The sequence below is a fragment of the Lentzea flava genome (assembly GCF_014648475.1).
Taxonomy (GTDB): Bacteria; Actinomycetota; Actinomycetes; order Mycobacteriales; family Pseudonocardiaceae; genus Lentzea; species Lentzea flava.
In genome coordinates this window covers 1-95,612 of sequence record NZ_BMRE01000034.1, presented here as the reverse complement: position 1 = coordinate 95,612, position 95,612 = coordinate 1, and the positions used below count along the sequence as shown (strand labels likewise).

The 95,612-nt window shown below is 68.8% G+C and carries 97 protein-coding genes and 3 pseudogenes; 53 read left to right on the top strand and 47 right to left on the bottom strand.

Annotation, left to right across the window (positions count from 1 at the left end):
- Positions 1-52: 52 nt before the first annotated feature.
- Entirely contained in the window at positions 53-271 is a 219-nt protein-coding gene (locus IEZ09_RS30740; protein ID WP_189257287.1) for a hypothetical protein, read from the bottom strand.
- A 246-nt stretch (positions 272-517) separates the two neighbouring features.
- Here IEZ09_RS30740 and IEZ09_RS30735 point away from each other — a divergent pair, with 246 nt between their 5' ends.
- Positions 518-688, top strand: coding sequence for a hypothetical protein (locus IEZ09_RS30735; RefSeq protein ID WP_189257286.1), 171 nt, complete (start codon positions 518-520; stop codon positions 686-688).
- 807 nt (positions 689-1,495) lie between these two features.
- Here the strand turns inward: IEZ09_RS30735 and IEZ09_RS30730 are convergent.
- The 5 genes from IEZ09_RS30730 to IEZ09_RS30710 form a co-directional block, all read right to left on the bottom strand.
- Positions 1,496-1,810, bottom strand: a complete 315-nt coding sequence (locus IEZ09_RS30730; protein ID WP_189257297.1) for an AAA family ATPase — start codon at positions 1,808-1,810, stop codon at positions 1,496-1,498.
- Positions 1,804-2,313, bottom strand: a complete 510-nt coding sequence (locus IEZ09_RS30725; protein WP_189257285.1) for a hypothetical protein — start codon at positions 2,311-2,313, stop codon at positions 1,804-1,806. Before IEZ09_RS30725 ends, IEZ09_RS30730 begins: the two co-directional genes overlap by 7 nt.
- Before the next feature lie 690 nt (positions 2,314-3,003).
- Positions 3,004-3,381, bottom strand: coding sequence for an Imm32 family immunity protein (locus IEZ09_RS30720; protein ID WP_189257284.1), 378 nt, complete (start codon positions 3,379-3,381; stop codon positions 3,004-3,006).
- A gap of 22 nt (positions 3,382-3,403) precedes the next feature.
- Positions 3,404-3,697 carry a hypothetical protein gene (locus tag IEZ09_RS30715; protein ID WP_189257283.1) on the bottom strand — a complete coding sequence of 98 codons (294 nt, stop codon included), beginning with the start codon at positions 3,695-3,697 and terminating at the stop codon, positions 3,404-3,406.
- A gap of 102 nt (positions 3,698-3,799) precedes the next feature.
- On the bottom strand, positions 3,800-5,194 hold the full coding sequence (locus tag IEZ09_RS30710) for a class II fumarate hydratase (RefSeq protein ID WP_189257282.1): 1,395 nt from the start codon (positions 5,192-5,194) through the stop codon (positions 3,800-3,802).
- A 63-nt stretch (positions 5,195-5,257) separates the two neighbouring features.
- Here IEZ09_RS30710 and IEZ09_RS30705 point away from each other — a divergent pair, with 63 nt between their 5' ends.
- Positions 5,258-6,226: an NAD(P)/FAD-dependent oxidoreductase gene (locus tag IEZ09_RS30705; RefSeq protein WP_189257281.1), complete on the top strand. Its 969-nt coding sequence runs from the start codon at positions 5,258-5,260 to the stop codon at positions 6,224-6,226.
- Positions 6,227-6,249: 23 nt separating this feature from the next.
- On the opposite strand, the gene IEZ09_RS30700 is transcribed toward IEZ09_RS30705, so the two are convergent.
- Positions 6,250-6,711: an Lrp/AsnC family transcriptional regulator gene (locus tag IEZ09_RS30700; RefSeq protein ID WP_189257280.1), complete on the bottom strand. Its 462-nt coding sequence runs from the start codon at positions 6,709-6,711 to the stop codon at positions 6,250-6,252.
- A 152-nt stretch (positions 6,712-6,863) separates the two neighbouring features.
- On the opposite strand from IEZ09_RS30700, the pseudogene IEZ09_RS47525 reads away from it, so the two are divergent.
- The 4 genes and pseudogenes from IEZ09_RS47525 to IEZ09_RS30685 all read left to right on the top strand — a co-directional run.
- Positions 6,864-7,172, top strand: a pseudogene (locus IEZ09_RS47525) (Glu/Leu/Phe/Val dehydrogenase dimerization domain-containing protein); the annotation flags it as partial.
- Positions 7,170-7,769, top strand: coding sequence for a Rossmann-fold NAD(P)-binding domain-containing protein (locus tag IEZ09_RS30695; protein ID WP_268247657.1), 600 nt, complete (start codon positions 7,170-7,172; stop codon positions 7,767-7,769). The pseudogene IEZ09_RS47525 and the gene IEZ09_RS30695, both read left to right, overlap by 3 nt.
- A gap of 24 nt (positions 7,770-7,793) precedes the next feature.
- Positions 7,794-8,243 carry a hypothetical protein gene (locus tag IEZ09_RS30690; RefSeq protein WP_189257278.1) on the top strand — a complete coding sequence of 150 codons (450 nt, stop codon included), beginning with the start codon at positions 7,794-7,796 and terminating at the stop codon, positions 8,241-8,243.
- Positions 8,244-8,316: 73 nt separating this feature from the next.
- Positions 8,317-9,069, top strand: coding sequence for a hypothetical protein (locus IEZ09_RS30685; protein WP_189257277.1), 753 nt, complete (start codon positions 8,317-8,319; stop codon positions 9,067-9,069).
- Here the strand turns inward: IEZ09_RS30685 and IEZ09_RS30680 are convergent.
- The 3 genes from IEZ09_RS30680 to IEZ09_RS30670 all read right to left on the bottom strand — a co-directional run bounded on the left by IEZ09_RS30680 (position 9,066) and on the right by IEZ09_RS30670 (position 10,306).
- Positions 9,066-9,476, bottom strand: a complete 411-nt coding sequence (locus IEZ09_RS30680; RefSeq protein ID WP_189257276.1) for a L,D-transpeptidase — start codon at positions 9,474-9,476, stop codon at positions 9,066-9,068. The genes IEZ09_RS30685 and IEZ09_RS30680 overlap by 4 nt on opposite strands.
- 56 nt (positions 9,477-9,532) lie before the next feature.
- Positions 9,533-9,850, bottom strand: coding sequence for a L,D-transpeptidase (locus IEZ09_RS30675; RefSeq protein ID WP_229813100.1), 318 nt, complete (start codon positions 9,848-9,850; stop codon positions 9,533-9,535).
- A 99-nt stretch (positions 9,851-9,949) separates the two neighbouring features.
- Positions 9,950-10,306, bottom strand: coding sequence for a L,D-transpeptidase (locus tag IEZ09_RS30670; protein ID WP_229813099.1), 357 nt, complete (start codon positions 10,304-10,306; stop codon positions 9,950-9,952).
- 376 nt (positions 10,307-10,682) lie between these two features.
- Between IEZ09_RS30670 and IEZ09_RS30665 the strand changes: the two are divergent.
- A pseudogene (locus tag IEZ09_RS30665) lies at positions 10,683-11,748 on the top strand (IS30 family transposase).
- A gap of 123 nt (positions 11,749-11,871) precedes the next feature.
- Here the strand turns inward: IEZ09_RS30665 and IEZ09_RS30660 are convergent.
- From IEZ09_RS30660 to IEZ09_RS30635, 6 genes are all read right to left on the bottom strand, one after another.
- Positions 11,872-12,642, bottom strand: a complete 771-nt coding sequence (locus IEZ09_RS30660) for a S1 family peptidase (protein WP_189257274.1) — start codon at positions 12,640-12,642, stop codon at positions 11,872-11,874.
- A gap of 121 nt (positions 12,643-12,763) precedes the next feature.
- The gene (gene glpX / locus IEZ09_RS30655; RefSeq protein ID WP_189257273.1) at positions 12,764-13,804 is read right to left on the bottom strand and encodes a class II fructose-bisphosphatase; all 1,041 of its coding nucleotides are present in this window, start codon (positions 13,802-13,804) and stop codon (positions 12,764-12,766) included.
- A gap of 67 nt (positions 13,805-13,871) precedes the next feature.
- Complete coding sequence (locus IEZ09_RS30650) at positions 13,872-14,087, bottom strand: exodeoxyribonuclease VII small subunit (protein ID WP_229813098.1); 216 nt, start codon at positions 14,085-14,087, stop codon at positions 13,872-13,874.
- A complete protein-coding gene (locus IEZ09_RS30645) occupies positions 14,084-14,428 on the bottom strand; it encodes a sugar ABC transporter substrate-binding protein (RefSeq protein ID WP_229813097.1) in 345 nt (114 codons plus the stop codon). The genes IEZ09_RS30650 and IEZ09_RS30645 overlap by 4 nt, the downstream gene beginning before the upstream one ends.
- Positions 14,418-15,656 (bottom strand): exodeoxyribonuclease VII large subunit, encoded by a 1,239-nt coding sequence (xseA, locus tag IEZ09_RS30640; protein WP_189257272.1) that lies wholly within the window; start codon positions 15,654-15,656, stop codon positions 14,418-14,420. Before xseA ends, IEZ09_RS30645 begins: the two co-directional genes overlap by 11 nt.
- The gene (locus tag IEZ09_RS30635; protein ID WP_189257271.1) at positions 15,653-16,138 is read right to left on the bottom strand and encodes a lipid droplet-associated protein; all 486 of its coding nucleotides are present in this window, start codon (positions 16,136-16,138) and stop codon (positions 15,653-15,655) included. The genes xseA and IEZ09_RS30635 overlap by 4 nt, the downstream gene beginning before the upstream one ends.
- A 63-nt stretch (positions 16,139-16,201) precedes the next feature.
- Here IEZ09_RS30635 and IEZ09_RS30630 point away from each other — a divergent pair, with 63 nt between their 5' ends.
- Entirely contained in the window at positions 16,202-17,146 is a 945-nt protein-coding gene (locus IEZ09_RS30630) for a 4-hydroxy-3-methylbut-2-enyl diphosphate reductase (protein WP_189257270.1), read from the top strand.
- On the opposite strand, the gene IEZ09_RS30625 is transcribed toward IEZ09_RS30630, so the two are convergent.
- The 5 genes and pseudogenes from IEZ09_RS30625 to IEZ09_RS30605 all read right to left on the bottom strand — a co-directional run bounded on the left by IEZ09_RS30625 (position 17,143) and on the right by IEZ09_RS30605 (position 22,752).
- The gene (locus IEZ09_RS30625) at positions 17,143-20,562 is read right to left on the bottom strand and encodes an nSTAND1 domain-containing NTPase (RefSeq protein WP_189257269.1); all 3,420 of its coding nucleotides are present in this window, start codon (positions 20,560-20,562) and stop codon (positions 17,143-17,145) included. The two genes, IEZ09_RS30630 and IEZ09_RS30625, sit on opposite strands and share 4 nt — an antisense overlap.
- 83 nt (positions 20,563-20,645) lie before the next feature.
- A complete protein-coding gene (locus IEZ09_RS30620) occupies positions 20,646-20,804 on the bottom strand; it encodes a WD40 repeat domain-containing protein (RefSeq protein WP_189257268.1) in 159 nt (52 codons plus the stop codon).
- A pseudogene (locus IEZ09_RS47985) lies at positions 20,805-20,852 on the bottom strand (hypothetical protein); the annotation flags it as partial.
- Positions 20,853-21,037: 185 nt separating this feature from the next.
- Positions 21,038-21,751 (bottom strand): DUF6542 domain-containing protein, encoded by a 714-nt coding sequence (locus IEZ09_RS30610; protein WP_229813096.1) that lies wholly within the window; start codon positions 21,749-21,751, stop codon positions 21,038-21,040.
- Between the two features lie 89 nt (positions 21,752-21,840).
- Positions 21,841-22,752 carry a DNA recombination protein RmuC gene (locus tag IEZ09_RS30605; protein ID WP_189257267.1) on the bottom strand — a complete coding sequence of 304 codons (912 nt, stop codon included), beginning with the start codon at positions 22,750-22,752 and terminating at the stop codon, positions 21,841-21,843.
- Between the two features lie 99 nt (positions 22,753-22,851).
- Here IEZ09_RS30605 and IEZ09_RS30600 point away from each other — a divergent pair, with 99 nt between their 5' ends.
- The 3 genes from IEZ09_RS30600 to IEZ09_RS30590 are packed head-to-tail and all read left to right on the top strand — an operon-like array spanning position 22,852 to position 27,460.
- Positions 22,852-23,991 carry an exonuclease SbcCD subunit D gene (locus IEZ09_RS30600; RefSeq protein WP_189257266.1) on the top strand — a complete coding sequence of 380 codons (1,140 nt, stop codon included), beginning with the start codon at positions 22,852-22,854 and terminating at the stop codon, positions 23,989-23,991.
- Complete coding sequence (locus tag IEZ09_RS30595; protein ID WP_189257265.1) at positions 23,988-26,864, top strand: AAA family ATPase; 2,877 nt, start codon at positions 23,988-23,990, stop codon at positions 26,862-26,864. The genes IEZ09_RS30600 and IEZ09_RS30595 overlap by 4 nt, the downstream gene beginning before the upstream one ends.
- 59 nt (positions 26,865-26,923) lie before the next feature.
- Positions 26,924-27,460, top strand: coding sequence for a hypothetical protein (locus tag IEZ09_RS30590; RefSeq protein ID WP_189257264.1), 537 nt, complete (start codon positions 26,924-26,926; stop codon positions 27,458-27,460).
- On the opposite strand, the gene IEZ09_RS30585 is transcribed toward IEZ09_RS30590, so the two are convergent.
- Both IEZ09_RS30585 and IEZ09_RS30580 read right to left on the bottom strand, forming a co-directional pair.
- Entirely contained in the window at positions 27,457-27,957 is a 501-nt protein-coding gene (locus IEZ09_RS30585) for a methylated-DNA--[protein]-cysteine S-methyltransferase (protein WP_189257263.1), read from the bottom strand. The two genes, IEZ09_RS30590 and IEZ09_RS30585, sit on opposite strands and share 4 nt — an antisense overlap.
- Positions 27,954-29,240, bottom strand: a complete 1,287-nt coding sequence (locus IEZ09_RS30580) for a DNA-3-methyladenine glycosylase 2 family protein (RefSeq protein WP_189257262.1) — start codon at positions 29,238-29,240, stop codon at positions 27,954-27,956. The genes IEZ09_RS30585 and IEZ09_RS30580 overlap by 4 nt, the downstream gene beginning before the upstream one ends.
- 80 nt (positions 29,241-29,320) lie before the next feature.
- On the opposite strand from IEZ09_RS30580, the gene ychF reads away from it, so the two are divergent.
- From ychF to IEZ09_RS30565, 3 genes are all read left to right on the top strand, one after another.
- Positions 29,321-30,400, top strand: a complete 1,080-nt coding sequence (gene ychF / locus IEZ09_RS30575; protein WP_189257261.1) for a redox-regulated ATPase YchF — start codon at positions 29,321-29,323, stop codon at positions 30,398-30,400.
- Positions 30,401-30,655: 255 nt separating this feature from the next.
- A complete protein-coding gene (locus tag IEZ09_RS30570) occupies positions 30,656-30,811 on the top strand; it encodes a DUF6131 family protein (protein ID WP_086662791.1) in 156 nt (51 codons plus the stop codon).
- 265 nt (positions 30,812-31,076) lie between these two features.
- On the top strand, positions 31,077-32,291 hold the full coding sequence (locus IEZ09_RS30565; RefSeq protein ID WP_189257260.1) for a mannosyltransferase: 1,215 nt from the start codon (positions 31,077-31,079) through the stop codon (positions 32,289-32,291).
- Here the strand turns inward: IEZ09_RS30565 and IEZ09_RS30560 are convergent.
- The gene (locus tag IEZ09_RS30560) at positions 32,208-33,191 is read right to left on the bottom strand and encodes a glycoside hydrolase family 88 protein (protein WP_189257259.1); all 984 of its coding nucleotides are present in this window, start codon (positions 33,189-33,191) and stop codon (positions 32,208-32,210) included. The genes IEZ09_RS30565 and IEZ09_RS30560 overlap by 84 nt on opposite strands.
- 59 nt (positions 33,192-33,250) lie before the next feature.
- On the bottom strand, positions 33,251-33,544 hold the full coding sequence (locus tag IEZ09_RS30555) for a 4a-hydroxytetrahydrobiopterin dehydratase (RefSeq protein ID WP_189257258.1): 294 nt from the start codon (positions 33,542-33,544) through the stop codon (positions 33,251-33,253).
- A gap of 137 nt (positions 33,545-33,681) precedes the next feature.
- Here IEZ09_RS30555 and IEZ09_RS30550 point away from each other — a divergent pair, with 137 nt between their 5' ends.
- From IEZ09_RS30550 to IEZ09_RS30535, 4 genes are read left to right on the top strand one after another with little or no spacing between them, the layout of a single operon-like run.
- Positions 33,682-34,680 (top strand): thiamine ABC transporter substrate-binding protein, encoded by a 999-nt coding sequence (locus tag IEZ09_RS30550; protein ID WP_189257257.1) that lies wholly within the window; start codon positions 33,682-33,684, stop codon positions 34,678-34,680.
- A complete protein-coding gene (locus tag IEZ09_RS30545; protein ID WP_370467759.1) occupies positions 34,656-36,281 on the top strand; it encodes an ABC transporter permease in 1,626 nt (541 codons plus the stop codon). The genes IEZ09_RS30550 and IEZ09_RS30545 overlap by 25 nt, the downstream gene beginning before the upstream one ends.
- A complete protein-coding gene (locus IEZ09_RS30540) occupies positions 36,281-37,234 on the top strand; it encodes an ABC transporter ATP-binding protein (protein WP_189257256.1) in 954 nt (317 codons plus the stop codon). Before IEZ09_RS30545 ends, IEZ09_RS30540 begins: the two co-directional genes overlap by 1 nt.
- Positions 37,235-37,245: 11 nt before the next feature.
- Complete coding sequence (locus IEZ09_RS30535; protein WP_189257255.1) at positions 37,246-38,004, top strand: SDR family oxidoreductase; 759 nt, start codon at positions 37,246-37,248, stop codon at positions 38,002-38,004.
- Positions 38,005-38,065: 61 nt separating this feature from the next.
- On the opposite strand, the gene IEZ09_RS30530 is transcribed toward IEZ09_RS30535, so the two are convergent.
- From IEZ09_RS30530 to IEZ09_RS30520, 3 genes are read right to left on the bottom strand one after another with little or no spacing between them, the layout of a single operon-like run.
- Complete coding sequence (locus IEZ09_RS30530; protein ID WP_189257254.1) at positions 38,066-38,866, bottom strand: ABC transporter permease; 801 nt, start codon at positions 38,864-38,866, stop codon at positions 38,066-38,068.
- Entirely contained in the window at positions 38,863-39,867 is a 1,005-nt protein-coding gene (locus IEZ09_RS30525) for an ABC transporter ATP-binding protein (RefSeq protein ID WP_189257253.1), read from the bottom strand. The genes IEZ09_RS30530 and IEZ09_RS30525 overlap by 4 nt, the downstream gene beginning before the upstream one ends.
- Entirely contained in the window at positions 39,864-40,931 is a 1,068-nt protein-coding gene (locus tag IEZ09_RS30520; protein WP_189257252.1) for a LolA family protein, read from the bottom strand. The genes IEZ09_RS30525 and IEZ09_RS30520 overlap by 4 nt, the downstream gene beginning before the upstream one ends.
- Before the next feature lie 154 nt (positions 40,932-41,085).
- Here IEZ09_RS30520 and IEZ09_RS30515 point away from each other — a divergent pair, with 154 nt between their 5' ends.
- Genes IEZ09_RS30515 through IEZ09_RS46820 form a run of 3 tightly spaced genes read left to right on the top strand, consistent with a single transcriptional unit; the run spans position 41,086 to position 43,838 of the window.
- Positions 41,086-41,799 carry a response regulator transcription factor gene (locus IEZ09_RS30515; RefSeq protein ID WP_189257251.1) on the top strand — a complete coding sequence of 238 codons (714 nt, stop codon included), beginning with the start codon at positions 41,086-41,088 and terminating at the stop codon, positions 41,797-41,799.
- Positions 41,796-43,055: a sensor histidine kinase gene (locus IEZ09_RS30510; RefSeq protein ID WP_189257250.1), complete on the top strand. Its 1,260-nt coding sequence runs from the start codon at positions 41,796-41,798 to the stop codon at positions 43,053-43,055. The genes IEZ09_RS30515 and IEZ09_RS30510 overlap by 4 nt, the downstream gene beginning before the upstream one ends.
- A gap of 9 nt (positions 43,056-43,064) precedes the next feature.
- Positions 43,065-43,838, top strand: a complete 774-nt coding sequence (locus IEZ09_RS46820; RefSeq protein ID WP_229813095.1) for a (deoxy)nucleoside triphosphate pyrophosphohydrolase — start codon at positions 43,065-43,067, stop codon at positions 43,836-43,838.
- Here the strand turns inward: IEZ09_RS46820 and trpS are convergent.
- Positions 43,831-44,754, bottom strand: coding sequence for a tryptophan--tRNA ligase (gene trpS, locus IEZ09_RS30500; protein WP_189257249.1), 924 nt, complete (start codon positions 44,752-44,754; stop codon positions 43,831-43,833). The genes IEZ09_RS46820 and trpS overlap by 8 nt on opposite strands.
- Before the next feature lie 181 nt (positions 44,755-44,935).
- Here trpS and IEZ09_RS30495 point away from each other — a divergent pair, with 181 nt between their 5' ends.
- Positions 44,936-45,238: a YciI family protein gene (locus IEZ09_RS30495; RefSeq protein WP_189257248.1), complete on the top strand. Its 303-nt coding sequence runs from the start codon at positions 44,936-44,938 to the stop codon at positions 45,236-45,238.
- A 74-nt stretch (positions 45,239-45,312) separates the two neighbouring features.
- Positions 45,313-47,715, top strand: a complete 2,403-nt coding sequence (locus tag IEZ09_RS30490) for an ATP-binding protein (RefSeq protein ID WP_189257247.1) — start codon at positions 45,313-45,315, stop codon at positions 47,713-47,715.
- A gap of 69 nt (positions 47,716-47,784) precedes the next feature.
- Here IEZ09_RS30490 and IEZ09_RS30485 read toward each other — a convergent pair whose 3' ends face one another.
- Complete coding sequence (locus IEZ09_RS30485) at positions 47,785-47,940, bottom strand: hypothetical protein (protein ID WP_189257298.1); 156 nt, start codon at positions 47,938-47,940, stop codon at positions 47,785-47,787.
- Between the two features lie 166 nt (positions 47,941-48,106).
- Here IEZ09_RS30485 and typA point away from each other — a divergent pair, with 166 nt between their 5' ends.
- The 9 genes from typA (at position 48,107) to IEZ09_RS30440 (ending at position 59,473) form a co-directional block, all read left to right on the top strand.
- Positions 48,107-50,002 (top strand): translational GTPase TypA, encoded by a 1,896-nt coding sequence (typA, locus tag IEZ09_RS30480; RefSeq protein ID WP_189257246.1) that lies wholly within the window; start codon positions 48,107-48,109, stop codon positions 50,000-50,002.
- A gap of 232 nt (positions 50,003-50,234) precedes the next feature.
- Positions 50,235-51,902, top strand: coding sequence for an ABC transporter family substrate-binding protein (locus IEZ09_RS30475; protein WP_189257245.1), 1,668 nt, complete (start codon positions 50,235-50,237; stop codon positions 51,900-51,902).
- Positions 51,903-52,203: 301 nt separating this feature from the next.
- Entirely contained in the window at positions 52,204-53,982 is a 1,779-nt protein-coding gene (locus IEZ09_RS30470) for an ABC transporter family substrate-binding protein (RefSeq protein ID WP_189257244.1), read from the top strand.
- Positions 53,983-54,075: 93 nt separating this feature from the next.
- Positions 54,076-55,074: an ABC transporter permease gene (locus tag IEZ09_RS30465; RefSeq protein ID WP_189257243.1), complete on the top strand. Its 999-nt coding sequence runs from the start codon at positions 54,076-54,078 to the stop codon at positions 55,072-55,074.
- 25 nt (positions 55,075-55,099) lie between these two features.
- Entirely contained in the window at positions 55,100-55,999 is a 900-nt protein-coding gene (locus IEZ09_RS30460) for an ABC transporter permease (protein ID WP_229813103.1), read from the top strand.
- Entirely contained in the window at positions 55,999-57,162 is a 1,164-nt protein-coding gene (locus tag IEZ09_RS30455) for an ABC transporter ATP-binding protein (protein WP_189257242.1), read from the top strand. Before IEZ09_RS30460 ends, IEZ09_RS30455 begins: the two co-directional genes overlap by 1 nt.
- On the top strand, positions 57,159-58,151 hold the full coding sequence (locus IEZ09_RS30450) for an ABC transporter ATP-binding protein (protein WP_189257241.1): 993 nt from the start codon (positions 57,159-57,161) through the stop codon (positions 58,149-58,151). The genes IEZ09_RS30455 and IEZ09_RS30450 overlap by 4 nt, the downstream gene beginning before the upstream one ends.
- Positions 58,152-58,212: 61 nt before the next feature.
- A complete protein-coding gene (gene mshB, locus IEZ09_RS30445; RefSeq protein ID WP_189257240.1) occupies positions 58,213-59,049 on the top strand; it encodes an N-acetyl-1-D-myo-inositol-2-amino-2-deoxy-alpha-D-glucopyranoside deacetylase in 837 nt (278 codons plus the stop codon).
- A complete protein-coding gene (locus IEZ09_RS30440; protein WP_189257239.1) occupies positions 59,039-59,473 on the top strand; it encodes a hypothetical protein in 435 nt (144 codons plus the stop codon). The genes mshB and IEZ09_RS30440 overlap by 11 nt, the downstream gene beginning before the upstream one ends.
- Here the strand turns inward: IEZ09_RS30440 and IEZ09_RS30435 are convergent.
- Positions 59,449-60,162 carry a GNAT family N-acetyltransferase gene (locus IEZ09_RS30435; RefSeq protein ID WP_440590337.1) on the bottom strand — a complete coding sequence of 238 codons (714 nt, stop codon included), beginning with the start codon at positions 60,160-60,162 and terminating at the stop codon, positions 59,449-59,451. The genes IEZ09_RS30440 and IEZ09_RS30435 overlap by 25 nt on opposite strands.
- Before the next feature lie 154 nt (positions 60,163-60,316).
- On the opposite strand from IEZ09_RS30435, the gene fdxA reads away from it, so the two are divergent.
- Positions 60,317-60,643 carry a ferredoxin gene (fdxA, locus tag IEZ09_RS30430; RefSeq protein WP_229813094.1) on the top strand — a complete coding sequence of 109 codons (327 nt, stop codon included), beginning with the start codon at positions 60,317-60,319 and terminating at the stop codon, positions 60,641-60,643.
- Positions 60,640-61,737: a succinyldiaminopimelate transaminase gene (gene dapC / locus IEZ09_RS30425; protein WP_301325917.1), complete on the top strand. Its 1,098-nt coding sequence runs from the start codon at positions 60,640-60,642 to the stop codon at positions 61,735-61,737. Before fdxA ends, dapC begins: the two co-directional genes overlap by 4 nt.
- A gap of 17 nt (positions 61,738-61,754) precedes the next feature.
- Here the strand turns inward: dapC and IEZ09_RS30420 are convergent, their stop codons facing one another.
- The 3 genes from IEZ09_RS30420 to IEZ09_RS30410 all read right to left on the bottom strand — a co-directional run bounded on the left by IEZ09_RS30420 (position 61,755) and on the right by IEZ09_RS30410 (position 64,169).
- A complete protein-coding gene (locus IEZ09_RS30420; protein WP_189257236.1) occupies positions 61,755-62,660 on the bottom strand; it encodes a hypothetical protein in 906 nt (301 codons plus the stop codon).
- Positions 62,661-62,766: 106 nt separating this feature from the next.
- A complete protein-coding gene (gene dapD, locus IEZ09_RS30415; RefSeq protein WP_189257235.1) occupies positions 62,767-63,723 on the bottom strand; it encodes a 2,3,4,5-tetrahydropyridine-2,6-dicarboxylate N-succinyltransferase in 957 nt (318 codons plus the stop codon).
- A 32-nt stretch (positions 63,724-63,755) separates the two neighbouring features.
- A complete protein-coding gene (locus tag IEZ09_RS30410; RefSeq protein ID WP_189257234.1) occupies positions 63,756-64,169 on the bottom strand; it encodes a hypothetical protein in 414 nt (137 codons plus the stop codon).
- Between the two features lie 60 nt (positions 64,170-64,229).
- On the opposite strand from IEZ09_RS30410, the gene dapE reads away from it, so the two are divergent.
- From dapE to IEZ09_RS30395, 3 genes are read left to right on the top strand one after another with little or no spacing between them, the layout of a single operon-like run.
- Positions 64,230-65,297: a succinyl-diaminopimelate desuccinylase gene (dapE, locus tag IEZ09_RS30405; RefSeq protein ID WP_189257233.1), complete on the top strand. Its 1,068-nt coding sequence runs from the start codon at positions 64,230-64,232 to the stop codon at positions 65,295-65,297.
- Between the two features lie 17 nt (positions 65,298-65,314).
- Complete coding sequence (locus IEZ09_RS30400; protein ID WP_189257232.1) at positions 65,315-66,091, top strand: LOG family protein; 777 nt, start codon at positions 65,315-65,317, stop codon at positions 66,089-66,091.
- Complete coding sequence (locus IEZ09_RS30395) at positions 66,091-66,624, top strand: LOG family protein (RefSeq protein ID WP_189257290.1); 534 nt, start codon at positions 66,091-66,093, stop codon at positions 66,622-66,624. Before IEZ09_RS30400 ends, IEZ09_RS30395 begins: the two co-directional genes overlap by 1 nt.
- On the opposite strand, the gene IEZ09_RS30390 is transcribed toward IEZ09_RS30395, so the two are convergent.
- Entirely contained in the window at positions 66,595-67,647 is a 1,053-nt protein-coding gene (locus tag IEZ09_RS30390) for a winged helix DNA-binding domain-containing protein (protein WP_189257231.1), read from the bottom strand. The two genes, IEZ09_RS30395 and IEZ09_RS30390, sit on opposite strands and share 30 nt — an antisense overlap.
- 10 nt (positions 67,648-67,657) lie before the next feature.
- The gene (locus tag IEZ09_RS30385; RefSeq protein ID WP_189257230.1) at positions 67,658-69,151 is read right to left on the bottom strand and encodes a CocE/NonD family hydrolase; all 1,494 of its coding nucleotides are present in this window, start codon (positions 69,149-69,151) and stop codon (positions 67,658-67,660) included.
- Between the two features lie 117 nt (positions 69,152-69,268).
- On the opposite strand from IEZ09_RS30385, the gene IEZ09_RS30380 reads away from it, so the two are divergent.
- Together IEZ09_RS30380 and IEZ09_RS30375 are read left to right on the top strand one after the other, a co-directional pair.
- On the top strand, positions 69,269-69,607 hold the full coding sequence (locus tag IEZ09_RS30380; RefSeq protein ID WP_189257229.1) for a hypothetical protein: 339 nt from the start codon (positions 69,269-69,271) through the stop codon (positions 69,605-69,607).
- A complete protein-coding gene (locus IEZ09_RS30375) occupies positions 69,607-70,518 on the top strand; it encodes a glucosyl-3-phosphoglycerate synthase (RefSeq protein WP_189257228.1) in 912 nt (303 codons plus the stop codon). The genes IEZ09_RS30380 and IEZ09_RS30375 overlap by 1 nt, the downstream gene beginning before the upstream one ends.
- Here the strand turns inward: IEZ09_RS30375 and IEZ09_RS30370 are convergent.
- Genes IEZ09_RS30370 through IEZ09_RS30355 form a run of 4 tightly spaced genes read right to left on the bottom strand, consistent with a single transcriptional unit; the run spans position 70,450 to position 74,841 of the window.
- The gene (locus tag IEZ09_RS30370) at positions 70,450-71,742 is read right to left on the bottom strand and encodes an amino acid ABC transporter ATP-binding/permease protein (RefSeq protein WP_189257227.1); all 1,293 of its coding nucleotides are present in this window, start codon (positions 71,740-71,742) and stop codon (positions 70,450-70,452) included. The genes IEZ09_RS30375 and IEZ09_RS30370 overlap by 69 nt on opposite strands.
- Positions 71,739-73,088: an ABC transporter ATP-binding protein/permease gene (locus IEZ09_RS30365; protein ID WP_189257226.1), complete on the bottom strand. Its 1,350-nt coding sequence runs from the start codon at positions 73,086-73,088 to the stop codon at positions 71,739-71,741. Before IEZ09_RS30365 ends, IEZ09_RS30370 begins: the two co-directional genes overlap by 4 nt.
- Positions 73,058-73,681 (bottom strand): cytochrome d ubiquinol oxidase subunit II, encoded by a 624-nt coding sequence (locus tag IEZ09_RS30360; RefSeq protein WP_189257225.1) that lies wholly within the window; start codon positions 73,679-73,681, stop codon positions 73,058-73,060. Before IEZ09_RS30360 ends, IEZ09_RS30365 begins: the two co-directional genes overlap by 31 nt.
- The gene (locus tag IEZ09_RS30355) at positions 73,681-74,841 is read right to left on the bottom strand and encodes a cytochrome ubiquinol oxidase subunit I (RefSeq protein WP_189257224.1); all 1,161 of its coding nucleotides are present in this window, start codon (positions 74,839-74,841) and stop codon (positions 73,681-73,683) included. Before IEZ09_RS30355 ends, IEZ09_RS30360 begins: the two co-directional genes overlap by 1 nt.
- A 211-nt stretch (positions 74,842-75,052) precedes the next feature.
- Between IEZ09_RS30355 and IEZ09_RS30350 the strand changes: the two genes are divergently transcribed.
- From IEZ09_RS30350 to IEZ09_RS30330, 5 genes are read left to right on the top strand one after another with little or no spacing between them, the layout of a single operon-like run.
- The gene (locus IEZ09_RS30350; RefSeq protein ID WP_189257223.1) at positions 75,053-75,391 is read left to right on the top strand and encodes a PadR family transcriptional regulator; all 339 of its coding nucleotides are present in this window, start codon (positions 75,053-75,055) and stop codon (positions 75,389-75,391) included.
- Positions 75,376-76,053: a permease prefix domain 1-containing protein gene (locus IEZ09_RS30345; protein ID WP_189257222.1), complete on the top strand. Its 678-nt coding sequence runs from the start codon at positions 75,376-75,378 to the stop codon at positions 76,051-76,053. The genes IEZ09_RS30350 and IEZ09_RS30345 overlap by 16 nt, the downstream gene beginning before the upstream one ends.
- Positions 76,050-76,346 (top strand): DivIVA domain-containing protein, encoded by a 297-nt coding sequence (locus IEZ09_RS30340; RefSeq protein WP_189257221.1) that lies wholly within the window; start codon positions 76,050-76,052, stop codon positions 76,344-76,346. The genes IEZ09_RS30345 and IEZ09_RS30340 overlap by 4 nt, the downstream gene beginning before the upstream one ends.
- Positions 76,333-76,731 (top strand): SRPBCC family protein, encoded by a 399-nt coding sequence (locus IEZ09_RS30335; protein WP_189257220.1) that lies wholly within the window; start codon positions 76,333-76,335, stop codon positions 76,729-76,731. Before IEZ09_RS30340 ends, IEZ09_RS30335 begins: the two co-directional genes overlap by 14 nt.
- A complete protein-coding gene (locus IEZ09_RS30330) occupies positions 76,731-77,270 on the top strand; it encodes a DNA-3-methyladenine glycosylase I (RefSeq protein ID WP_189257289.1) in 540 nt (179 codons plus the stop codon). The genes IEZ09_RS30335 and IEZ09_RS30330 overlap by 1 nt, the downstream gene beginning before the upstream one ends.
- Here the strand turns inward: IEZ09_RS30330 and IEZ09_RS30325 are convergent.
- From IEZ09_RS30325 to IEZ09_RS30315, 3 genes are read right to left on the bottom strand one after another with little or no spacing between them, the layout of a single operon-like run.
- Entirely contained in the window at positions 77,260-78,015 is a 756-nt protein-coding gene (locus IEZ09_RS30325) for a phosphotransferase (protein ID WP_189257219.1), read from the bottom strand. The two genes, IEZ09_RS30330 and IEZ09_RS30325, sit on opposite strands and share 11 nt — an antisense overlap.
- Positions 78,015-78,800, bottom strand: coding sequence for an enoyl-CoA hydratase-related protein (locus tag IEZ09_RS30320; RefSeq protein ID WP_189257218.1), 786 nt, complete (start codon positions 78,798-78,800; stop codon positions 78,015-78,017). The genes IEZ09_RS30325 and IEZ09_RS30320 overlap by 1 nt, the downstream gene beginning before the upstream one ends.
- A gap of 10 nt (positions 78,801-78,810) precedes the next feature.
- Positions 78,811-79,608, bottom strand: coding sequence for a PaaX family transcriptional regulator (locus IEZ09_RS30315; RefSeq protein ID WP_189257217.1), 798 nt, complete (start codon positions 79,606-79,608; stop codon positions 78,811-78,813).
- A gap of 209 nt (positions 79,609-79,817) precedes the next feature.
- Between IEZ09_RS30315 and IEZ09_RS30310 the strand changes: the two genes are divergently transcribed.
- The 3 genes from IEZ09_RS30310 to IEZ09_RS30300 all read left to right on the top strand — a co-directional run bounded on the left by IEZ09_RS30310 (position 79,818) and on the right by IEZ09_RS30300 (position 83,273).
- The gene (locus tag IEZ09_RS30310; protein ID WP_065914675.1) at positions 79,818-79,985 is read left to right on the top strand and encodes a DUF3117 domain-containing protein; all 168 of its coding nucleotides are present in this window, start codon (positions 79,818-79,820) and stop codon (positions 79,983-79,985) included.
- Between the two features lie 200 nt (positions 79,986-80,185).
- Positions 80,186-81,595: a leucyl aminopeptidase family protein gene (locus tag IEZ09_RS30305; protein WP_229813093.1), complete on the top strand. Its 1,410-nt coding sequence runs from the start codon at positions 80,186-80,188 to the stop codon at positions 81,593-81,595.
- A 79-nt stretch (positions 81,596-81,674) separates the two neighbouring features.
- Positions 81,675-83,273, top strand: coding sequence for an amidohydrolase family protein (locus IEZ09_RS30300; protein ID WP_189257215.1), 1,599 nt, complete (start codon positions 81,675-81,677; stop codon positions 83,271-83,273).
- Here the strand turns inward: IEZ09_RS30300 and IEZ09_RS30295 are convergent.
- Positions 83,255-84,148, bottom strand: a complete 894-nt coding sequence (locus IEZ09_RS30295; RefSeq protein WP_229813092.1) for a LysR family transcriptional regulator — start codon at positions 84,146-84,148, stop codon at positions 83,255-83,257. The genes IEZ09_RS30300 and IEZ09_RS30295 overlap by 19 nt on opposite strands.
- Before the next feature lie 52 nt (positions 84,149-84,200).
- Between IEZ09_RS30295 and IEZ09_RS30290 the strand changes: the two genes are divergently transcribed.
- A complete protein-coding gene (locus tag IEZ09_RS30290) occupies positions 84,201-85,445 on the top strand; it encodes an MFS transporter (protein ID WP_229813091.1) in 1,245 nt (414 codons plus the stop codon).
- 1,328 nt (positions 85,446-86,773) lie between these two features.
- Here the strand turns inward: IEZ09_RS30290 and glgA are convergent.
- Positions 86,774-87,925 (bottom strand): glycogen synthase, encoded by a 1,152-nt coding sequence (glgA, locus tag IEZ09_RS30285; protein ID WP_189257213.1) that lies wholly within the window; start codon positions 87,923-87,925, stop codon positions 86,774-86,776.
- A gap of 88 nt (positions 87,926-88,013) precedes the next feature.
- Between glgA and glgC the strand changes: the two genes are divergently transcribed.
- Entirely contained in the window at positions 88,014-89,228 is a 1,215-nt protein-coding gene (glgC, locus tag IEZ09_RS30280) for a glucose-1-phosphate adenylyltransferase (protein WP_189257212.1), read from the top strand.
- Here glgC and IEZ09_RS30275 read toward each other — a convergent pair.
- Complete coding sequence (locus IEZ09_RS30275) at positions 89,225-91,474, bottom strand: SdrD B-like domain-containing protein (RefSeq protein WP_189257211.1); 2,250 nt, start codon at positions 91,472-91,474, stop codon at positions 89,225-89,227. The two genes, glgC and IEZ09_RS30275, sit on opposite strands and share 4 nt — an antisense overlap.
- 116 nt (positions 91,475-91,590) lie before the next feature.
- Positions 91,591-92,223: an O-methyltransferase gene (locus tag IEZ09_RS30270; RefSeq protein ID WP_189257210.1), complete on the bottom strand. Its 633-nt coding sequence runs from the start codon at positions 92,221-92,223 to the stop codon at positions 91,591-91,593.
- A 198-nt stretch (positions 92,224-92,421) separates the two neighbouring features.
- Between IEZ09_RS30270 and sigE the strand changes: the two genes are divergently transcribed.
- The 4 genes from sigE to tatB all read left to right on the top strand — a co-directional run bounded on the left by sigE (position 92,422) and on the right by tatB (position 95,529).
- Positions 92,422-93,024: an RNA polymerase sigma factor SigE gene (sigE, locus tag IEZ09_RS30265; protein WP_189257209.1), complete on the top strand. Its 603-nt coding sequence runs from the start codon at positions 92,422-92,424 to the stop codon at positions 93,022-93,024.
- A complete protein-coding gene (locus IEZ09_RS30260; protein WP_229813089.1) occupies positions 93,021-93,551 on the top strand; it encodes a zf-HC2 domain-containing protein in 531 nt (176 codons plus the stop codon). Before sigE ends, IEZ09_RS30260 begins: the two co-directional genes overlap by 4 nt.
- A gap of 65 nt (positions 93,552-93,616) precedes the next feature.
- Positions 93,617-95,137 (top strand): S1C family serine protease, encoded by a 1,521-nt coding sequence (locus tag IEZ09_RS30255; protein ID WP_189257208.1) that lies wholly within the window; start codon positions 93,617-93,619, stop codon positions 95,135-95,137.
- Between the two features lie 17 nt (positions 95,138-95,154).
- A complete protein-coding gene (tatB, locus tag IEZ09_RS30250; protein ID WP_189257207.1) occupies positions 95,155-95,529 on the top strand; it encodes a Sec-independent protein translocase protein TatB in 375 nt (124 codons plus the stop codon).
- The last annotated feature ends 83 nt before the right edge of the window (positions 95,530-95,612 follow it).

Genomic DNA, 95,612 nt, shown 5'->3' with positions numbered 1-95,612 from the left:
ACCCACAGGTCAGCGAACCGGGCCGCCCCACGGGCCGAAATCGTAGCCCAAGTCAGGTCCGCGCCTTGCAGGCGTTGGTGTGCAGCTTCCTTTCCTCCACCGCCGCGTTGAGGATCGAGGTCAGCCGGTCGAACAGTAGTTGCTGGTACGTGAGCGAGAGCCCTTCTTCGTCCATCTCACCGAGCCAGGAGCGAACCATCGGAATGTCGATGGCCTTGAGACTGCTCTTGCCGAAGAACGGCACGAGACGCTTGTTCACCTGGTAGCGCAAGTCTCCTGTGTCGCGGCGTCCTGGGACTGCCCGAACCAGCTTTCGACATAGGCCTCGAACTAGAGCTCACCGGATTTTTGGGTCGACGTACTTGCCTTCCAGCAAGCGATTGCATTGTATCCGAGCCCGGATGGGCATATTCGGGCTATTCATTACGCTGTTCGAAGCGGTATTGCGGATCTGTGGGGAATTGACCGACTTTCCGAACGGCATGCAAGCTTCACGCCCCATCTTGGTATTGCGTACGTGGACGCCGACATGTCGGTTGCGGGCGTGCTTGGCGCTCTGGTGGAAGTGGAAGTAAATCCTTTTGTTCTTTTGCTAGACAGCATCAAGCTGATCGAGCTTGAGCGTCGAGATCGCTTGTTTAGGTGGGAGGCGGTCGAGGTTTTTGCAGCTACGCGCATCATGACGTAATCGAAACCGTTAGGCGCTTCTTCAGTTCGAGCGGGGGGCTGAACTTCGCCAGAAGAGAAAGTGGCACCGCCAATGCTTCAGTAAGATCGGCCAAGCTTCTAAATGGGCCGATTCTATGGATTGACGACATTAGTGCCTTCCCGTGCGTCAGCGAGTGCCATTGGGCTTCCCATCGGGCGTTGACATCGCTTGTTACTTCGGCGACGACATGGGTCGAACTTCTCTGTACGTTCTTGCAGTGTTGCAGATTTGACAGTCAGGAAAGAGCGCTGCTTTTCGAGTTTCGTGCTCCTTTCTGGCTCTCCGAATGGAATGCGTGTGTTAAATTCGCGCGAAACGATCTCGGCAATCACGTCACCCTTTAGTTACCCTTTAGTGAGTTTGCCGTTTCGCGCATCGTTTCAACGACCAGATCCCGCTCCACTACTTTGCCGGCGCGCTTAAAGGTCTCAACGATCAGGTCGGGGTCAAGTAGCTCGTTTTCGAGCATGCGCCCGTTCCATATGTGAAGATTTGGATGGGCGGCAATTAGATCGTTTCGGTCTGCCTCTGTGAGGAGGTCTCGATCTCGCAAGCAGATCCACGGTAGTGCGTGTTCAATCACCTCAAGTGACATGCAAGCGCTCATCGCTTGGTTCACGTCGCCCGCGACAACGACTTTGCATCGGCTCATCTCAATGGGGAAGAGTGCACGCAGAACGCTCTCGTCACTTTTTCCCTCAACAATTACGACAGCGTCGCTTTGCAGTAGTGTCGCTGGCGAAACGCCAAGGTCTTCAAGTAGTGCTGTCCTGGTGCCGCTCTGATCTAGTCGTACAAGTTGATTTGTTGCTTCAGCGTCTGGGGGAAGTATCTCCAGAAGTGATCGAGGGGCATCGAAACAATCAGGTTACGTGAGTGGCTTACGGCGATTACCTGTGCGCGTTCAGCCATTTCAGTCATGGTGTCGAATAGCGCCACCTGCAAGCTAGGGTGAAGATGCTGTTCAGGCTCGTCTATGAGAAGAACCCCGCCGCGTGCACTAAGCCTTCGGATGAAGTAGATGAGGTTCAACATCTCCTGCTCCCCGGCGGAAAGCGCGGATACTTCGTGCTTGGCGCCGTGAGGAGTCTCTACTAGGATCTGTCTATCTCTGGCCTCGTCAGATTCTTTCCGGTTGCTGCCGAGAACTTCCCGTTTATGGTGTCATATTCGTTCGATTGGGGGTCGCCACGTCGAACGGCTGTTAGATCCAAGTGGTCGGCTGCCGTCAAGTAGGCGATTGCATCACCTGAGTTGTAGGTGTGACGATACTTGAGGATTCCTTCGGCTGAACTCTTTCGTTCCTGCTCGCGACGTTCGTCGCTAAATATTCCGAGATCGAGATGGCTTGTCATCGAGGCCGACGCGTTTCTGCTCGCTGGCATCAAGTCTGCGAGGCCAAACTTGTATTCCTTCTCGAACCTGGGGTTGCGAAGACAGTTGATTGGAAAGTTTTCGTTGTTGCCGCTGTAGGAGCCTGACCGTTTGTTCCATGACTTCCTTATGGAGGCGGTGGCGGGAATCTCTCTAGGAGACTCTCCTGTTGCCCTCCTCCAGTGGGTAATCGCTTCACGCTCTTCCTCGGTGAGAGATCTCCACCTCAACGCTTGTAGAGTCTCCCCATGGTCCGACGACGGTTTCGTTGCCGGAAACGTAACGCGACCAAGTGAAGGGTCTTGCCGGTGCCGTTCTTCCCGCTGATGACTACCACGGGCTCATGGTCCAGACCATCCATAGCGACATGCTTGATGCCTTGTAGTTCACGATCTCCAGTCGCTTGATCCTCACCATGGCTCCCTGTAATGCCCAGCGAAAGACGTACATGTTAGATCAAGGCCGCGCTTCTTGGTGTTACTCCGGGCTGGCAACTCGCCGAGGACGGCTGCCTGTCGGCTGCCTTGCTGCCGAATTTGGCTTTATGGGATCAAAGCGCCGCCGTCGGCGTCGCGCGCGGGGTCAGTCGCCTACCAGCGTGGCCCGCATCTATCCGGGCACGCCGGGCTTCCAGCTTCGCTGCGCTCGTCGGCACCGGCGCGCGGCCCCGAGGTGGCGCGGCGGCGCGCCGCCGACAGCGGAACCACTCCCACTACTGCCTGATCAGATGTCTCTGCGGAATAGGCCACGAAAGCGCAGCTCAGACGATCTCCGGTCCCGCCGAGGCCCTGGGATCGTTTAACGCCGAGCCTCCGATATCAAGGGCGCCTACGGCGTTGGTACGCGATGGGCCATGGCCCACCCATCGCCATCTGGCTCGCGATGTACTCCTGAGCTGCGCGGGTCGTCGCGCTCGAGTTCTAGGCGAGCGCGACGACTAACGGCTCCGAGGACTCGTCCAGGTAGTCATGGCCGGGGAAGTGGTCGATGTGCAGATGACTCGTCGCGTCCCCGTCGTTCGCGAATCCCCGGACGTTTGCAGCGAGCAGCGTGAGCTGGGCAGAACCTCCTCGGATGGTCAGCTCGTCAGAACCCGCAGCGCAAACGACTGCAATCGGGCCTGAAGCCTGAACGACGTTGAGCCGCGACAGGCACCGACCGTAGGGCGCAGGATCGTCAACACGACCGAGATCCACAGACCCGTGGCCGGAGACCAGCAGGCGGGCCAGGTCGGTCAGTTCCGCGGCGGTACCCCGCAACTCCAGCTCCCGGGTCGTATCGTGTCGCAGAACCTGCATCCCAATCTCCTCCGGCCCGCGGTCAGTCGCCCTGGAACTGCATTGTCAGCGAACGGTCCTCGCCGCACAGCTCCGCCAGGGCGCGGAGGTCGTCGAAAAGAGGGCCCTCCGCACCCACCGCGTCCAGTGCCGCGATGAAGTCGGGCATGTCGATCGAGCCCAGTTCGCGAAAGCCGTACGGGTTGATCCGGTTCAGCAGCGGATGGTCCACCCTCTGGATCAGTTGGGTGAACTGTTCGTACAGGTCCGGGACCACGTAGACCTCCGTCACGCGGTGCCGCGACTCCTTGCGGACGACGTGGACGTCAACGCCCATCGCGGGCCTCGTGCCGCTGCTGCTCTTCAACCTGTTTCGAGGGCATGTTCCGCACTGTAACCAGCGGTCGCCGAGGCGTGATCCCCGGCGACCGGACACGGCTCAACGGCCGCCGCGGGCCATTCGCAGCACGTCCAGGGCCTCGTCCAGCTGCTCCTCGGTCAGCTTCGACGGCACGTGGCCGCGTTCCAGCACGACGGCGCGGATGGTCTTGCGCTCCTTCAGCGACTGCTTGGCGATCGACGCTGCCTCCTCGTAGCCGAGGTAGCGGTTCAGCGGCGTGACGATCGAGGGGGACGACTCGGCGTACTCGCGCATCCGGTCGGCCTGGGGCTCGGCGCCCGCCAGGACCTTGTCCGCCAGGAGCCGGGCCACGGCGGCCAGCAGACGGGACGACTCCAGGACGTTGCGGGCGATGACCGGGAGCATCACGTTCAGCTGGAAGTTGCCCTGGGAGCCGGCGAAGGCGACGGCGGCGTCGTTGCCGATGACCTGGGCCACGACCATCATCGTGGCTTCGGAGATCACCGGGTTGACCTTGCCCGGCATGATCGAGCTGCCGGGCTGGAGGTCGGGCAGGGCCAGTTCGCCCAGGCCCGTGCGGGGGCCAGAGCCGAGCCAGCGCAGGTCGTTGGCGATTTTGAACAACGCCACGGCGCACGCGCGGAGCTGGCCAGAGATCTCGACCACGCCGTCCTGGGTGGCCTGGGCCTCGAAGTGGTCGCGGGCCTCCACCAGGGGGAGGCCGGTCGCGGCGGCCAGTTCCGCGGCCACCGCCGCGCCGAAGCCTTCCGGGGCGTTCAGGCCCGAGCCGACGGCGGTGCCGCCGATCGGCAGTTCGGCCAGGCGCGGCACGGAGGACTGCAGGCGTTCCGCCGAGTAGCGGACCTGGGACGCCCAGGCGCCCGCCTCCTGGCCCAGCGTGACGGGCACGGCGTCCATCAGGTGGGTGCGGCCGGACTTGACCAGGTCGGACCACTCGGCGGCCCTGGAGGACAGCACCTGCTCCAGGTGTTCCAGGGCCGGGATGACGTCCGTGACGACGGCCTCGGTGGCGGCCACGCGCAGCGTCGTGGGGAAGGTGTCGTTGGACGACTGCGAGGCGTTGACGTGGTCGTTCGGGTGGACGTCGCGGCCCAGTGCCCGAGTGGCCAGGGTTGCGATGACCTCGTTGGCGTTCATGTTCGACGACGTGCCCGAACCCGTCTGGAAGACGTCGACCGGGAAGTGGGCGTCCCACTCGCCGGCGGCCACCTCGTCGGCGGCGGAGGCGATGGCCGCGGCGAGGTCGGCGTCGAGGACGCCCAGCCGGGCGTTCACCCGCGCCGCGGCGGCCTTGAGCAGGCCGAGGGCCCTGATCTGGGCGCGTTCCAGGCCTCGACCGGAAATCGGGAAGTTCTCGACCGCGCGTTGGGTTTGGGCGCGCCACAATGCGTCGATCGGCACGCGGACCTCACCCATCGTGTCGTGCTCGACGCGGTACTCCTGTTCAGACATGCTTCCGAGTCTCTATGGTCGATCACAGCACTGCCACCCACCACTGGCAGAAGGGCACCACTCATGGAGCTTGACGTCGACCTCCTCGTCGTGGGCGCCGGCCCCACGGGGTTGTTCGCCGCGTACTACGCAGGCTTCCGGGAACTCAAGGTCGCACTGGTCGACGCACTGCCCGAACCGGGCGGCCAGGTGACGGCGATGTACCCGGAGAAGATGATTTTCGACGTGGCCGGGTTCCCCGCGATCCGCGGGCGTGACCTCGTCAACGGTCTGGTGGAGCAGGCAGGGCAGTACAAGCCGACCTACCTGCTCGGGCGCCAGGCGCGCACGCTGGAGTCCACTGAGGACGGTCTGGTGGTCGGTCTCGCGGACGGCAGCACGATCAGGGCCGGTGCGGTGCTGATCACGGCGGGCATGGGTGAGTTCAACCCGCGGCCGCTGCCCGCGGGCGACGGGTGGCTGGGGCGCGGCATGGTGCACTTCGTGCCGGTGCTCGCCGAGCACGCGGGGCAGCACGTCGTGATCGTGGGCGGCGGCGACTCGGCGTTCGACTGGGCGCTCGCACTGCACCCCATCGCGGCCAGCGTCACGCTGGTGCACCGCAGGGCCAACTTCCGCGCGCACGCCGCGACCGTGCGGCAGGTGCGGGAGCTCGGGGTCGAGATCATCACCGACGCCGAGGTGCTGGAGCTGCGGGGCGAACCTCTGTCCGAAGTGGACGTCAAGGTCAAGGGTGAGGACGTGAAGACGTTGCCCGCGCAGACGGTCGTCGCGGCGCTCGGGTTCACGGCCGACCTCGGACCGATCGAGTCGTGGGGCCTCGAGCTCGACCACCGCGCGGTGGTCGTCGACACCACGATGAAGACCAGGCTCGACCGGGTCTACGCGGCGGGCGACGTCGCGCAGTACCCCGGCAAGGTCAAGCTCATCGCGACCGGGTTCGGGGAGGCGGCGACGGCGGTCAACAACATCGCGGTCGCGCTCAACCCGTCCGCCCACCTCTTTCCCGGGCATTCCAGCAACGCGGGATAGCGGTGCTCGCCGCCAGAACTGGGTCAGGGCGGCGGGAGCGGTGCCGGGTCGTGCTTCGTGATGTTCTGGAAGATGATCGACGTCCGGAAGCCCACGATCTCCTTGCGCGGGGCCAGCCGGTCGACCAGGAACGCGTGCAGGTGCTCGTTGTCCTGAGCGCTCACGTGGATCACGAAGTCGTCGCTGCCTGCCATCACGAACACGGACAGCACCTCGGGTAGCTGAGCCACCGAGTTCTTGAAGGTGTCGATGACGGTCCGGCTCAACGGGCGGACTTGCACCGACACCAGCGCCTGCACGCCGCGGTTCAGCGCGGACGGGGCGATGTCCGCGTGGTAGCCGCGGATCACGCCCCGTTCGCGCAGCAGGCGGGTGCGCTCGAGGCACGTCGACGGCGCCACGCCGACCTTGCGGGCGATGTCGCGGTTCGACTGCCGGGCATCGCGCTGCAGTTCTCGCACGATCGCCGAATCAAGTTCGTCCATCTCGACACCTGGACCTCCCTGCCGAACAACGTTCGGCGCTGCGCCACCGCGACTGTCGATCACCCTAACTTCGAGCCGTCGGGATGGTGGAAGTTCGGGGAGGAACGCTGATGTGGGAACACTAACGGCTCGTCGTCCGCACCGGGAAGAGGTCGGGGATGACCACGATGGTCGCCTTGCACTCGACCGAGGCGGGCGCGGCGGTCGGCGGCTGCCGGATGAAGGCGTACGAGCAGATCACGGACGCGGTCACCGACGTGCTGAGACTGTCGAAGGCCATGACGCTCAAGTGCGCGGCGGCGGGAATACCGCACGGTGGAGGCAAAAGCGTGATCGTCGTCGACCGCCCGCTCACTCCGGAGCTGCGGCGGCAGGTGCTGCTCGACCACGCCGACCTCATCAACGAGTTCGACGGCGCCTACCGCGCGGGGCCGGACGTCGGCACCGGGCCCGACGACATGCTGGTGCTCAGGGAGCTCACCCCGCACGCCTACTGCCTGCCAGAGGAACACGGCGGCACGGGCTCGTCGAGCGGGCCCACGGCACGGGGAGTGCTGGCAGCGCTGAAAGCGGCCTCACGGCACGTCTTCGGGACGGATGACCTGACCAGCAGGAAGGTGGTGATCAGCGGATTCGGCTCAGTGGGAGAGCTGATCGCCAGGTCGCTGCGAGCCGACGTCGTGGTGTCCGATGTGGACGAAAGCAGGCGGACGGACGAGTTCGGCTGGGTGCCTCCCGACCTGGCGTACCGGACCAAGGCCGACGTGCTCATCCCGGCGGCCGTGGGAGGTGTGCTGAGCCAGGAGACCGTCGAACACCTCGACGTCAGGCTGATCGTGGGTCCGGCCAACAACCAGCTCACCGACGACAGCGTCGCCGGTCTGCTCGAGGAAAGAGGCATCGTGTGGGTGCCCGACCACGTCGCGAGCGCCGGCGGAGTGATCTACACCCTCGCGAGGGAGGACGACGGGGCCGACCACGAGACCGCGCTGAAGAGGGTGGACGGCATCGAGGCAACGGTCGGGAAACTCCTCGCTCGTTCCAGCGCCGCGGGCTGATCAGGGCTGGCAGGATCCGCGAGCATGGGGAGACTCGTGGCCGTGCTCGCGGCCTGCCTGCTGCTGGCCGGGTGTTCACCGGCAACGACGAGAGCGGTCCGGCTCGGCGACTCCGGGCTGCCGGAGATCATCGACACCTCCTGCGAGTCGCGCATGCTCACGCTGGTCGAGATCCGGGCGATGAACGCCGACGACGTGCTCGACGAGCGGGACACGGTGATCTGGCGGATCGAGTTCGCGCAACCCAGGCAGCACTACAAGATCACCGTTGGCCAGGTGCCGGAGGGTGCGGAGGAGAAGGTCGCGTGGCAGCCACCCGCCGGTGACCAGCTTCTCGACGTGGGCCTGCAGAACGGAGATCTGCACGAGCCGGGCGACAGCTTCACGCTCGATCAGCTGAAGGACGGAAAGGTCAAGTACCGGTACGAGCTCCTCACCGCCGAGGAGTTCGCCAAGAAAGACCGCAGCTGCTAGCCGGAGCCCGTAGAATGGGCTCAAACGGGTTGTGCGTGTCAGGGGGACGCGCAGCGATACAACCCTTGGGGGCTTGATGATTCACGTTCACTGGGCCGACGTCGTGCCCGGCACGCCGTGGTGGGCGGGGCCGGTCACGCGGGAGAGGCCGCGCATCGTTTACTGGCAGCCGTTGTCCGACCTGGTCGAGCGGCGGGTCAACGCGGAGGTCGACACGTCGGCGTGGGGCCGCGACGTGCTGGTCGAGCTGACCGTGCCGAGCCGGCTGGTTCCGGACATCGCGGTGATGCCGGGGTTTGCCGTGGTGCAGCTGGCGCTGGCCGACGCGCTCAACAGCAGCCGGGACGTCGAGCTGGTCGTGGCCGCGCTGGAGGACGCGGTGCACGCCGCGGTCGAACGAGTCGCGCGGCGGTTGGACGTCACCTACCAGCGGGTCAAGGCGGAGCCGAAGAGTCTTGAGCACCCGCTGCGGCTGAGCACGCTGGCCGGGCGGTTCGGCGGCACGATCGCGCTGGTGTCGCCACGCGCCTCGTCTGACGAGTTCATGGCTTCGCTGCCCGCGGAGGAAGTCCGGTGGGAGGGGCACGAGGGCTGGCGGATCGTCCGGGTCACGAAGGAGTCACCCGGCCGACCTGTGTCCGATGTGGACTTCAGTGCGGTGGACATTCCCGTGGTGCTGGACAACCTGTCCGCCGACGTGGGCAACGCGCTCATCGTCGTCGGCAAGGAGCTCGAACGGCTCACCGGGTGGCTGCCCACCGGCCTCGCCGGGCGCGTGTCCGTGATGGGACGCGACGACGGGTGCTGGTGGGCAGCTGTCGGTTAGGGCAGCACCTGGACCTTCTCGCCGATAGCCAGGTTGTCGTAGAACACCAGTGAGGCGTCGGCGCTCAGCCGGATGCAGCCGTGCGACTGGACGTTGGTGTCACCCTGGTGGAACGCGATACCGGTCGTGGTGAAGTACACCGCGTTCGGCATCGGGCCGTTGTAGGGGACGCTCCAGTCGTTCTTCACCTTGCGCAGTACCGAGAACATGCCCACCGGGGTCTCGTAGCCCGGCTTGCCGTGGCTGATCGGCACCGGGCCGTAGCTCGTCTTGCCGTTGTACACCAGCCATGCGGTGTTGGAGTGCTTCTCCAGGCACGCTCCGTTGTAGACGGTGCACCCCGCCTGCGCCTGCGCGGGGACCGCGAAACCGAGGATCAGGAGCACCGTCGCGATGAGAACTCGCATCTCACATCACCCCTCAGTAGTGGAGTAGCCACTACTGGGTGATCTGAATCATCCAATTATGGAAGAACCTGAACTTGTTCGCCTACGAACAGGTTGTCGTAGAACACCTGTGAGGCTTCCCAGGTCAGCCGCACGCAGCCGTGGGACTGGGCGTTCAGGTCGCCCTGGTGGAACGCCACGCCGTCGTAGGTGAAGTACACGGCGTTGGGCATCGGGCCGTTGTACGGGATGCTCCAGTCGTTCTTCACCTTGCGCAGCACGGAGAACATGCCCACCGGCGTGGCATGCCCCGGCTTGCCGTGGCTGATCGGGACCGGGCCGTAGCTCGTGACACCGTTGGTGACGAGCCAGGCCCGGTTCGAGTGCTTCTCCACGCATGCTCCGTTGTGCACAGTACAGCCGGAGGCCTGCGCGGGAGCCGCAAAGCTGAGCAGTAGAAGAGCCGTGGCGGCCAGGGTTCTCATGGTTGGTCATCATGAGACCACCTGGACCGTCTCGCCAATCGAGAGGTTCTGGAAGTAGAACTTCGCTGCCTGCGGGTCCAGGTGGATGCAGCCGTGCGACGGCACGGTCAGCGAGCCCTCGTGGAAGGCGATGCCGCTCTCGGTGAAGTACGTCGACCACGGCATGGCCGCGTTGTACGGGCGGCTCCACTCGTCCTTCACCTTGCGCAGCACCGGGAACTTGCCGACCGCGGTCTCGTAGCCCTTGCGGCCGCTGGTGATCGGCACGGGGCCGTAGACGATCTTGTCGCCGCGCACGATCCACGACTGGTTGGTGGAGAGCTTGATGCACGCGCCGTCGCTGATGTCGCACGGCGTCGGCTTCACGACCGGCGCGGGAGGCGGTGGCGGCGGAGGGGGAGGCGTCTCCGAGGAGGGTGCAGAAGAGGAAGACGAGGGCGCGGCGGAGGGCGAAGGTCCAGACGATGACGACGACGAAGGTGGTGGCGCTGTTGGAGTATCCGCGTGTACGGCCCCTTGTGCACACCCCGCAACCGACATCAACGCGACCGCCGCGAGCAGCATCCGCATCGCGCACCCCCTCAGTGATTCATCCTTTGCCGAAATAGACGACCGGAGGATCACTCAGGTTGCAAAGCGAGGGCCCGCCAGCGCGCTCTTGGGTTCTAGGAGTCGTCGCAACACCCCAGTTCAGGGGAAGCGATGGACTTCAGATCCGGGCAGAGCGCAGGCCTCAAGGGCCATGCAAGCTCGTTGCCGAACGGGCCGAATACTTGCGGCTCGTGCAGCAGGGTGTGAGTGACGAGAAGGCGTGCCGGCTCGTCGGGATCAACCCGAAGACCGGCAGGCGCCTTCGGCGTCCTCGCGGTATCTCTGTGAGGACGACCGCATCCACATCGCCGACCGGCTGCGGGAGAAGGCCACGATCCGGCAGATCGCGACCGAGCTGGGCCGCAGCCCGTCCACGATCAGCCGGGAGATCCGCCGCAACCGCCATCCTGGCAACGGCCAGTACCGGCCCCACGCCGCGCAGGCTCGTGCCGATGCCCGCCGGCCACGGCCCAAGACCCGCAAGCTCGCGGCCGATGCCGAGCTGCATCGCGTCGTGCAGGATCATCTGAGCCGTAAACGCAGTCCCGAGCAGATCGCGGCGATGCTGCGACGGGAGCATCCCGACCGGCCGGAGTGGCACGTGGTCCACGAGACGATCTACCAGGCCCTCTATGTCCAAGGACGTGGCGAGCTGCGCCGTGAACTGGCCCGCGCGTTGCGCACCGGCCGCACCGTGCGCAAACCCCGCCGCCACCCGGACAGGCGCCAAGCGCGGTTCCTCAGCCCGATGGTGATGATCAGCGAACGGCCCGCCGCGGCCGAGGACCGGGCGATCCCCGGCCACTGGGAAGGCGATCTGATCATCGGCAAGGACGGTGCGTCCGCGATCGGCACCCTGGTCGAACGCGCCACCCGCTACGTGATGCTCGTGCACCTGCCGCACGGTCGCACCGCCGAGCAGGTCCGCGACGCCCTGATCGACACCGTGAAGACACTGCCCTCGCACCTCGTCCAGTCCCTGACCTGGGACCAGGGTGCCGAGATGGCCCGGACATGCCGCGTTCAGCCTGGCCACCGACATCCCGGTCTACTTCTGCGACCCGGCCAGTCCCTGGCAACGAGGCTCCAACGAGAACACCAACGGCCTGCTACGCCAGTACTTCCCCCAAGGCACCGACCTCTTCGCCCACAGCGCCGAACACCTCGCGTTCGTCGCCGCCGAACTCAACGACCGCCCACGCAAAACGCTCGGCTGAGACACCCCAGCCGAGCGCTTGGCTACACTCCTGACCCAAACCAGTTGATCAGTTGTGTTGCAACGACCCCTGGAATTCGCCCATAACGGTTGGGAGACGGGCCCTCGGAATGCGCTTACCGGTTTACACCGAGCCCGCGTACTGGCTGATCCACGAACGGAAGTACGGAACGTCCACGTAGATCGACGGAGCGGTCGCGCAGGTCGTGCCACCACCGGACCGGCTCGTCGCGCCGATCAGCTCCCATCGGCCGTTCACCGACTTCACCTGCGGGCCACCCGAGTCGCCGTAGCAGGCGCCCTTGTTGCCGTCGGTGTTGTTGGTGCAGATCTCGGAAGCCGCGTTGATGCCGGAGCACCGGCTGTCCGAGACGATCGACGTGTCGAGTTCCTGCAGGGTGATCGGGGCGCCGCAGCCGCCGCGGATCGGGCAGGTCTGGCCCCAGCCGATGATCCGGGTGGCGGTGCCGACCTGGCCGGACGTGGCCGCAACGGCGGCGGGCGTCTGGCTGACCGAGGTCGCCAGCTGCACGAGCGCCAGGTCGGCCGACGGGTGGACGACGATCCGCGACGCGCGGGCCACCGTGCCGCCGCTGGTGCGGTTGGTGGTGCCGATCCGCGCCTGCGTCGACGACGGCGAGCGGCCCTGGACGCAGTGCTTCGCCGTCACGACCCAGTTGGCCTTGATCAGCGTGGCGCCGCAGAAGTGGCTGCCCGAGGTGCTCTGCAGCGAGACCATCCACGAGTAGACCTGGGTCGCGTTGCGCCCGCCGACGATCATCGGCGTGACGTCGCCGTCAGCGGTGGGAGTCGGGGCCGCGGTGGCCGCGGCGGCCGAGGCGAGCAGGGCGCCGGCGGCCACGGCGATTGCGGAGAACAACGAACGTGCCCTCATTGTTGAGTTTCCTTCCTGAACCCGGCGCAGGGTTGCCGGGATCAGGACAGGACATTATGAACGAACGTCACGAAGTGACTAGGGTCACTCGTCTGGTCACCGAGTGTTCACAGTTCACCTTTTACGGCAGCGGCTGCTGCACGTCCTCGGGCAGGTCGAAGTCGACCGAGGCGTATTCGCGCAGCTTGTGCAGGCTGTGGAAGCCGTCGATCATGCGGACGGTGCCGGACTTCGATCGCATGACGATGGACTGCGTGGTGCAGCCACCTGCCCGATAGTGCACACCGCGCAGAAGGTCGCCGTCGGTCACGCCCGTCGCGCAGAAGAAGACGTTGTCACCCGAGACGAGGTCGTTCGTCGTGAGCACGCGGGACAGGTCGTGGCCCGCACCGATCGCCTTCTCGCGCTCCTCGTCGTCCTTGGGCCACAACCGGCCCTGGATGGCGCCACCGACGCACTTCAGCGCCGCCGCCGCGATGATGCCCTCCGGCGTGCCGCCGATGCCCACGAGCATGTCCACGCCCGACGTGGGACGTGCCGCCGCGATCGCGCCCGCCACGTCGCCGTCGGAGATGAAGTGGATGCGGGCGCCGGCCTTGCGCACCTCCTGCACGATCGACTCGTGCCGCGGCCGGTCCAGGATGCACACGTTCACGTCGGAGACGTCGCTGTGCTTGGCCTTCGCGACGCGGCGGATGTTCTCCGCGATCGGCGCGGTGATGTCGATGACGTCGGCCGCCTCCGGGCCCACCGCGAGCTTCTCCATGTAGAACACGGCGGACGGGTCGAACATCGCCCCGCGCTCGGCCACGGCCAGCACCGCCAGCGCGTTCGGCATGCCCTTCGACATCAGCGTGGTGCCGTCGATCGGGTCGACGGCGACGTCGCACTCGGGGCCCTCGCCGTTGCCGACCTCCTCGCCGTTGTACAGCATGGGCGCCTCGTCCTTCTCGCCCTCGCCGATCACGACGACACCGCGCATCGAGACGGTGTGGATGAGCTTGCGCATCGCGTCGACCGCGGCGCCGTCACCGCCGTTCTTGTCGCCTCGCCCCACCCACCGGCCGGCGGCCATGGCGGCGGCCTCGGTGACGCGCACGAGCTCCAATGCCAGGTTCCGGTCGGGGGCTTCGCGACGTCGTTCCGCGGGGGTGTTCACCATTGCGCGCCTCCATGCGACTACTCAGCGTGCCGGATTTTGTGATCGGCAACTGAATCCTTGCACGGGATCACGCCTCGGAAACGTCCTCCTCGACCACAGCGAGAGCTGCATCGATTCGCTCGCGCGCACCGGCGAGATGCTGCTCACACGTCTTGGCGAGCGCCTCACCGCGTTCCCACAGCGCGAGTGAGTCCTCGAGCGACAGGCCACCGGCCTCCAGCTTGCGGACCACCTCGACCAGCTCGTCGCGGGCGGCTTCGTAACCGAGTGTTTCCGAACTCACGCGGATTGGCTCCTCAGACGGCTCAGCACGGTCGCGACGGCCAGGTCGTAGCCGACCAGCGCCTCCGCGAACTCCTCGCCGTCACCCTCTCGCACCGCCTCGTCGATGAGCGCCTCGGCCTCCGCGACGCGCCGGTACTGCACCGTCCCCGCGGTGGCCTCGCTCAGGTCGTGCAATGTGAGGATCAGCGTGCGGCGGCTCGGGGTGTCGCAGTCGCCCACCAGCGCCGTCCAGCACTCCGCGGCGGCCCTGTTCGCCGCCTCCGCCTTGGTCCGCAGCCCGGACGCGCACTCGCCGGCCGCCTCCATGGTCAGGGGCAGGAACACGGCATCACGCATCATCGGTACCTCCCCCTTCCGCACTGGTGACCACTGCTCCCACTGCTCCGTCAACGACGCGTACCCGCAGCTGTGTTCCGCTGGGCGCGTCCGTCACAGAACGCAACACGCCGTCGGGCCCGTCGGGTGTGACGAGTTGCACAACGGCGTATCCGCGGGCCAGCGTGGCGGCTGGTCCGAGGGTCGTCAAGCGGGCTTTCGTCCCTGACAGGTGGACGTCTTCCCGATCGAGACGTTGCGTGACGGCCCTACGGCATTGATCGCGAAGACGATTCACTTCTTCGGCACGACGGTCCAGTGGGCCGTACGGGTCCGAAAGTACTGGTCGGGAGCGCAGGGCGTCGAGCAGTTTGCGTTCCCGGTCGACCCAGCCGTGCAGTGCCCGGCGCCCGCGATCGCGCATCTGGCGGACGCGTTCACTCTCTTCGGCGACATCGGGAACCACCCGTTTGCCCGCGTCGGTCGGCGTCGAACAGCGGACGTCCGCGACGTGGTCGACCAGCGGGGTGTCCGGCTCGTGCCCGATCGCGGACAGCACCGGCGTGCGGCACGCCGACACCGCCCGGCACAGCGCCTCGTCGGAGAACGGCAGCAGGTCCTCCACGCTGCCGCCGCCGCGGGCGATGATGATGACGTCGCACTCGGGGTCCCTGTCCAGAGTGGACAGTGCGGTGATCACCTGGGTGACCGCCATCGGGCCCTGCACGGCGACGTTGATGACGCGGAAGTGCGCTGCGGGCCAACGGTTCCGCGCGTTCGTCAGCACGTCCCGCTCCGCCGCCGACGCACGGCCGGTGATCAGACCGATCTTGTTCGGCAGGAACGGCGGACGGCGCTTGCGGCGCGGGTCGAACAGGCCCTCGGCGTGCAGCAGCTTGCGCAGGCGCTCGATGCGGGCGAGCAGCTCACCGATGCCGACCGCGCGGATCTCGTCCGCGCGCAACGACAGCGTGCCCCGGTTCGGGTAGAAGCTGATCTTCCCGTGCACGATCACCCTGCTGCCCTCGTTGAGCTGCAGCTCGCGGATCATCCCGGCGTTGCAGGTGATCGACATCGACATGTCGACGCTCGGGTCGCGCAGCGTCAGGAACGCCGTCGAGCTGCGCGCGTTGAGCTGCGTGACCTGGCCCTCGACCCAGACGTCTCCGAGCCGGTTGATCCAGTCGAGCAGCTTGCGGGCGACCGTCCGCACCGGCCACGGGTTCTCCGGCGTGGACTTTCCTTCGCTCACTGAGCTTTGACCGTGGCAATCCGGCGGTTCAGCATGCCCACGAACTCAGGTCGTGACTCGTGCGCCTTCTCGTAGCTCAGCAGCTCCTCCAGCTGCTCCACGCTCAGGTTGCGCAGGCGGGCTCGCAGCTGTGCGATCGACAGCTCGTCGTAGGTCGGGAGGAACTCCGGCACCTCCGCGATGGCGCGCTCTTCCTCTTCCCACGGGTCGTCGACCGGCACCTCGGTGGTGACCGGCGTCTCGTCCTCGTCGAACGTCGCCCACTCCGGCTCTTCCTCCACGGGCCTCAGTCCGGAGAGGACGTCGTCACCTTTGATGGCGAGTTCGGTCACATGCTGCTGCACGCGCATCGACAACTGCATCGCCTCGCTGACCACCGTGAGCGGGAGTCCGGCGAGCTGCTGCGGCAGCTTGCGCGCCTGTTCGAGGGCGGTCACCGCGAGTCCGGCGGCAACGCGGACACCCAGAGGCAGTGGCTTCATGTGTGTAAGCCTGCCGCAACAGCGCCTGAGATGCGAAGAACTCGCCCTGGGTACCCTGATGGCATGCCCAAGCGAGTCCTGTTGGCGAAGCCGCGTGGTTACTGCGCGGGCGTTGATCGTGCCGTCGAGACGGTCGAGCGCGCCCTGGAGCAGTACGGCGCCCCCGTCTACGTGCGCAAGGAGATCGTCCACAACAAGTACGTCGTGGAGACCCTGTCCGACCGCGGTGCGATCTTCGTCAACGAGACCGACGAGGTTCCTGAGGGCGCACTCGTGGTGTTCTCAGCTCACGGCGTGTCGCCCGCGGTGCACGAGGAGGCGGCGCAGCGGTCGTTGCGCACCATCGACGCCACCTGCCCGCTGGTGACCAAGGTCCACAAGGAAGCCGTGCGCTTCGCCAAGGAGGACTACGACATCCTCCTGATCGGTCACGAGGGCCACGAGGAGGTCGAGGGCACCGCCGGTGAGGCCCCCGACCACGTGCAGCTCGTCGACACCGCGGAGGACGCGGCCAAGGTCGAGGTGCGCGACCCGTCGAAGGTGATCTGGCTGTCGCAGACGACGCTCTCGGTCGACGAGACCATGGTGCGGGTCCGGCAGCTCAAGGAACGCTTCCCGGAGATGCAGGACCCGCCGTCCGACGACATCTGCTACGCCACCTCGAACCGCCAGACCGCGGTGAAGACGATGGCGCCGTCGTGCGACCTGGTGCTCGTCGTGGGCTCGAAGAACTCCTCCAACTCGGTCCGGCTGGTCGAGGTCGCGCTGCAGAACGGCGCCAAGGCCGCCTACCTGATCGACTACGCCAAGGAGGTCGACCTGGCGTGGCTCGAGGGCGTCGAGACCGTCGGCGTCACGTCGGGCGCGTCGGTGCCGGACATCCTGGTGATGGAGCTGCTGAAGTTCCTCGAGTCGCACGGCTTCGGCGAGGTCGAGGAGATCACCACGGCCAACGAGAAGATCGCCTTCGCGTTGCCGCGTGAGCTCCGCAAGGACCTCGTCCGCTAACCGATGGCGTGCAGGGCCTGGTCCACGTCCAGGCCCCACACCGCGACCCGGTCGGCACCCGCGGACACCAGCGAGGTGCCGTCCGGCCGCCACGCCAGGTGCGTGACCGGCTGGCTGTGCCCGCGCAGCGCCGCCCAGAGCGTGCGCGAACCCACGTCCCACACGACGACGTCCCGATCCCGGCCGCCGCTCGCGAGCCGGGACGAGTCAGGGCTGAACTCCAGCGCCCCCACCGCCTGGGTGTGACCTCGCAGTTCGCCGATCTGCTGCCACGTCGAGGTGTCCCACAGCGCGATCACCCCGCTGTCGTCACCGGTGGCGAGCAGCTTGAGGTCCGGTGAGACCGCCAGCGTGCGCACGGGGCTCTTGTGCGGGCTCTGCAACGCCTTCTCGTTCCACGTCCTGATGTCGCGCACGCTGACGCCGCCGTCCTCGCGGCCGATCACGATCTCCTGGTCGGACCGGCCGAAGACGGCCGACGTGCGCTGTCCCCAGGCCAGCCCGCCGATCAGCGTGGGCTGGGCCGCGTCGGCGGTCGGCCACACGCCGTCGGGCACCTCCCCGCCGATCGCGAGCAGCGAGCGGCCGTTGAACTCCAGCGCCACCGGCGGGCGCCGCTCTCCGCTGAACCCGAGCGTGGACAGGTTCGCGACCGGCTTGCCCGTGGCCACGTCCAGCACCGAGAGCGGGACGCTCGTCGCGAGGAGCTTGCGATCCGGGCTGAAGCGGCTCATCCGGCTCTGGGCGACGCCGGTCTCCTGCCGGTGCACGGTGCGCAGGGTGCTGTCCCGGCGTTCGATCACACCGGTGTCGTCGACCGTGAGCACGGACCCGTCGGTATCGACCGCGAGCGCGCGCACCACCTGCCCGGACGTCTTGGGCATGCTCGCGGGCGGCCAGAACCTCAGCGTGCGGTCGGTGAGGATGACGAGTGAACCGTCCTCGGCGTAGCTCGTGCTGCTCACGGACTCGCCGACGGTGAGCGTCGCGAGCCTGGTGCCGCGCGCCACGTCCCACATGTTCAGCTTGCCGTCCACGCCTGCCGAGACGAGGACGGTCCCGTCGGGGCTCATCGTGAGGGACGTGACCGCGCCGGTGTGGCTGGGAGGCGTCGCGACGACGGCGCCGGACGCGATGTCGCGGATCTGGACGAGCCCCTCGTCCGTGCCGACCGCGGCCTGGGTGCCGCCGGGCAGCAGCGTGATCCGGTAGACGGTGCCGGAGCCCAGCGTGAAGCCGCCGACCTGCTGCCGGGTGACCAGGTCCCACACCGCGACCGAGTGGTCCGAGGCGAGCGCGAGGGTCCTCTCCTCCTTGATCGTGAACGGGCCGGTGATCGGACCGACGGGCAGCTCGTAGAGCTTCTGCCGGGTGGCGATGTCGTAGACCGTTCCGCCGACGAGCAACGTGCGGCCGTCCGCGCCGAAGTGGACGCCGACCGGCTGCCTGGTCGTGGTGAAGAGCTCGGGCTCGGCGTCCGGCCTGGCCCGCAGGGTGATCCGGCCGTTGCCGTCGGACAGGGCCATCCTGCCGTCGTCGGTGATGTCCCAGCCGAAGACGTAGCTCTTCCCGTCCCCGACCGGCACCGACTTGAGGTGGCGGAAGGTCGCGGCGTCGTAGATGTCGATGCCGAGGGTGCCCATCGTCAGGATCGTGTCGCCGACCATGGCCGTGCTCCACGCGCCTTTGTGTTGCATCGTGCGTCCCATGCCGGCGCCGTCCAGGCTGATCTCCCGGCCGTAGGACGCCGCGGCGGCCGCGCTCAGCACCCGCCCGCGTGCTTCGGCGGTCGGGTACGTCCGGTACGCCTCGTACGCCTTCTCCGCGGCGCGCCTCGGGTCGGTGCCCGCGAGTGCCTCGGAGGCCTCGACGAGCTGCTGCGACTGCCGCACGAGGCTCAGCCGTTCCACCTCCTGGCGTTGCTGCAGCGCCACCACCGCGGTCGCCGTGGTCGCGACCAGCAGGGCCGTCAGCCCCGCGGCGGCCCAGCGCTGACGGCGGGAACGGCGGCGTTCCCGCGCCTTGGAGGCGCCGAGGAACTCGCGTTCGGTGCCGGTCAGCTCGGGCTGGGCGCGCGTGACCCACTCGGTGGTCTCCGCGAGCCTGGTGGCCCGGTAGAGCGAGTCGTCGTCGCGGCCCAGCTCCTGCCACGTGCGGGCGGCGTCGGTGAGCCTGCGGTGCGTCCTGAGCCCCTCGCGGTCCTCGTCCAGCCACGCCCGCAGCCGCGGCCAGGCCCGGAACAGCGCCTCGTGCGTGACCTCGACGGTGTTCTCGTCGACGGTGATCAGCCGGGTGTCGGCGAGGACGTCGAGCACCTCCTCGCCCACCACGTCCTGGCGCGGGACGGGGCGCTTGGTGCCGTCGGCGCCGAGCCGGAGCAGGAGCTGCTTGGCCAGGCGTTGCTGCTCGTCGTCGAGCGTGGCGAACGCGGCCTCGGCGCTCTGGGCCAGCGCGCCCTGGATGCCGCCCGCGGCCTGGTAGCCGGCGAGGGTCAGCGTGTTGCCGCGACGGCGGTGCCACGTTTCGAGCAGCGCGTGCGACACGAGGGGGAGCACGCCGCTGCGTCCCGCTGCCTCTGCCACGAGGGTGGTCAACAGCGCCGTTTCGACCGTGCAGCCCACGGTGGCGGCGGGCTGCGTGATGGCACGACGCAGCTCGTCAGGGGTCATCGTGCCGAGAAGCACCTGTACGTCGGTGAGTGCGTCGGCGAGCTTCGGGTACTGCGCGCAGTGCGGGTAGAAGTCGGATCGCACGGCGATCACCCGGCGGCAGTCGGCGGCGAGCAGGACGTCGAGGAACGCCGAGCGCTGCACCTCGTCCTCGCACAGCGTGAAGAGCTCCTCGAACTGGTCGACGACCAGCAGGTCGGGGTTGCGCGCCAGCGCGTCGGCGATCGCGGCGTCCGGGTCGTGGCCGGGCGTGCAGATCGCCGCGTTGCCGAACTTCGCCGCGATACCCGCCCTGAGCAGCGACGACTTGCCCTCGCCCGACGCGCCGAACACCGCGAGGAACCGCTGGCGCTCGAGCCGGTCCAGCAGTGTGTGGGTCAACGCCTCCCTGCCGAAGAACCGGTCGGCGTCCTCGGTCGTGAACGGGTTCAGGCCCACGTACGGGGACGGCCCGTCCGTGGACCTGCTCCGCGCCATCGCGACGGCCAGGTCGTGCCAGCGCCGCTCCCAGGCCGTCTCGTCGCCGTGACACGCGCGGACGTACGCGAGCGTCACGTCCAGCCCCGGCAGCTTCCTGCCGCCCGCCGCGTCGGACAGCGTGCTCGCCGAGAAGTGCGCGCGCCTGGCCAGCTCCCGATAGCTCGGTTGCCCCGCGTTCGTGCGTAGTTGTCGTAAGTCTGCGGCGAACAGCAGCAGCGGACTGTCGCCTTCGTCCAGTGGACGTTCTCCCGTAGGCATCGCGCTCATGCTTGCAGAGTGCGTGCTGGTCAGGGGTGTTGTTGTACGTGATCCGTTGTACGAGGTTCCGGGGTCCGATCACGGACAACGGATCAGTTGAGTGCTCGCAGGGCGGTTTCCAGGTCGAGCGGCCACACGAGCAATGCGTCTGCTCCGGCAGACGCCACGGCACGGCCGTCGGGCATCCACGCGACGTGGGTGACGGCCTCGGCATGGCCGCGCAGAGTCGCCCACGTCTGTTGGGTGTTCACGTCCCACACAACGACGGTCTTGTCGTTGCCGCCACTCGCGAGCCACAGGACTGAGCGCCAAGGCCTTCACCACGCTCGTGTGCCCGCGCAGGTCGCCGATCCTGCGCCACGTCGAGGTGTCCCAGTTCTCCCCTGGGCATCGAGGTCATGCTGGCAGAGTGCTGCCGTTTTGCCTGCTCGTTGTTCTGTCGTCGTTGTTCGCGCTTCGGGGAGTGGGCGCGGACAACCTCTGGCTAGCGGTCGTCGCGCGGCGGCCTCGGCCTGCGTTGGCCCGCCGGGCGCTCACCGCGAGCGGCACCCTCCGGGCGCGGGCGGCGAGCCGGTGCTCCCTCCGGGCGCGGACGACGTGCGGGCGAGCCCTCCGGACGCGGGCGGCGCGGACGGTCCTCCGCGGACTCCTCACGCGCGGGCTTGCGGGCGGCGGGCTTGCTGCGGGCCTTCAGCTCGGCCTTGGCCTCGCGGACCTCGTCCTTGGACGGCCGGTTCGGGTCCTTCTGGATGAAGATCCGCACGATGCCGAGCACGACCGTGACGGCGGTGGTGACGGCCATGACCGGGAAGCTGTCGATCAGCGGCTTGCCCAGGCCGAGCGCCATGGCGGACAGGCCGCCCTTCTGGACACCGCCGGTGAGCAGCACGAGCGTCGGCACCGTCGCGGCGAGGACGAGCGGCGGCTGCACCATCGGCGCGAACAGGCTGCGGCGCTGGACCAGCAGGATCCCGGCGAGCGCACCGACGAAGAACACGCCGTTGAACGTCCAGCCGACGGTCTTGCTGGAGTTGATGTCGATGAACGCGCCGATGAACGCCGGGATCAGGGCGCACAGGATCGCGGCCCACCACGGGATGCCCTTGAACGACCCGAAGATGGCCTTGTAGTTCCACGGAACGGCGTCATAGTCCTCGACGTCGTCGAAGGCAGCCGAACGGTCGCGCACGTCACTCACGCCGCACACGGTAGCCGTTCGGCCATTCGGTGTTCGTCAGTCCGCTGCTTTCTCACCCAGAAGCAACCTGTTGGCACGCTCCGTGCGTTTTATGCGGACTGTTCGTCCGCCCTTCGGACGAGAGGCAGGGGCGTCGGGGTGGCGGAGGCTTCGGTCAGTGGTTCGACGCTCGCCCGGAAACCCTCCAGGGCGTCCAGTTCGCGGCGCCTCGCGCTCAGGAAGCGCTGCAGGTGGGTCGTGGAGAGGTTGACGGCCTCGATGGCGGTGTCCGCGGCCCGGTTGGCGCGGCCGGCCTGCAGCCTGACCTGCTCGACGTCGTCGGCGAGGGCCCGTTCGGTGACCGCGAACATGGCGCTCGAAGCGATCACGGCGAACCCGGTCGGGCCGCACAGGAAGATCCGGCGGTCCAGCAGCCAGCGCAGCAGTTCGGGATCGGTGTCCAGGGCGGCGACGACGGCGCCGTCGTTGGGGACGAACATGATCGTGCCGTAGATCGCGTCGGCCCAGCGCTGGTAGCCCTTGCCCGCCAGCTCGGCCGCGCGGGAGCGGATGTTGCGGACGTGGACCCGCAGCGCGTCCTGGCGTTCCTGCGGATCGTCCGTTTCGACCGCTTCCGCCCAGCAGGCCATGGACATCTTCGAGTCGACCGGGACCATGCGGCCGCCGCCGACGTTCAGCACCATGTCCGGCCGTACGGAGCCACCGCCCGCAACGTCGGTCTGCAGCGTGTAGTGGAGGTTTTCCCTCAGGCCGAGGGCGCGCGCCGTTTCGACGAGGACCTGCTCGCCGAGCTCGCCGCGGCCGCTGACGCTGGAGAACGCCACCTCGTACCGCTGCAGGGCTTGCTGCTGGGCGTCGTAGCGCGCGCGTTCGGCGCTGATGGCGTTGAGCGCCTCGTCGGTGCGGCGAACGCTGTCCTGGTACAGGCGCCAGACGAACACCAGCGCCCCGGCGCTGACGAGGGCCAGGACGAGCGAGGCGGTGATGATCACTGCGGTCACGGCACCGATGATGCTCCCTCAGAGATGTTGAACTCGATCGGGTGACACGCCGGGAACCCTCCCGGAGTTTTGTCGGACCCCGTCTCTACGGTTGGTCCCATGCGGATCCTGCACACCTCCGACTGGCACGTGGGGCGCACCTTCCACGGCCGCGACCTGCTCGTCGAGCAGGAGTCGGTGCTGAGCGGCCTCGCTGACCTGGTGTCTTCCGAGAAGGTCGACGTCGTGGTCATCTCCGGCGACCTCTACGACCGCGCGGTGCCGTCCGCCGACGCGGTGGCGTTGTGCGCGCGGGTGCTGATGCGGATCCGTGCCGCAGGGGCGCGGATCGTGATCACACCGGGCAACCACGACTCGGCGGCGCGGATCGGCGTGTTCGGGGAGTTCGCCGCGGCGGGCGGGCTCTTCCTCCGCACGCAGATCTCGTTGCTGGACAAGCCGGTCGAGCTGGAGGACGAGCACGGGCCCGTCGCGGTGTACGGGATTCCGTTCCTGGAGCCGGAACCGGCGCGGCACGTCCTCGGGATCGCGGACAAGGGCCACGCGCCCGTTCTCGGTGAGGCGATGCGGCGGATCCGCGCCGATCTCGCCGGGCGCGGGGCGCGGTCGGTGGTGCTGGCGCACGCGTTCGTCACGGGCGGGGCGCCGTCGGAGTCCGAGCGCACCATCGCCGTCGGTGGGGTGCAGGACGTGTCGATGCAGGTGTTCTCGGGCGTCGACTACGTGGCTCTCGGGCATCTGCACGGTCCGCAGACCCTGGCGGAGAACCTGCGCTACTCGGGCAGTCCGCTCGCGTACTCGTTCTCCGAGGCGCGGCACCGCAAGTCGGTGTGGCTGGTGGAGCTCGATGCGGGCGGTCTCGTCGGGGTGGAACGGCGCGAGCTGCCGGTGCCGCGCAAGCTGGCGACGGTGACGGGCACTCTCGCCGAGGTGCTGGAGGATCCGGCCCACACACCGCTGGAAGACCACTTCCTCTCGGTCGTGCTGACCGACCAGGTGCGGCCGATGGACGCGTTGCGGCAGCTGCAGAAGCGGTTCGAGCACGCGGTGCACGTGGAGTGGCGGCCGGAGCAGGGCCCGCAGCACACCATGACGTACGCGGACCGGGTGCGCGGCCGCACCGACGAGGAAGTGGCCTGCTGCTTCGTGTCCGACGCCCGCGGGTCCGAGCCGACCGCCGCGGAGATGGCGTTGCTGCGCGAGGCTTTCGCTTCGGTGGCGAGGGAGCAGGAGCAATGAGACTGCACCGCCTGGAGCTGACGGCGTTCGGCCCCTACCCGAAGCCGGAGACCGTCGACTTCGACGAACTGGGCGCCGACGGCCTGTTCCTGCTGCACGGCGACACGGGCGCGGGCAAGACGACGTTGCTCGACGCGGTGGCGTTCGCCCTGTTCGGCCGTGTGCCCGGCGCGCGCGGCGACGTGAAGAAGCTGCGCTGCGAGTACGCCGATCCCGAAGTGCCGACGTCGGTGTCGCTCGAGCTCACGGTGCAGGGCCGCCGGTTCCGCATCGTGCGCTCGCCGGAGTTCGACCGCCCGAAGAAACGCGGCGGCGGCTACACCACCCAGCCAGCGAAGTGCTCGCTGACGTGGCTCGAGGGCTGGGACGGCGAGGGGATCACCCGCATCGACGACGTGGCCCGCGCCGTCGAGGACATGCTGGGCATGTCGTACGAGCAGTTCTTCCAGGTGGTCCTGCTGCCGCAGGGCGAGTTCGCCCGCTTCCTGCGCTCCGACACCGCGGAACGGGAGGTGCTGCTCGAAAAGCTCTTCGGCACCGAGCGCTTCCTCGACGTGGAGAAGTGGTTCCGCGACAAGCGGGTGGTGGCCGGCCGCCTGTTGGAGGAACGCCGCCAGGGCGCCTCCGAGCTGATGCACCGCGTGGCCGAGGCCGCCTCCGAGGAGCCGTCGGACGAGCCGGAGTGGCTGGATTCGGTGCTGGAAAGGCTTTCCCAGGCCGTCCGGGAGGCCGAGGAGCAGTCGGTGGAGACGGCGGGCGTGGCCGACGGCGCGGACGCGTTGCTGGCCCAGGCCCGCGTGCAGGCCGACCAGATCCGCCGCGTCCGCGAGGCCCGCGACATGCTGGCCCGTGTCGAGGCGGCCGACTCGGCGTCGTGGTTCGCCGAGCGCGACGCCGCCCGGCGCGCCATGCCCGTCGTGCCGGCGTTCAACGAGATCGCGAAGCTCCAGCAGTCGTACGAGTTCGCGGTCCGCGACGAGACGCGCGCCGCGGAAGCCCTGGCCCGCCTGGGATATTCCGGCTCGTCCCTGCGGGAGGACGCCGAGCGCTGCCGTGAGGAGGCGGGTGGCCTCGCCGAGCTCGCGGCCGAGGCGGAACGCCAGAAGGCCGACGAGCGCAGGCTCTCCGAGCTCAAGCACGCCTCGTACCAGGTGGAGCGGCGCCTGCTGGCCCTGAACGCCGAACTGGAGGTGCTGCCGGAACGCCTCGCCCAGTGCCGTGCCCAGCTGGACGCCGCCGCCGAGGCGTCCGCGCGCCTGGAGTCCCTGAAGACCCGCGCGGATGCCGCGGAGGCGTTGCCCGGCGCCGGGGAAGCGCTGGAGCGCACCAAGACCGAACTGCGCCAGGCGATCGACGTCCACCAGAAGGCCAAGGACGTCCTGCAGCAGGTCCGCCACCAGCGCCTGGAGAACATGGCCATCGAGCTGGCCGCGGCCCTGCAACGCGGCAAGCCCTGCGCCGTCTGCGGCTCGCCGAGCCACCCCGCGCCCGCGCAGCCGATGCTGGGCGGCGTCGACGCGGCCGACGAGGAGGAAGCCGCCCGCGACGAACAGGCCGCGCTGGACCGCCGCAACTCCGCCGAACGGGCCGCCCACGCCGCCGAGCTGCGCATCCAGGCCTGTTGGGAGGCCCTGGGGTCGGAGGAGCCGGCCGTCGCGCTGTCCGAGTACCGCGCGGCGGTGGAGCTGGCGCGCACGCGGTCGCAGCGGCAGAACGAGTTCGTGGGCCTGGAGGCCAAGACCCGCGACCTGGGGGCGGAGAAGGAGAAGGTCGAACAGGACCTGGTCAGGCTGCGCACCGAGCACACGTCACTGGTCGCCGTCGTCGAGGAACGCGGCGCCCGGCTGGAGAAGGCCCGGGGCGAGCACGAGGACGTGCTGACGCGCCGCGACCACCTGCTGCGCCTGGCGAAGGCCTTGGTGGAGCTGGCTGATCGCCGTGCGGCCAAGGACAGCGCGCTCGCCAGGGTCGAGGAGCAGCAGGCCTCGGTGGCGGCCCTGGCGGCGGAGGCGGGCTTCCCTGATGTCGAGGCGGCGCTCGCGGCCGCCCGGCGCCCGGCCGCGTTGCAGGCGTTGGACGACCGGATCGCCGCCTGGGAACGCGCCCGTGCCACGGCCATGGCGACGCTGGAGGAACTGGCCGAGGTCGATCCGGCTTCCGAGGTGGACCTGAACGAGGTCACCGCCGCGGCCTCTGCCGCTCGGGCGGCCGCGTCGGAGGCGACCACTCGGCTGGCGCGTGCTCGTGCGGCGCTGGAGCGGGTCAGCGAGCTGGCCACCCGGCTGCGGGCCGAGTGGAAGTCGTTGGAGCCGCTGGAGGCCTCGTACGCGGAACTGGACGCGCTCACCGACGTGATCAACGGGCGGGGACAGAACTCCAAGAAGATGACGCTGCGGTCGTACGTGCTCGCGGCGCGGCTCGAGGAGGTCGCCGTCGCGGCTTCTGCCCGGCTGCACCGGATGAGTCAGGGGCGGTACAGCTTCGTGCACTCCGACTCGGCCGGGGCGCGGGGCACTCGGGGCGGGCTGAGTCTCGACGTCCTGGACGACTACTCGGGGCGGGCTCGGCCGGCCAAGACGTTGTCCGGCGGGGAGTCGTTCCTGGCTTCGCTGTCGCTGGCTCTCGGGCTGGCTGACGTGGTGGCCAACGAGACCGGTGGGGCGTTGCTGGACACGCTGTTCGTGGACGAGGGGTTCGGCACGCTCGACTCGGACACGCTGGACATCGTGATGAACACGTTGGACGAGCTGCGGGCCGGCGGGCGGGTTGTGGGGCTGGTGTCGCATGTGGAGGAGCTGCGGCAGCGGATTCCCACCCGGTTGAAGGTTCGGAAGGCGCGGACCGGATCCACGCTCGAGGTGTCGCTGGGTTGACGTCGGCCGGCTGTTTGTCGCATGTGGACGAACCAGATGGTCCGCCCTAACCTCGTTCCGTGCTGTCCCACGTGGAAATCACCGCGCGCGTCGCTGTCACCTCGGGTGCACACTTCGTGTGGTCGAACCGGCTCGAGTACTCCCATGACTGCTTCGTGTGCCGACGGGTGGGGCGGACCGTTGCGTTGCATCACGGTGCGACGCACGGGGTCTGTCACTCGTCTCGGCGGCAGCTGGAGTGGCAGGACGATCTGGACGACTTCGGCGTGCATCCCACGCCGATCAGGATCACCGGGTTCGACACCGGGTCTGATGGTGAGGTTGAGGTGCTCCGGTGCCGGCTGTCGTTCTGGTGGTCGCCGTTCGCCGACGTCAAGCGGCCCGGTGAGCACGGGAGTGAGCTCGCGGTGCGGCCTTGGGTTCGCGTGCACTACCGGGTGGGGTGTCACACGTGTCGTGACTCCGGGCGGGACGACTGGTTCGGTGAGCAGAAGTCCTTCCAGAGCAACACGGTGTGGCCCGTCACCGGCTCGTGCCCGCACTGCCGGGCCGAGCTGGTGACGATGTCAGGGCCGCCCGAGATCAACCTCGTTTAGGCCTCTTCGTGGGACAGCAGCCAGCGCTTCACGGGCAGGCCCCAGCGGAAGCCGCCCAGGTCTCCGCCGATTCGGATCACACGGTGGCACGGCACGAAGAGTGCCGCCGCGTTGCGGGCGCAGGCCGAGGCCGCGGCGCGGACCGCCGCGGGACGGCCGGAGAGTTCGGCGTACTCGGTGTAGGTGACGGGGGCGCCGGCGCGGACGGTGCGCAGGACGTCCCAGGCGTGCTGGAGGAACGGGCCCGACTTCTGGCGCACCTCCACCGAGTCGATCACGTCGAGGTCGCCCTCGTGGTAGGCGATGACGGCCTTGGTGACGTCGCCCAGGTCGCGCTTCGGCGTGATCTCGGACGGTGCCAGGGTGGCGTGGATCTGGGGGGTCAGCAGGGCGATGTCGGCCGTCCAGCCGCTGGCGAGCACTGCTCCGTCCGGCGCGACGATCGCGGTGAACGGCCCCGCTGGGGTGTCCACAGTGGACGTGTGTGCGACGCTCATGATGTTGCTGCCTTCCTCGTCAGGTGTGCTCCGGCGTAGGAGCGCCACGGGCGCCAGTCGGGGCCGTGGGGAGCCAGGTGTTGCAGGGAGTGCGGGAGCACCAGCACGTCTGGGGCGCCCAGTACTCGCATGGCCACCTCGTCGGCCACCTGGTGGCCGACGAGAGGGGTCAGTTCTTCGGTCAGGTCTTCGATCGAGCGGCCCACGTCCACCACGAGTGTGCCGGTGGCCAGTGCCTCGGCGATCGGGTGGTCGGCCGCCGAGTAGAGGTGGGTGAGGGTCCCGTCCGGGACCTGCAGCGGTGTGCCGGCGAAGGGGGCCACCAGGCGCAGAAGGGTCTCGGCGCCGTCGACGCTGCCTGGGACGCGGATGCCCGGGGTTGCGCGGACGAGCGGGCCGATGATCGGGTCCTTGCCCAGGAACTCGTCGACGGACGTCGGGTCGGCGTCCAGGTCCAGCAGGCGGCGGACCCTGGAGACCGCCGCGCCCAGGTCGCGCATGTCGGCCAGGCGCAGGGAGCAGAGGACGTGGTCGGCCGGGAAGGTCAAGCGGACCGTTGCTTCGCCGTGGGGGAGTGACAGCGTTCGGGCGTAGGAGTCGGTGGTCACCTCTTCCACGCCCGGTAGCGCGTGCCGGCGGAAGTGGGCGAGCAGGCCCGTGGCGTCGAACGGTGGGCGGTACGGCAGGCGCAGGACGATGCGACCTGGGGTGCCGATCGGGGCCTTGCCGCGGCCGCGCATGTCGGACGGTGTCGAGGCGAACACCATGCGGATGGTGTCGTTGAACTGGCGGACCGACGCGAAGCCCGCGGCGAAGGCGATGTCGGCGAACGGGAGCTCGGTCGTCTCGATCAGCAGGCGTGCGGCGTGGGCGCGGTGGGCACGGGCCAGCGCGAGCGGGCCCGCGCCCAGTTCGGCGGTCAGCACGCGGGTCAGGTGGCGTTCCGAGTAGCCCAGGCGGGAGGCGAGGCCCGTCACGCCGTCGCGTTCGACCACGCCGTCGCTGATCAGGCGCATCGCGCGGGCGGCCAGGTCGGCGCGGAGGTTCCACTCGGGCGAGCCGGGCACGGCGTCCGGGAGGCAGCGGCGGCAGGCGCGGAAGCCAGCGGACTGGGCGGCGGCCGCCGTCAGGAAGAACTGGCTGTTGCGGCGCTTCGGGGTCACCGCGGGGCACGACGGACGGCAGTAGATGCCGGTCGTGCGGACCGCGTGGATGAAGCACCCGTCGAAACGGGCGTCACGTGCGGCGCACACCCGATACGCGTGCTCTTCGTCAATGACCATGCCAACGATCCTGCCAGCGGGAACGGGCAAAGGCTCGCGGGAATCGGACATGACCGTGGCCTGCCGTAGACTCGTCACCCGTGAGTTTGACCCTCGGTATCGTCGGCCTGCCCAACGTCGGCAAGTCCACCCTGTTCAACGCGCTCACGCGCAACGACGTGCTCGCCGCGAACTACCCGTTCGCGACCATCGAGCCGAACGTCGGCGTCGTGCCGTTGCCGGACGCGCGCCTCACCAAGCTCGCCGAGATCTTCGGCTCCGAGCGCGAGGTGCCTGCCGTCGTGTCGTTCGTCGACATCGCGGGCATCGTCAAGGGCGCGTCGGAGGGTGAGGGCCTCGGCAACAAGTTCCTCGCCAACATCCGCGAGGCCAACGCGATCTGCCAGGTCATCCGTGTCTTCGACGACCCGGACGTCGTGCACGTCGACGGCCGGGTGGACCCGGCCTCCGACATGGAGACGATCAACACCGAGCTGATCCTGGCCGACCTCCAGACCCTGGAGAAGGCCATTCCGCGCCTGGAGAAGGAGGCGCGGATGCAGAAGGACCGCCGCCCCGCCCTCGAAGCGGCGCAGAAGGCCAAGGAGATCCTCGACTCGGGCCGCACGCTGTTCTCCGCTCAGTCCGAAGTGGACTACGCGCTGATCCGCGAGCTCTCCCTGCTCACGACGAAGCCGTTCCTCTACGTCTTCAACGCCGACGAGGGCGTGCTGGCCGACGAGGCCCGCATGAAGGAGCTGCGCGAGCTGGTCGCTCCCGCCGACGCGGTGTTCCTCGACGCCAAGGTCGAGTCCGAGCTGCTGGAGCTGGACGAGGAGTCGGCCCGCGAGCTGCTGGAGTCGATCGGCCAGCACGAGCCGGGTCTGCACTCCCTGGCCCGCGCGGGCTTCCACACCCTGGGCCTGCAGACCTACCTGACCGCGGGGCCGAAGGAAGCACGGGCCTGGACCATCCCGCAGGGCGCCACCGCCCCGCAGGCCGCCGGTGTCATCCACACGGACTTCGAGAAGGGCTTCATCAAGGCCGAGGTCGTGTCGTTCGACGACCTGGTCGCGGCGGGCTCGAAGGCCGAGGCGAAGGCGGCGGGCAAGGTCCGCATGGAGGGCAAGGACTACGTCATGGCCGACGGCGACGTGGTGGAGTTCCGCTTCAACGTCTGAGCAGGTCGTCGCGCGGCGGTCCGCTCAGCCCGCCTGGCCGTGCGGCAGGGTAGGCCTGACTTCGCCGGCGCTGTCACTCAGCGAGACGCGGCGGGCACTGAACGAACTCGTCGCGGAGTTGCGCCTCTGAATGGTGCAACTGCAAGGGGGTCGTCCGGGGCATGTGCCTGTGCTGTTGAAGAACGTGGATGCCGATCAGGTTTGTACCGACCTCTGTGGGGTAGTCCAGAGAAGGATTCCCCACCTGGAGGTGTCATGATCGTTCTCGGTCTGATCCTGCTCGTCGTCGGATGGCTGGCCGGTATCAGCATTCTGACGACCATCGGAGTGGTGCTTCTGGTGATCGGCGCGATCCTCGCCGTCCTCGGCGCAGTGGGCAAGCCGGTCGGCGGTCGTGCGCACTACTTCTGACGTCCTCGTGCGTCGCTAGATGGACGAAAGAGGGAGTCTCCACAGTGGAGACTCCCTCTTTCGCTTGTGTCGCAACGGTTACACGTTGTTCTTGGTGCGAGCCGCGGCGGCGAACACTCCGAACGCGACCCCCAGCATGCCCAGAGCGGCGACAGCGGCAACGACAAGATCAACAGACATGATCAGAAAAACTCCCTCTAGCGATCTCTCCCGTCTTGATGACGCTCGGATACCCCCCGACGTTGCCTCGGGTAACGTTTTCGGGGTGAAACTCCGTGCTGTGGAAGCGCGTGTGCTCTCCGTAGCGCCGTGGCTGCTCGCCTTGTCGGTCGTCGGACACCTGTTGATGGTCGCCTTCCAGGCGAAGATGACCATGATCGACCTGCTGGTGTACCGCAACGGATCGCCGCACCTGTTCTCCGGTGACCTGTACGAGTGGCGGCTCGACCAGTACGCGGACGTGTTCCCGCTGCCGTTCACCTACCCGCCGTTCGCGGCCGCGATCTTCACGCCGATGAGCTGGATCCCGTGGGAGGCGTCGCGGTGGGTCTGGCAGCTGATCTGCCTCGGCTGCCTGTACTTCATCGTGCGCACCAGCCTCAAGCTGCTGAAGCTGAACGACCCGCGTCGCGCGATGCTGTGGACCGCGCTGGTGCTGTGGATCGAGCCGGTGCGCACCACGCTCAACTACGGCCAGATCAACCTGGTGCTGTGCGCGATCCTGATCGGCACGCTCGCGAGTGCGCGGAACTGGGTCGGCGGTGCCGGTGTGGGTTTCACGGCGGGCATCAAGCTCACGCCCGCTATTTCCGGTTTGTACTTCCTCATCCAGCGCCGGTGGATGGCTGCCGTCTGGTCGTTCGTGGCGTTCGTCGTCGTGTACGGCATCGGCTGGGCCATCTCGCCGTCGCAGTCGAACAAGTTCTGGTTCGAGCTGCTCGGTGACGCCAGCCGGGTCGGGCCGGTCGGCAGCGCGATCAACCAGTCGCTGCGCGGGGCGCTCAGCCGCACGGTCGGGTACGACGTGAAGACCGGGCCGATCTATCTCCTCGGCGTGCTCGTCGCCGCCGTGCTGACGTGGTTCGCCGTCAGCAAGACCAAGGACGCGCTGGCGCTGATCGTCAGCGTTCAGATGCTCGGCCTGCTGGTCTCGCCGATCTCGTGGAGCCACCACTGGGTGTGGATGGTGCCCGCCCTCCTGTGGCTGATCTACGAGGGCGGACACCTCCTGTGCAAGATCACCGCGGGCCTGTGGGTGCTGCTGACCGGCGGCTACCTGATCTCGTTCCTGCTGCTCGCCCAGCCGAACATCTGGGACTTCCCGCGCCCGTGGATCTTCATGCTGCTCGGCTGGGGTTATCCGGCCGCGGGCATGCTCACGCTGGTCGCGATCGGCCTAGCAGCCCGGCGTCAGCGGGACGAGCTGTTGCCCGGCGAGCAGGAAGCTGCCGACGGCGAACCCAGCCGAGTCGCCGGCTGAGGCGGGCCTCCAGGAGTTGCGGGCCGCCGTCCAGCCGAGGAGGCCGTCGGCGTCCAGCGCGGTCTGCAGCGCCTGCCAGCCCTTCCGCACGTGCGGCAGGTAGGTGTCCCGGTCGAGCACGCCCGCGTTGATGCCCGCCGCGAACGCGTAGGTGATCATCGCGGTGGCCGCGGAGTCCTTGCCGGTCGCGCCCCAGAAGCCGTCATGGCGCTGGAGGTACCGCAACGTCTGCGCGCTCTTGCGCAGCGTCTTGGCGTAGTCGGCGCGGTACGGGTTGTCCTTCGGCAGCGCGAGCATCGCCTTGGCGAGGCCCTGCACGGCCCAGCCGTTGGTTTGCACGTTCGGCCCCCACAGGCCCGTGAGCTCGTTGAACGTCCGCCGCTTGAGGCTGCGGTAGGACCGGTAGGAGTAGGCGAGCAGGTCCTGGTCGAGGTCGCGCACGGCGACCTCGGTGAACGACGGCAGCGACATGTTCAGCGCGTCCGGCGACTTCCAGTAGTCGAACCTGCCGGTCTTCGCCTGGGCCCGCAGGTTGTCCCGCAGCGGCTGGAGCACCTCGGGTTCCGGGTGGAAGAACGAGACCGCCAGGTAGGCCTCACCGCTCGACTGCGGGTCCGGGGCGTACGGGTTCGCCGGGTCGACGGGCAGCAGGAACTTGTTCGCCTTCACCCACGGCCACGTCTTGTGGTTGCTGATCCCGGTGGTGCGGACCTGCGCGATGTTGCCGGTGTGGAAGTTCGCGTTGGACCAGTTGTTCGCCGCGAGGTCGGTGCCCTTGGTGACCCACGCCGTGCTGGCCTTGATCATCACGTCCGTCACGGCACACGGCACGGCTTGAGCAGCCGCGGGTGCGATCAGAAGACTGCCTGCCAGCGCGACGACGAGCAAAGGTGTGCGCAACCGCATGAGGGTGTTCCCTCTCCTGTCCGCGGGCGGCGGCAGCGCACATCTTGACCGAATCAGGCCAGCGCGTCCAGAACTCCGTCGATTTCCTCGGCGAGATAGACGTCGAGCGCGGTGATTCCTCCCTTGTAGTGGGTGCTCAGGCGGAAGGTCAGGGTCTTGTAGCGGATGTCGATGTCGGGGTGGTGGTTGTCGTTCTCCGCGATCTCGGCGACCCGGTTCACGACCATGATCGCCTGCGCGAAGCTCTCCAGCTCGACGGTCCTGACCAGCGCCGCGTCCTGGGCGGCCCAGTCGGACAGCTTGGGCAGCACGTCGTTCAGCTGATCGTCACTCAACAGCTCGGCCATGTCCTGATCGTCCCACCACGTCACGTAAGCTGCGCGTTTGCCACGGGAGTCCGGTGAAGCGCCGGGCTGAGAGGAGGGCTCGCAAGCCCTCGACCGTCCACCTGATCCGGGTCATACCGGCGTAGGGAGAGATTTTCATGAGAAGGATTTGGGCTGTTCTCGCCGCGCTGGCGTTGACCGGTTGTTCGACCGGCACGTCGACCGCGCCGCAAACGCACGAGGTCACTTTGGTGACGCACGACTCGTTCGCGGTGAAGGAAGGCCTCTTCGACGAGTTCCAGAAGGCCACCGGCATCACCGTGAAGCAGATCGCGAACGGTGACGCGGGCGAGCTCACGAACAAGCTGGTGCTCACCAAGTCGAACCCGATCGGCGACCTCGCGTTCGGCGTCGACTCGACGTTCGCGTCACGGGCGCTGTCCGAGGGCGTGTTCGCCGAGTACGCCTCGCCGGAGGCCGCGAAGGGCGCTCAGCGGTACAAGGTCGACGACACCGGCCGGCTGCACGCCGTCGACGTCGGTGACGTGTGCGTAAACATCGACCCGGCCAAGCTCGGCGGCGTCGAGCCCACCTCGTACGAGGACCTGGCCGACCCGAAGTTCAAGGACAAGCTGGTCGTGGAGAACCCGGCCACGTCCTCGCCGGGGCTCGCGTTCCTGCTCGGCACGATCGCCAAGTTCGGCGAGAACGGCTGGCAGGAGTACTGGACCAAGCTCAAGGCCAACGGCGTCAAGGTCGTGAGCGGGTGGGAAGAGGCCTACAACCAGGAGTTCTCCGCCACCAAGGGTGATCGGCCGATCGTCGTCTCGTACGCGTCGTCGCCGTCGGCCGAGGGCGGGAAGACCAAGGCCGTGCTGGGCACCTGCTACCGGCAGGTCGAGTACGCGGGTGTGCTGGCCGGTGCCAAGAACGCCGCGGACGCGCAGAAGGTGCTGGACTTCCTGCTGGGCGAGAAGTTCCAGGCACAGGTGGCCGAGCAGATGTACGTCTACCCGTCGCGTGAGGGTGTCGCGCTGCCCGAGTCGTGGACCAAGGACGCGCCGTTGCCGGCGAACCCGCAGACGCTGCCCGCGGACAAGGTCAAGGACAACCGCGAAGCGTGGGTCGAGCAGTGGCGCAAGCTCGTGCAGGGCTGAGCACGACCCGTTTCGCCGGGGCCCGCGCCGGGTGGTCGGCGGCGGCGCTGCTGCCGCTGGCCTTCCTCGGGTTGTTCTTCGCGTGGCCCGTGCTGGCGATCGTGTCGCTGGGCCTGCGCGAGGGCGGGGTGATCTCCGCACTGTTCGCCGGCGAGACCTGGGAACTCGTCGGGTTCACGCTCGGGCAGGCCGCCGCGTCGACGCTCGTGGCCGTCGTCGCCGGGCTGCCCGTGGCGTTCGTGCTGGCGCGGTGCCGTCTTCGCGGGCTCGGGGTGATCCGGGCCGCCGTGATGGTGCCGTTCGTGCTGCCGACCGTGGTGGTGGGCCTCGCGTTCCGCACGTTCTGGCCGGACGGCGGGGTGCTGCCGATCGTGCTGGCGAACGCGTTCTTCAACGTCGCCGTGGTCGCGCGGACCGTTGGCGGGCTGTGGGCGCACACGGATCGGCGGGCCGAGGACGCTGCCCGTGCGCTCGGGGCTTCGCGGCCGCGGGCGTTCCTGTCGGTCGTGCTGCCGGCGTTGGCGCCCGCGATCGGGTCGGCCGCCGCGGTCGTGTTCCTGTTCTGCGCCACCAGTTTCGGTGTGGTGCTGGTGCTGGGCGGATCGCGGTACCGGACGCTGGAGACCGAGATCTACCTGCGCACCGTCGAGCTGTTCGACCTGTCCGGGGCGGCCGCGCTGTCGTTGCTGCAGTTCGCCGCCGTGCTGGCCGTGCTGGTGCTGGGCGGGGTGGCGCGGCGCCGGCGCGAGACCGCGCTGTCGTTGCGGGGCAGGGAAGAGCTGGCGCGACGGCCGTCCGGTGGTGAGTGGTACGTCGTGTTCGCGGCCTTCGCTGTGGTGGCGGCGTTGCTGACGCCGGTGATCGGGCTGATCACCCGGTCACTGTCCACTCGGGACGGATGGAGTTTCGCAGGGTACGCGGCGCTGGCGACGCGAGGTGATCGCGGGACGCTGGCGGTGACCGGTCTCGACGCGGCGGTGAACTCGGTGCGGACGGCGTTCGACGCGACGGTGGTGGCGCTGGTGGTCGGGGTGTTCTCGGCCGTTGTGCTGGTCGGGTTGCGGCGGGCCGGCGGCCGGATCGCCGAGGTGCTCGACACCGCGTTGATGCTGCCGCTCGGGGTGTCCGCGGTGACGGTCGGTTTCGGGTACCTCGTGACGATGGACGCGCTGCCGGGAGACTTTCGCACTTCGCCGTTGCTGGTGCCGCTGGCGCAGGCGCTGGTGGTGACGCCGTTGATCGTGCGGATGGTGCTGCCGGTGTTGCGCGCGGTCGACGAACGGCTGCGGCAGGCGGCGGCGACGCTGGGGGCGTCGCCTTTCCGGGTGTGGCGCGAGGTGGATCTGCCGCTGGCCGGGCGGTCGCTGGCGGCGGCCGCCGGGTTCGGGTACGTGGTGGCGCTGGGGGAGTTCGGGGCGACGAGCTTCCTGGCGCGGCCGGACGCGCCGACGTTGCCGGTGGTGATCGCGCGGCTGATGTCGCGGCCGGGGGAGTTGAACAGCCAGATGGCTTACGCGGCCTGTGCGCTGCTGATGGTCGTCACGATCGGGTGCGTGCTGCTGATCGAGCGGTTGCGCGTGCCGAGCAGCGGGGAGTTCTGATGGCGCTGGAGCTGGACTCGATCACCGTCCGTTATGGACAGACGGCGGCCGTGTCGGACGTGTCGCTCTCGGTGGCGGACGGCGAGGTCGTGGCGTTGCTCGGGCCGTCGGGGTGCGGGAAGTCGACGCTGCTGCGCGCTGTCGCGGGACTGGAGAAGCCGTCTTCCGGTGCGGTGCGGTGGGATTCGGCCGACCTGGCCGGCGTTCCGGTGCACCGGCGCGAGTTCGGGCTGGTCTTCCAGGACGGGCAGCTGTTCCCGCACCGGTCGGTGGCGGGCAACGTGGCGTTCGGGCTGCGGATGCGTGGAGTGGACCGCGAGGAGCGGGACAAGCGGGTGCTCTCGCTGCTGGAGCTCGTCGGGCTCGAAGGTTATGCGGATCGACGCGTGACGCAGCTGTCCGGTGGTGAACAGCAACGGGTCGCGTTGGCGCGGGCGTTGGCGCCTTCGCCTCGGTTGTTGCTGCTGGACGAGCCGTTGTCGGCGCTGGACAGGGCGTTGCGCGAGCAGCTGGCGGTCGACCTGGCGCGGCTGCTGCGCGAGGCCGCCACGACGGCGCTGGTGGTGACGCACGACCACGACGAGGCGTTCACGCTGGCCGACCGGGTGGCGATCATGTCGCGCGGCCGGATCGTGCAGGTCGGCCCGCCGGCCGAGGTGTGGTCGTCGCCGGTCGACGTGGAGACGGCGAAGTTCCTGGGGTGCAACAAGTTCGTGCCGGGCTCGTTCGTCGGTCTGGATGTCGAACGGGTCGGGTTGCGGGCCACCGCGTTGCGGGTGGACGACTCCGGACCGTTGGAAGGCAGCGTGCTGGAGCGGGTGCATCGCCGTGATCACGTGCGGTTGCTGGTGGAGATCGACGGCGAGGAGTACGAGGCGGTCGGGCCGATGACCGAGGTCGGGGACCGGGTGCGGCTCGAAATTGACTTGGACGGCGTCGCGCGGATCGGTTAGCTGGGAGTCCTATGGGACTTCTTGACGGACGAGTCGCGCTCGTCACCGGGGTGAGCAGGCGGCAGGGCATCGGGTACGCGATTGCGTCGCGGCTGGCGGGGCTGGGTGCGGAGCTGTTCGTGCAGCACCACGTGCCGCACGACGAGTCGCAGCCGTGGGGTGCGGACTCGATCGAGGCCGTGGTCGCGGGCATCGGCGGCCGGGTGGAGCACCTCGGCGTCGATCTGACCGAGCCGGAAGCGCCGGACCGGTTGATGGCGGCCGCGGTGGAGGCGTACGGGCGCGTCGACATCCTGGTGTGCAACCACGCCCTCAGCGGGTCGGACGGGCCGTTGGGTGAGCTGGACGCGGCCATGCTCGACAAGCACTACGCCGTGAACACACGGTCGTCGATCCTGCTGATGCAAGCGTTTGCGCGTCAGCACGACGGCGCGAAGGGCGGGCGGGTCGTGTTCATGACGTCCGGCCAGAACCTCGGACCGATGCCGAGCGAGGTCGCGTACGCGGCGTCGAAGGGTGCGCTGATCGGGATCATGTCGACGTTGTCGCACCACCTGATCAGGCAGGGGATCACGATCAACGCCGTGAACCCCGGCCCGACGGACACCGGCTACGCGTCGCCGGAGACGCACGAGTGGGTGCGCGAGCGGATGCCGCTCGGCCGCTGGGGCCAGCCGGACGACGCCGCCCGGCTGGTCTCCTGGCTCTGCACCGACGACGCCGAGTGGATCACCGGCCAAGTGATCAACAGCGAGGGCGGCTTCCGCTGAGCGAAATGATGATCGGCTCATTTGTTCACGTGAGGTGAACAAATGAGCCGTTCATCGAGAACTAGCTGTCCTTCGTGATCAGGCGCATCGCGGCGAGGCCCGTGCCGATCAGCAGGTAGCAGCCCGCGAGCAGCGTGCTGTCCCAGATCTGGCCGAGCGGGATCGGGTCTCGCATCACGTCGATCAGGCCGGGGAAGCCCGTCGTGATCAGGAACGGGTGCAGCCAGTCGAGCGACTGGAACTGCCCCAGCACCTGGAACACGATGATCGTCGTCATCGTCGCCGCCTGCACCACCAGCGGGTGCTCGGTGGTCGACGAGACGGCGAGGGCGACCGCGCCGATCGACACCATCTGGAACGTCACCAGCACGACGAACAGGGCGATGCGCAGCAGGCCTTGTCCGGTCGAGAGCGTGGTGCCGGACAGCGTCATCATGCCGTTGGTGCCCAGGAAGGCGGTGCCGGCGATGATGCCCACGACCGCCATCAGCGTGACGGCGAAGAGCGACATCGCGGTGAGGCCGAAGAGCTTCACGAACAGCAGCCGTACTCGGGAGACGGGCGCGACGAGCAGCCCGCGCAGCGTGCCGTGCTGCGCCTCGCCCGCGAGTCCGTCCGCCGCCCAGATCGACGCCACCAGCGGCAGCAGCAGGTTGAGCGACAGGAACAGGGTGAAGATCGGCACGACCATGCCGTTGCCCTGCAGGATCGCGGCGAGTCCGGGGCCGCCGCCACCGTCGCCCGCGGTCCAGATGCCGAAGCTGATGATGATCGGCACGAGGACGAGCCCGAACAGGCCGATGATGGTCCGCGGCCTGCGCAGCATCCAGCGCACCTCGGAACCGAACTGACGCGTGATCATCGCGGGCCCCCGTCCAGCGTGTCCACAGCGGACATTCCGCGCTCGGCCTCCTCGGCCTCGGTGAGCCGCGCGAACAGCTCCTCCAGGCCCGTCTTCCACCGCGTCGCCTCGTGGACCCCGACGCCGGCCTTCACCAGCGTCTCGATCACCTGTGGCGCCGACGTGCCCGCGAGTTCGACCCGGAGGCCCTCGCCGAGCGGCCGGGCGGAGATCTTGGCCTGGCGCAGTGCGCCCAGCGCGGTCTCGACGTCCGGGGTGACGACCTGGAGCGCCGAGCCGCCCGCCTGCAGCAGCTCGGTCAGTTCACCCTGCGCCACAACGGTTCCGCGGTGCAGCACCGCGACGTGTGTGCAGGTGGCCTCGACCTCGCTCAGCAGGTGGCTGGAGACGAGCACCGTGGTGCCCCGGTCGTGCAGGTCCGCGATGATCCTGCGGATCTCCCTGGTGCCAGCCGGGTCGAGGCCGTTGGTCGGCTCGTCGAGCACGACCAGCTTGCGCGGCACGAGCAACGCCGCGGCCAGGCCGAGACGTTGCTTCATGCCGAGCGAGTACCCCCGGTACCTGCGGTGCGCGGCCTGCGCGAGCCCGACGCGTTCGAGCGCGTCCTCGACGGCCTGCTTGATCTTGCGCTTCTCGAGGAGCGGCTCGAACGCGGCGCACCTGATGAGGTTCTCCCGTCCCGACAGGAACGGGTGGAACCCCGGACCCTCGACCAGCGCGCCGACGTGCGGCAGCGCCTGCTCGGCACCGTCCGGCAACGGCCGGCCCAGCAGCTCGATCTCCCCCTGCGTGGGCCGCACCAACCCGAGCAGCATCCGGATCGTCGTCGTCTTGCCCGACCCGTTGGGGCCGAGCATGCCGAGCACGGCCCCCTCCGGCAGCTCCAGGTCGACGCGGTCGACGGCGACCGTGCTCCCGTACTCCTTGCGCAGACCCCTGGTCCGCGCGGCGACAGCCTGTTTCGCTGGGGCTGTCACCGGCGCGCTGGTCGAGGTGGTCACTTCACCTGTCCGATCGTGTCGAACAGCACCTGCTCGGGAACGGCACCCGCGACCACGCGGCCGTCGTCCGCGATCAGGATCGTGGCGACCTTCGTGGTGAACAGCTTGCCGCTACCCCAGCTGCCGCTGACCTTCTTCGTGAACCGGTCGACCAGGCCCTGCGCCTCGGCCGGCACCTGGGTCATGGCGTCCGCCGGAATCCTCGCGCCGATCACCGAGTCCCAGCCGGTGCCGAAGATCTGCGGGTCCTCGCCCTGCAGGGCTGCTTCCAGGCCTGCTTCCGGCAGCTTCTCGCGGGCTTGCGCTTCCTTGGCCTCCGGCGTGGTGACCTTGGCGTTCGCCGGCGGGGTGAACTCGAACAGCTTCGCGTCCTGCGGGCCCACGTTGATCTGGGTGAAGCCCACGGTGCCCGCCGGTTCCGCCGCGCCGTTGGTGAGGACCGCGACCCTCAGCGGCATCTTCAACTCGGCGTCGACCGCGATCCTGACCTCGCGGATCAGGGTCTTCTCGGTGGGCTTCGGGCTCAGGACCAGTTCGTAGGCGGCACGGTTCGCGACCCGTGCGGTGCCGTCCACGGTGATGTCGCTGAACTCCTTGGTCTTGGTGACGATCTCCTTGGCCGCGGTGGCCGGGTCGATCGCCTTCTCGCCGTTGGACTCCTTCGGGGAGTCCTTGTGCTCGGACTTCGTGACCTCGTTGTCCTGCGAGTTCCACGACCAGGTGGTCTTGCCGTCGTCCACGATGGTCTGCTCGGACTGGCCGTTCGGCAGGGCGAGCCGCAGCTTGCCGTTGCCGTCGGTCCAGATCCGCGCGCTGTGCTTGCCGTCGGCCAGTTGCGGGATCTCGGCGATCGACGGGAGGCCGAGCTTGTTGTCGACCTCCACGGTGCCGCCGAACGCACCCGGCTTGGCGGTCATGACCTGTTCGACGAGTGACTCCGCCGAGACGTCCGGCAGGGATGGTGGCTGGCCTGCGCCTGCTGGCATGGCTAGCAGGCTCAGGCCTGCCGCACCGGTGAGCACACCGGCCGTTGCCACGGCCAGGGTCACCTTTCGCTTGTTCATTCCTGTCCCCTCCTCCAAGGGCTTGTACGTCTAGCTTGGGGTGGGGTTGCTGAGATGGTGCTGAGACTACTTCCACCTGCGGTTTCGTGCCTCGTTCAGGACGCTTGCTGAGAGCAGGCTGAGATCTTGCGGGCGGCTGAGAGCCCTGCGCGGCATGCTGTGCGGTGTGAAGCCTCGAGTGCTGGTCGTGGACGACGAAGTCGGCGTGCGTCGGGCGTTGGAGCGCGGGCTGGCGGCCGAGGGGATGGAGGTCGTCACGGCCGCCGACGGGCCCACCGCGTTGAGGGTGGCGTTGACCGGGGCGTTCGACGTGGTGTTGCTCGACATCATGTTGCCAGGGCTGTCGGGCTACCGGGTGTTGCAGCGGATGCGGGCCGACGGGGTGCGGACGCCCGTGTTGATGGTGTCGGCGAAGGACGGGGAGATCGACCAGGCGGACGGCCTGGACCTCGGGGCCGACGGATACCTGGTCAAGCCGTTCAGCTTTGTCGTGCTGGTGGCGCAGGTCCGGGCGCTGCTGCGGCGCGGGGGTGGGGCGCGGCGGAGGCTGACGCTGGGGAACCTGGTCATCGATCGCGGGTTGCGTGAGGTCAGCTGGGGTGGGGCCGACGTGTCGCTGAGCCCGCGGGAGTACGCGGTGCTGGACGTGCTGGCGTCGCGAGCCGGGTCGGTGGTGACCAAGGACGAGTTGCTGCGGACGGTGTGGGGCGACGAGCAGGCTGCGACGCGAAACGCGGTTGAGGTTTACGTGGGGTACCTCAGGCGCAAGCTGGAGGCCGTCGGGGCCGGGGAAGTGGTGCGGACCGTGCGGGGGCACGGGTACATCGCGTCCACTCCGGATCTGGACAGCGCGTTGGGGAACAGGTGAATCCTCGCCGCTGGTGGTTGCGGCGCACCCTGCGCTTCCGGATCACCGTGGTGGCCACCGGGGTGGCGTTGTTGTGCCTGCTGGCGTTCACCGGCCTGGCACCCGCGTTGATCGGGCTCATCCAGATCACCGCGGTGGACCAGGAACTGGAGAAGGCCGAGCCGCGGTTGCTGGATGTTTCCGGGGCGCCGGTGGACGGCGGGGAGCCGCTTCCGCTGACGGCGCAGGACATCCGGACGCTGCGGAGCGGCGAGCCGGTGCTGCGGCTGGAGGGAGCGTCGGCGCACCGGTGGCGGGGGCGGGTGGTGTTCGCCGCGGACGGCACGCCTCGGTTGGAGGTCTACGGGAGCACCCTGCTCGGGTACCAGAACGCCAACACCCTGGGGTCGCGGTGGCTGGCCGTCGCGGCCGTGCTGGTCGCCGGGCTGGTGGGGATCGCGACGTGGCTGGCCGTGCGGTCGTCGTTGCGTCCCGTGGAACGGATGCGGGTGGCGGCGGGGGAGTTGCCGCACGGGCAGCGGTTGCCGGTGCCGCCTTCGCGGGACGAGCTGCAGGCGTTGGCCGAGGCGCTCAACGCGTTGCTGGCCCGGCGGGACGAGGCCTCCGATCGGTTGCGGCGGTTCACGGGGGACGCGGCGCACGAGCTGAGGTCGCCGGTGGCCTCGGTGCGGGCGCAGGCCGAAGTGGCTGTGGCACATCCGGATCCGGACTTCTCGATCGAGGTGCTGGAGTCGGTGGTCGAGGAGTCGATCCGGCTCAGCGCGCTGGTGGACTCGCTGTTGATCCTCGCTCGGGCGGACACCGGGGCGCCGCCCAGGGCCGAGGCTGTGGACCTGGTGCTGGAGGCGGAGGCGGCGATCGGGCGGCTCGAAACCGAGTTGCTGGTGCGCTTGACCGCGCCGCCGTCGGCCTGCCTGGTCAAGGCCACGCGGTCCGAGGTCGAGCTGGTGCTGGACAACCTGCTGCGGAACGCGGCCCGGTACGCTTACTCGACGATCACTCTGACGTTGGCGCCGGTCGGGCGGGACGTGCGGCTGCTCGTGGACGACGACGGGCACGGCATTCCCGCCGAGCACCGGACGAAGGTGTTCGACCGGTTCTACCGGGTGGAAGAGGATCGCGGGCGGCGGTCGGGCGGGTTCGGGCTCGGGCTCGCGCTGGTGGCGCATCTCGTGCAACGGCGGGGTGGGACGGTCCGGGCCGCCGAGTCACCTGCCGGTGGTGCGCGTTTGGAGATTCGCTGGCCGTCCTGGTAGGCAGCGCAGGTGCCTGAGTTGCGAGCGTCGGCGCTGGTCGACGCGCCTGTTGCCGCTGTTGCCGGTGCCCTGCTGGACACCTCGCTGATCACCGGGTTCGGGGTGAAGGTGCCCGGTGCCCTGCTGTGCCTCGGTGACGTGCTCACCGGGCCGTTCGGGGTCACGCTGACGGTGACGCGGGCTGATTTGTCCGGGGTGTCGGCGGCGGGGGACTTCCTGGAACTGCACACGGATCTCGTGGTCACCGGGGCCGGGACGATGGTGATCGACCGGGTCGCCTGGACGACCGTGGGCGGGGTGGTCGGGCGGTTCGCCGACATCACCGTGGGGCGCGGCATGGCGTTGCGGGTGCTGGAGAAGCGGTCCGCGTTGCTGGCGCGGCGGTGCGAGGAGCTCAGCGCGGCCAGGATCGTGGTCGGGGCCGCGATCGTCCGGAATGGACGGTTGCTGGCCCAGCAGCGGGCCTATCCCGAAAGTCATGCGGGGCAGTGGGAACTTCCCGGTGGACGGGTCGAGGACGGCGAGAAGCCAGAAGAGGCGCTGGCGCGCGAGTGCGCGGAGGAGCTCGGCGTGTCCGTCGTGGTCGGTGAGCAGGTCGGGCCGGACGTGCCGTTGAAGCAGGACATGATCTTGCGGATCCACGCGGCGGAGCTCGTCGGCGGTGAGCCGGAAGCGTTGGAGCACAACGCTGTCCGGTGGCTCACCGCCGACGAGGTGCCGGGGGTGGACTGGCTGCCGGCCGACCGGGTGCTGGTGCCTGCCCTTCAGGCGCTCCTCACGTGAGTCCGGAGAGGCGCAGCGCCGCGTTCAGGCGGTGCTGCGCGCGCTCACGGGCCCGCTCCGCGCCTGCGGACCGGATGCGGTCCAGTTCCGCGGGATCGGCGAGGAGTTCCAGCGTGCGGTCGCGGACCGGGCGGAGTTCCTCGATCACCGCTTCGGCCACGACGTTCTTCAGGTCGGCGAACCTGCTCGTGTAGTCCTCCGGCTCCTTGCCCGTGCAGGAGGTGAGGATCTCGGTCAGGTTCGCGATGCCCTCTGTGGACGAGACGGCGCGGCGGACCTTGCGCCGCACCAGGTCCGGCTCGTCGAGGACGAACACGACGCCCGTGGAGTTCTGTGCGGACTTGTCCATCTTGCGGGACGGGTCCGCCAGGTCCTTGATGCGCGCGCCCACCTTCGGCACCACGGCCGTCGGGACGATGAACGCCTCGCCGTAGGCGTGGTTGAAGCGGCGGGCGAGGGCACGGGCCAGTTCGACGTGCTGGAGCTGGTCCTCGCCCACCGGGACCTCGGCGGTGCCCTGCAACAGGATGTCCGCCGCCATCAGCACCGGGTAGGTGAGCAGGCTGAGGCGCACCGACTCGCGGCCGAGCGACTTCTCCTTGAACTGGATCATGCGCGCGGCCTCGCCGTAGGTGCAGGTGCACTCCAGGACCCAGTTGAGGGCTCCCAGCTCGCGGATCAGGTCGCTCTGCACGCACACGCTCGCCGGGTCGATGCCGGACGCCACGAGAACGGCGAGCTGTTCTCGCGTCATGGATCGCAGGCGTTGCGGGTTGTGCGACGACGTCATCGCGTGCAGGTCGCTGATGAAGTACACGTCTTCCGGGGTGCCCTCGCGCGCCCACGTGCGCAGCGCCCCGAGGTAGTTGCCGAGGTGAACCTGGCCGGACGGGGTGATGGCCGACAAGCGGATCATGGTCGTTGGTCCTTTCGTGAAGGACCGCCCGGACGAACGCACGAAAAAGCCGCCCGTCCCGGGCGGCCAGTGGTCGTGTCAGTGGAGATCTCTGCGCACAGCTACTCCGGCCGCCTGAAAGCGGCCCACCAGAAGGCGTTCAGAATGCGCACGATCAGCAGTATAGGACTACCGTTGAAGGATGTTCATCGTGCTGCTGAAGTACGCCGCGCCACTGGAACAGATCGACTACGCCCTCCCCGACCACCGAGCGTGGGTCGAGAAGCAGTACGAGCGGGGCTTGTTCCTCGCGTCAGGGCGTCAGGTGCCGAGGACCGGCGGCGTGATCATCACGCGGCCCATGCCCCGCGGCAAGCTCGAAGCGCTGCTCGCCACGGACCCGTGGGCCGAGCAGAAGCTGGTCACGTACGACATCTGCGAGTTCGAGGCGACGCGGACGGCGCCCGAGCTCATGAAGCTGAACGAGGCCGTGCTGCAGCACTGAGGCCTTCGCGCGAGCCGAGCGGTCGCGGTGCCGAGCACGCGATCGTGGGTGCTGTTCGTGCTTAGTATCGGGCCGTGGCCGACGAGACGACAGGCAAGCTCCGCGTGTTGCATCGCGCCCTGGCCGCGCGTCCGAACGAGCCCGTGCTGTTCGCGGACCTGATCCGCGAGGTCTGGGGCGACGACGCGCCCGCCCAGCGACTGCCCGCGTTGCGCACGCTGGTGAAGCGGCTGCGCAGGGCCATCCCGGACGAGATCGTCACCGACGTGTCCGGTTACCGGCTGAAGGTGCGCACGCCGGGACCGTGTCAGCTGCCGGCCGACCTGCCGGACTTCGTCGGCCGCGAACACGAGATCGAGCGGCTGGAACGGGCGGAGGGCGGCGTCGTCACGATCACCGGCGCGCCCGGTGTCGGCAAAACCACGCTGGCCGTGCGGCTCGCCCACCGCCTGCGCGAGCGGTACTTCGACGGCCAGCTCTACGTGAACCTGCGCGCGTTCGCCTCCGGTCCGCCGGTGACGGTGGAGCAGGCGCTGAGCGGCTTCCTGCGGGCGCTCGGCGTGCCGCAGGGGGCGATCCCGGCCACGCTGGACGCCCAGGTCGACCTCTACCGGGCCCAGCTCGGCGGCAAGCGGATCATGGTCGTGCTCGACAACGCGACCGAGGACCTCGTCGAACCGCTGCTGCCGGCGACACCGGGCTGCCTCGCGATCGTCACCAGCCGCCACGACCTGCCCGGCCAGCTGCGGCTCGACGTGCTCTCCGACGACGCCGCGCACGACCTGCTGACCGGCATGCACGTCGGCGGCACGCCCGAGGAGCGCGCCGAGCTGGTGCGGCTGTGCGCGCACCTGCCGCTCGCGCTGCGCATCGCCGGCGCCAACGTCGCGCACGGACACATCGAGGCCTACCTCGACGAACTGCGCGGCGACCGGCTCGACGTGCTGGAGATCGACGGCGACACGGCGGTGCGGGCCGCGTTCGAGCTGTCCTACCGGGCGTTGACCGGCGCGGCCAGGCGGATGTTCCGGCTGCTCGGCCTGCCACCCGGTGCCGACCTCGGCCTCGACGCCGCGACCGCGCTCGCGGGCGGCGATCCGGAAGAGCAGCTGGACGAACTGGTGCGCGCCGGACTCGTCGACCACATCGGCGAGCGGTACGTGCTGCACGACCTGATCAGGCTGTACGCCGCGGCCACCGCGGACGGGGACGACCAGGCCAGGCTCCTGGAGCTGTACGGCTGGTACCTGCGGACGGCGTTCCGGGCCATCAGCCTGGTCGTGCCGGAGACCAAGCTGCTGACCGAACCCGACCTCGACGGGCCGAGCCTCGAGTTCACCGGCCGTGACGACGCGGCCGCGTGGCTGGAGGAGGAGCACTCGAACCTCGTCGCCGCGGCGATCGCGGCGCCGTCGCCCTACTCCCAGCAGCTCGCCGACGTCCTGCGGATCCACCTCTACGTCGGCCGGTTCGAGATCGACAACGCGCTGGTGTTCGCCGCCGCGCTCCGCACCGCGCGTGCCGCGGGCGACCGGTCCGGGCAGGCGGCGGCGCTGTTCGGGCTCGGCATGTCCAGCTGGAACCGCAGCGAGTACCGCGAGGCCATGCTCCGGTTCGCCGAGGCGATGGAGTTCGCGGAGACGAAGACGGCGGTGGCCTCGATCCACAACGCCGCCGGGATCGTGCTCCTGGAGATGGGCGACACCAACGAGGCCATCGACCGCTTCACCAGGACGCTCGCGTTGCGGCGGGAGCTGGGCGACGAGCGCGGGTCCGTGTCCGTGCTGGGCAACATCGCCGTCTGTTACGGCACACGGGGTGAGCTGCGCAAAGCCGCCGAGTACATGCGCGAGTGCGTCGAGGTCGGCACGCGGCTCGGACTCGACAACCACCGCGCGCTGATGATGGACAACCTGGCCGTCTGCTACTTCGAACTGGGCGAGCTGGACCTCGCGCTGGAGAACTCGGTCGAGGCGGTGCGGCTGCTCGAAGGCCAGAGCCAGCAGCGCGCGCTGGCCAACGCGCTGGCGAGCCTCGCGCGCATCCGCGCCGAACGCGGTGAGGTGGCGGAAGGGCTGGCGGCGGCGCGGTGGTGCTTCGAGGTCGCGGAGCTGTCCGAGCACGTCAAGGCGAAGATCGACGGCCTGGTGGCGATGGCCGTGCTGGAGCCGGACCAGGCGGCCGAGCACGCCGGTGCGGCCGTCGAACTCGGCCGCAAGATCGGCTACGGACCTGGCGTGACCACCGCGTCGATCCTGCTCGCGCGGGCGACCGGCTCGATGGAGCTGATCGACGAGGTGCTGGCGGACATCCAGGAGTCGGACAACTTCATGGACCACGCCCGTGCGCTGCTGGCCCGCGCGCATCTCACCCGTTCTGCCGGCGACGCGCGCGAGGCGTTGGCCGCGGCGGAACAGCGCGAACAGGCGAAGGTCGCCGCCGACGCGCGGGAGCTGCTCGACGCGCTGCAGCGCTGACGTGAGCTTGCGCACGTGATGCGTGCTGATTGAGGAGGTCGAGCGCTCTGTCGGCGTACGCGCTGACCGTCACGCGGCGTTCTTCAGCGCCTTCTTGGCCGCCTTGGCCGCCTTCTTCGCGGCCTTCTTGCGGGCCTTGTCACGCTCCTTGAGCAGGAAGGGAACCGGGCACCGCTTGCACTGCGGCTTCGACCGGCAACACTTCTTCTTGAGCTTCTTACCCACTGGCTGCACTCCACTCCGACACGTGTCGCTAGAGTAGGTGAGGCTCACTTCACTAGGCACTCTTGTGTGGTAATGCCGACGCGGCCGGTACTCTGGTGTACGGCTGTGCGCATCGACGTGTCCGGCGCGAGCCCCTCCAACGCCTTCGAAGCTCTAGGAGTTCTGCGTGCCCACGGCCACCGCGTCCGCCCTTCAGACGCGCACTGACCTGCGTAACGTCGCGATCGTCGCGCACGTCGACCACGGCAAGACCACTCTGGTCGACGCCATGCTGCGCCAGTCCGGCGCCTTCTCCGCGCGTGCCGAGCTCGTCGACCGGGTCATGGACTCGGGCGAGCTCGAGCGGGAGAAGGGCATCACGATCCTCGCCAAGAACACGGCTGTGCGCCGCCACACGCCGGACGGCGACGTGATCATCAACGTCGTCGACACCCCCGGCCACGCCGACTTCGGTGGTGAGGTCGAGCGCGCGCTGTCGATGGTGGACGGCGTCGTCCTGCTCGTCGACGCCTCCGAGGGCCCGCTGCCCCAGACCCGCTTCGTGCTGCGCAAGACGCTGGCCGCGGGCCTGCCGGTGATCCTGCTGGTCAACAAGGTCGACCGCCCCGACGCCCGCATCTCCGAGGTCGTCGACGAGGCCCACGACCTGCTGCTCGACCTCGCGACCGAGGTCGGCGCCGACGAGTCCGTGCTGGACCTGCCGGTCGTCTACGCCTCGGCCCGCGCCGGCCGCGCCTCGCTGAACCAGCCGGAGGACGGCGGCCTGCCGGACGAGGAGAACCTCGACACCCTGTTCAAGGTCCTGCTCGAGCACATCCCGGCCCCGACGGTCGACGTCGACGGCCCGCTGCAGGCCCTGGTCACGAACCTCGACGCCTCCACCTTCCTCGGCCGCATCGCGCTGTGCCGCATCCACCGCGGCACCCTGCGCAAGGGCGAGACCGTGGCCTGGTGCCGCGCCGACGGCGAGCCGCAGAAGGTCCGCATCACCGAGCTGCTGATCACCGAGGCCCTCGAGCGCATGCCCGCCGAGGTGGCCCGCGCAGGCGACCTGGTCGCCATCGCCGGCATCCCGGACATCACGATCGGCGACACCCTGGCCGACGCCGAGGCCCCCGAGGCCCTGCCGCGCATCACGGTCGACGAGCCCGCCATCTCGATGACGGTCGGTGTGAACACCTCGCCCCTGGCCGGTCGCAACGGCGGCACCAAGCTGACGGCAAGGCTCCTGAAGTCCCGCCTGGACTCCGAGCTGGTCGGCAACGTCTCCGTCCGCGTCCTGCCGACCGAGCGCCCGGACACCTGGGAGGTCCAGGGCCGCGGCGAGCTGGCCCTGGCCATCCTCGTCGAGCAGATGCGCCGCGAGGGCTTCGAGCTGACCGTGGGCAAGCCCCAGGTCGTCACCCGCACGGTCGACGGCAAGATCCACGAGCCGTTCGAGCGCCTCTCCGTCGACTGCCCCGAGGAGCACCTCGGCGCCGTCACGCAGCTGCTGGCGAACCGCAAGGGCCGCATGGAGAACATGTCGGGCCACGGCACGGGCCGCATCAAGCTCGACTACGTGGTCCCGTCGCGAGGCCTGATCGGCTTCCGCACCGAGTTCCTCACCGAAACCCGCGGCACGGGCATCGCCAACGCCGTCTCCGAGGGCTACGGCCCGTGGGCAGGCGAAATCCGCACCCGCCACAACGGCTCCCTGGTCGCCGACCGCGCCGGCTCCGTCACCGCCTACGCCATGATCCAGCTGGCCGACCGCGGCACGTTCTTCGTGGAGCCGGGCGCCGACACCTACGAGGGCATGGTCGTGGGCGAGAACCCGCGCGCCGAGGACCTCGACGTGAACGTCTGCCGCGAGAAGAAGCTCACCAACATGCGCTCCTCCACGGCCGACGTGATGGAAACCCTGGCCCGCCCCCGCAAGCTCTCCCTCGAAGAGGCCCTGGAGTTCTGCGCCTTCGACGAGTGCGTGGAGGTCGCGCCGGAGGTCGTCCGCGTCCGCAAGGTGATCCTGGACGCGAACATGCGCGGCCGCGAGCGCTCGCGGCTGAAGCAGCGCGGCTGAGGGGTTCGCTCGTCGTGTTGACCAGGGCGGCTGGGCCAACGGCCCGGCCGCCCTGTGACGTTTCACCGGGCCGAAACCAGCCGACCTCGCCCTCGAACCACCCGTCCAGGTGAGCCGTACTACCCACCGTGCGAGCAACCCACCCCCACCCGGAGACGTCCCCCAAGTGGCGAGGGTGACAAAACGTGGGTTGCCCGAACGCCACCATCACCCTTCTGGCAGTGTGAGGACCATGAGGCGACTCGGGGGAGTGCTGGCTGCTGCCGTCCTGTGCGGCACAGCCGCGGCGTGCACGAACGCGCCCCCGCCACCCCTGGTCCCCAAGTCCGAAGCCCCGGTCATCACCACGACGGGCCCGAAGGTCACCGAGATCGTGGTGGGCGTGGACGACGTGGCGGGCGGCTACAACCCGCACGCGCTGGCGGCCCAGAGTCCCATCACGACGGCACTGAGTTCTCTCCTGCTCCCGAGCGTGTTCCGCCCCGGTCCGGACGGCGCCCCCGAACTGGACCGCAACCTGATGGTGAGCGCCAAGGTCACCAAGGCCGAACCGTTCACCGTCACCTACACGATCCGCAAAGACGCGAGCTGGTCGGACAGCGCTCCGATCGCCGCCGAGGACTTCTCCTACCTCTGGCAGCGTATGCGGGTCGAACCCGGTGTTGTGGATCCGGCAGGTTACCGGCTCATCAACAACATCGGCGCCAGGGAAGGCGGCAAGGTCGTCGAGGTGACGTTCGGCAAGCCGTTCCCCGGCTGGCGGTCGCTCTTCGCGAACCTGCTTCCCGCGCACCTCCTCAAGGACGCGCCCGGCACCTGGGCGAACGTGCTGAGCACGGGTTTCCCCGCCACCGCAGGGCCGTTCCAGGTCCGCAGCCTGGACGAACCGCGGGGCGAGGTGGTGCTGGAGCGCAGCGACCGGTACTGGGAGGCGCCGACGACGCTGGACCGGGTGGTGCTGCGCAGGGCCACGCACAGCGCGATGGCCGAGTCACTGTCCAAAGGCGACAATCAGGCGGCTCTGCTGAGGGCCGACGCCGCGGACGTCAACCTGCTCAAGGCGATCGGGAACCTCACGACGAAACCCGTGCCGCGCAACGAGGTGGTGCAGGTTCTCCTCAGGCCCGCCAGTGAGCAGCTCAAGGACGTCACGACGCGCAGGGCGATCGTCGCGGCGCTCGACCGCGAGGCGCTCATCGCGTCCGGCACCCAGAGCGGGCCGAGTGCGCAGTACCGGGCCGACTCCTACGTCGTGCCGCCCAGCCGCACCGGTTACCAGGCGACGATCCAGGGCAACACGCTCAACCCGGCGGCGACCGACCAGCTGCTGACCCAGGCCGGGTACGCCAGGAACGCGCAGAACCAGTGGGAGAAGGCGGGCAAACCGCTCAAGCTGAAGATCGCCGCGCCGGAGAAGATCGAGCCGTACGCCGGGCTCGCGAACCGGATCAAGGCGCAGCTGACCGAGCGCGGGATCGCTTCCGAGGTCGTCACGCCCAACGCCGAGGAGCTCTTCAACAAGCAGCTGGTCGAGAAGGACGTCGACATCGCTGTCGTGCCGCGGGTCGACGCCGGCGACTCGGCGGCAGGACTCGCGAGTGCGTACGGGTGTGCCGGTGACGCGCCGGACGGGGCGACGCCCAGTCCTGCCAACCCCGCCGGGTTCTGCGATCAGGCGATCCAGGCCGACATCGATGCCGCGCTGAACGGCAGGGTTCTGCTCGCCGACGCGCTCGCGCGGATCGAGCCGCAGCTGCAGGCTCAGGCCGTCGCGTTGCCGTTGTTCCAGGTAGTCGATCTTCTTGGTGTGTTGCCCACGGCGGTGTCCGGTGTCGACACCGGGGCGCCGCTGGCCGGCGTGCTCAGCGGAGCTCCGGAATGGCGGAGGCTCGACAAGTAGCGGCCGGGTGGAAAACCCGTTGCGGCGGCCGTTGACTCGTTGCTACGTTCGGACGCCCTCGTTGACAGAATTAAACGCGCCCGGTCAACGAACGCATTCGCCCGGTAATCGGGCCATTGCGGCGCGCTACAAGGTGTCTCCATTGGGTCACGATCGCCCTCTCAGGTAGTGACCACTGCCTCGCCAGGTTCTTACCGTGCTGCCCACGATGTGCCGGTTCGGGGCGCGTATGGCACATCTCGGTTATGGGCGTGCATGCCGACCTGGCCACGGCCGCCCAGTGCTAGGAGGGCACGTGTCAATGAGGAGAACCAAAGCACTTCCGGCGATCGCGCTGGTCGCCAGCGCGTCTCTCGTGCTGGGTGCCTGCGGTGGTGGCGGCGGGAGCAACGACGCGGACGGTGGCGACGCCACCATCGCGGACATGGCTGTCGCCCGTGGTGAGTCCGCGGACGGCTACACCGCGCCGGAGACGAAGCAGAGCGGCCAGATCGTCGTCACGACCGACAAGCCGTTCACCTCGTACAACAACGCGACCGAGGACGCGAACCAGTCCTACAACACGTTCGCGCTGGTCCTCGTGCAGCCGGGTGCGCACATCCTGAACGGCAACAACAAGTTCAGCCTGAACAAGGACGTCATGGAGAGCATCGAGCTCACCTCGAAGTCTCCCCAGGTCGTCACCTGGAAGCTGAAGAAGGGCGTCAGCTGGTCCGACGGCGAGGCCTGGGACTGCGACGACTTCTACATGGCGTGGTTCACGCAGAGCAACGCGGCCAAGAAGGCCGACAAGAGCAAGTACTTCAAGCCGGCCGGCACCACCGGTTACGACCTGATGACCGGCGAGTGCAAGGACGACCAGACGTTCGTCGGCACGTTCGCCGATCCCTACCCGGACTACGTCGGTCTGTTCAACAACGACGTGCTTCCCGCGCACATCGTCGAGAAGCAGACCGGCTTCGCCGACATCACCAAGCTGACGAAGGACAGCCCGCCGGCCGACCTGCAGAAGGTCGCCGACTTCTGGAACGAGAAGTGGAACGGCTTCACCAAGGAACTCATGCCTGGTGCGGGCCCCTACGTCCTGACCGGCTTCGAGCCGAACCAGTCGGTGACGCTGGAGCGCAACCCCAAGTGGGTCGGCAAGCCCGGTGGGCCGGAGAAGATCGTCCTGAAGGCGGTCTCGGACCCGGTCGCGCAGGCGCAGGCGCTGGAGAACGGTGAGGTCGCCGTCAACTCCATGGCCCAGCCCGACGCGAACGCGGCCACGAAGCTGAAGAGCCTGAAGCCCCAGGGCATCACGTTCGGCGCGGGCCCCGGTCTCTCGTTCGAGCACCTGGACCTGCAGTTCAAGAACCCGGTGCTGGCCAAGGAAGAGGTCCGCAAGGCCTTCTTCATGTGCGTCAAGCGCCAGGACATCATCGACAAGCTCATCACCGAGGTGCAGTCCGACGCCAAGCCGCTGGGCAGCCTGATCTTCTTCCCGAAGGACGAGGGCTACAAGGACGTCTACGCCGACAAGGCCAAGGGCGACCCGGCCGCCGCGAAGAAGATCCTCGGCGACGCGGGCTGGACGCAGGGTGCCGACGGCGTGTTCGCGAAGGACGGCCTCCGTGCCTCCTTCCGGATCAGCCACACCGACATCCCGCGCCGCAAGCAGACCGTCGAGCTGATTCAGGGTCAGTGCAAGGAAGCCGGCATCGAGGTCAAGGACGACACCGACCCGAACTTCCTCGACGAGCGCGTCTCCGCCGGTGACTACGACGTCGCGCTGTTCGCGTGGTCCGGCAGCCCGGTCAAGAGCGAGAAGAAGTCGATCTACGAGACCGGTGGTGGCCAGAACTGGCAGAACCTGAGCGTTCCTGCGGCGGACGAGGCCCTCAAGTCGGGCGTGTCCCAGACCTCGATCGCGGACTCGCTCAAGTACTTCCAGAAGGCCGACGAGGAGATCGCGAACGCGTACGGTTCGCTGCCGCTGTTCCAGATGCCGAACATGTGGGCCTTCAAGGGTCTCGACCGCGTGTACTTCCAGAGCTACTACGGCGCGCTGTGGAACGCCAACGAGTGGCAGACCAAGTAATCGCCATAGCTGAAGTGCGCAACGCCTGACCGGGCGGGGCCGGACCACGAGTCCGGCCCCGCCCGAGCCGGGTTGCCCCCTAGGAGCCCGCCCGTGATCCGCTACATCATCCGGCGCCTGCTGATCTCCATACCCATCCTGCTGATCGGCAGCTTCGCCTGTTACGTCCTCGTCGCCACCGCCGGAAACCCCTTGGCGGAAATGCGATTCCGGCCCGGCGTCACCGAAGCCGACATCAAGGCCGCCGAGATCTCCCTCGGCCTGGACAAGCCTGTTTTCGTCCGCTACTGGAACTGGCTCACCGACTTCCTGTCCGGTGACTGGGGCCAGAGCATCGCGCTCGGCCAGGCCAAGACCGCCGTCTTCCCCGCCGTCACGGACGCGCTGTGGACCACCGGACGGCTCGTCATCGGTGCCGAACTCCTCGCTCTCACCCTGGGTGTCTCGGTCGGCGTGCTCGCCGCCGTGCGCCAGTACTCGATCTTCGACTACCTCGCCACCAGCACCGCGTTCCTGATGTTCTCGATGCCGATCTTCTGCGTCGCGGTCATCGTGAAGAACTACGGCATCCAGTTCAACAACGTCCTGGAGTCGATGGGGCTGGACCGCTGGCTCACCACCGCGGGTCCGCGGCCGGGTGGCTTCAGCGGCAGCTTCGGCGAGGTGATCTTCAAGTACACCGGCACGTTCCTGCTGCCGACCATCGCGCTGATGCTGATCAGCTTCGCCGCGTACAGCCGGTTCGAGCGCGCCTCCATGCTGGAGATCCTGCACTCGGACTTCGTGCGCACCGCGCGGGCGAAGGGCATCTCGCAGAGCCGGGTGATCTTCCGGCACGCGTTCCGCAACGCGCTCATCCCCGTGGCCACGCTGTTCTCGCTGAACTTCGGTGCCGTGCTGTCCGGCGCGATCATCACCGAGACCGTGTTCGGCTGGGCCGGCATGGGCACGCTGCTGGTGAACTCCGTGCGGCAGTTCGACCCGCCGATGCTGATGGGCTGGCTCGCGGTCACCGCGACGCTGATCGTGCTGTTCAACCTGGTTGCCGACGTCGTGTACGGCATCCTCGACCCGAGGATTCGCCTTGGCTAACATCAACTTGGCGTCCGAGGGCGGCGTGGTGAACAGCGCTCCCCAGTCCGACGCGCACGAGTTCGACGCCACCAAGACCCGCACGCAGGGGCAGCTCGTCCTGCGGCGCTTCCTGCGCCACCGGCTCGCGATGGTGAGCTTCGGCGTCTTCGTCTTCCTGGTCCTGTTCGCGTTCGTCGGTCCGCTGATCTGGACCTACGACTTCGAGGACGTGTCGAGCAAGGCGTACCAGCCGATGAGCGGCACGCACCCGCTCGGCACCACCCAGGTCGGCAAGGACATGCTGGCGCTGCTGATGCGCGGCACCGGCTACTCGCTGCAGATCGCGTTGATCGTGGCCGCGCTGGCGACCGCCATCGGCGTGATCTTCGGTGCGCTGGCCGGATATCTGCGCGGTTTCGTGGACACCGCGCTGATGCGGCTGGTCGACCTGCTGCTGATCATCCCGCAGATCGCGGTCGCCGCGATCGTGGTGAAGGGCTTCTCCGGCAGCTGGTACGTCGTCGCGCTGGTGCTCGCCGCGTTCGCGTGGATGCAGATCGCCCGCATCACGCGGGGTGAGACGCTTTCCTTGTCCCAGCGGGAGTTCATCGAGGCGGCGCGGGCGTGTGGCGCCACCACGCCGCGGATCATCTTCAAGCACCTGGTGCCGAACATGATCGGCAGCATCACCGTCAACGCCACGCTGGCGATCGCGACCGCGGTGCTCACCGAGGCCGCGCTGTCGTTCCTGGGCCTGGGAGTTCAGCCTCCGGACACCTCGCTCGGCGTGATCGTGCTGGAGAACTACGGGCAGTTCCTGAACCGGCCGTGGCTCTTCTGGGGTCCGTTCATCGTGCTCGTGTCGCTCTCCCTCGCCGTCAACTTCATCGGTGACGGCCTGCGCGACGCGTTCGACCCGAGGCAGACGAAGGTGCGTGCCTGATGACGAGTGTTTCCGAACTGTCGGAGGACTTCCTGCCCTCCAGCACCACCTCGCCGCTGCTCTCGGTCAAGGACCTCTCGGTCACGTTCCCGACCGACGACGGAGACGTCCGCGCCGTGCGCAACGTCTCGTTCGACCTCAACCCCGGCGACGTGCTGGGGATCGTCGGCGAGTCGGGTTCCGGCAAGTCGGTGTCCTCCATGGCGATCATGGGCCTGCTGCCCAAGAACGCGATCATCGAGGGTTCGATCCGCTACCGCGGTGAGGAGCTGAACGGCCGCAGCTACAAGCAGATGCAGCCGTTCCGCAGCAAGCACATCTCGATGATCTTCCAGGACCCGATGACGTCGCTGAACCCCGTCTACACCGTGGGGTGGCAGCTCGCCGAGACCTACCGCGCGCACCACAACGTCTCCAAGAAGGCGGCGTGGGCCAAGGCGGTCGAGGCACTGGAACTCGTCGGCATCCCGCAGCCGGACAAGCGCGCGGCTCAGTACCCGCACGAGTTCTCCGGCGGCATGCGGCAGCGCGTGGTCATCGCGATGGCGATCATCAACGACCCCAGCGTGATCATCGCCGACGAGCCGACCACCGCGCTCGACGTGACGGTGCAGGCGCAGATCCTCGACACCATGCTGCGCATCCAGTCCGAGACCGACGCGGCGATCATCATGATCACGCACGACCTCGGCGTGGTCGCGGGCATGGTCAACCGCGTGCAGGTGATGTACGGCGGCACCGTGGTCGAGTCCGGCCCGGTCGACGACGTCTTCGAACGACCCCGGATGCCTTACACCGTGGGACTTCTGGGCTCCGTCCCGAATCCGTCCACTTTGGGCAAGCGGCTCACGCCGATCAAGGGCGCCCCGCCCTCGCTCGTGAACCTGCCGACCGGGTGCTCGTTCTCGCCGCGCTGCCCGCTCGTCGCCGACGTGTGCCACGAGTGGGAGCCGCTGCTGGAGGAGGCCGGCGCGCCGAACCACACGACGCGCTGCCACCGCTGGGAGCACCTGGCGACCATCGAGCAGCCGCAGCGGCTGTTCCTGCACGACGAGATCGGCACGGTGGAGAACCCGGCGGTGTTCGCCGCCGCGAACCCCGACGAGTCGCTCGAAGTGACCGCAGTGCACGGAACTCTGGTGTCTGATGAGGAGGCGAAGTGACCGCTCCGCTGTTGGAGGTCACCGACCTCGTCAAGGAGTTCCCCGTGCGGGGCCAGGGAATCATCCCGCGCACCATCGGCACGGTGCAGGCCGTGTCCGGGGTGTCGTTCTCGCTGCACCCCGGTGAGACGCTCGGCCTCGTCGGCGAGTCCGGCTGCGGCAAGTCCACGACCGGGCGCGCGATCCTGCAGCTGCACAAGCCGACCTCGGGCTCGGTGAAGTTCGAGGGCCGCGAGCTCACGTCCATGAGCGCCAAGCAGTTGCGGCCGTTGCGCAAGGACATCCAGATCGTCTTCCAGGACCCGTACGCGTCGCTGAACCCCAAGTGGCAGGTCAACGACATCATCGCGGAACCGTTGCGGATCCACGGTGTCGAAGGCGGCGTGCAGCGGCGGGTCAACGAGCTGATGGAGCTCGTGGGCCTGAACCCCGAGCACCGCAACCGTTACCCGCACGAGTTCTCCGGCGGCCAGCGCCAGCGCATCGGCATCGCACGGGCGCTCGCGCTGAACCCGCGGTTCCTGGTGCTGGACGAACCGGTGTCCGCTTTGGACGTCTCGGTGCAGGCCGGTGTCGTGAACCTGTTGGAGGAACTGCAGGAACGGCTCGGGCTCGCGTACCTGTTCGTCGCGCACGACCTCTCGGTGGTGCGGCACATCTCCGACCGCGTGGCGGTGATGTACCTCGGCAAGATCATCGAGATGGGCGAGCGCGAGGCCATCTACAACCGGCCGATGCACCCGTACACCCAGGCGTTGCTGTCCGCGGTGCCGATGCCGGATCCCAAGCAGGAGCGCAAGCGTCAGCGGATCGTGCTGACCGGTGACGTGCCGTCGCCGGTCAACCCGCCGTCGGGCTGCCGGTTCCGCACCCGCTGCTGGAAGGCCCAGGACATCTGCGCCACCGAGGAACCGAAGCTGGAACTGCGTGGCGGGCCGGACGGAACGCTGTCCGCGTGCCACTTCGCGGAGGAACGCTCGGTGGTCTGATCCAGATCCTTAGCAAAGGCCGCCTTTATCATCCGATGAAGGCGGCCTTTACTCTTTTCCGGTGACGCTGACTGCCCCACCACGGTTGCTCTTCGTGCACGCCCACCCGGACGACGAGAGTCTCTGGACGGGCGGCACCATCGCGCGCTACGCCTCGGCGGGCGCGCACGTCACTGTCGTCACCTGCACGCTGGGCGAAGAGGGCGAGATCATCCCGCCCGCGCTGGCGCACCTCGCCGCCGACGCCGCCGACCAGCTGGGCGGGTACCGCGTGGGTGAGTTGAGATCAGCCTGCGCCGCGCTCGGCGTGACCGACCACAGATTCCTCGGCGGCATCGGCCGGTGGCGCGACTCCGGCATGGTCGACGTGCCGTCCAACGCCCACCCGCGCGCGTTCATCCAGGGCTCGCTGGACGAGCAGACCGCCCAGCTGGTCGAGATCCTGCGCGAGGTCAAGCCTCAGGTCGTCGTGAGCTACGACGCGTTCGGCGGCTACGGCCACCCGGACCACATCCGCGCGCACGAGATCACGGTTGCCGCGTGCGCCCAGGTTTCCGACGTCGAGCGGGTCTTCTACGCCGTGACGTCCCGCGACGCCACGGACGCCGGGGTGAAGGCGCTGGAGAACGTGCCAGAGCCGTTCCGGCTGCCCGAGCCCGGTGAGCTGCCGGTGACCCCGGACGAGGAGATCACCACCGTGATCGACGTGTCCGAGCACCTGACGGCGAAGCGCCGTGCGTTGCGTGCACACTCGACGCAGGTCAGTGTGTGGGACAGCGGGTACGCGCTGTCGAACAACATCGCTCAGCCGCTGGTCGGTGCCGAGTACTACGTGCTGGCGAAGGGGTCGGCCGAAGGCGCGGCCACGGATCTGTTCGGAGGACTGAGTGACCGGTAGCTGGCGAGTCGTCTTCCTGCTGCTTCTGAACGTCGAGGCAGCGGTGCTCGCCGTGCTGGAAACGATGTTCCTGCCCCTGCGCTTCGACGGCACGCTGCTGCCGAAGCTCGGGGATCTGCCCTTCCCCGTCACGATCGCGGTGGCCGTTTTCACCACACCTCTGCTGGTGTCGTGGGCGGCCGCGCTGTCCGAACGGGTGCTGACCGCCGCGTCGCCGTTGCTGGTGTGGTTCTTCACGCTGATGTGGTTCGGCTACTTCGAGCCCGGCCACGCCGCGGGCAGTCCCGTCCTGCTTCTGCAGGACTGGCGCGGGCTGCTGCTGCTCGCGGGCGGCGCGCTGACGGGGGCGGTGGCCGTGGGCGCTGTGATGGCGCGCAACGCGGCCCACCGGCCCGGCCTCTACGAGACCGCGGGCACCCAGTAGCGGTAGCGGTGGTGCTCGGTGCAGCCGAGCTCCGAGTACAGCCGGATCGCCGGCTCGTTGTGCTCGGCGACCTGCAGCACGCACGTCGTGGCGCCTTGAGCCATGCCCCAGCCCGCCAGTTCGCCCATCAGCTGCCTCGCCAGGCCCTTGCGGCGGTGTGACGGTCGTACGGCCAGCCGGGCCACGTGCAGCACGTCCTCGACGACGGCGCCCCGCACGGCCGCGACCACCTCGTCGTCCTCCGTGAGGCTCGCGAAGCACACCTTCTCGCCCGAGCCCAGCACGTGCCGGTGGGCGTCGGAGACCTCGGATCCGGCCGTGAGTTCCCACCATCCGGGAAGATCACGGCTGTCGGCTTCGCCCTCGGCGAACTTCTCCAGCTGGCCGGTCATCACCAGCGACTCGGCCCCGCCGGGGTGGTCGAGGTCGACGATCCAGCCCGCCTCGCGGATGGCTTGCTCGTGGGTCGAACCGATGACGACGTGCGCGGTGGGTTTGATGCCGTGCTCGCGCGCGAACCCTTCGGTGACGGCCAGCGCGTCCGGCACGGGCATTCCGGGATCTCCGCAGGTCAGCGTGCTGTTGGCGCGGCCGGTGAACCCGGCTGCGGCACGCATCGACCAATCCCCGAGCGAGACTTCCGCCAGGGCGGGCCACGCTCGCGCGCAGAGTGATTCCAGGTGATCCACGGTGTGCACGCCGTCATCCTGTCCCAAGCTCGTCCCAGCAGGTGGAGTGACGTGGAACACCGTGCAGATAAGGCAAGCCTGACCGGGTGATACTCGAACGTGCCGCGTACTCTCCGGCTTGCGCGGTGTGGACCAGAGGAAGTTGGAGAGCGCAGTGACCTATGTGATCGCCCAGCCGTGCGTGGACGTGCTCGACAAGGCGTGCATCGAAGAGTGCCCCGTCGACTGCATCTACGAAGGCGACCGGATGCTCTACATCCACCCGGACGAGTGCGTGGACTGTGGCGCGTGCGAGCCCGTGTGCCCGGTGGAGGCCATCTACTACGAGGACGACGTCCCCGACGAGTGGAAGGACTACACCAAGGCGAACGCGGACTTCTTCGAAGAGCTCGGCTCGCCCGGTGGCGCCTCGAAGGTCGGCAAGGTGAGCAACGACCCGCAGTTCATCAAGGCCCTCGAACCGCAGGCCGAGGGGCATTGATCCGCACGCGCAGGGGGCCGGCTCTGCCGGACTTCCCGTGGGATTCGCTGGCCGACCACGCCGCCAAGGCGCGCAAGCACCCCGGTGGCGTGGTCGACCTGTCCGTCGGCACGCCCGTCGACCCGGTTCCCGCGGTGATCCAGTCCGCGTTGTCGTCGGTCGCCGACATCCCCGGTTACCCGACCACCCACGGCACTCCGGAGCTGCGTGCCGCCTTCGTGGCCGCCGCTGAGCGCCGCTACGGCATCACCGGGCTGTCGGAACAGGCCGTGCTGCCCACGATCGGCTCCAAGGAGCTCGTGGCGTGGCTGCCGACGCTGCTCGGTGTCGGTCCCGGCGACGTCGTGGCCGTGCCCGCTGTGGCGTACCCGACCTACGAGGTGGGCGCGCTGCTGGCGGGTGCCGAGGTCGTGCGCCTGGCCGACGGCGAACTGCCGCCCGCGGGCACGAAGCTCGTGTGGCTGAACTCGCCGTCGAACCCGACCGGGCGCGTGCTGTCGGCCGGGCAGCTGCGCGACGCCGTCGCCGCGGCCCGTGAGCTCGGCGCGGTGGTGGCCTCCGACGAGTGCTACCTCTCGCTGCCGTGGGACGCCTCGCCGGTGTCGGTGCTGCATCCGTCCGTTGTGGACTCCTTCGACGGCGTGCTCGCCGTGCACTCGCTGTCGAAGACGTCCTCGCTGGCGGGCTACCGGGCCGGGTTCGTCACCGGCGACCCCGAGCTGGTCGCCGGCCTGCTGGAGCTGCGCAAGCACGCCGGCATGATGGTGCCGCGGCCGGTGCAGGAAGCCATGCGGGCCGCGCTCGAGGACGACACCCACGTGGTCGAGCAGCGGGCCCGCTACCTCGCCCGGCGCCAGGTGCTCAAGCCCGCGCTGGAGGCGGCCGGGTTCACGGTGACGCACTCCGAAGCCGGCCTGTACCTGTGGTCGTCCCGCGGTGAGGACGCCTGGGAGACGATCTCCTGGCTGGCCGACCGCGGCATCCTGGCCGCTCCCGGCACGTTCTACGGACCGGCGGGCGCCCAGCACGTGCGGATCGCCCTCACGGCCACCGACGAGCGGGTCGCCGCCGCCGTCGAGCGCCTCAGCGCCTGATCTTCAGCGCCTGACTTTCAGGGCTTGAGCGCTGACCACACCCGGCGCGTGAACTGGTTCGGCGGCACCGCGTCCGTCGTGAGCCGGACGCTCGTGCTGATCGAGTCACCGCTCAGGCCGAGGCCCAGCACGAGGTGCCAGTGCAGGTCCCAGAGGTCCTGAAACGCGTCCAGCTCCACGTCGGCGTCCGCGCTGACGTGGAGCACGGCCGGCTCCGCGACCCGCACGACCCGCTCCACGGCCCGCACGTCCCGCGTGTTCGTGCGGAAGCTGAACGCCAGGTCGACCGTCTCGGCGTCGAGCCCGTACGTCGCGTACGAGTGGCACCGGTGGTGGGGCAGCGAGAGCGGCTGGTTCGTCTCCAGGTAGAGGTCACCCTCGAACCGCAGCGTCGGTGAGTGCTGGCTGAGCGTGGCCCGCGCGCTGACGAACTCCCAGCCGGGCATGTCCAGCTTGGGGACGAGCAGTTCCAGCACCTCGCCTCGCCTGGCGCTCCTCGTGCGCTCGCCGGAGCGCCACGGGATCTCCCTGCTGTAGGGCTCCTTCTTCGTGACGAAGACGTACGGCGCGTTGTCGGTCTGCAGGCTGAGGACGACGACGGTCCTGCCGGGCGCCCAGTCGAACGCGACGGTGGTGAGGCCGGGCGCCACGCCGTCGAAGTGGCTCTCCACCCTGGGCCACCAGCTCGACAGCTCCTCGGCGAGAGCGCCCTTGACGTATCTGCCCTTCTCGTCGACACCGACGACCCACATCGCCTCGGACCCGCGGGCGGCGTTGCAGAGGGCGGCGATCTGTCTGGCCGCCTTGCCGTGGTCGACCGGCCACTGCGTCTTGAACTCCACGAAGGAGTCCTCGGACTGCGCGCCCTCCAGAGCACGCTCGATCGCGGCGCGAGCGTTCAGCTCGATCCGCTGCTTCAGCACGTGCACCTCCCGCGACGGCCCTCAGACGACACGGGCCCAGTCTGCCTGCGCAGACCGGGCCCCAGACACCGAGTTTCCTCCCTGTTCAGTCCAAGAACAGTGTTGCTCAGTCGTTCGCGTGCAGCGCGGCGTTCAGCTCCACACCGGTGCCCTTGCGCGGCTTGACCAGGACGGCGCCGGTCACCGAGTCCCTGATGAAGAGCAGGTTGTTCTGGCCGCTCAGGGCGTGGGCCTTGACGACCTCGCCGTCCGGGAGGGTCACCTTGGTGCCCGCGGTGACGTAGAGGCCTGCTTCGACGACGCAGTCGTCGCCCAGCGAGATGCCGAGGCCCGAGTTGGCGCCCAGGAGGCAGCGTTCGCCGATGCTGATCACCTGCTTGCCGCCGCCGCTCAGGGTGCCCATGATCGAGGCGCCGCCGCCCACGTCGGAGCCGTCGCCCACGACCACGCCGCCGGAGATGCGGCCCTCCACCATGCTGTTGCCGAGGGTGCCCGCGTTGAAGTTGACGAAGCCCTCGTGCATGACGGTGGTGCCCGCGGCGAGGTGGGCGCCGAGCCGCACGCGGTCGGCGTCGGCGATGCGGACGCCGCTCGGAACCACGTAGTCGACCATGCGCGGGAACTTGTCGACGCCGTAGACGGTGACCGGGCCCCGCACGCGCAGGCGGATGCGGGTCTGTTCGAAGCCGTCCACCGCGCACGGGCCGTGGTTGGTCCACACGACGTTGGTCAGGAGGCCGAAGATGCCGTCCAGGTTGGCGCCGTGCGGCTTGATGAGGCGGTGGCTGAGGAGGTGGAGGCGCAGCCAGACGTCGTAGGTGTCGCGCGGGGCGGCTTCCAGATCGGCGGCCACGCGGACGCCGACGACCTCGACGCCTCGCTCCAGGTCCTCGCCGAGGAGTTTGGCGGCGGATTCGCCGAGTGCTTCCGCGATCTCGGCGGACGACAGGCGGGTGGTGCCCGGCTCGCCTGCGTCACCCAGGACTGGCGACGGGTACCAGGTGTCGAGGACGGTGCCGTCCGGGGTCACAGTGGCCAAGCCGATGCCGTATGCGGTGCTCACGGTGGTTCAGCCTAGTCCGGACGACGAAGGGTTCAGCCGGGGACGTCCGCGCTGAAGTAGAGCGAGCCCAGGTCGCCCCTCGTGGCGATGAGCGCCTCGTTGCACTTCGACTGGCGGGCGTCCGTGCTGGCCACGTTGTCCACCTGGACTTCGCCGCACCTGTGGGTCTCGAAGTCGCCCACCGCGGTCATCAGGCGGGGAAGGACCTCGCTGACGTCGTCCTGGACCTGCTTGCCCTGGAGGGACCTGTCCAGCTTGCGGGTCATCGCGCTGACCTGGGCCACCCACGTGGCGCAGTCCGCCGGGGTGCCGCTGTGCTGGGAGCCGCACGGGGCCGCGAAGAGGGAACGGATCTCGCCGCACTGGCGGGCGCACGCCTCCGGAGGTTCGCCGCAGCCGGTGGTCATGAGCAACAGGGAGATGACCAGCAGTGTGCACTTGATCACGCAGCGCACGGTATCGGCCGAACGGGCTAGCGCTCAATTCGCTTGAGTAGGGTGAACGGCGTGTCCGACACCCTTGATCTCTTCGCCGACCCCGTCGAACTGACTGCCGCGCTGGTGGATGTGCGCAGCGTGTCCGGGGAGGAGGCGGAGATCGCGGATCTCGTGGAGCGGTCGTTGCAGGTGCACGCGCCGCATCTGGAGATCACTCGATCAGGGAACGCGGTGCTGGCTCGGACGAATCTCGGGCGGGAGCGCCGGGTCGTGCTGGCCGGGCACCTGGACACCGTGCCGATCAACCAGAACTTTCCCAGTCGCCGTGAAGGCGATGTGTTGCACGGGTGCGGGACCGTGGACATGAAGGGCGGCGACGCGGTCATGCTCGCGATCGCGGCCCTCAGCTTGAACGCGCGGCACGACTTGACGTTCGTGTTTTACGACTGCGAGGAGATCGAGGCCGAGCGGAACGGGCTCACGCGCATTCAGCGGGACCTGCAGGAATGGTTGAAGGGCGATCTGGCCATCGTTTGTGAGCCGTCCAACGGGACGGTGGAGGCCGGGTGTCAGGGGACCATGCGCATCGAGATCCGGACCACCGGCAAGCGGGCGCACACCGCTCGGGCGTGGATGGGGGTCAACGCCATTCACGGGATGGGCGAGGCGTTGCGCCGGCTGGAGGCCTACGTGCCCCGGCAGCCCGAGATCGACGGGTGCCGGTACCACGAAGGGCTGCAGGCCGTGAAGATCAGCGGTGGGGTCGCCGGGAACGTGGTGCCGGACGAGGCCGTGCTCACGATCAACCACCGGTTCGCGCCGGACCGGTCGGTGGAGCAGGCCGAGGCGCACCTGCGTGAGGTGTTCGAGGGCTTCGACGTGACGGTCACGGACTTCGCGGGCGGGGCGCTGCCAGGGCTGCACGCACCGGCGGCGCAGGAGCTCGTTCAGGCCGCCGGCGGGACGCCGGTGGCGAAGCTCGGGTGGACGGACGTGGCTCGGTTCGCGGCGCTGGGGATGCCCGCGGTCAATTTCGGGCCGGGCGATCCCACGTTGGCGCACACTCGCGAAGAGAACGTGCCGGTCCATCAGATCACCGGGTGTTTCGACGTGCTTAAGCGATTTTTGCTTGCCTGATCACTAATATCTCGGTGATGACGGAAGACGAGAACGGCGTGGTGGACGAGCGTCCCAAGGAGAAGATGCGCGGGCCGGTCGTGTTGCGGCGCGGGCGCCGGGACGAGCTGACCACCACGGATCAGCGGTTGCTGGATTCGCGCGGGCCCTCGGACTGGGTGCACACGGATCCGTGGCGCGTGTTGCGGATTCAGGCCGAGTTCGTCGAGGGGTTCGGGGCGCTCGCCGAGGTGCCCAGCGCGGTGACGGTGTTCGGGTCGGCTCGGACCGGGCGGGATCACCCCGAGTACCAGACAGGGCGGGATCTCGGCGGGGCATTGGCCGAGGCCGGGTTCGCGGTGATCACCGGCGGTGGGCCCGGTGCCATGGAGGCGGTCAACCGCGGGTGTTCGGAGGCCGGTGGGTTCTCCATCGGGCTCGGGATCGAGCTGCCGTTCGAACAGGGGCTCAACCCGTGGGTCGATCTCGGCGTGAACTTCCGGTACTTCTTCGTGCGCAAGACGATGTTCATCAAGTACTCGCAGGCGTTCATCTGCCTGCCGGGCGGGTTCGGCACGCTCGACGAGCTGTTCGAGGCGCTGACGCTGGTGCAGACGAAGAAGGTCACGAAGTTCCCGGTGGTGTTGTTCGGCCGCAGCTACTGGCAGGGGCTGTACGACTGGGTCAAGAACTCGGTGCTGGAAGGTGGCAAGGTGGGCGAGAAGGACCTCGCGCTGCTGCACCTCACCGACGACATCGAGGACGCGGTGCGCGTGGTCAAGGAAGCGCACCAGGCATGGGCGGACGCACACTGATGTACGTAGCTGTCTACTGCGGCAGTCTGGCCACGGTTCCCCAGACCTACATCGACCTCGCCGCCGAGGTGGGGCGCCAGATCGCGGCACGCGGCTGGAACCTCGTCTGGGGTGGCGGGCAGACGTCGATGATGGGCGCGGTGGCGCGGGAAGCCAGGGCCGGCGGCGCGCACACGTACGGCGTGATCCCCAAGGGGCTCGCCACCAGGGAGATCGCGGACCGCGAGTCGACCGAGCTGCACGTCGTCGACACCATGCGCGAGCGCAAGAAGATGATGGACGACAGGGCGGACGCGTTCCTGACGCTGCCCGGTGGCATCGGGACCGCCGAGGAGTTCTTCGAGGTGTGGACGGCGGGTGTGCTGGGCATGCACGCCAAGCCCGTCGTGCTGCTCGACGTCGACGACCACTACAAGGGACTCGTCGACTGGCTGACGCACCTGCGCGACAAGGGCTTTGTGTCGCACGCCGCGTTGAACTCGCTCGTCGTCACGGACGACGTGTCAGTCGCTCTTGACGCTTGCGTCCGCTAGTCCCTTGGCCTGAGCCAGGATCTGGGCCTCCGGCAGGAGATCCGGCAGCGGGCGGTACGGCGTGGCCGTGACCTCGAACCGCTTGCCGGACACCACCCTGCCCTGCCAGGAGCCCGCGATCTCGCCGTCCACGAGGATGGCGCCGCGGCGACCCAGGACGCGGAAGATGTCCTTCTGCGCCGCCTTGTCCGGCAGCAGCAGGTCCCGGTCGCGGGCCTGCAGGTACGGGTCGGTCGGCGGGAGCAGCCGCACGTCCGGCGGTTCGGCGTCGGCGATCTCCACGCCCTCCGGCAGCCACGCCGGCTGACCCTCGACGGTCACCTCCACGAGGCCTTCCTTCGGCCACCTCTTCTTGACCTCGCGGGTGGTCGTGCCGAAGTAACCGGCCACTTCGGACGGTCCGGCCGGCCCGTGCAGGGTGAGATAGCGGTGCACCAGCTCGTCGAAGCCAGCGGTCTTGCGCGGAACACCCGGCCAGCCGTGGATGCGTTCGAACGTCACGGTCTTCTCCTCCGGCAGGATCCGGAGGCCAGCGGGGAGTGCGCCGAGCCGGAAGATCGGGTCGCTCACGTGCTCGGTCTGGCAGCTCCGGCACGCCTCGATCGTCTGCTTGGGCGCCAACGGGGTCAGCGCCTTGCTGACGTCGCCCTTGGTCATCGGCTTCGTGACGATCGACCGCATCGCCGTGGCGATGTGCCGCAACGCCGCCACCATGTCGTCGACCTTGGGACGAGAGGCGCGCGCACGGGCGTCGGCGTCGCTCCACGGCCACAGGGCACGGGCGAACGCCTTCAGCTCACCGGCTCGGTGCAGGTGAGGGGCACCGCGCACGGACCACGTGACGGTGAACTCGTCCGTGGAGGGTGAGGCGAGACGGGCGGCGAGACTCAGCAGGGCCGAGCCGGAGGTGTTGTCCTGGACGCCCAGGGAGAACACCGCCAGCTCGGCCGCGTCGGAGACCCGCCGGTCCAGCTCGTGCTGATGGATCCGGTGGAAGAGCACCTGCTGCCGGGTGAAGTCCACCCGGACATTCTTACGCCTTGGGCACCGTCAAGCTCGACGGTCCGAAGGTGACAGTTGCACCACGTGTCGATTCGGTCAGGTAGCGGGGGTCGACCGTGTCGATCACGAACGCCAGCCGGTTGCCGGCGCCGACGTTCCAGACGGTCGGCTCGAGCTCCACGTCGAGCGTCTGCGTGCGGCCTGCCCCGGTCACCTTCACCGGCTTGTGCGTGATCAGCGAGCCCAGGCCGAGCGGCCCGGCCTCGTACAGGTACGCGAACAGCGTGGTGGTCTCCGCGCTGGGCGTCACCTGCACCTTCAGCTTCGGCGTGCCCGCGATCGTGGCGCCGTTCGGGTACTGCGGACCGCTCCACACGCCGGCGAGGTTGCGGTCGATGAACGGCAGCGCCACCCCGGTCGGGATGTTCAGGAACCCTTGCAGGGCACCGGAGAGCAGGATCGTGCCGCTGTCGGCGACGGTGTTCCAGCCCGCGTAGATCTTCTTCGCGTCGAGCTGCATCGTGTCGGCGGCGCCCGCAGGCCACGCGCCGAACTTCTTCCACGTGCCGCCGTTGTTGGGCTTGAGCTGCACCGGCTGCTCGGCCTCGACGCCGTTGGCCGTGCCCTTGACGTAGCGGTCGAACCAGCGGCCGACGGACTCCCAGATCTCGTTGGGCAGGCCTGCCGCGCCGAAGAGCTCGGCGGTGGCGTGGTCACCCGGCGAGAGCATGAGCCGCTTGGGGCCGGTGAGCTTCGAGTAGAAGTCCGCGACCTGGCCCGGCGCGAAGATGCCGTCGTTCCACGCGTTGCCGATCATCACCGCGGTGCCGTTGGCGTTGATCTGCGCGATCTTCGAGGCGGCGGAACGGCCCGCGGAGATCGGCACGACCTCCCAGAACCTGCCGTCGCGGTAGGCGTCCTCGGCCTCGGTGAGGACGGGGCCGGGGCGTCCGGTGGCGTGGCCTGCGGCCAGCAGGACCTCGACGGCCTGCTTGTTCACGGTGCTGTTGGGGTAGAGCGACCGGGCGAGGTCGGTCCACGTGCTCAGCGCCGCGACGGCCTTGATGCGCGGGTCGTTGGCGGCGGCGAGCAGCGATTGGCCGCCACCGTAGGAGATTCCGGCGACGCCGACCCTGGTGACGTCGGCGTGCGCGTTGGCGACGGCCCAGTCGATGACCGAACTGACGTCGTTGACGGTGTCCGGTCCGGCGATGTCGATCTCACCGCCGGAGTCCCAGAAGCCGCGGCTCGTGTAGCTCACGACGACGTAGCCGGACTCCTTGGCGAGCTTGGCCGCCGCGCCGACGTACTCGATGTTCGGCACCGCCCAGCTGGCCGGCATGACGAGCAACGGGAAGGGGCCGCTGCCCACTCCGGTCGGTTCGACGACGAAGGCCTTCAGGGTGGTGCCGCCGACGCCGGAGATCGACCTGTAGGTGATGGTGCTGCCGGGGGCCGCGATGGCAGCCGGAGCACCGAGCAGGGAGGTGAGGAGTACCAGGACTAAAACAAGTGATCGTCGCACGCTGGTCCTCCTTGACCATGACGTAGATCACACAGGGTTGTTACTGGGGAGTTAACCAGATTGCTACTGATGGGTAGCAAGAAGCTGTGAGCCAGCTCACTGTTTACGCTGAGTGGCGTGAACCGATTCCGCATCACTGAGCTGCCGAAAGACCGGGTGCTGGTCGTTGCGCATCTGACCAGCGCCGATGCGCTGAAGCAGGCCATTGATGACGGAGCCGATGTCGTGGAATTCGACGGCGAACTGGAATTGTCGTCGCTCACCGAAACGTTGGATGTGGTGACGATCCCGGCAGGGGATGAGGATTTCACCCTGGCGGCTGCCACAGTGGCTGCGACGTCCGGAGCACGCGCCGTTCGTGCATCCGACGTGCGGCAGGCGAGGAAGGTCGTGGAGATGGTTGCGAGCGTGACGGGAACCCGTCCGCCTGCCCGAGCGGTGCGGGCGCTCGCCTGATGCTGCCCGCCGTCGAAACCTGGTTCGCCACGCACACCTGGCAGCAGCCGACGTGGACGGCCGACGACCTGGTGGCGTTGAAGCGCGGCCGGACCGTCTCGGTCGTGCTGCCCGCGTTGAACGAGGAGGAGACCGTCGGCGACGTCGTCGGCGTGGTCCGGCCGTTGCTCGGGACGCTGGTCGACGAGCTGGTGGTGATGGACTCCGGGTCCACCGACCGGACCGCGGAAGTCGCTGCCGCCGCCGGCGCACGGGTGGTGCGGCGCGAGGACGTCGTGCCGTGGCTCGAACCGTTGCCCGGCAAGGGCGAGGTGCTGTGGCGCTCGCTCGCCGCGACCTCCGGCGATCTGATCGTCTTCCTGGACTCCGATCTGGTGGATCCGGAGACCGCGTTCGTGACGGCATTGCTCGGGCCGTTGCTGCTGGACGCCGACGTGCACCTGGTGAAGGGCTTCTACCGGCGGCCGTTGCGGTTGGAGAGCAGCGGTGGCGGACGGGTCACCGAACTGGTGGCGCGACCGTTGCTGAACACGTTGCGGCCCGAGCTCTCCGGTGTGGTGCAACCGCTCGGCGGTGAGTACGCGGCCACCCGGTCCTTTTTGGAGTCCGTGCCGTTCGCGGCCGGGTACGGCGTGGAGATCGGGTTGCTGCTGGACGTGCACCGGCTGCACGGGCTTTCGGCACTGGCCCAGGTGAACCTGGGCGTGCGCAAGCACCGCAACCGGTCGTTGCTGCAGCTCGGCGTGATGTCCTCGCAGATCATGGGGACCGCGCTGGCCCGGTGCGGGGTTGCTGCCGATTCCGGGCCCCTCACGCAGTTCGTGCAGGTCGGTGGGGAGTGGCTACCCGACTCGACCGACGTGCTCGTGGCGGATCGGCCCCCGATGGTGCACGTGGTCGAAGAGCGCTAGCTGCTCTTCGCGGTGCGTCACGACGAGTGCGGTGCCCCGGCAGTTGTCCAGGACGTTCTTCAGCACCCGGTCGGCCTGCTCGGGGTCGAGGCCTTCCGTCGGCTCGTCCATGAGCAGGACCTCGGGGTTCGCCAGCACCGACCTGGTGAGGATCAGGCGTTGGCGCTGGCCGCCGGAGATCTCCTCGCCGCGTTCGCCGACGACCTGGTCCCAGTCGAGGTCCAGCTCGGTGATCGCGGCAGCCCGGTCCAGCTCTGCTTGCGTGGCATCGGGTTTGGCCAGCAGGACGTTGGTGCGGACCGTCGTGTGGAAGACGTGCGCGTCGGCCAGCGCGCCCTTGCTCGGTTCGAGCTGGTGGGCGATGGCGTTGAGCAGCGTGGTCTTGCCGCTGCCGCTCGGGCCGACGATCGCGGTTTTGCCGTGCGGCACGGGGAAGTCCGGGTTGTGGGACGGCTCGGGTTCGTCGGTCGGTTCCGGCGCCGGCCTGGTCAGCGCGGCCAGCGGGACGGTGATCTCGAACGTCGCGATGGCCGCCATGATCAGCCAGGCGGGTTCGTGCTGGGCGAGCATCAGCAGTGCCGCACCGAACTGGACGGCGATCGCCAGCGGGGTCAGGTCGCGGGTGCGTTCCTCGCGGGACAGCTCTTTCGCGGTCCTGGTCGCTGCGCGAAGTTTCTCGTCGAACAGGCCGTAGGCGATCAGTTCTTCTTTGCTGTGCACCAGTTCCGTGGTTTGTTCGGTGAGCTTGGCGCGCAACGGAGTGAGGTCTTGCGGCTTGCGGATGGCGAGCCACGGGAGCAGTACGACGTTGATCAGCAGGCCGATCGCGAGGGGGAGCGAGAAGACCGCCATCACCGCGCTCACCAGTGCCGCGGTGACCCACGGCAGGGTGGTGCGGAGCCGGCTGTCGAGGTGCTGGTCGACGTTCGTGACGATGCGCGTGAGCGCGGTGCCGGACGGGATGTGCCTGCGGTGCGCGAGGTCGTCGTAGACCCGCCCGCGGAGTTCGACGGCCTCGCTGAGCACGGCCTTGTGGCTGGTCAGGCGTTCGAGGTAGCGCAGGGCGCCCTTGGCCAGCGCGAGCGTGCGGACCGCGACGATCGCCACGGTCAGCGCCTGCATCGGCGGGTGCTCGGCGGCGCGCATGATCAGCCAGGTCGCCGTCGCGGTGAGGCCGACACCGGCCAGTTCGGCGAGCACGCCGACGAAGATCGCGAGCTTCATACCGTCACCACCCTGTTGACCTCCTTCAGCAACGTCGGCCGGTGCGCCACGATCACGGCCGTGCGGCCTCTGGTGAACTCCCGAGTCGCTTGCAGCACCAGGGACTCCGTCTCGGCGTCCAGGTGCGCGGTCGGTTCGTCCAGCAGGAACAACCCGGCGTGCTGCCGGTCCAGCGCCTTTGCCAGCGCGACTCGCTGCTGCTCACCGGACGACAGGTTCGCCGGCACGAGCGTCGGTCGTTGTGGCACCCACGACAGCGCTTGCAGCCAGGCCGTGCGGTCGATCTCCCGCAGGTCGACGCCGCCGACCAGCACACGGCCCTCGTCCGGCCGCACGAATCCCAGCAGCAGCCCCAGGATCGTGCTCTTGCCCGCGCCGCTCGGCCCGACCAGCGCGATCCGTTCGCCCGGCCTGATCCGCAGCGAGAAGTTCCTGAGGCTGCGGACGCTCACGTTGTCGAACACGATCTCGGCGGCGGCGAGATCCGGCGGGGTCACGCCGCCGTGGTCGGTCGCGGTGGGCACCTTGGCCAGCACCTCACGGCCCTGCGCGCTCGCGTGGAACTGCGCTCCGGCGGCCCGCAGTGGCAGAAACGCTTCCGGGGCCAGGAAGAGCACCAGCAACGCGGTGTGCAGCGGCACGCCGCCGTCGAGCAGCCTGAGCCCGACCGGCACCGCGACCACCGCCACCGACATCGTGGCCACCAGCTCCAGCACGAACGCCGACAGGAATGCGACCCTGAGCGCCGACATCGTCTCGGTCATGTGCTGTGCGGCCAGCTTCCGGACCGTCGCCGACTGCGCCTCGGCCCTGCCGAACGCGCGGAGTGTGCCGATGCCCTTGACCACGTCGAGGAAATGCCCGCCGAGCGTGGCCAGCGCAGCCCACTGGCGAGCCGTTCGCTCACGGGTGTGCGCGCCGACCAACGCGCCGAAGATCGGGATCAACGGCAACGTCAGCAGGATGGTCAGCGCGGCCGTCAGGTCGGCGAACGCGAGCCTCGTGACAACCGCCAGCGGGACGGCCACCGCGAGAACCTGCTGGGGCAGGTAGCCGACCACGTACGGCGTCACGTCGTGCACCCCGCGCGTGACCAGTGTTGCGACCTCGCCCGCTTTGGTTCCAGGGGAGCGCAGGAAGGCCTCGCGAAGACGTGCTCGGGTGCGTTCGGCGGCGCGGTGGGCCATGGCTCGATGCACCCACCAGACCAGCACGCGCAGGCCGACGACCAGGCACAGCAGCAGAAATCCGGAACCGCCGCTCAGCACCGACGCCAGAAGTTCGGCCTGGGCCAGCACGAGGAACGGGATCGGGATCAGCGGGAGGAGATGGCGACGATCGACCACTGCAGCACCACCACCAGCGGGATGATCGGGATCGCGACCCACGCGAGCAGGCCGAGCGTGTCGGTGTGCGCCATCAGCCCGGCGACGTCGATCGAGCTGAACGCGAGCGGGATCGGCAGCGCGCAGAGCAACGCGGTCACCGGGAACAGCGTCCACCGCCGGGTCTGGAACACCCAGCCGTGCAAGGCGAACAGCGCAGGCATCACCAGCGCCACGACCACCGGCGCGTGCAGCAGGTGCGCGAGAAACAGGCCCCAGCCGACGGAAACCATCAGCGCACCGGTGAACACCAGCCACGACCACAGCCGCAGCTGCACGGCGGCCATGAACAGCACCAGCCCGGCCAGCACCAGCGTGAACGTGCTGTGGGCACCGGACAGCAGCTCCCCTTCGAGCCGCGGGAACGCCGCGAACAACACGCCGATCGCGGCGACCAGCCACACCTCGTTGCCCAGGAAGAACGGCGTCATCCGGCGCAGCGTCTCGTCGCGGCCGCGGAACGGCAGCAGCAACCCGGTGCCGTAGTCGAAACCCGCCAGCGCGAAGTACCCGACGACGAGCGTCCCGAGCACGACCAGCCAGAGCATTTCCATCAGAGAGTCACCACCAGCGGCGAAACGGGGGCGGGCGTGACGTCGGGACCGCGGCGGACCGCACGTGCGATCAACGCCCAGTCGACGCAGGCCAGCAGAACGAACAGGGACGTGAAAACGATGAGCGACAACAGGATCTGTGAGGCGTCCACATGGGACACGGCGTCCTCGGTGCGCAACAGTCCGTAGATGAGCCACGGCTGGCGCCCGACCTCGCGGAACATCCACCCGAAGATGGCCGCCAGGAACGGCAGCGGAATGCCGATCACCATGAGGTACAACGGGAAGCGCATCCTGATCACGGCGTCCTTGATCAGCAACGGCAGCGTCAGCCAGCTGACCATCGTGAGCGTCATCCCGATCAGGATCATGAACCCGAGCGGCGCGCCGATCCACGGCGTCGCCTCCGACTTGCCAGGCTGGAACTTCGCGATGATCGGGAACTGTGCGAACCCCGCGCCGATCAGCGACGGCGTGGCCAGCGCCGTGGTGATCACGCCCATCCGCAGCGACCGCCGGAAGAAGTCGACCTCGGGCGTGCGCTTGATGAAGTGGTAGGCCGAAACCCCGGTCAGGAACACCCCGCCGACCGTGATGGACGCGAAGATCACGTGCATCAGGGCGGAGTTGAACGTGGGGTTGGTCAGGAGCGCGGAGAAGTCGTCCAGCCTGAGGACGTTTCCTTCCACCCGGTAGCCGACGGGGTGCTGCAGGAACCCGTTCGCCGCCATGATCCAGAACGCCGACGCGTAGGCCGTGAGTGCGGTCAGGTACAGCAACGCCAGGTGCACCCAGCGATTGAGCTTGCCCCAGCCGAAGATCCACAGGCCGAGGAACGTGGACTCCAGGAAGAACGCGATCAGCGTCTCCAGCGCGAGCGGCGCCCCGAACACGTCGCCGGCGTAGATCGCGAGGCCCGACCAGTTCAGCCCGAACTGGAACTCCATCACGATGCCCGTGACGATGCCCAGCGCGTAGTTGATCACGTAGATCCGGCCCCAGAACCGCGTCATCCGCTCGTGCACGGGCGCGCCGGTGATCGTGAACCTGGTCTGCATGATCACGAGCAGGGTGACCAGACCAAGTGTGAGCAGCACGAACAGGAAGTGGAACGACGTCGTCAACGCAAACTGGAGCCGGGCGAGGTCTACTGCGCTCATAGGTAGAGACGCTATATGTAGGCCCGCTACTTATGAACGACCGGGCCGGGATCTCAGGGAGATCTCAGGGCCGACCCTGAAGGGAAGCTGAAGGTTCGCCGGATCCGGTTCCAGCGCAACAGATCCGTGCCGTCGCACACCACCCCGAACGTCCGAAATCAGGGACATCTCCGGGGTTGCCGCGGCCCGTTCATCAGTAGAGTCACTACTCATGAAACCGGACGCCCTACGCGGCCACCTCGACGCGTTGCTGCTGGCGACGCTCGACGGGAGGCAGCTGCACGGTTACGCGATCATCGAGGCGTTGCAGCAGGTCAGCGGGGGCGCGCTGGACCTGCCGACAGGCACTGTCTACCCGGCGCTGCGCCGGTTGGAGCGGGCAGGCCACGTCATCAGCGACTGGAGCACGGTCGGCGGCCGCAAGCGCCGCACCTACCGGCTCACGCAGGCCGGCCAGAAGGCGCTGCACGCCGAGCGCAGCGCGTGGCGCGAGTTCACCACGGTCATCGACGGGGTGCTGGGAGGGGGCGGCAAATGGGCACAGACGTGATCGACAGGTACGTCACCGACCTGGGGGCGCGGCTGCAGGGCTCGAAGAAGCAGGTTCGCGACCTGCTCACGGAGACCCGCGACAGCCTGGAGGACGCCACCGAGGCGCACCTGCACCGCGGGCTGTCCGAGGACGAAGCCCGCCGGCGCGCCGTCGAGGAGTTCGGCCCGGTGCGCGAGATCGCGAACGAGTACCAGGCCGAGCTGGCCGTCGCATACGGCACGCGGACGCTCATCTGGCTCGCGATCGTGCTGCCGTTGATGCACATGGCGTGGGAGTACGGCCGGATGTTGCTCATCGGTCCGTGGCAGGACTTCGGTGCGATGCCGCCGTCCTGGTACCTGTTCATCGCCAAGGCCAACGACCTGGCCAGCGGTGTCGCGTCCGGCATCGCGCTGGTGGCTCTCGTGCTTGGCCGGATCCTGGCCCGCAAATACGACACGAAACTGCTGGCCAAGCTCGCTGCCTCGGTCGCGATCCTGGCGGTCGGCGTGGTGCTGCTGGGCAACGTCGCGATCATCGCCGCGACCGCGCACGTGGACGTCAGCAGGCTGATGCAGTCGTTGCCGATGACCATCGCGAGCCTGATCACCTGGACCGTGATCATTCGGCTCGGTCTGCTCGCTCGCCGCTGCCTGAGCTGTGCCACGATCGTCGCGTGACCAACGCCCTTCTCTACCTGATCGTGATGGTGGCCGTCGCGGCAGTGGTGTTCCTGCTCGCGGCGTTGGTGTTCGGGCGCGGCGAGGAGCTCGCGCCGCTGCCGCCCGGCGCGTCGCCGACGCGGCTGCCGTCGGAGGACATCACCGCGGAGGACGTCCGCGAGCTGAAGTTCCAGCAGGTGTTCCGCGGCTACAAGATGAGCGAGGTCGACTGGGTGCTGCAGCGCCTCGCGGCCGAGGTCGGGACGCTGCGCGCCCGCGTCGAGGAGCTGGAGAGCAGTGACCGAGCTTGAGCTCGCGGTCGAGGTGGCGGCACCGCCGGACACGATCTTCCGCGCCATGACCGACTGGGAACGCCAGTCGGAGTGGGTGTTCGGCACGCACGTCACGGTCGTCGCCGGTGACGGGAAGTCGGTCGGCAGCGAGATCGACGCCCGCACGTTCGGCGTGTCCGACCGCATGCGGATCACGCGCTGGGACCCGCCGCACGCCGTCGAGGTGGAACACCTGGGCCGTGTCGTGCGGGGGACGGGCGTGTTCGCCGTGCGCGGCAGTCGTTTCGTGTGGACCGAACGCCTCGACGTGCCGTTCTTCTTCCCGTTGGTGAGGCCGCTGTTCGTGCTGATGCTGCACCGATCGCTGCAGCGCTTCGCCCGTTTCGCCGAGGAGTACCGGTGATCTCGCGCTGCCCGTGGGGCGACTCGACTCCCGACTACGTCGAGTACCACGACACCGAGTGGGGAGTGGAGCTGCACGGCACCAACGAGCTCTACGAGCGGATGTCCTTGGAGGCGTTCCAATCCGGGCTGTCGTGGATCACGATCCTGCGCAAACGGCCCGCGTTCCGCGCGGCGTTCGGCGGCTTCGACCCCGCGGTGGTGGCCGGGTTCGGACCCGGCGACGTGGAACGGCTGATGGCGGACGCGGGCATCGTCCGCAACCGGATGAAGATCGACGCGGCGATCCACAACGCGCGCGTGATCGTCGAACAGGACCTCGATCTGGACGCTCTGCTGTGGTCGTTCGCCCCCGCCGACCACGTGCGCCCGGCGACGCTCTCGGACGTTCCTGCGATCACGGACGAGTCCAAGGCGATGGCCAAGGAGCTCAAGCGTCGTGGCTTCAAATTCCTCGGCCCGACCACGTGTTACGCGCTGATGCAGGCCACCGGGATGGTGGACGACCACATCGCCACGTGCTTCCGCGCTACGGCCTGAACTCGTCCAGCTCGTCGGCAGCGCGTTCCAAAGCGTCCACGACACCGTTGCGCACCATCTCACCGAACAGCGGGTCGTCCGCCCGGCTGCGGATGCCCTCCACGTGTGCCGCGATCCTCGCGCGCACGACGTCCAGGAAGTCCTCCGTCCGTCCGGACCAGCCGTAGGCCGTCAGGAAACGGGCCAGCCTGCGCGGGCGCCCCGCGAAGTCGGTGAACCCCTCGGCGGCGACGACGTGCCGCGCGTGCAGCGGTACCCAGCTGAACGCGGTGAACGCGAGATCCCATCCGGCGGGGACCGGACCCGCGAAATCCCAGTCGAAGAAGCCGGCGAGCCACCCGTCGCGCCAGGCCGCGTTGTAGGGCGCCGCGTCGTTGTGCCCGATCTCGAACCCCGGCTCCCACGTGCCACCGCCTCGCCAGACGGCGTCGTGCGCGGGTACGAAGTCGGCCACGGCCCGGTGGTAGTCGCGCAGCCACCGGGCGACCTGGTCCAGGGTCTCGTCGGCGTGCACCCAGCGCGGCCACGGTTTGTGGCTGCCGACGCTCTCACCGTCGAGGAAAGTCAGGATCTCCCGGCCGCGCTCGTCGATCCCCAGGGCGCGCGGTGCGCCGTCGAATCCCTTGTCCCTCAAGTGGTCGAGCAGGGCGTGCACGGCAGGTGTCCAGGGGCGGGCGGGCTTGCGGACGGTGTCGCCGGCCCGCACCGCACCCCCGGCGTTGCCGCCGTCGAGGCGTTCCTCCATCAGCGCCCGATGAACTTCGGCGCCCGCTTGTTCACGAACGCGTCCACGGCCTCGCGGTGATCCTCGGTCGCACCGCAGTCGGCCTGGGTCCGGCGCTCGGCCTCCAGAGCGTCCTCGAGGGTCCCGTCCGCCGCCACGGCCAGCGCTTCCTTGATCTTCGCGTAGGCCGTGGTCGGACCCTGGGCGAGCTTCGCGGCGAGAGCGTGCGCCGTCGGCAGCAGCTCCTCGTCCGGCACGACCTGGTTGACCATGCCGATCCGCAACGCCTCCTCGGCGCCGACCGGCTGCGCGAGCATCATCATCTCCATCGCGCGGCCGTGGCCGATCAGCCGCGGCAGGGTGTAGGAGGCGCCGGAGTCCGCGGTCAGGCCGACGTTCGCGAATGCCATCAGGAACTTCGCCGACGCGCCCGCGATGCGCAGGTCGGCCGCGTAGGCGAACGACGCGCCCGCGCCGGCCGCGCTGCCGTTGACCGCGGCGATCACCGGCTTCGGCATGCCGATCAGCTCGCGCACGATCGGGTTGTAGTGCTTCTCCACGGTGTTGAGCGGTGCGGGATCGCCGGCCTGCAGCAACCCGATGTGCTCCTTGAGGTCCTGACCCGCGCAGAACGCCCTGCCCGCACCCGTGATCACCACCGCGCGCACCGAGGCGTCGGCCGACGTCTCCCGCAGCGCGTCGAGGAACGACTCCTTCAGCGAGGTGGTGAAGGCGTTGAACGACTCGGGGCGGTTGAACGTGAACGTGCGCACACCATCGGCGTCGTCGACGAGGAGCTCGGACACTGGACCTCCATCAAGCAGTGGAAACGTTGCGGACCGGCCGCAGGCACTCGTCGACGAACCGACTCGTGCCCGGTGCCAGCCGCAGTGTCTGTTCGTCGAAGAACGACGCTGCCGCGTGCCCCGGCCAGTCCGGTGGCAACAGTTCAGCAGGAAGACCGGGATCGCGGAACAGGAACTTCCGCCAGGCGTGCAGCAGCCGCTGCGAGGCCGCGAACGCCGCCGCGTCGTCGGTTTCGTCCACAACGGACACCTGCGCCTGCCAGTGCGCGACGAACGCGGCGTAGTCGCGCCCCAGTTCCGGCAGGTCCCACGCCTTGGACGCCAGCTCGACGTCCGCACCGTCGTGTGAACCGTGAAAAGTTCGTGCGAGAACTCCCTCGGCGGCGAGCACGTCGGCCAGCTCCGGCGACGGACGGGGCGCGATCCACGTCACAGGGCCGAGCGCGCCGTAGCCGAGCAGCTGCAGTTCCGACGCCAGGTGATCCCGCGAGTCGCGGCCGGGCATCTCCTCCAGCACCACGACGTGCCAGCGACCGTCCCACGTGGACGGCCGGGTGCGGTAGATGCGGGCGGCGGCCTCGTCGAGCCTTCGTTCCCCGCGAGGTGTCATCGCGTAGCCGGGTCCGTCCGGCAGCCGCACGGGATGCAACCAGCCCTGCCGGACGGTCCGGGACACGGCCGTGCGGACGGCCGGCGCGGCGAATCCGAGGGGTTCGAGGAGCCGGACGAGGGCGGCGATGGTCGCGGCACCACCTCGTTCACGCAGGTGGCCGCCGTAGACGTCGAAGAGCGCGGAACGGGCTCGCACCCGGCCCAGTCTGTCACGACACGACCATCGGTGCCGAAAGTGTTGCGTTGTCGTGAAAACGGGTACTGATCAGGGTGAAAGCAAGATCAACAAATGTCACCCGAACTCGGCAAAAGATCGGTTCGGTTTCGCGCGAGAGTCGCGATAGGGGAGAATGGAGCAGATCCGGCCTGGCCGGACGGGGAAGATGTTGACGGAGGGAGCACGCGATGGCGGCCATGAAGCCCCGGACCGGCGACGGTCCCCTCGAGGTCACCAAGGAGGGACGCGGCATCGTCATGCGCGTGCCGCTCGAGGGTGGTGGGCGCCTTGTCGTCGAGATGTCGGCGGACGAGGCCAGCGCCTTGGGCGACGCGCTGAAGGCCGCCGCCGGCTGAGGCACCCGGCGAGAAGCAACGCAAGCCCCGGTTTCCACAGTGGAGGCCGGGGCATCGCTTCGTTCCGACACAAGCTGTGAAGTGCCCGTCTGACCGTCGAAACACGGGGCGACAGCCGGCGGTCGGAGCGCCTGGGGGAAACTTGGCGGTCGAGAATTTCCTTGGGGAGAGGGTCAGTCGTGGGGTCGACGGTTCCGTCAGTGCCAACCAAGCTCGTGGACGTCGAGGTGGCCACCACCTCGCGCCGCAACGTTCCCGCGGTCGTGCTCGCGGCCACGGGACCGGTGCTGGGGCCGGGCGGCGACGGCATCGACGTGTCGGAGCTCACCGGCAAGGCCGGTGAGACGGTTCGCCACGACCAGACGTGGACGCTCGGTGTCGGCACGGGCACCCTCAGCGACTACCGCACGGCCGGTGCCGCACTGGCTCGGGCGCTGAGCGGCGAGGACGCGCCCAAGAGCGCCGACGTGCTGCTGACCCCGGACTTCGACGCCGACAAGGTGCGCGCGTTCGTGCTGGGCGCGGCGCTCGGCGGCTACCGCTTCAAGGTCACCGGCGAGGACGCTCCCAAGCGCGTCGGCTCGCTGCGGCTCGTCACCGGCGACACCGGTTTCGAGGAGGTCCTGACCTCGGCCGCGCTGAAGGCCCACGCGCTGGCCACCGCCACCTCGCTCGCCCGTGACCTCGCCAACACGCCGTCCAACGTCAAGGACCCGCGCTGGCTCACCTCCACCGCCGCCAAGCTCGCGGAGAAGGTCGACGGGCTGACCGCCACCGTGCGGGACGAGAAGTGGCTGCGGCAGCAGGGCTTCGGCGGCGTGCTCGCGGTCGGTGGCGGTTCGACGCGCCCGCCGCGGCTGCTGGAGCTGACGTACGGCACCACCGGCCCGCACCTGGTGTTCGTCGGCAAGGGCATCACGTTCGACACCGGCGGCATCTCGGTGAAGCCCGCCGACGGCATGCACCTGATGCGCACCGACATGGCCGGCGGCGGCGCGGTGATCGCCGCGCTGATGGCCGTGGCGCGCCGGCAGCTGCCGATCAGGGTCACCGGGCTCGTGCCGTGCGCCGAGAACCACGTGAGCGGCTCGTCGTACCGGCCGGGCGACGTCGTGCGGCACTACGGCGGCGCGACCACCGAGGTGCAGAACACCGACGCCGAAGGCCGCATGGTCCTGGCCGACGCGATGGCGTACGCGGTGAAGAACCTCGAACCGGACCTGATCGTCGACGTGGCGACGCTGACCGGCGCGATGAAGGTGTCGCTCGGCCTGCGCACGGGCGCGGTGTTCTCCGCCTCCGAGGAGATCGCGGCGAACGTGATCGACGCGGGTGAGCGGGCAGGCGAGAAGTGGTGGCGGATGCCGCTGCTGGAGGAGCACGTCGACGCCGTCGCCAGCGAGATCGCCGACTACAAGCAGTGCCCGCCCGGCCCCGGTGGCATCACCGCGGCGCTGTTCCTGCAGAAGTTCGCTGGTCAGGTGCCGTGGGCGCACCTCGACATCGCGGGCCCGGCGCGGTCGGAGAAGGTCTACGACGAGGTCGTCGCGGGCGCCACGGGCTTCGGCGCGCGGACGTTGATCGAGCTGGCTGAGAAATATTCGCGTTAGTACCTACGATCGGCCATACGAGACGGCGACGTTCCACGGCATGATGTGAGCGCCTTCACACCGTCGTAGAGGAGCGCTCGTGTTACTTCGCCTGGCTCTCGCCGCCTCGTTGGTCCTGTCGGCGCTGACCCCCGCCGTCGCGAGCACCCCGTGGTGGGAGCCGGTGGCGAGGCCCGCGCCGGACTCCGAGATCAACGTCACGGGTGAGCCGTTCAAAGGCACGGACGGCGCCGGGAAGGTGCGCGGGTTCGTCGACGCGCACAACCACCTCATGACCAACGAGGGCTTCGGCGGCAGGCTGATCTGCGGCAAGCCGTTCTCGGAGCTGGGCGTGGCGGACGCGCTGAAGGACTGCCCCGAGCACCACCCGGCAGGCCTGGGCGCGATCTTCGAGGCGATCGTCACCGGCGACTTCGACGGCCACGACCCGGTGGGCTGGCCGACCTTCCGGAACTGGCCGTCCTACACGACGGTCTCGCACCAGCAGAACTACTACGCCTGGCTGGAACGGGCCTGGCGCGGCGGCCAGCGCGTGCTGGTCACCGACCTCACGAGCAACGCCGAGCTGTGCATCATCCACCCGTTCAAGGACCGGCCGTGCGACGAGATGACCTCCGTCCGGCTGCAGGCCCAGCGCACCTACGAGCTGCAGGCGTTCATCGACAAGATGTTCGGCGGGCCCGGCAAGGGCTGGTTCCGCATCGTCACGTCGGCCGAGCAGGCGCGTCAGGTCGTCGAGCAGGGCAAGCTCGCGGTGGTGCTCGGCATCGAGACCTCTGAGCTCTTCGGCTGCCGGACGTTCCTCGACATCCCGTTGTGCGGCAAGGGCGACATCGACCGCGGTCTCGACGAGATGTACGCGCTCGGGGTGCGCAGCGCGTTCCTGTGCCACAAGTTCGACAACGCGCTGTGCGGCGTCCGGTTCGACTCGGGCACGCAGGGCGGCGTGATCAACGCGGGTCAGTTCCTGCGCACCGGCCAGTGGTGGCAGACCGAGCAGTGCAAGGGGCCGCAGCAGGACAACCCGATCGGCACGGTGGGACCGAACGCGCTGATCCCGGCCTCCGTCGTCGCGCCCGCCTACGACCCGGCGAAGCGGTGCAACGTGCGCGGTCTGACGTCGCTCGGCGAGTACGCGGTGCAGGCCATGATGAAGCGGCACATGATGATCGAGATCGACCACATGAGCGTGAAGGCCGCCGGCCGCACGCTGGAGCTGGCCGCGCAGAAGCGCTACCCCGGCATCATCTCCAGCCACAGCTGGATGGACGCGCAGTGGACCGAGCAGGTCTACCAGCTCGGCGGGTTCGTGGCCGGGTACGAGAACGACCCCGGCGGGTACGTCGCGCAGGCCGCCGCCGCGGAACCGTTGCGGCGCAAGTACGGCGTGGGCATCGGGTTCGGCTCTGACTACAACGGCGTGGGCTCGCACCCGGCGCCGCAGACCGGCGTGACCTACCCGTTCCGCAGCTACCCCGGCGGCCCGCTGGTCGACCGGCAGCGCACCGGCGAGCGCGTCTGGGACATCAACGTCGACGGCGGCGCGCACATCGGGCTGCTGCCGGACTGGGTCGAGAAGGTCCGTCAGCTCGGCGGTGACCAGCTCGTGCAGGACATGCTGAGCGGAGCCGAGTCGTACCTGCGGACGTGGTCGGGAACTCAGCGCTGGACGCCGTGAATTCCCAGCGCGTGCTCGCGGAACGCGCGGACCGCGGGCGGCAACGGGTGGCCGGTCAACCAGGCGAGCCCGAACACGCGGCTCGCCCGCGGTGCCAGCGGTAGTTCGCGGAGCCCGGCAGGCGGTGTGGTCTCGGCGTGCGTCAGCAGTGCGACGCCGAGACCAGCCGCCACCAGGCCGCGCACCGTCTCGATCTCCTGGCTCTCGAACGCGATCTTCGGCGAAATTCCGGCGGCCGCGAACATGTCGTCGGTGATCTGCCGCAGGCCGTAGCCGTGCTCCAGGAGGATCAGCTCCTCGTCCGCCAAGTCCTTGAGCCGCACGGATTTCCTCGTCGCCAGCCGGTGGGAGACCGGCACGACGACGATCAGCTCCTGTTCGAAGAGGACGGCGGAGGAGAACTCGGGACCGTCGGGCGGAGGCGCGACCAGAGCGAGGTCGATCTCGCCCTGCCGCAGCTTCTCGACGACGGTGTAGCGGGCGTTCTGGATCAGTCCGAACCGGACGTGCGGGTGGTCCGCGCGGAACCCGCGGACCAGCTCCGGCACCACCGACCGGCCGAGCATGTGCAGGAAGCCCAGCACCACCCGGCCCTTCTCCGGGTCGAGCTCCTCCTCGACCTCGCGCAGGCCCGGTTCGAGCGCGGCCAGCGACCGTGCCGCCGCGTCGGCGAGCAGCCGGCCGGCACGGGTGAGCCGGACCCTCCTGCCGGTTTTCACGACGATCGGCGAGCCGAGCTGCTCGCCCAGTTCGGCGAGCCAGCGGCTGACCGTCGGCTGGGGCAGACCGACGCGGTCCGCGACACGGGTCACGTGCTCGTCGGCGGCAAGCGCTTTCAGCACCGCCAGCTTCGGGGCCAGCTCCAATTCATCCATGAATTGATTCTGGCTCATTTCCGTATTGGACGTATGGCTTAGCGTCGAATGCGTGACCAGGTTGACCACGTCCATCGCCGCATCGGGACTCGCGTGTTTCGCGTTGCTGTACGCGCCGCAGCCGGTGCTGCCCCAGATCGCCGCCGACTACGGCCTGGGGCCGGGCGGCGCGTCGCTCGCGATGTCCGCGGCCACGCTGGCGCTGGCCGTGGTGGTCGTGCCCGTGGCGATGCTGTCCGAACGGGTGGGACGCCGGCCGGTGATCGTGACCAGCGTGCTGCTGGCGGGCCTGCTGGGCGTGGTGCTGCCGTTCGCGCCGGACTACGACGTCTTCCTGGTGCTGCGGGTGCTGCAGGGCGTCGCCGCGGCCGGGGTGCCCGCAGCGTCGATGGCCTACCTCGCGGACGAGCTCGACAAGGGCAGGCTCGGCGCCGCGATGGGCGCCATGATCGCAGGCAACAGCGTGGGCGGCATGATCGGCAGGCTGCTCTCCGGCACGACCGCGGACTGGCTGGGCTGGCGAGGGTCGATCCTGCTCAGCGGTGTCGCCGGGCTGGCGGCCGCGCTGGTCGTCGTCTTCTTCCTGCCCCGCGCCCAGGCGGCGCCGAAGCGGGCGCCTCGGGGCATGAAGGCGGCGGTGCGGGACCCGGTGCTGCTCTCGCTGTACGCGGTCTCCGTGCTGATGGTCGGCGCGTTCGTCTCGTTCTACAACGTGGCGGGCTTCCAGCTCACCGGTCCGTCGTGGCTCGAGTCGCTGGTCTTCGTCTTCTACGCGTTCGGCAGCACGTCGGCGGCGTTCGCCGGCAGGCTGGCCGACCGGCTCGGCCGCGGGCGCGTGCTGCTCATGGCCATCGGGGTGGTGGCGGTCGGCACGCTCGCGAGCCTGCTGTGGGTGCCGCTCGGCCTGGCCGTCGTCACGGCGGGCTTCTTCGCCTCGCACGCCATCGCGAGCAGCTGGGTCGGCGCGCGGGCCCCGTCCCACGCCCGCGGCCACGCGTCCGGGCTGTACCTGTGCGGGTTCTACGTGGGCAGCAGCATCGGCGGCACGTCCGGCAGCACCGCCTACGGCGAGTGGGGCTGGGGCGGTCTGGTGCTCGTGATCATCGGCTGGCTGGCGCTGGCCGCGATGCTGGTTCAGAACTCCAGGGCGAGGGTGATGCGCGAGTCGACGGGGGAGATCGCGGTCTTGCCCAGGCGCGGCAGCTCCGGTTCGCCCGGCTCCATGCCGACCGAGACCGAGCGGGTGTCGGCGGGGATCTCGACCACGATCGCGAACGGCAGCGGGCCGCCGTCGTAGCGGGCACCGACCTGGGGCGCGGTGGAGCCGTCCGGCAGCTTGACGGTGATCAGGTCCTTGGTCAGGTTGCCGCCCGCGGTGTCGGGCAGGTTGCCGGTGGCTTCGACCCGCACCTCCAGCAACGCCTTGTCCGGTGCGGAGATCGTGGCCACGTCGTACTGGCTCTGGCCGAGCTTCACCGGGCGCTGGCGGCCGAGCCGGATCCCGGTGACCTTCATGCCGAGCTCGCGGTCGGAGAAGCGGATCTTCTGGGTCGCCTCCTGGAACTGGGCGGGCCCGGCGGCGCGCTGCAGCACGTGCGGCGCGTTGTCGGTGCGCTTGCCGGACGGGATCTCGACGCGCTGTTCGAGCGACTTGGCGCCGAGCGAGCCGAGGGCGAGCGTCTCCGCGCCGTCCTGCGGGTCGGGAACCGTGTAGACGACGAACACCGAGCCGTTGGCCGGGAGGCGGTCGGCGGGCAGCAGCTGGCGCTTGCCGGGCACCTCCAGCGCGAGCTCGGACGGCTGCGGGGCGAAACCCTGCCAGTTGGTGCGGTGGAAACCGCTGTCGGTCTCCCAGAGCTTCTCGACCTTCATCCTGACGACGCGCAGCCGCGTGCCGGGCTCTGCGCGCAGGGTGCCCTCTGCGGTGAACCAGATGTCCGGGTTCGCCCAGCCGGTGACGACCGTGGAGAGCAGGTCGTCGCGCAGCCGGAAGTCGAGGTTGCCGAGACCGAGATCGGCGTTGGAGCGCTTGCCGTCGTCGGGCAGCACGGCGAGGAAGTCGCGGCCGGCGGTGAGGTCCTGCTGCTTCTTCGGGTCGAACTCCTTGCCGTCGGTGCGCACGAGCGTCCCCAGCGGCGTGCTGCGGGTGCCCTTCTCCGGCACCTGGGGTGACTGCACCTCGTAGCGGACCTGGTCACCCGTCTTGGTGACTTCCTTCAACGGCACGGGCACCCAGTCGGTGCTGGCACCGCTTCCCGGGACCTGGACCGGCCCGCACCAGAGACGTTTGTCCACCTCGGACTCGACACCGGTCTTCGCGAACCAGCAGGTGACCGCCGCCGCGCCCGCCCGCGCCACGTAGCCGTACTCCAGCGTGTACGCGAGCTGGGCCTCGGCCTGCGCCTGCAGGTCGGAGGCATCCGCGATCTTCAGACCGTCGACGGTGGGCTGGATGGAGGCGGGTTGTGTCTTGGCTGCTGTGGCACATCCAGTCACCGCGAGGAGGACCGTCAGACCCAGAACCGCACGCCGCACAGTCTCGCGCCCCTCACCGGTAGAAACGACTACGTCACTACTGGTTAAAGGCGGCGTTCACACTTCAGGGTTGCCCCGGTCGTGTGTGTCTCAAATCACACTGCGGTAGACCTCGACCGTCTGCTCAGCCATTGCGGACCAGGAGAACTCCTGCTCAGCACGCTTGCGACCGGCCGCTCCGAAGCGCTGGGCGCGTTCGGGATCGGCGATGAGCTCGTTGATCGATTCGGCAAGTTGAAGTCGATATGTCGACAAATCGTGCTCGTCGTAGTGGACCAGCAGCCCCGTCTCGCCGTGCGCGACGACCTCCGGGATGCCGCCGACGTCACTCGCGACGACAGCCGTGCCGCACGCCATCGCCTCCAGGTTCACGATGCCGAGCGGCTCGTAGACCGACGGGCACACGAAGACCGTCGCGTGGCTGAGGATCTGCCGCACCTCGGCGGGCTGCAGCATCTTCTGGATCCAGAAGACGCCCTCGCGGGTCGCCGCGAGCTCGGTCACGGCCCGCTTGGTCTCCTCGGCGATCTCGGGCGTGTCCGGCGCGCCGGCGCACAGCACGATCTGGGCAGCCGGGTCGATGTGGTGCGCGGCGGCGACCAGGTGCCCGACACCTTTCTGCCGGGTGATCCGTCCGACGAACGCCACGACCGGTTTCTCGGGATCGATGCCGCGGGAGGTGAGCGCGTCCGTCTCGCTCACCGGGTGGTAGGCGGCGGAATCAATCCCGTTGCGCACCACGTGCACCTTCGCCGGATCCAGCGCGGGATAGGCGTCGAGCACGTCCGCGCGCATGCCGTCGCTCACGGCGATGATCGCGTCCGCGTGCTCGTACGCGGTCCGCTCGGCCCACGACGAGATCCGGTACCCGCCACCGAGCTGCTCCGCCTTCCACGGCCGGCGCGGCTCCAGCGAGTGCGCCGTCACCACGTGCGGGATCCCGTGCAGGAGTTTGGCCAGGTGACCGCCCATGTTGGCGTACCAGGTGTGCGAGTGCACGAGGTTCGCCGTGGACACCGCCTGAGCCATCTCCAGGTCGACCGCGAGCGTCGTCAGCGCCGCGTTCGCCTGCTCCAGGCTGTGCGGGGGATTGTGGGCAGTGGCGTCTCCGCGCGGTGCACCGAAGCAGTGCACGTCGACGTCGACGAGTTCGCGGAGATGGGGCACGAGGAATCCCACGTGCACACCAGCGCCGCCGTAGACCTCCGGCGGGTACTCCCGCGTCATGAGCGCAACTCGCACGCACCCACCGTAGATCACGGCGGTAGGTGTTGGGACGAACCAGTTTGCGTCTGGTTGAAGCGCGATCGCACAGATAGGGTCACATACCGTGAAGGGGCAGCCGCACGTTCTCGGAATTGTGCTTGCCGGTGGTGAAGGCAAGCGCCTGTGGCCACTGACGGCCGACCGCGCGAAACCGGCTGTGCCCTTCGGGGGCAACTACCGGCTGGTCGACTTCGTGCTGTCGAACCTGGTCAACGCGGGGCTCGCGAAGCTCTGCGTGCTGACGCAGTACAAGTCGCACTCGCTGGACCGCCACATCTCGACGACGTGGCGCCTGTCCAATGTGCTCGGTCAGTACGTGACACCGGTCCCGGCCCAGCAACGCCTGGGGCCCCGCTGGTACACGGGATCCGCCGACGCGATCTTCCAGTCGCTGAACCTCGTCCACGACGAGAAGCCGGACCACGTGGTGATCTTCGGTGCCGACCACGTGTACCGGATGGACCCGTCGCAGATGATCTCGCAGCACATCGAGTCCGGCGCGGCCGTGACCGTCGCCGGCATCCGCGTGCCGCGCACCGAGGCGAAGGCGTTCGGCTGCATCGACTCCGACGCGTCCGGAAAGATCACGCGCTTCCTGGAGAAGCCGTCCGAGCCGCCGCACGTGCCGGACGACCCGGATGTCACTTTCGCTTCAATGGGCAACTACGTCTTCACGACCGAGGCGCTGCTGGACGCGCTGCGCGGGGACGCGTTGAACCCGGACTCCGACCACGACATGGGTGGCGACATCATCCCCATGCTGGTCGACAGGGGTAAGGCGCACGTGTACGACTTCCAGGACAACGAGGTGCCCGGCGCCACGGACCGGGATCGCGGCTACTGGCGTGACGTCGGAACCATCGACGCCTACTACGACGCGCACATGGATCTGGTTTCGGTCCATCCGATTTTCAACCTGTACAACCAGTTGTGGCCCATCCGGACGGCCACGCCTCCGTTGCCGCCCGCCAAGTTCATCGCGGGTGGGTCCGCTGAGGACTCGATGGTCGGGCCCGGATCGATCATTTCCGGGAAGATCCACGGTTCGGTGATCTCCTCGGACGTGACCGTCGAGGTCGGATCTGTCGTGCAGGGATCGGTTCTGTTGCCCGGTGTGCGGATCGGGAAGGGCGCCGTGGTGCGGCGGGCGATCCTCGACAAGAACGTCGTCGTGCCGGACGGGGCGTTGATCGGCGTGGACGCGCCGATGGACCGTGAGCGCTACACCGTTTCCGCGGGCGGCGTCACGGTCCTCGGCAAGGGCGTCCGGGCGTACTAGCAGCCCGTCAGCTTGATGTCGTCCTGACTCTCGAACCGGCGTCCGTCGACCGTGCGGCCCATCAGGGTCGCCGTCGTCATGCCGCACGTCAGTCCGGTCTTGGTCGTGTCGAACTGGCAGACCAGGTCGGCCAGCCCGTCGTCGTTCACGTCCTCACCCGGTGATCCACACCGGACAAAGCTCTGTTCGAGGCCGGTGGCGCCGAACGTGAGGCTCGTCCGGTCGACCTGCGCGACCGCGTCGAACTCCGCGGTGGACAGGATCGCGACCGGGATCAGGCCCTCTTTCTTCAGGTTGATCGAACTGGGGAAGCTGCGCGGCTTCACGTCCGTCGGCACCCAGTCGATCGAACGGACGTCATTGGCGCGGTTCGTGTCCTCGGGGTGCGGTTCGTCGGCCGCGATCACCGCCGTCGTCGACAGCACGTGCCTGCGGTTCTCGGTGCAGGTGATCGCCCAGTCCTTGGTGAACGTCGCGGTCGTGCCGGCGTTGAGGACGTGCGCCTGCTGCTGGCCGGTGTTCGGCGTGACCGTGCAGTCGGTGGGGGCAGCGAAGGTCACGGTGGTCAGCGTGTGCACGGCGTCGGCCGGTCCGGCGTTCGCCACGGTCGTCGTCGTGGTGCAGGTGAAGTCCTGGGTGCGGTACTGGCGTTCGGTGCAGGTCAGGCGGATGTCGGAGACCGAGAGGTCCACCCGTTCGAACACCTCGACCCGGTCGGTCGCCGAACCCTCGTTGTTGCTGCTGTTGGGGTCGATCACGTGCAGGTGGTCGAGCACGGCCTTCGACGACGCCGTGAAGTCGTGGTAGCTGCGGTTCGCGCAGGCCACGTTCCACTTCGACGAAACGGTCACCGGGTTCGCGCCGATCGCCACCGGGTGGCTCGTCGAGCCGTTCGCGGTCAGCGTGCAGTCGGCCGGGCCGGTCAGGCCGAGCAGCACGTTGGTGTTCGCCGGACCGTAGTCGCCGCGGTTGGACGCGGTGGCGGTGACCGTGCACTCGAACTGGTCGGTGACGTAGGTGCGGCTGACGCAGTCGAGCCGGGTGCTGTCGATGCCGACGTCCGACTCGTCGATCACGGCGATGCTGACGTCCGTCGTCCGGTGGTTGCTGGTGGGGTCCGGGTCTGTCACGCCTGGTGTGGTGATGGTCAGCGCGTTCTGGAACGTCAGCGGATGGTCGCTCGGGTTGAGGCAGGTGACGCCGACCTCGAAGATCACCTCGACCGGCCTGCCGAGCACGAGCTGCCGCGTCGCGGGCGGCGGGGTGCGGAAGGAGCAGTCCGGCGGGCCGGAGGCGGAGATCGCGTCCTGGACGTCGATGATCGGCGCGGGGCCGCGGTTCTCCAGCAGCGCGCGGACCCGCAGGACGTGCTCGGTGTCCGCGGACATGTCGACGGGTGGGTCGACGACCTCGAAGGCGACCTTCACCGCGTCGGCCTTGGTCTCGACGTTGCCGAAGTCATGACCGGCGAAGTCGGTGTTCGCGGCTCCGATCGGCACGTGCACGCCGTGCCGTTCGGGAGCGGAGGTGCGCGTCCAGTCGGCGCGGTTCTCCTCCGTGACGGCGTAGTCGCCCGGCAGGTGGCCGTCGAGGCGGAACTCGTAGTGGCCGTTCGCGTCGGTGGTGGTCGTGGCAACCGGGCCCGTGTTCTGACCTGCGTCGGAGCGGTCGCGGTGCAGCGTCATCGTCCATCCCGCGAGACCGGGCTCGCCCGCGTCGCGGACACCGTTGCGGTTGACGTCGTGGTACTTGAAGCCGCTGATCACCGGCACCGGCTTCGCCGACGTGTTCTCGGAGAAGTTGCCGCAGGCCCGGCCGATGAAGCTGTCCCCGAAGCTGAGTGCGGGAAGGTGGACGGGGCGCGCCCTGAACGCGTTCAGAACGAAGTTGTAATGCAGCTGGCCGGGTGCACAAGGCACGTCCACGGCCAGGTTGTTGTTATTGCAGCCCGACCATCTCACGTTGCCGTCGCTGATCGTCAGATTTTCCATTCGCGCGTACCAGAGGAAGTTCGGGTGGAATCCTCGCGCCTCGTAGTAGTCGCGATGCCGAATGATGTCCTCGTGCGACAGCAGCTGGTCGTAGCCCGGGTCCAGCACGAACGTCCTGCGGCAACTCGGATCGGTCGTGGTGGGCATGTCGGCGGCGTCGTACCAGCACCCGGTCGCGTGTGCCGTCGGAGTGGTGATTCCGATGATCGGTAGGAAGGCCGCCGTCAGCGCGGCGAGAACTCTTGTTGGTTTCACCTGAGCCCCTTTCGGGGAATAGACGATCCCCGACCCTGCGGAGGGAACGTCGAATAGCCGTGATGCGTTGTTACCGCATCACTCAGGTGGTCCAACCGTGATTCTTATCGACCCACTCAGGGTTTGCGGGCGGCGACCAGCAGTCCATCGCCCAGCGGCAGGATCACCGGAACGAGCCGGTCGTCCTCCTTCACCAGGCGAGCGATGTCCCGCATCGCCTGGGTCGACTCGTCCCGCTTGGAGGGGTCGACGACGGCGCCGTGCCACAGCACGTTGTCGAACGCGATGACGCCGCCCGGCCTCAGCATGCGGACGCCGTGTTCGAGGTACTGCGGGTACTCGGGCTTGTAGGCGTCGACGAACACGAGGTCGTAGGCCGCGTCGGTGAGGCGGGGCAGCACGTCCAGCGCCTTGCCCATGATCAGGCGGGTGCGCGAGGGCGAGATGCCCGCGGCGGCGTAGGCCTCGCGGGCGGCCCGCTGGTGTTCCGGGGCCACGTCGATCGAGGTCAGGATGCCGGAGGCGGGCATGCCGGCGAGCAGGTAGAGGCCGCTGGTGCCCGCCCCTGTCCCGATCTCGACGACCGCCTTGGCCTGGAGTGCGGTCGCGAGGAACCGCAGGGCGGCGCCTCCGCCGGCGCCGATGGGCACGCAGCCCAGTTCCTGGCCGCGTGCTCGTGCTGCCAGGTGCACGTCGTCCTCGGGGAGGTACTGCTCGACGTACTCCCGCAGGGCCGATTCCGAGGTCACGGGATAGGAGGTTAGTGCCACGCGTGCCCAAAACGGGTGAACACGGCCCGAACCGAGATTCTCAGGGTGCTCTCAGGCAGCTCTCACGATCGTTTTAAGGGAGCAGGAGATGGTAGGGCAGCAAGAAGCCAGGCTCTGGTCGGGAACAAGCCGGACCCGCCGCACGTTGAGCCGCACAAGGGTCGCCGGGCGGCCCACATGGAGGTGCCGAAACACCTGATGCGCACGCAGTCGAGTTCGCCGGAGGCCGTCGCGCCCATCGAGACGGCCGACTGGACGCCGCCCTCGTGGGACTCCATCGTTCGCGAGCACGCGGACCGCGTCTACCGGCTCGCATACCGCCTGACCGGCAACCAGCACGACGCCGAGGACCTGACGCAGGAGACGTTCATCCGCGTCTTCCGGTCGCTCGCGTCCTACAAGCCGGGCACCTTCGAGGGGTGGCTGCACCGCATCACCACCAACCTCTTCCTCGACATGGCTCGCCGCCGCAGCCGCGTGCGCATGGAGGCGCTGCCGGAGGACAACGACCGCCTCGAGGGTGACGACCTGTCCCCTGAAGAGATCTACGACGAGAACCACCTCGACCCCGACCTGCAGGCCGCGCTGGACGAGCTCCCGCCGGAGTTCCGCGCCGCGGTGGTCCTGTGTGACGTGGAAGGACTCTCCTACGAGGAGATCGGTGCCACGCTCGGGGTGAAGATGGGTACCGTGAGGAGCAGGATCCATCGGGGCCGCCAGGCCCTGAAGGTCGCGCTCGAACGCCGTCGTCAGGAATCGTTGCTGGAGGACTCTGCATGACCGACCTCCGTGGTTGGGGCCTGCCTGAGCAGCACCTGTTGCCGGATGCCGTGGTCGCGTTCGTGGACGGAGAGCTGTCCTCGGTCGCACACGAGCGAGCCGCTGCGCACATCCAGCGCTGCGGTTTCTGCGCCTTCGAGACCTACACCCAGCAGCAGGCGCGCGCGGCCGTGCGCACCGCGGCGGCGCCCACGGCGTCGGCGTCGCTGCTCGACAGGCTCGGTGCCATCCCGCAGGAGGTCGAGCTGCCGTCCGCGCCGGACGGGCTCGCGATCACCGAGGACGGTCAGTTCGTCGCCGTGCAGCGGACGGACAAGCCCGCGTTCGGCTCCGGCCCCGTGCTGGGGTCGTCCCGGCCGCTGGGCAGCAACGGGTGGTTCAGCGGCCGCAGAGCTCGCCAGGGTGCCGGTGTCGTCGTGAGCGGCATGCTGCTCGGCGCGCTCGCCTTCACCTCGCCGGAGAGCGACGCTCCCGCCGCGCCGTCGGTGCCGCAGAACGCCCGCGCGGTCTTCGCGACAACCCCCTGACAGTCATTTCACCGTTCGTGAGGCACGCTGTAACTCAGCACTCCTAGCGGAAAATTCGGGGAGAGATGAGCCAGCAGTCGCCCAACGGCCAGACGCCCACACCCGTTTCCGGAGTGGACGACGGAGCGCATCGCAGGCTCCGGCCACGGCCCCTGGTGCAGCCGCCGGTCGACCCCGCGTACGCCGCCGCCTTCGGCCGCCCGGACGGTGTTTCCGGCGCGTTCGCCACGCGGGACGTGCCCCTTCCGCAGGTCCAGCCGGCCCCGCCGCCTCCCGAGTCCCTCGTGACCGCGTTCGGCCGCCAGGGCTCCACCGAACTCCTGCAGCGCCCGCCGCAGCCCGTGGGCGAACCGGATCCGGACATCGACCCCGTGTTCTGGGGCGACAAGCCTGCGGGCGACCCGTGGCGCGACCCCGCTTCCGGTGCCGTGATCGGTCCGCCCGCCGTGGGCGAGGACCCGCCGGGTGAAGCCGAGAAGAAGCAGGACCCCGGCCCGCAGCTGAGCATCCCCGAACTGATCTTCGGTCGGCGCGTGAAGCCGACCGCTCTCGCGCTGCTGACGGCCGTCGCGCTGCTCGTCGGTGCCGCCGGCGGCCTCGTCGGCTGGCTGATCGGCCGCGCGGGCAACCCGCTGACCGACTCGACGGTGACGCTGGCGGAGGTCGAGCAGGGCAAGGAACGCCCTGCCGGGTCGATCTCGGACATCGCCAAGCGCGTGACGCCGAGCGTCGTGTCCATCGAGTTCAAGGGCGCCAACGTGGCGGGCGTCGGCTCCGGTGTCGTCATCGAGGCCGGCGGCTACATCCTGACCAACGACCACGTCGTCGCCCCCGCGGCCCAGGACTCCTCCGCCAAGCTCAGCGCCGTCTTCACCGACGGCACGCGCGCGCAGGCCCGCGTCGTCGGCCGCGACCCCAAGACCGACCTCGCCGTGATCAAGGTCGAGGTCACGAACCCGACCGTGCTGCAGTTCGGCAACTCCGACGAGCTCCAGGTCGGCGACAGCGTGATCGCCATCGGCTCGCCGCTGCAGCTGTCCAACACCGTCACCGAGGGCATCGTCTCCGCGCTGCACCGCCCGGTGACGGCGGCGGGCGAGAACGGCGGCCCGCAGGTCACCTACGACGCGATCCAGACCGACGCGGCCATCAACCCCGGCAACTCGGGCGGTGCGCTGGTCGACTCGCGCGGTGCCCTCGTCGGCATCAACTCCTCGATCCGCACCGAGACCGGCGGCTCCGTCGGCCTGGGCTTCGCGATCTCCGGCAACCAGGCGCGCAAGATCAGCCAGGAGCTGATCCGCAGCGGCCAGGTCAAGCACGCGGACATGAACGTCAACGTCAAGTCGGTGTCCGCGGAGACCTCCGAGGGCGCTCAGGTGCAGAACGTTCCCGCGGGAGGTGCCGCGGCCGCCGCTGGCATCCAGGAGGGCGACGTGATCACCAAGGTGGGCAACCGGATGGTCCGCAACGCCGCCGAGCTGATCGTCGCCGTTCGCGAGCACGAGATCGGCCAAACGGTCCAGGTCGTGCTGGCCCGGCAGGGCCGTGAGCTCAAACTCGACGTGACATTGAAGTCTGACTGACAAGTAGGCTGGGACCCGTGTTCGACAGCATCGGATGGGTGGAGATCCTCATCATCGTCGTAGCGGGTCTCTTCATCCTGGGGCCCGAACGCCTGCCGTCCGCCGCGGCCTGGCTCGGCAAGACGGTGCGCCAGGTCCGCGAGTACGCGACCGGCGCGCGCGAACAGCTCAAGCAGGAGATGGGCCCGGAGTTCGAGCAGCTCCGCAAGCCCCTCGAGGACCTGCGCGAGCTGCGCAACTTCGACCCGAAGCGCGCGGTCGCCAAGCACCTCTTCGACGACCCGGAACCCACCAAGGCGAACGGCTACCCGACGCCGCCCACGCCTCCGGCGCCCGAGCAGCGCCCGCTGGCCCCAGGCGAACGCCCACCGTACGACCCAGACGCAACCTGACAAACGATGAACGGCGCTTTTGTGCACCTGAGCCCGGATCCACCGATGGATTGTTAGCGATCTTGGGTGTGGGTGTGAGTGTT

What these genes read in the sequence shown, in the direction of transcription:
- IEZ09_RS30720 (WP_189257284.1), bottom strand. Translation starts at nt 3,381, where the DNA reads ATGCAGGTTCTGCGACACGATACGACCCGGGAGCTGGAGTTGCGGGGT.
- IEZ09_RS30715 (WP_189257283.1), bottom strand. Translation starts at nt 3,697, where the DNA reads ATGGGCGTTGACGTCCACGTCGTCCGCAAGGAGTCGCGGCACCGCGTG.
- IEZ09_RS30710 (WP_189257282.1), bottom strand. Translation starts at nt 5,194, where the DNA reads ATGTCTGAACAGGAGTACCGCGTCGAGCACGACACGATGGGTGAGGTC.
- IEZ09_RS30705 (WP_189257281.1), top strand. Translation starts at nt 5,258, where the DNA reads ATGGAGCTTGACGTCGACCTCCTCGTCGTGGGCGCCGGCCCCACGGGG.
- IEZ09_RS30700 (WP_189257280.1), bottom strand. Translation starts at nt 6,711, where the DNA reads ATGGACGAACTTGATTCGGCGATCGTGCGAGAACTGCAGCGCGATGCC.
- IEZ09_RS30695 (WP_268247657.1), top strand. Translation starts at nt 7,170, where the DNA reads ATGCTGGTGCTCAGGGAGCTCACCCCGCACGCCTACTGCCTGCCAGAG.
- IEZ09_RS30690 (WP_189257278.1), top strand. Translation starts at nt 7,794, where the DNA reads ATGGGGAGACTCGTGGCCGTGCTCGCGGCCTGCCTGCTGCTGGCCGGG.
- IEZ09_RS30680 (WP_189257276.1), bottom strand. Translation starts at nt 9,476, where the DNA reads ATGCGAGTTCTCATCGCGACGGTGCTCCTGATCCTCGGTTTCGCGGTC.
- IEZ09_RS30660 (WP_189257274.1), bottom strand. Translation starts at nt 12,642, where the DNA reads ATGAGGGCACGTTCGTTGTTCTCCGCAATCGCCGTGGCCGCCGGCGCC.
- glpX (WP_189257273.1), bottom strand. Translation starts at nt 13,804, where the DNA reads ATGGTGAACACCCCCGCGGAACGACGTCGCGAAGCCCCCGACCGGAAC.
- IEZ09_RS30645 (WP_229813097.1), bottom strand. Translation starts at nt 14,428, where the DNA reads ATGATGCGTGATGCCGTGTTCCTGCCCCTGACCATGGAGGCGGCCGGC.
- IEZ09_RS30635 (WP_189257271.1), bottom strand. Translation starts at nt 16,138, where the DNA reads ATGAAGCCACTGCCTCTGGGTGTCCGCGTTGCCGCCGGACTCGCGGTG.
- IEZ09_RS30630 (WP_189257270.1), top strand. Translation starts at nt 16,202, where the DNA reads ATGCCCAAGCGAGTCCTGTTGGCGAAGCCGCGTGGTTACTGCGCGGGC.
- IEZ09_RS30625 (WP_189257269.1), bottom strand. Translation starts at nt 20,562, where the DNA reads ATGAGCGCGATGCCTACGGGAGAACGTCCACTGGACGAAGGCGACAGT.
- IEZ09_RS30600 (WP_189257266.1), top strand. Translation starts at nt 22,852, where the DNA reads ATGCGGATCCTGCACACCTCCGACTGGCACGTGGGGCGCACCTTCCAC.
- IEZ09_RS30595 (WP_189257265.1), top strand. Translation starts at nt 23,988, where the DNA reads ATGAGACTGCACCGCCTGGAGCTGACGGCGTTCGGCCCCTACCCGAAG.
- IEZ09_RS30585 (WP_189257263.1), bottom strand. Translation starts at nt 27,957, where the DNA reads ATGAGCGTCGCACACACGTCCACTGTGGACACCCCAGCGGGGCCGTTC.
- IEZ09_RS30580 (WP_189257262.1), bottom strand. Translation starts at nt 29,240, where the DNA reads ATGGTCATTGACGAAGAGCACGCGTATCGGGTGTGCGCCGCACGTGAC.
- IEZ09_RS30570 (WP_086662791.1), top strand. Translation starts at nt 30,656, where the DNA reads ATGATCGTTCTCGGTCTGATCCTGCTCGTCGTCGGATGGCTGGCCGGT.
- IEZ09_RS30555 (WP_189257258.1), bottom strand. Translation starts at nt 33,544, where the DNA reads ATGGCCGAGCTGTTGAGTGACGATCAGCTGAACGACGTGCTGCCCAAG.
- IEZ09_RS30550 (WP_189257257.1), top strand. Translation starts at nt 33,682, where the DNA reads ATGAGAAGGATTTGGGCTGTTCTCGCCGCGCTGGCGTTGACCGGTTGT.
- IEZ09_RS30540 (WP_189257256.1), top strand. Translation starts at nt 36,281, where the DNA reads ATGGCGCTGGAGCTGGACTCGATCACCGTCCGTTATGGACAGACGGCG.
- IEZ09_RS30535 (WP_189257255.1), top strand. Translation starts at nt 37,246, where the DNA reads ATGGGACTTCTTGACGGACGAGTCGCGCTCGTCACCGGGGTGAGCAGG.
- IEZ09_RS30530 (WP_189257254.1), bottom strand. Translation starts at nt 38,866, where the DNA reads ATGATCACGCGTCAGTTCGGTTCCGAGGTGCGCTGGATGCTGCGCAGG.
- IEZ09_RS30520 (WP_189257252.1), bottom strand. Translation starts at nt 40,931, where the DNA reads ATGAACAAGCGAAAGGTGACCCTGGCCGTGGCAACGGCCGGTGTGCTC.
- IEZ09_RS30515 (WP_189257251.1), top strand. Translation starts at nt 41,086, where the DNA reads ATGCTGTGCGGTGTGAAGCCTCGAGTGCTGGTCGTGGACGACGAAGTC.
- trpS (WP_189257249.1), bottom strand. Translation starts at nt 44,754, where the DNA reads ATGATCCGCTTGTCGGCCATCACCCCGTCCGGCCAGGTTCACCTCGGC.
- IEZ09_RS30495 (WP_189257248.1), top strand. Translation starts at nt 44,936, where the DNA reads ATGTTCATCGTGCTGCTGAAGTACGCCGCGCCACTGGAACAGATCGAC.
- IEZ09_RS30475 (WP_189257245.1), top strand. Translation starts at nt 50,235, where the DNA reads ATGAGGCGACTCGGGGGAGTGCTGGCTGCTGCCGTCCTGTGCGGCACA.
- IEZ09_RS30470 (WP_189257244.1), top strand. Translation starts at nt 52,204, where the DNA reads ATGAGGAGAACCAAAGCACTTCCGGCGATCGCGCTGGTCGCCAGCGCG.
- IEZ09_RS30455 (WP_189257242.1), top strand. Translation starts at nt 55,999, where the DNA reads ATGACGAGTGTTTCCGAACTGTCGGAGGACTTCCTGCCCTCCAGCACC.
- IEZ09_RS30400 (WP_189257232.1), top strand. Translation starts at nt 65,315, where the DNA reads ATGACGGAAGACGAGAACGGCGTGGTGGACGAGCGTCCCAAGGAGAAG.
- IEZ09_RS30395 (WP_189257290.1), top strand. Translation starts at nt 66,091, where the DNA reads ATGTACGTAGCTGTCTACTGCGGCAGTCTGGCCACGGTTCCCCAGACC.
- IEZ09_RS30375 (WP_189257228.1), top strand. Translation starts at nt 69,607, where the DNA reads ATGCTGCCCGCCGTCGAAACCTGGTTCGCCACGCACACCTGGCAGCAG.
- IEZ09_RS30370 (WP_189257227.1), bottom strand. Translation starts at nt 71,742, where the DNA reads ATGAAGCTCGCGATCTTCGTCGGCGTGCTCGCCGAACTGGCCGGTGTC.
- IEZ09_RS30360 (WP_189257225.1), bottom strand. Translation starts at nt 73,681, where the DNA reads ATGGAAATGCTCTGGCTGGTCGTGCTCGGGACGCTCGTCGTCGGGTAC.
- IEZ09_RS30355 (WP_189257224.1), bottom strand. Translation starts at nt 74,841, where the DNA reads ATGAGCGCAGTAGACCTCGCCCGGCTCCAGTTTGCGTTGACGACGTCG.
- IEZ09_RS30350 (WP_189257223.1), top strand. Translation starts at nt 75,053, where the DNA reads ATGAAACCGGACGCCCTACGCGGCCACCTCGACGCGTTGCTGCTGGCG.
- IEZ09_RS30345 (WP_189257222.1), top strand. Translation starts at nt 75,376, where the DNA reads ATGGGCACAGACGTGATCGACAGGTACGTCACCGACCTGGGGGCGCGG.
- IEZ09_RS30325 (WP_189257219.1), bottom strand. Translation starts at nt 78,015, where the DNA reads ATGGAGGAACGCCTCGACGGCGGCAACGCCGGGGGTGCGGTGCGGGCC.
- IEZ09_RS30310 (WP_065914675.1), top strand. Translation starts at nt 79,818, where the DNA reads ATGGCGGCCATGAAGCCCCGGACCGGCGACGGTCCCCTCGAGGTCACC.
- IEZ09_RS30295 (WP_229813092.1), bottom strand. Translation starts at nt 84,148, where the DNA reads ATGGATGAATTGGAGCTGGCCCCGAAGCTGGCGGTGCTGAAAGCGCTT.
- sigE (WP_189257209.1), top strand. Translation starts at nt 92,422, where the DNA reads ATGGAGGTGCCGAAACACCTGATGCGCACGCAGTCGAGTTCGCCGGAG.
- IEZ09_RS30260 (WP_229813089.1), top strand. Translation starts at nt 93,021, where the DNA reads ATGACCGACCTCCGTGGTTGGGGCCTGCCTGAGCAGCACCTGTTGCCG.
- IEZ09_RS30255 (WP_189257208.1), top strand. Translation starts at nt 93,617, where the DNA reads ATGAGCCAGCAGTCGCCCAACGGCCAGACGCCCACACCCGTTTCCGGA.